Below are 96,053 nucleotides of genomic sequence, written 5' to 3'. Positions count from 1 at the left end.
CACACCGTCTCGCGGCTGTTCGGCTCTCCGCCCGGTTACGTCGGGTATGAAGAGGGCGGTCAGCTGACCGAGAAGGTGCGGCGCAAGCCGTTCTCGGTGGTCCTGTTCGACGAGATCGAGAAGGCGCACCCCGACATCTTCAACTCGCTGCTGCAGATCCTGGAGGACGGTCGGCTGACCGACGCCCAGGGCCGGGTGGTGGACTTCAAGAACACGGTCATCATCATGACGACCAACCTCGGCACCCGGGACATCTCCAAGGCGGTGGGGCTGGGCTTCGCGAAGTCCAACGACGAGGAGAGCACCTACGAGCGGATGAAGATCAAGGTGCAGGAGGAGCTCAAGCAGCACTTCCGGCCGGAGTTCCTCAACCGCGTCGACGACATCGTGGTCTTCCACCAGCTCACGCTCAAGGAGATCATCCGGATCGTCGACCTGATGCTCGCCCAGGTGGCCGAGCGGCTCAAGGACCGCGACATGAGCTTGGAGGTGACCCCGGCGGCCAAGCAGGTGCTGGCCGACCGCGGGTACGACCCGGTGATGGGCGCCCGTCCGCTGCGGCGCACGATCCAGCGCGAGCTGGAGGACACGCTGTCGGAGAAGATCCTCTACGGCGAGCTGCGGCCGGGCCAGGTCGTCAAGATCGACGTCGAGGGCGAAGGCGACGCCGCGACGTTCGTCTTCGCGGGCGAGACCGCGCCCGCCGCCGTCGCGCCGACCACCGCCGCGTCGAACGGCTGATCCCGGCGTATGGCCGGCCAGCAGGCGTTCTGGATCGACGGCCGATCCGACCGCGAGCGCGTCCGCTACAGCGGCGTCAGCCACTACTCCGAGCGGGTGTGGGAGAACATCGGCGAGTTCGAGGAGGTGTGGGGCGACATCGCCCCGGTCGCGTTCGCGTGCGCGGCCTGGCGCATCGCCACCCCACCCCTGACCTCGCCGGGTTTCGTGCGCTGGCACCGGCGGATCCTGTCCGCCTCCTGCGAGCGCAACACCTGGGACGGGTCGCTGACGGCGCGGGTCACGATCGTCTCTCCGCTGCCGGCCGCGCTGACGGTGTCGCGTGGCTGGTGGCGCGACCGCGGCTGGCGGGACTGGCCGGAGATCTTCGGCCAGTTCGTCGAGCCCGCCGAGCAGGACCTCGCGAAGGTCCCCTATCTGCGTCCGACCCTGCTCGTGGACGCCCCGGTGCCGCTGGACGACCTGCCCGCCGCGCCGGACGGGCCCGCGCACGACCTGGCCGAGACGGCGCACCGCGCGCTCGCGGTCCTCGTACGCGAGCTGAACGACCTGCTCGCCCCGGTCGTCACCCACCTTGAACAAAACCCCCGCTAACCCCACCCCACCCCACCCGCGTGATCTTGTAATTTGTCGCACAGGTGCCCTCCCACCTGCCCACCCTTACTTCGTGATCTTGCGTAGCTCGGCCAGCCGCCCGCCTGACCAGCAGGGTAGGCGACTCGTGATCATGCAATTGCATGATCACGAACGGTGAAATCGCAGGTGGGAGGTCTTGTCCGCGATTTTTTGCAAGATCGTCCAGGGTGTTACTGCAGGCTGCGGCATTGCGTGCGACAAACTACAAGATCACGCCAGCTTTTTTGGGCTCTTGACACTGGCCTTGCACGGCCTCAATCTGTTGCGCATAGTGCTATGTGTTTCGTGTTGCACAACTCTTGCACGCACACTGATCGAGGGAAAGAGAGACCATGGCGCACGAAGTCCGCGGGGTCGTCGCGAGGGGCAAGGGACAGCCGGTCAGCCTGGAGACCGTCATCGTCCCCGACCCGGGCCCGGGTGAGGCACTCGTGGCCGTGCAGGCCTGCGGGGTGTGCCACACCGACCTGCACTACCGCGAGGGCGGCATCAACGACGACTTCCCCTTCCTCCTCGGGCACGAGGCGGCCGGCGTGGTCGAGGCCGTCGGCGAGGGGGTGACCGACGTCGCCCCCGGCGACTTCGTCATCCTCAACTGGCGCGCGGTCTGCGGCTCCTGCCGCGCCTGCCTGCGCGGACGCCCGCAGTACTGCTTCGCCACCCACAACGCCACCCAGAAGATGACGCTGGCCGACGGCACCCCGCTGTCCCCGGCGCTCGGGATCGGCGCGTTCGCCGACAAGACGCTCGTCGCGGCCGGCCAGTGCACCAAGGTCGATCCGAGCGCGTCTCCGGTCGCGGCCGGCCTGCTCGGCTGCGGGATCATGGCGGGCCTCGGCGCGGCCATCAACACCGGCGGGGTGACCCGCGGCGACTCGGTCGCCGTCATCGGCTGCGGCGGCGTGGGCGACGCGGCCGTCGCGGGCGCGCACCTGGCCGGCGCGACCACGATCATCGCGGTGGACGTGGACGACACCAAGCTCGAGTGGGCTCGCCGCTTCGGCGCCACGCACACGGTCAACTCGCGCGAGACCGACCCGGTGGAGGCCGTGCGCGAGCTGACCGGCGGGTTCGGCGCCGACGTCGTGATCGAGGCGGTCGGGCGTCCCGAGACCTACAAGCAGGCCTTCTACGCCCGTGACCTGGCCGGGACCGTCGTGCTCGTCGGCGTGCCGACCCCGGAGATGCGGCTCGAACTGCCGCTGCTCGACGTCTTCGGCCGCGGTGGTGCGCTCAAGTCCTCCTGGTACGGCGACTGCCTGCCCAGCCGCGACTTCCCCATGCTCGTGTCTCTCTACCGGCAGGGACGGCTCGACCTCGACGCGTTCGTCACCGAGACGATCGCGCTCGAGGACGTCGAGGCGGCCTTCGAGAAGATGCACCGCGGCGAGGTGCTGCGCTCCGTCGTGGTGCTCTGACCCGGCTCTCGGCCCTGGCCGGCTCTCCACACCGGCCGGCCCCCGGGCCATCCCAGATCCTGCGACGCGCTACGCATGACCACCCGCGCTTGACCACCCTGCACGACCACCAGGAGCCCAAGTGAGCACCACGAGCCTGCCCCCGAGCCTGATGGCCACGCTGCCGGGCGAGCACTACACCGATCCCCAGGTCTTCGCGCTGGAGCAGAAGCGCATCTTCGAGTCGATGTGGTTCTGCGCGGTCCGGGCCGCCGACCTGCCCAAGCCCGGGGCGTTCAGGACCGTCCAGGTCGGCACGGAGAGCATCCTGATCAGCCGGGCGCGGGACAACTCGATCCGCGCGTTCTACAACGTCTGCCGCCACCGCGGCGCCCGGATCTGCACGGAGGAGTCCGGCGAGGTCAAGCGGGCCTTCCAGTGCCCGTACCACGCCTGGACCTACGACCTGGAGGGCAAGCTCATCGCCGCCCCCAACCTCACCAAGATGCCCGACCTCGACCGGGTCGAATACGGCCTCGTCAACGTGGCGGTGCGGGAGTGGCTGGGCTACGTGTGGGTCTGCCTGGCCGACGAGCCGCCGTCGTTCGAGGACACCGTGCTCGCCGAGGTGCGCACGCGCCTCGGCGACGTGGCCTCCCTCGACAACTACGACGTCGCCAACCTGGCGCTCGGCCGCCGGATCGTGTACGACGTGAAGGCGAACTGGAAGCTCATCGTCGAGAACTTCATGGAGTGCTACCACTGCGCGACCATCCACCCCGAGCTGACCGAGGTGCTGCCGGAGTTCGCCGACGGCTACGCGGCGCAGTACTACGTGGGCCACGGCGCGCAGTTCGGCGACGACGTCCAGGGATTCACCGTCGACGGCTCCGAGGGGCTCGACCGCATCCCGACCATCAGCGATGATCAGGACAGGCGCTACTACGCCATCACGATCAAGCCGCAGGTGTTCGTCAACATGGTGCCCGACCACGTGATCGTCCACCGGATGTTCCCGCTCGCGGTGGACCGCACGGTGGTGGAGTGCGACTGGCTCTACCTGCCGGAGGTCGTGGCCGAGGGCAAGGACATCAGCCGGTCGGTGGAGCTGTTCCACCGGGTGAACGAGCAGGACTTCGAGGCCTGCGAGCGCACCCAGCCCTCGATGAGCTCCCGCACGTACGCCAAGGGCGGGGTGCTGGTGCCCAGCGAGCACCACATCGGCCAGTTCCATGATTGGGTGCGTGGCAAGATCGGCGAGTGAGTTCGGAGGAGATGCGGCATGACACGTGAGGCGCCTCGGGAGGACGTCGGAGACGAACGTCTGGAGATCGGCCCGCCCAAGACCTGGGCGGGCGGGGTTCCGGCGGTCGGCCACGCCCTCGGCACGGCCTATCGGCAGATGGGCGCGGGACGGACGGTGCTGACCCTGCTGCGGGTCAACCAGAAGTCCGGCTTCGACTGCCCGGGATGCGCCTGGCCCGAGGGCGACGGGCACCGCAGTCCCACCGAGTTCTGCGAGAACGGCGCGAAGGCGGTGGCCGAGGAGGCGACGGTCCGCCGGGTCACCCGCGACTTCTTCGCCGAGCACCCGGTGGACGAGCTGGCCCGGCGCAGCGACTACTGGCTGGGCCAGCAGGGCCGGCTCACCGAGCCGATGTACAAACCGGCGGGCTCGGACCACTACGAGCCGATCTCCTGGGAGGACGCCTTCGGTGTCGTCGCGCGCGAACTGCGCGCGCTCGACCACCCCGGCCAGGCCGTCTTCTACACCTCCGGCCGTACCTCCAACGAGGCCGCCTTCGCCTACCAGCTTCTCGTCCGCCGTTTCGGCACCAACAACCTGCCGGACTGCTCCAACATGTGTCACGAGTCGAGCGGCTCGGCGCTGACCGAGACGCTCGGCATCGGCAAGGGGACGGTCCTGCTGGAGGACCTGCATCAGGCCGACCTCATCTTCGTGGTCGGTCAGAACCCCGGCACCAACCACCCGCGCATGCTCACCGCATTGGAACGCGCGAAGCGGGGCGGCGCCCGGATCGTGGCGGTCAACCCGCTGCCGGAGGCGGGGCTGATGCGCTTCCGCAACCCGCAGCGGCCGTCCGGAGTCGTGGGCGGTGGCACGGTGCTGTCCGACCGGTTCCTGCAGATCCGTCTCGGCGGCGACCTGGCGCTGTTCCAGGCGCTGTCGCTGCTCCTGCTGGAGGCCGAGGACGCCGCGCCCGGCACGGTGGTGGACCGCGCGTTCGTCGAGGCGCACACGCACGGGTTCGACGCCTGGGACAGGCACGTACGCGGGCTCGACGGCGCCGGTCCGAACTGGGCCGAGGTGCTTGAGGCGACCGGGCTGACCCGCGCCGAGATCGAGGAGACGGCCCGCGACGTGCTGGCCGCCCGCTCGGTCGTGGTCTGCTGGGCGATGGGCCTCACCCAGCACCGCAAGTCGGTCCCGACGATCAGGGAGATCGTCAACTTCCTGCTGCTGCGGGGCAACGTGGGACGGCCCGGCGCGGGCGTGTGTCCCGTACGCGGGCACTCCAACGTGCAGGGCGACCGGACGATGGGCATCTACGAGAAGCCCAGGCCGGAGTTCCTCGACGCGCTGGAGAAGGAGTTCGGCTTCCCGCCGCCGCGTGCGCACGGCCACGACACCGTGGAGGCCATCCGGGCCATGCGCGACGGGGACGCCGAGGTGTTCTTCGCCATGGGCGGCAACTTCGTCTCCGCGACGCCGGACACCGCCGCGACGGAGGCGGCCCTGCGCCGCTGCCGGCTCACCGTGCAGGTGTCGACCAAGCTGAACCGGTCGCACGCCGTGTGCGGCGAGCAGGCGCTCATCCTGCCCACGCTCGGCCGCACCGAGCGGGACGTCCAGAGCGGTGGCGAGCAGTTCGTCACGGTCGAGGACTCGATGGGCGCGGTGCACGCCTCGCGGGGGCGGCTGCGCCCGGCGTCGGACGCGCTGCTGTCCGAGGTGGCCATCGTGTGCCGGCTGGCCCGTGAGCTGCTCGGCGACGACCCGCACGTGCCGTGGGCCGAGTTCGAGGCCGATTACGACGCGATCAGGGAGCGCATCGAACGGGTGGTGCCCGGGTTCGACGACTTCAACGCGCGAGTGCGCAGGCCGGACGGCTTCCTGCTGCCGAACGCGCCGCGCGACGAGCGCCGGTTTCCCACGGCCACGGGGAAGGCGAACTTCACGGTCAATCCGCTGGAGGTGCTTCGCGTGCCCCCGGGCCGCCTCCTGCTGCAGACCGTGCGCAGCCACGACCAGTACAACACCACGATCTACGGCCTGGACGACCGCTACCGCGGCGTCAAGAACGGGCGCCGGGTGGTGTTCGTCCACCCCGACGACCTGGCCGAGCGCGGTCTCGCCGACGGCGACATGCTCGACATCATCAGCGAGTGGCCGGACGGCGAGCGTGTCGCCGAGGGGTTCCGGGCCGTCGCCTATTCGACGGCGCGGGGCTGCTGCGCGGCCTACTTCCCGGAGACCAACGTGCTGGTGCCCCTGGACTCGGTGGCGGAGACGTCGAACACGCCCACGTCCAAGAGCGTCGTCGTACGGCTGCGCCGCGCGGCCGAGGCGGCGGCTATCCGCCCAGGCGGCGACTGATCTCCTCGGCTCCCTCGACGAGAACGGGGGCCAGCTCGCGCATGCGGCTCTCGCTGAACCGGTAGGCGGGCCCTGACGCGCTGACCGCCGCCACGACCTCCCCGCCGAAGGAGCGGACGGGGGCGGCGAGCGCGTTCAGGCCGACCTCCAGCTCCTCGCGAGTCAGTGCGTAGCCGCGTTCGCGCACCTGCGCCAGCTCGCGCTCCAGGTCCTCTATCGAGGTCACCGTGTCCGGCGTGTAGCGCTGGAGGCCGGCGGCGCGCAGCAGGTCGTCGCGGCGCTGCCGGTCCACGTACGCCAGCAGGACCTTGCCGCTCGACGTCGCGTGCAGGGGGGTGAGCTGACCCACCCAGTTGTGGGCGGTGACGGCGGCGTGGCCGCGCACCTGGTCGAGGTTGACCGCGTAGTGCGAACGCAGGACGGCGATGTTCACCGTCTCGCCGATCTCCTCCGCCAGGCGCTGGCAGACGGGCCTGCTCTGCCGGGTGACGTCCATCCGCGTGGAGACGCCGCCGGCGAGGCGGACGAGCCCGAAGCCGAGGCGATACTTGCCGCGGTCCTCGGTCTGCTCCACGAGCCCGCGGGACTCCAGGGCGCCCAGCAGGCGGAACGCGGTCGACTTGTGGACCTCGATCTCGGCCGCGATCTCGGTGACCCCGGCCTCCCCGCGGCCGGCGAGGATCTCCATGATGCTGATCGCCCGGTCCACGGACTGCACACCGCCGCCGCTGGCCTCGGTCCTGCCGGAAGCGTCGTTGCTCATAGCCGGACTGTAGCGCTTGAGCTTCCACGTCGCCCGGCCTCCGAGCCGGGGGCCGGCCCGGGGGATGGGGCGCGTTGAACCGGGGGCTACCGGTGGCGGTCCGCCGCGGTCGTGAGGGCGTCGAGAGAGGACGCGTCCGGCTGGTCGAGTGCGGCCGCCGACTCGTCGGCGAGCCCGGTCATGCGGCTCACCTCGGCGTCGGTCAAGTCGTCGGCGACCTCCGCCGCGGTGACGTTGGCACGTAGATGATCGGGGTTCGTCGTGCCGGGAATCACGACAACGGCCGGGGAACGGCGCAACAGCCAGGCCAGAGCGACCTGGGCCGGCGTGGTTCCGAGTCGCCGTGCGGGGCCGGTCAGCTCGGCGTAGCCGGTGAGCCGCCCGGAGGCGAGCGGGAAGTAGGGCACGAACATGATGCCCTGCCGCTCACAGTCGGCGAGGACCTGCACGCCGCTGCGGTCGAGCAGGTTGAACCGGTTCTGCACGGCCGCGATCGGTGTCATCCTCTGAGCGCGGGCCAGCATCTCCGGCGACGCCCCGGACAGGCCGATGCGGCGGATGAGGCCCTGGTCGCGCAGTTCGACGAGCACGCCGAGCGAATCCTCCAGCGGCACCTCACCGCGGATTCCCGGGGTGTCACCTCCCAGCCGCAGATAGGTCAGCTCGCTGATCTCCGTACCCATGTCCTCGAGGGCCTCGTGGACCTGCCGGCGGACCGTTCGGGGGTGATCGGTGATGAGCCATGACCCGTCCGCGCCACGCCCGGCGCCGACCTTGTTGCCGACGATCACCCCGTCCGGGAACGGCTGCAGTGCCTGCCCGATCAGCCGGTTGACGGTACGCGGCCCGTAGGCGTTGGCGGTGTCGAAGAACGTCACGCCCAACTCGACCGCGAGGCGCAGCACCCGCCGGGCCGACTCGGGATCGCCCGGCGGGCCCCAGACGTTCGGCCCGGCGAGTTGCATGGCGCCGTATCCGACTCGATTCATGGGAATGTCTCCTCGATGTGGCGGATCAGTGCCACGCTCAAATATGTAGCACCGTTACGTACCAGTGATACGCAAAAATGCGTAACATTGCAACTGTGCACGAGGCGAAGAAGAGGCAGATCCTCGAGGTGGCGGCCGGCATCCTGGAGCGCGAAGGCGCCCAGGCGGTCTCCACGCGCTCGGTCGCGGCGGCGGCAGGGGTCCGCGCGGCCTCCCTCTACCAGCTCTTCGGCGACAAGGACGGACTGCTCGCGGCCCTGGCCATCCTCGCCTTCGACCGCTACCTGGACGAGAAGCACCTCCTGTCGTCCACCGGCGATCCGGTCGACGACATGCGTCGTGGCTGGGACGCCCACGTCGACTTCGGTCTGCGCCACCCGGCCTTCTACCTGCTGATGTTCGGCTCCGACCGGCCCGGTCGCCGGCCGCCCGCCGCGACCGAGGCTCACGACCTCGTGCTGAAGTTTCTGGACCGCGTCGCGGCCGTTGGCCGCCTGCGGGTCGCGCCCGTACTGGCGGCCCGCCTCTTGCAGGCCGCCGTCACCGGCGTGACCCTGTCGCTGATCGCTGACCCGGATGAGAACCGCGACCTGGAGATCTCCGCGAGGGTGCGGGAAACCGTCATCGGCTCCCTCGTCACCGACGCGCCGCCGGACGTGGATTCCGGTCTCGCCGCACGGGCACTCGCCCTCGACGCCGCCATCGCCGCCGCGGATCAGGCCGACCTTCCGCTGCGGCCCGCCGAAACGGCACTCCTGCGCGACTGGCTCCAACAGCTCGCCCGCTGACCCACGCCGGCTGCGCCCCTGATCGGCCGATCGCTCGTCGGCGGATCTCAAGAAGCGTGAGCAAGCGAAGTCGGGCCGGGCGCGCTGCGCCAGATCTATGCCGTCCCCATCGACGCGACCCGCGCCGTGGGGGAGCCGACATTTTCTATCGGTGGGTGCTTTGTGTCTCCGGGAACGCCGCGGATGCGGCCGGTACTGGTCTGCGTGGCGGCATCGGGTTGGTCGTAATTCCACATGCCGTAGCACTTTGCCGCGTTCGGCTGGACGACATCGTCGACGGCGTCCAGGGGGAACTGCTCGCATCGCTGTCGCCCGCCCAGCGGAGGCAGTTCATCGAATTGGGTCGTCTCGTGGCTGACTGGCGGGCCTGATTGACCGAATCGGCCACGGCAGCGCGCGCACGGCTTCTCCCCTGAATCCACCGATCGGTGGAGTCGCTCCACCGCGTGGGTGAGTCGCCGATTCCACCGCCCGCTCGGGAGATCGGGCGATCCGTATGGGGTGCCTCCGTTGCGACGCTGACTCTCGTCGGCGAACGAGAGGACGGAGGCACACTGACATGCGCAATGTGGTCTGGCTGATCAGCGGGTACGCCGCGGTCAGCCTGCTGACGCTGGTGGCGATGATCGTGTTCCGGCACGACGCGACGATGGTCACCACCGAGGTCTGGGTCCGCGGTGTGATCGTCGCCGCCGGCTCGCTGCTCACGCTGTTGTTCGCGGTCCGGGCGGCCCGCGGCGACCGCCGGATGCTGCTGCGGCTCCGCGTCGTCACCGCGGTCATGCTGGTCGCGATCGTAGTGATCATCGCGCTGCCCGGAATCTTCCCGCTCTGGTTCAAGCTCGAGCAGGGCGTCTGCGGCCTGCTCCTGCTGGCCGTGGTCGTGCAGATCAACCGGCGCTCAGTGGTCCGGCCGTCAGTGCGGTGAGCGAGCTCGCTCTGCTCACGTTGCTACCGTGGGCGGTCGGGGCGGCGGTCGGATTGTTCCGCTGGGAGTGGGTACGCGATGCAGAGTTGGCAGATGGCCGGGCCCGCGGGCTGGGACCAGCGGTTCCGGCCCATGGTCACCGTGGTCCCCTACGTGCTGCTGGCCGTCATGGCCGCCCTGACCATCGCCTTCAAGCACGACCAGCCCGGCTCCGTCGCCATCGACCTCGCGCTCTGTGCGGCGGCCGCGGTGTGGAGCCTGGCACTCTTCACGCTGCACCCGGCGTGGCGCGACCGGGTCGGCGTGATGGGCGTCTTCCTGGCAGGCCTGATCCTGTTCGGGCTGGTCATGGTCCTGCGCAATCCGTGGTTCGGCTTGTACACGCCGGCGCTGTACTTCTACGCGTACCGGATCATCGGCTGGCCGCGTGAGCTGTACTTCATCGCCGGCGTCGCGGTGGTGGCCGGCACGGCACAGTCGGCCGGCCTGGACACCGGCTCCTGGGTCGGCCGCCTCGAGTACCTGGGGATCCTGGTCGTCAACATCGCGCCGATGTGCCTGCTGGCCTGGATGGGTGAGATCGGCGGGCGGTACTACGCCTCCCGGGAGGCGGCGCTGCGCGAGTCACGGGAGGCCAACGCGCGGCTGGCCGCGGCGCTGGCCGAAAACGCGGCGTTGCAGGAGCGGCTGGTAGAGCAGGCCCGCGCGGCCGGCGTCCTGGACGAGCGGGCCCGGATGGCCCGCGAGATCCACGACACGCTGGCCCAGAGCTTGACCGGCATCGTCACCCAGTTGCAGGCCGCCGAGCACGCGGCGGACGACCCGGCCGCGTGGCGCCGGCACCACGCGGCGGCGACCGCGCTGGCCCGGGAGGGCCTGACCGAGGCGCGGCGCTCGGTGAACGAGTTGCGCCCGGAGCCGCTGGAGACCGGCCGTCTGGCCGACGCCGTCACCGAGGTGGCGGCCGAGTGGTCGGCCCGTCACGGCATCCCGGCCCAGGTCACGGTCACCGGCGTCACCCGCACGATGCGCACGGAGGCCGAGGTCGCCCTGTTACGGGTCGCCCAGGAGGGCTTGGCCAACGTCGCCAAGCATGCCGGCGCCGTCACCCGCGTCGGCCTCACCCTTTCCTACATGGACCAGCAGGTGGCCCTCGACGTCCGCGACGACGGCCGCGGCTTCGACCCGACCGCCAGGGTCGAGCGCGACGGCGGCTTCGGGCTGGTGGCGATGCGGCAGCGGATCGAGGCGGTGTCGGGCACGTTGCAGATCGAATCGGAGGTGGGGGGTGGGACCGGGATCTCGGCCTGCCTGCCGGCCGAGGCGCCGGAGGTGTGTTCGTGAGTGACCCGATCAAGCTGCTCATCGCCGACGACCACCCGGTGGTGCGGGACGGGCTGAGCAGCATGTTCACCCGTGACCCCGAGTTCACCGTGGTCGGCGAGGCGGCGGACGGGGCCGAGGCGGTCCGGCTGGCCGAGGCGCTCGGGCCGGACGTGATCCTGATGGACCTGCGGATGGCCGGCATGGACGGCGTCACCGCGATCGCCGAGCTGAGCCGGCGCGGCGTGCCGGCCCGGGTGCTGGTGCTGACCACCTACGACACGGACAGCCACGTCCTGCCCGCGATCGAGGCCGGCGCCACCGGCTACCTGCTCAAGGACGCACCGCGAGACGAACTGCTGCGCGCCGTACGCGCGGCCGCCCGCGGCGAGGTCGCGCTGTCTCCGTCGGTCGCCGCCCGCCTGATGAGCCGGCTGCGCGCCCCGGCGCCGTCGACCGGCTCGTTGAGCCGGCGCGAGCTGGAGGTGCTGCGCCTGGTCGCGGCCGGGCACACCAACCGGGAGGCGGCCGCCCGGCTGTTCATCACCGAGGCCACGGTCAAGACGCACCTGCTCAACATCTACGCGAAGCTCGACGTCAACGACCGTGCCGCCGCGGTGGCGGAGGGGTACAACCGCGGCCTGCTCGGTGCTCCCGAGCGTCCCTGAACGTACTCGGCAAAGGGTCAGCGGAAGACGACGGTGCGGTCGCCGTTGAGGAGCACGCGGTTCTCGCTGTGCCAGCGTACGGCCCTGGCCAGCACCTGCGCCTCCACGTCGCGGCCCGCGGTGACGAGTTCGCCCGGGTCGAGCGAGTGGTCCACCCGCGCCACGTCCTGCTCGATGATCGGTCCCTCGTCGAGGTCGGCGGTGACGTAGTGCGCGGTCGCGCCGATCAGCTTGACGCCGCGCTCGTGCGCCTGGTGGTACGGCTTGGCGCCCTTGAACCCCGGCAGGAACGAGTGGTGGATGTTGATCGCCCGGCCTTCGAGGCGCTTGCACATGTCGTCGCTGAGGATCTGCATGTAGCGGGCGAGCACCACCAGATCGGTGCCGAGTTCCTCGGCCAGATCGAGGACGCGCTGCTCGGCCTCGGGCTTGGTGCCGGGGGTGACGGGCACGTGGTGGAACGGCACGCCGTAGAACTCGGCCAGCGGTTCGAGGTCCCGGTGGTTGGAGACGATCGCGGGGATCTCGACGTTCAGCGCGCCGACCCGCTGGCGGTAGAGCAGGTCGTTCACGCAGTGGCCGAACTTCGACACGAGCACGAGGGCTCTCGTCGGCGTCACGGCGTCCTTGAGCTGCCAGGTCATGTGGAAGGAGTCGCCGACGTAGGAGAAGCCGCGGCGCAGTTCCTCGATGTCGCCGCGGCCCTCGGGCACCGCGAAGTGGACCCGCATGAAGAAGTGGCCGTTCGTCCGGTCGTTGAACTCCTGGCTCTGCAGGATGTCGCCCGCGTGCTGGACGAGGAAGCCGCTCACCGCGTAGACGATCCCCGGCCGGTCGACGCAGGAGAACGTGAGGACGAACTCGCGACCCGGGCGAGCGGACATGAAGCCTCCTGAGTGCGCTATACGCAACATGGTGTCGTATACGCAACAGAGTGACCTGCCGGATGGGACAGGTCAAGAGCTTGATGCGTAATCCGCGTAGAGTTGTGCCATGGGCAACGGGTCAGGTGAAGGGGCGGCCGTACAGTCCGTCGACCGCGCGCTCACCATCCTGAAGTTGCTCGCCCGCGACGGCGAGCTCGGCATCAGCGAGCTCGCGGCCGGCCTCGGTGTGCACAGGTCCACCGCGTTCCGTCTGGTGGCGACGCTGGAGCGCCACGATCTGGTCGAGCAGGACGGCGACCGCGGCGGATATCGGCTCGGTGTGGGCGTGGTGAGGCTCGCCGGGGCGACCAGCGCCCGGCTCGACCTGGTGCGCGAGAGCCGCACCGTCACGCCCGCGCTCGCCCGCGCGGTGGGGGAGACCGTCAACGTGGCCGTCCTCGCCGGCCGGGAGGCCCTGTACGTCGACGAGGTCGCCGGGCCGTCGGCGCTCCAGCTGCACCACTGGGTGGGTCAGCGGATCCCTCTGCACGCGACGTCCAACGGCAAGGTGCTGCTCGCGCACGCGCCCGCGGCGCTGTGCGAGGAGGTGCTCGCGGCCACGCTGCCCGTGCTCGCCGGGAGGACCGTCACCGATCCGGGCCGGGTGCGCGCGGAACTCGCCGAGGTGCGCCGTCGTGGGTACGCGACGGCGGTGGACGAACTTGAGGACGGCCTGAGCGCCGTCGCGGCGCCCGTCTTCGGCGCGGACGGCTCCGTCATCGCCTCGCTCAGCGCGTCCGGCCCGACCTTCCGCATGCCCGAGACGGCGATCACCGCGGTCGCCGAGCAGGTCATGACGGCGGCCCGAGAGGTGTCTGCCCGGATGGGATGGTTCGGCCCGGCCCAGTGCTGATCTGCGCCGTGCACGTTCGTCCGTAATCGCGGAGCCTCGTCGTTCAGCAGGCGCCGCTGCGGTAGGCGCCGGGTGGCATTCCGTACTGGCGTTTGAAGGCGTGGGTGAAGGCGTACGGCGAGGTGTAGCCGACCTGCTGGGCGATCGTGTTGACGGGTGCGTCGCAGGTGCGCAGGAGCCGGGCGGCGGTGGTCAGGCGCCACCACGTCAGGTAGGTGAGCGGTGGCCGTCCGACCAGCTGGGTGAAGCGGCGGGCGAAGGCGGCGCGGGACAGGCGTGCCTGCCGGCCCAGCTCCTCGACGGTCCACCCCCGGCCCGGGTCCGCGTGGATCGCGCGGAGAGCGGCCGCGACGGACGGATCGTGCAGAGCCGCGACCCACCCTGTGCGGGAGTCGTCGCAGGAATGCCCGTCGCTGAACCAGGCCCGCAGTAGGTACAGCAGGAGCAGGTCCAGCAGCGTGGGGAGTGCGGCGTCGGCGCCGGGACGAGGCGGGCGCTGCAATTCGGTCCCCAGGAGGTCGACCGCCGCGCGCAGCTCGGGATGCCGGCCTACCCGGGCGGGCAGGTGGATGACCTCGGGCAGGTCGCCCAGGAGTGGGTGGGGCCCGGATCGGTCCAGCAGGTAGGCGCCGCAGAGCATGACCGCCGTCGGCTGCCCGGCGGCGGGGCGCTCTGCGTCGCCGTAACGGATGCCGGACAGGGGCGCGGATGAATCGCTCATCGGGGTCGACGGGACGTCGGCCAGGCCATGGGCGGAGCCGCGCGGCAGGAACGCCACGTCGCCGGGCCCCAGCGCGACCGGCTCTGCCTCCGGTGGCAGGAGCCAGCACGTGCCCTGGAGTACGACGTGGAACCCGGCGGCCTGCGAGGCGGGAAACCAGCGGCCGAAAGGAGCGGATCGCGTGACCAGGGCCGCGTGCGGCCGGCCGGTGCGCGCCGTGCTGACGACGTCTGAGAGGACATCCACTCGATCACCGTAACCGAAGGCGATCAACGGAAGACGATGACGCAAACAGCCGAGCGGTTCGGCCATTCAGTCGTCTTCATGCACGGCTTTACGGTGCGATGGGCGCTGTGACCCGCACGGCGCCGGATCGCACCTCCGGGAGACCTCAGATGAAGATCGCCGTATTCGGCGCGAACGGATACCAGGGGAAGCTCGTCGTCGCCGAGCTGGCACGGCGCGGCGTCGAGGCCGTCCTGGTCGGCCGTGACCCCGTCCGCCTGGCACAGGCCGCGGCCTCGGTCGGCCTTCCCGACGCGGAAAGACGTGTGGCCGCCGTCGACGACCATCCCGGGCTCGTGGGGGCGCTGCGCGGCTGTGATGCGGTCGTCAACTGCGCCGGGCCGTTCACTCCGTCGGGCGCGGCAGTGGTACGCGCCGCGATCGCGGGCGGCCTGCACTATGTCGACACCGCAGGTGAGCAGCTCTACATAAACGGCGTCTTCGCGACTTTCGCGGCGGCGGCCGAGGCGGCCGGTGTCACCGTGGTGCCCGCCACCACCGACGCATGCCTGCCTGCCGACCTCCTCGCCCACCAACTCGCCGCCCGGCTCGGGCCGTTGGACGAGCTCATCAGCACCCACGTGATCGCCGGGGGTGGCGGGCCGTCACGCGGCTCGCTGCGCTCGGTGATCGAAACCATCGAGTCGGTCAGGGCGGGCGGGCTCGCCTATGACGACGGAGTGTGGCGGCCGGGCGTCCCGGCGCGGCGCGGAGCGGTCACCCTGCCGGGGGAGCCCGAGGCGACCCCGGTGGCGCGCTTCCCTCTGCCGGAGGTGGTCACCGTCCCGCGGCACGTCGTCGTCCGGCACATGGAGGGACTGGCCGAGGCGGAACTGGTGGAGCGGCTGAACAGCCCGATGCCGGCGGAGGTCGTCGAGAGCCTTCCTGAAGGGCCGAGCGAGGAGAGCCGCCGGGGACAGCGCTTCACATACGTGCTCGACGCCCTCGGCGTCGACGGCCGCCGTGCCCGCGGCTTCGTGCGGGGCGCCGACACCTACGGCGCCACCGCGGCGATCGCCGTGGAGAGCGCCTGCCGCCTGGTCGCCGAGCCGATCAAGGCGGGGGTCCTCGCCCCCGCCCAGGCGTTCGATTCCCTGGCGTTCCTTGACCGTCTCGCCCGCCGCGGAATTCGCTGGAGCATCGAGGAGCCGCCGGCCGGCTGACGCCCCGGATGCCCTGCGGGCTTCGCGCCACCCCTCGCGCGGGCCCGCCCTTCCCAGGCCGCTGTGCACGCGATGAGGGGTGTGGTTTTGTCCCGTTCTTGGTCCTTGACACCCGGGGTGCGACACGTCACGCTTGTTGCGTTAAACGCATAATGTTGCGAATTGTGCAACAAAATATGCAGCAACGGAGGTGGGTATGACGGGCCCGCGCGTCGTCATCATCGGAGCAGGCGTCGTCGGTGCGGCGCTCGCCGACGAAGTGTCGGCCCGGGGCTGGACGGACGTCACCGTGGTCGACCAGGGCCCGGTGCCCGCGACCGGAGGCTCCTCCTCACACGCCCCGGGACTGGTCTTTCAGATCAACGGGTCGAAGACCATGACCGAGATGGCGCGCTACACCGTCGAGAAGCTCTGCTCGCTCGACCTCGACGGCGAGCCCTGCTTCCTCCAGGTCGGCGGTCTGGAGGTCGCGACCAGCCCGGAACGGCTCGCCGAGCTGCACCGCAGGCACGGCTGGGCCACATCCTGGGGCGTCGAGTCGCGTCTGCTCACCCCCGCCGAATGCGCCGAGCTCTTCCCCCTGCTCGACCCCGGCGCCGTGCTCAGCGGCCTGCACATCCCCACCGACGGCGTCGCCAAGGCCGTACGCGCGGTCGAGGCGCAGCTCAGGCGCGCCCGGTCCCGCGGCGTACGGGTGCTGGATCGGCACGAGGTGCTCGACGTCCGCACCGAGGACGGCAGGGTGGCCGGGGTGGTGACCGACCAGGGCGAGATCCCCGCCGACGTCGTGGTCTGCTGCGCCGGCATCTGGGGGCCGAAGGTCGCCGGCATGGTCGGGATGCCGCTGCCGCTGACCCCGCTCGCCCACCAGCTCGCCTGGACCGGCCAGGTGCCCGACCTGGCGGGACGCGAGGAGGAGGCGACGCTGCCGATCCTGCGGCACCAGGACGCCGACCTCTACTACCGCCAGCGGTTCGACGGCGTCGGCATCGGCTACTACGGCCACCGGCCGATGCCGGTCAGCCCCGAGGACCTGCTGTCCGTGGACGAGGCCGAGGTCATGCCGTCGGTGATGACGTTCACGCCGGAGGACTTCGAGGACGCCTGGACCGAGACGCAGCGGCTGCTGCCCGGCACCCGCGCGGCCAAGCTCGACGAGGGCATCAACGGCCTGTTCTCCTTCACCCAGGACCACATGCCCCTCATGGGCGAGTCGCCCGACGTGAAGGGCTTCTGGGTCGCCGAGGCGGTCTGGGTGACCCACTCCGCCGGCGTCGGCAGGGCGATGGCCGAATGGCTGGTCGACGGCCACTGCACCTCGTTTGACTTGCACGAGTGCGACGTCAACCGGTTCGAGCCGCACCAACTCGCGCCCGACTACGTGCTGGCTCGCGACTGCCAGAACTTCGTCGAGGTCTACGACATCATCCACCCGCTACAGCCGATGGAGGAGCCGCGGCCACTCCGCCTCAGCCCCTTCCACACCCGGCAGCGCGAGCTGGACGCCTTCTTCCTGGAGGCCGTCGGCTACGAGCGGCCGCAGTGGTACGGCGCGAACGCCCGCCTGCTGGAGGGCCGCGACATCCCCACGCCGGGCGACTGGGCGGCGCGCTACTGGTCGCCGATCGTCGGCGCGGAGGCCCAGGCGTCCCGCGAGTCCGTCGCGCTGTACGACATGACCGCGCTGAAGCGGCTGGAGGTGGCCGGCCCCGGCGCCCTCGCCTTCCTGCAGCGGCTGACGACGGGCCAGATGGACAAGTCGGTCGGCTCGGTGACCTACTGCCTGCTGCTCGACACCGACGGCGGCATCCGCAGCGACGTGACCGTCGCCCGGCTGGGCCGTGACGTGTTCCAGGTCGGCGCCAACGGCAACCTCGACCTCGACTGGTTCCACCGTCACCTGCCCCCGGACGGCTCGGTCATGGTCCGCGACATCACCGCGGGCACCTGCTGCCTCGGCGTCTGGGGCCCGCGCGCCCGCGACCTCGTCCAGCCGCTGACCGACGCCGACTTCTCCAACCAGGGCTTCCGCTACTTCCGGGCGAAGAAGGCGTACATCGGCACCGTGCCGGTCACCGCGCTGCGGCTGTCGTACATCGGCGAGCTGGGCTGGGAGCTCTACACCACCGCCGACATGGGCGCCAAGCTGTGGGACACGCTCTGGGAGGCCGGGCAGCGGCACGGGATCATCGCCGGCGGGCGGGGCGCCTTCGCGAGCCTGCGGCTGGAGAAGGGCTACCGGTCCTTTGGCACCGACATGACCTTCGAGCACGACCCGTACGAGGCCGGGCTCGGGTTCGCGGTGAAGACGGACAAGGGCGACTTCATCGGCCGCGAGGCGCTGGAGCGGCGCAAGGAGAACGTGCGCCGCCGCCTTGCCTGCCTGACCGTCGACGACCCCACCCAGGTGGTGATGGGCAAGGAACCGGTCTACGACGGCGAGAGCGCGGTCGGCTACGTCACCAGCGCGGCCTTCGGCTACACCATCGGCAAGGGCATCGCCTACGCCTGGCTGCCCGCCGAGCTGGCCACCCCGGGACGGACGCTGGAGATCGGCTACTTCGACCGGCGGGTGACCGCCGTGGTCGCCGAGGAGCCCCTGTTCGACCCCGCCATGGAACGGCTGCGCAGCTAGTGAGGACTGAAGTGAACGATTCGGTGATGGACGTGCCGCTCGCCGAGGCCGACCCGGAGGTCGCGGCGGCGATCGGCGCGGAGACGGAACGCCAGCGGTCCACGCTGGAGATGATCGCGTCGGAGAACTTCGCGCCCGTCTCGGTCATGCAGGCCCAGGGGTCGGTCCTGACGAACAAGTACGCCGAGGGCTACCCGGGCAGGCGCTACTACGGCGGCTGCGAGCACGTCGACGTGATCGAGCGGCTGGCGATCGACCGGGTGAAGGCGTTGTTCGGCGCGGAGGCCGCCAACGTGCAGCCCCACTCGGGAGCGCAGGCCAACGCGGCGGCCATGTCCGCGCTGCTGGAGCCGGGCGACACGATCCTCGGCCTTGACCTCGCGCACGGCGGCCACCTCACCCACGGCATGCGGATCAACTTCTCCGGCCGGCTCTACAACGTCGTGGCCTACCACGTCCGCGAGAGCGACAGCCTCGTGGACATGGAGGAGGTCGAGCGGCTCGCCCGCGAGCACCGGCCCAAGCTGATCATCGCGGGCTGGTCGGCCTATCCCCGGCACCTCGACTTCGCCGCCTTCCGGCGCGTCGCCGACGAGGTCGGGGCCTACCTCATGGTCGACATGGCGCACTTCGCCGGGCTGGTCGCGGCGGGGCTGCACCCGTCGCCCGTCCCGCACGCGCACGTCGTCACCACGACCACCCACAAGACGCTCGGCGGGCCCAGGGGCGGCGTGATCCTTTCCACGGAGGACCTCGCCAAGAAGATCAATTCGTCGGTGTTCCCCGGTCAGCAGGGCGGCCCGCTGGAGCACGTCATCGCGGCGAAGGCCGTCGCGTTCAAGATCGCGGCGGGTGAGTGGTTCCGCGACCGGCAGCGCCGCACGCTGGAGGGCGCGCGGATCCTCGCCGACCGGCTGCTCGCCCCCGACGCCGCCGAGGCGGGCGTACGGGTGCTGTCCGGCGGGACGGACGTCCACCTCGTGCTGGTGGACCTGCGCGAATCCGAGCTGGACGGCCGTCAGGCCGAGGACCGGCTCCACGAGGCCGGGATCACGGTCAACCGCAACGCGGTGCCGTTCGACCCCCGGCCCCCGATGGTCACCTCGGGGCTGCGGATCGGCACCCCGGCCCTGGCCACCCGGGGCTTCGACCGCCCCGAGTTCGAGGAGGTCTCCGACGTGATCGCCCGGGTGCTGCGTCCCGGCGCGGACCTGACGGCGCTGCGCGCCCGGGTCGAGGCCCTCGCCGCCAAGCACCCGCTCTACCCCGGCCTGAACGGGGAGGCCCGATGAGCCCCGGAACTACGAGCCCCGAAACCCAAGGGCGCAGGACTCCGGGAGCCGACCTGCCCGACCACCCCAACCGGCTGTGGCGCTCGGCCGAGCCGAAGCGCGCGTACGACGTGGTGATCGTCGGCGGCGGCGGCCACGGCCTGGCCACGGCCTACTACCTGGCCAAGAACCACGGGATCACCGACGTCGCGGTGCTGGAGCGCGGCTGGCTCGCGGGCGGGAACATGGCCCGCAACACCACGATCATCCGGTCGAACTACCTGTGGGACGAGAGCGCGGGCATCTACGAGCACGCGCTGAAGCTGTGGGAGGGGCTGGAGGAGGACCTCGGCTACCCGCTGCTGTTCAGCCAGCGCGGCGTGCTCAACCTGGCGCACAGCCTGCAGGACGTGCGTGACAGCGTGCGCCGGGTCAACGCCAACCGGCTCAACGGCGTGGACGCCGAGTGGCTGACGCCGGAGCAGGTCAAGGAGGTCTGCCCGATCGTCGACGTCTCGCCCGACGTGCGCTACCCGGTGCTCGGCGGCACCTACCAGCCCCGGGCCGGCATCGCCAAGCACGACTATGTGGCCTGGGGCTTCGCGAAGGCGGCGGCCGACCTCGGGGTCGACATGATCGAGCACTGTGAGGTGACCGGCCTCGACGTGCGCGACGGCCGGGTGACCGGCGTCCAGACCACCCGCGGCCCGATCGCGGCCGGGAAGGTCGCGCTCGCCGCCGCCGGGCACTCCTCGGTCGTCGCCGGATACGCCGGGGTGTCGCTGCCGCTGCAGAGCCACCCGCTGCAGGCGCTGGTGTCGGAGCTGCTGGAGCCGGTGCACCCCACCGTGGTCATGTCCAACGCGGTCCACGTCTACGTGAGCCAGGCGCACAAGGGCGAGCTGGTCATGGGCGCGGGCATCGACGCGGCCAACTCCTACCGCCGGCGCGGCGCCTTCCACATCATCGAGCGGCAGATGTCGGCCGCGCTGGAGCTGTTCCCCGTCTTCGCCCGGGCGCACGTGCTGCGGACCTGGGGCGGCGTGGTGGACGTCACCCCCGACGCCTCGCCCGTCGTCGGACTCACCCCCGTCGAGGACCTGTACGTCAACTGCGGCTGGGGCACCGGAGGGTTCAAGGCCACCCCGGGCGTCGGCTGGTGCTACGCCCACACCGTGGCCACCGGCGAGCCGCACCCCCTCAACGCCCCCTTCTCGCTCGACCGGTTCACCACCGGCAAGCTCGTCGACGAGCACGGCGCCGCCGCCGTCGCCCACTGATTGTCTCGGAGTGCCAATGCTGCTGATCGCCTGCCCGTGGTGCGGGCCGCGGGACGAGGCCGAGTTCCACTACGGGGGGCAGGCTCACGTCGCCTATCCGGAGGACCCGGCCGCCCTCTCCGACGAGGAGTGGGCCCGCTACCTGTTCTTCCGCGACAATCCCGAGGGCCTGTTCGCGGAGCGGTGGAGCCACACCGCCGGTTGCCGCCGCTGGTTCAACGCCGTGCGTGACACCGCCACCAACGAGATCCACGCCGTCTACCGGGCGGGCGAGCCGCGGCCGGTGATCGCATGAGCGAGCGTAGCGAGCGAACCGGCGGGGCCGCCGCACAACCGCACCGTCGTGAGGGAGCGAGCGGGCGAGTGCTGCGCTTCCGGTTCGACGGCCGGGACTACGAGGGCCTGGAGGGCGACACGCTGGCCTCGGCGCTGCTCGCCAACGGCGTGCGCGCGGTGGCGAGCAGCATCAGGCTCGGCCGCCCGCGCGGCGTGTACGCGGCGGGCAGCGAAGAGCCGAACGCGCTCGTCCAGATCGAGGAGCCCTTCCCCGAGCCCATGCTCCAGGCGACGACCGTCGAGCTGTACGACGGCCTGGTCGCCACGGGCCTGCCGGGACAGGGCAGGCTGGCCGATCGGCCCGACCCGGCGCGCTACGACGCCGTGCACGCGCACTGCGACGTGCTCGTGGTCGGCGCGGGACCGGCCGGCATCGCCGCCGCAGGCGTCGCCGCGCGGGCCGGGGCCCGGGTGATCCTCGCCGACGAGCGGCCCGAGCCGGGCGGCAGCCTGCTCGGCACGGCCGAGACGCTCGACGGCAGGCCGGGCCGCGAGTGGGCGGCCGAGGAGGTGGCCGCGCTGGCGGCCCTGCCGGAGGTGCGCGTGCTGCGCCGCACCACGGTCCTCGGCCACTACGACGACAACCACGTCATCGCGGTCGAACGCCGGACGAACCATCTGGGCGCCGCGGCCCCCGCCGACGTGGCGCGCGAGCGCGTGTGGCGGATCCGGGCCGGGCGCGTGGTGCTGGCGACCGGCGGGCACGAGCGGTTCGTCGCCTTCGCGGGGAACGACCTGCCCGGGGTGATGCTGGCCGGCGCGGCCCGCACGTACGCGAACCACTACCGCGTCCTGCCCGGGCGCCGGGCGGTGGTGTTCACCACCAACGACAGCGCGTACGCCGCGGCGCTCGACCTCGCCGACGCGGGGGTGGAGATCGCCGCGATCGCCGACGTGAGGCAGGCTCCCGGCGAGGCGTGGGCGGCGCGCTGCGCCGAGCGCGGCATCGAGGTCCTGACCGGCCACGTCGTCACCGCGGCGAAGGGCGAGGGCGAGGTCTCCTCCGTGGAGGTCGCCCCCCGCCCGGAGACCCCCCGCTCGGAAACACAGGGCGGTGCGGGCGGGGCGCGGGAGATCCCGGCCGACCTGCTGCTCGTGTCCGGCGGCTGGACGCCGGTGGTGCACCTGTTCAGCCAGGCCGGGGGCACGCTGCGGTACGACGAGGAGCTGGGCGCGTTCACGCCCGGCGAGACGCGTCAGGCGGTGGAGGCGGCGGGGTTCGCCAGGGGCGTCCGCACGCTGCGGGCCTGCCTGGAGGACGGCGCCGAGGCGGGCCGCCGCGCGCTGGCCGCCGCCGGGTTCGCCGTGCCGGCCGAGATCACTCTGCCGTCCGGGACAGCCGTGCCGTCCGCCGGGGAGGAGCCGGCCGCCGCGCCCGCCGAGCACCTGTGGCTCGTCGAGGCCGCAGGAGACGGCGGCGACTACGGCACGCACTTCGTGGACCTGCAGCGGGACGTCACGGTGGGAGAGGTGCTGCGCGCGGTGGGCGCGGGGCTCACCTCGGTCGAGCACGTCAAGCGCTACACCACCGCCGGCACGGCCCACGACCAGGGCAAGACGTCCGGCCTGCTGACCGGCGGCGTCGTGGCGCACGCGCTCGGCGTCGACGTCGCCGAGCTGGGCACCACGACGTTCCGCGCGCCGTACACGCCGGTCTCGTTCGCCGCGCTGGCGGGCCGCGACCGGGGACCGCTGCACGACCCAGTGCGTGTCACCGCCATGCACGAGTGGCACGTGGCGCGCGGGGCGCTGTTCGAGAACGTCGGACAGTGGAAGCGGCCCTGGTACTACCCCCGGCAGGGCGAGGGCCCGGGTGAGGACCCGGGTGAGGACATGGAGGCCGCCGTGCTGCGCGAGTGCCGGGCGGCACGCGAGGACGTGGCCGCGATGGACGCCTCCACGCTCGGGAAGATCGACGTGGTCGGGCCCGACGCGGCCGTGCTCCTCGACCGGCTCTACACGAACATGATGAGCACCCTCAAGGTCGGGTCCATCCGCTATGGCGTGATGTGCCGCCCCGACGGCATGGTCTTCGACGACGGCACCGTCATCCGCCTGGCGGACGACCGCTTCCTCGTCACCACGACCACCGGCAACGCGGCGGCGGTGCTCGACTGGATGGAGGAGTGGCTGCAGACCGAGTGGCCGGACCTGCGGGTCTGCTGCACCTCGGTCACCGAGCAGTGGGCGACCGTGGCGCTCGTCGGGCCGCGTTCCCGCGAGGTGCTGGCGCGGCTCGCGCCCGGCCTCGCGGTGGACAACGACAGCTTCCCGTTCATGACGTGGCGGGACGCCGAGGTGGCCGGGATCGAGGCGCGGGTCTGCCGGATCAGCTTCTCCGGCGAGCTGGCCTACGAGATCAACGTGTCCTCCTGGTCCGGGCTCGCCCTGTGGGAGGCGGTTATGGCCTCCGGTGAGGTCACGCCGTACGGCACCGAGACCATGCACGTGCTGCGCGCCGAGAAGGGGTTCCCGATCGTCGGCCAGGACACCGACGGCACGGTCACTCCGCAGGACCTCGGCATGGAGTGGATCGTCTCGAAGAAGAAGGCCGACTTCGTCGGCAAGCGGTCCTTCGCCCGGGCGGACACCTCCCGGCCCGATCGCAAACACCTGGTCGGCCTCCTGCCGGAGGACCCCGGCGTGCTGCTGCCCGAGGGCGCCCACCTTGTGGAGACCTCGGCGCTGCCCGAGCCGCCGGTGCCCACGCTCGGCTTCGTCACCTCCAGCTACCGCAGCGCCGCGCTGGGCCGTACGTTCGCGCTCGCGCTGGTGAGCGGCGGGCGCGAGCGGGTCGGCGAGCGGCTGTACGCACCGGTCGGGGCGGACCTGGTGCCCGTCACCGTGACCTCCCACGTCCTGTACGACCCGGAAGGAGCGCGTCGCGATGGCTGATTCGGTGGCTGCGTCGGTGGCTGATTCGCCGGCCGAGCCGGTGGCTGCGTCGGTGACTGATTCGATGGCTGCGTCGGTGGCTGAGCGCAGGAGTCCGGCCGCGGCGTTCGCGGCCAGGTTTGAGGCGGCGAGCGCGGGCGGCGGCCTGCGCCTGGCCGAGATCCCGTTCCTGACCCAGATCAACCTGCGGGTGGACCCCAAGAGCCCGGCGGCGGAGCGCATCGGGACGGCGATCGGCGTGCCGCTGCCGGTGGAGCCCGGCACCGCGGCGGGCGGTGGTGACCTGGAGGTGCTGTGGCTCGGGCCCGACGAGTGGCTGGTGGTCGGTCCCGACGGCGCCGCCCCGGGGCTTGTGGAGCGGCTTACCGAGGCGGCGGACGGCGAGCACGTCTCGGTCGTCGACGTTTCGGCCCAGCGCACCACCCTGGTGGTCGCCGGGGACCGCGCGCGGGACGTGCTGGCCCACGGCTGCGCGCTGGACCTGCACCCTCGCGTGTTCGGCCCGGGCCGGGTCGCCCAGACCATGCTGGCCAGGGCGGGAGTCGTCCTGGTCGCCGGTGCGGACGGCTTCCGCCTGCTGGTGCGCTCGTCCTTCGCGGCGTACGTCGCGGAGTGGCTGCTCGACGCGTCCGTCGAGTACGTGGCCGGCGCATAAGAGGCCGCTCACGAGCGTCCGCCCGCCGTCGCACCCCGCCGCCCGTGGCCGCCCGCCGCCGCCCGTTGTCGCCCGTCGGCGCACCTTGCCGGGCCTCGCCGGGCCGGCGCGCGCCGTCGTGGAAGGCCGACGATCGGGCATTTCTGACCGTGACGTACCATCGAGGACGCTCGTGAGGAGGGCCGTCCGTACCCCGGTGGGAGATCATGTTCCGCACGCTGATGAAGTCGAAGATCCACCGCGCGACCGTCACGCAGGCCGATCTGCACTACGTCGGCTCGGTGACGATCGACGCGGACCTGATGGCCGAGGCCGACCTCGTCGAAGGTGAGAAGGTCGACATCGTCGACATCGACAACGGCAACCGCCTGTCCACCTACGTGATCGAGGGCCCGGCGGGCTCCGGGGTCATCGGCATCAACGGCGCCGCCGCCCGGCTCATCTCGGTCGGCGACCTTGTGATCATCATCGCGTACGCGCTGGTCGCCGAGGAGGAGGTCAAGGCGCTCAAGCCCCGCGTCGTCTTCGTCGACAAGGACAACAGGCCGCTGCACGTCGGTTCCGACCCCGCCGCCGTACCCGACGGCATGGGCCTGGTCCCCGGCGACCTCGCTCCGCCCGCCCGCCCCTGACCCGCCCGCCGGCGGCCACTTCACCCGCACCGTCGGCCCGCTGAGGAAGCTCGCCGCCGCACCACCCGCAGCCAGGCGCGGCAGCGATACCCAAGCAGTGCGACATCAGGTCGCGCGGATCCGCTATTGCATGCTCACGCCATGTGGATGGTCGAACGAGACCGGGCAGGTGAATATCCATAGTGCATACCCGCGGCCGATCGTGATTCCCGTCGGCTCCCACCGGTTCGGATGTTCGTGGAACTCGTTCTCGGGCCCGGCGTCCTCCAACGGCCGCCAGCGCTCCGTCCCGTCCCACTCGCTGCCGTCGATCTTCATGAGCATGTCCATGTCGGCCCCGCAGCCGTCACAGAGCATCGGGTAGGGGTCGGTGAGATTCCAGGCCGCGTAACCGCCCACCTTCCAGCCATCGGCGATGGACAAATCGTAGAAGTAGCGATGCCCGCTGGCCTCCTCCCATAGCCTGATCCGCTTTTTCAGATCAGTGGGCAGGAAGGCCTTGTAGGGGTACTCGACGACCTGCTCGGGATGCAGAACGCAGGGCACGGGCAGATACGTGTCGTACTCCATCACTTCGGGCTCGGGCTGGTCGGTAAGCACGTCGGTCACGTCGGACGAACGCCGCCAGCGCAGCATCAGCGAGGGCGAGTAGTGGGGCTCGTGGTCGCGCGGACACCACAGGATCTGGAGAACGTCAGCCCCGGCGGGTCCTGCCAGGCCGGGCACATCCCGCATGAAGAGCTGGGCGACGCCCAGCATGGTGGCAGGCGTGTCGGGGTCGGCGTAGTCCTCGTCGAGACCGTCGAGTTCGGCCTGTTCCTCAGGTGTGATGGCGAGCCGCTCGCCCTTGCGTGTCCGTCCCCAAGCCGCAGAAAGGATGCGCCTTCGGCGCCGCTCGGTGTCGAGACGGGTGAAGTAGCCCCCGGCGTCCTCGTGGGAATCGCCACACGTCGGCCAGGGCTCGTCGAAGGGCCAGAGCAGAGGGCCGCCGATCGAACTGTCGTACAGGCCTGGGGTTCCAGGGCGCGGATGAAGGCGTGTGGCCGTCCTGGCGAGCGGGGCGATCTCTGGGAAGACAGCAGCAATGTCGACAGGGTGTGGCGGCGTCGTTCGAGCCATGCCGCTAGAACTTATCGGGCCCCTCTGACAAAGAGGCGGGACGCGCCACGCTACGACGCGCTGGGCCCGATCTGGACGTCGAGCCCGTAGGAACCCTCGCCTACTGCCGCGAGGCCTGCTCGACGCCGGGGTCGAGGCTGGGTCGGGCCGGGGGCGAGGCCGGTCAGAGGAGGGTCATCTGACCGAAGCCGGCGAGGGGGTCGCGGTGTTTGCGCAGGTGCCGCCACCGGGGGAGGTCGTCGAGATACGACCACGAGAGCCGGTGATGCGGGGTCGGGCCCGTCTCCGTCAGCGCCTGCTGGTGGACGGGGGAGGGGTAGCCCGCGTTGGCGGCGAAGCCGTACGACGGGTGCGCCTCGCCGAGCTCCGCCATCATGCGGTCGCGGTGGACCTTGGCCAGCACCGACGCGGCGGCCACCGACACCGACCGCTGGTCGGCCTTGACCTCGCACCGCACCCGCCAGGGCCGGCCGAGGAAGTCGTGCGCGCCGTCGAGGAGCACCACGTCGGGCCGTAGCGGCAGGGCCTCCAGCGCGCGGGACGCGGCCCGGCGCAGCGCCTCGGTCATGCCGACCTCGTCGATCTCCTCCGGTCCGGCCGCGCCGTACGCGTGGCAGGTGACCCAATCCGGCAGGACCGCCGCGAACGCCTCACGCTGGGCCGGACCGAGCAGCTTGGAGTCGGTCAGCCGGACCGTGCGCTCCCCGCGTCCCGGCAGCTCGGGCGGAGGGCCGAAGGCGGTGACGGCCGCGCAGACCACCACCGGGCCCGCCCACGCGCCGCGGCCGACCTCGTCCACGCCCGCGATGTGGACCGCCCCCGCGGCGCGCAGCTCGTCCTCGATCTCGTATCCGGCCGCTCGCCGCGGGGATGGCGCGGGTGCGGTGGGGGATTGGGCACCGGGCTCAAGTCCGGGCAGGGCGTCGGTCATCCCCGTATCTTCCCAGGCCCGGCGAGCCCTTCCTGGCCGCTTCCGTCACAGAGCACGAATAGTTGCCCGGTGCCCCACCCGCACCCTGCCTCAGGAGCAGGTAGTGCCGTTGAGGGTGAAGGCGGCGGGCGTGGGGTTTGCGCCGGTGTAGGCGCCGTTGAAGCCGAGGTACAGCGACTGACCCGGCTTGAGCGTCTTGTTCCATTCGTAGTTCTCGGCCGTGACAGCGGCGCCGGACTGGGTCCAGACGGCCGACCATCCGTTGGTGACCCGCTGGGAGGCGAGCGGGAAGCTGAAGCCGAGCTTCCATCCGGCGATGGCCGCGGTGCCGGTGTTGGTGATCGTGACAGTGGCGGTGAACCCGCCGCCCCAGGTGGTGGGCGCGTACGTGACCTTGCACGCGGCATCGGACGGCTGGGACGGCGACGGGCTGGGTGAGGACGTTCCGCCGGACTGGGCGACGGCGGTGTACGGCGCGGAGGGGTTGCTCAGGTTGCCGGCGGCGTCGCGGGCGACGACCTGGAAGGTGTACGGCTTGCCGCCTTCGAGGCCCGAGACGATGTCGCGGGGGATGCCGTTCTCGCCCTCGTAGGCGTAGCCGTGGTCGGTCCGCCGGAAGAGGTCATACGTGGGCGGGACCCCGCTGTTGTCGCTGACGGTGTTCCAGGCGAGGAAGACTCCCCCGGGGATGTCCATCCCGCTCACAGATGTCAGCCCGGTCGGGGTGCCGGGCGGGGTGGTGTCCGTTCCGGCTCCGGGGCTCGGGCTGGCGGCGGGCGGCTCGACCATGGCCCGCTGGCGGGCCAGGTCGGAGGGTGCGCTGAGGTTGCCGGCGGCGTCCTTCGCCACCACGTAGAACAGGTAGTCGTGTCCGGGAGTGAGGTCGTACACGATCGCGAGGATCCTGTCGCCGGACTGTTCGGAGACCTGGGCCGGCACCTTGCCGAAGGCGCCGTCGATCCAGGCGTACACGTCGTAGCCGGAGACCGCCACGTCGTCCGTCGAGCGGGTCCACGTCAGGCCCGCCGCTCCGTTGATGGGGACGCTGAACGGTGCCAGCCCCTCCGGACGGGTCGGCGGGGTCCGGTCGATCGGCGTCGGGCTGGGCGGGGGAGCGGACGGCGACATGCCGCTGAGATAGTTCGCGGCCTGCGTCACCTCGTTGGACGGCGGGCCGGCGTTCCCGGCCGCGTCCCTGGCGATGACCCGGAACGTGTACAACTGCCCAAGGGTGAGGCCGCTGACGATGGAGCCCGTGCCGGTCGTCGTACGGACGGCCGTGAAGACGCCGTCCTGCTTGATCTGGACGTCGTAGCCGGTCACGCTCACGTTGTCGGTAGCGGCGCCCCAGCACAGCGACACGCCGACGCCGAGGCCCGACCCGGGTGCGCCGGGCAGCGGGCAGTGGAACAGCGTTCCCGGCGCGCTGGGCGGGGTGGTGTCTGCGGCGCCGACGGCAGGCGCGGCGGACGCGGCGAGCGCGAGGCCGGCGCCAAGGATCACGGAGGCCGGACGGAGACCCTTGACGGGCATGTGGTTCACCTTTCCGATGGGGGCGGCCCAGCGCATCGGGGGACGCGCCGGGCCGTCGGCGGGATCAGGAGCAGGTGGTGCCGTTGAGGGTGAAGGCGGTGGGTTTGGGGTTGCTGCCGGTGTAGGCGCCGTTGAAGCCGATCTGGATGGACTGGCCGGAGTTGATGGTCTTGTTCCAGTCGAGGCTGGTGGCCGTCACGTTGGCTCCGGTCTGGGCCCAGGTGGCCGACCAGCCGGGCGGCGTGATCGTCTGGGTGCCGGGGAAGGCGAACTTCAGCGTCCAGCCGTTGATCGCCGTGGTGCCGGTGTTGGCGAGCGTGACGGTCGCGGTGAACCCGCCGCCCCAGTCACTGGTCCCGTAGGTCACCTTGCACCCGCCACCGGCAGACGGTGATGGAGACGGGCTGGGCGAGGGGGACGGAGACGGAGAGGGGCTGGGCGAGCGGGACGGGCTGGGCGAAGGAGTGGGCAGGCCCGACTGGGCGGTCGCGGTGAGCGTGGCCGAGGGCTGGCTGGTGTTGCCGGCCGCGTCCCTGGCCACGACGTAGAACGAGTAGCTGGTCCCGGCCACCAGCTTGTCCGCGACGTACAGCGTGGACGTGGACGAGCCGATCTTGACGAAGCCGGAGCCCTGCTTCATGTAGACGTCGTAGCCGGTGACCCCGGTGTCGTCGGTCGAGGCCGTCCAGCACATCGGGACGGCGTTGACGAAGTCCGCCCCGCAGACCCACAGCCCGGTGGGCGCGCTCGGCGGCGTGGTGTCCACCGAAGACGACGGCGAAGGCGACGGCGATCGCGATGGCGAGGGGGAGGGGGAGGGGGAGGGGGACGGAGAAGGCGACGGGGACGGCGACGGGCTGGGCGTGCCGCCGGGCGGCGTGCCCCACACCAGCGTGTTCCCGTCGTACACCGGCACGTGCGAGGCCGCCGACGCCGACCAGTCGTTGGACGGGTCCCAGGTCGCGCCGTTCGGCACCGAGATCCGCAGCTGCGTGCCCCGCTTGTAGAGCTGGGCGTCGCCGGGGTAGATCGGCTTGCCGGTGCAGTCCACCTCTGCGTAGTAGGTGCGGTCCCCGGCGGACGACGGCCCGCTGACCGCGCAGCCGTTGCTGTCGCCGCCGGTCACCTTCACCTGGGAGATCGAGGTGGAGCCGTCGAGCGTGAAGTAGTAACGCGCCTTGCCCGACTGGAGAACGCGCGGCGGCCAGTTCGACGTGTTGGTGATGGTGACGGTCATGGAGGTGCCGTCCACGCCGGTGTAGACGTTGCCGATCTCGGCGCGGATCTCCTCGTACTTCTCCTCGGGGGCGGGGAAGCCCGCCACCGGCGTCCCGCCGTACTCCTCGGCGAACCGCGCGAGCACGTTGGTGATGCCGGAGTTGTAGTCGATCGCCACCTCGTTGCGGACGTAGTCCGTACGGCTGTCGGTGTAGGCGTCGGTCTGGTCCGGGCCGCCGGCGAGCGCGCCGTACAGGACGTGCAGGTTCGGGCCGGTGGTGTCGCTCATGTAGCCGAGATACTGTCCGCTGGCCGCGCGGTGGTGGACGTGCGTGGGCGGGTTGGTCCCGAAACCGACCATGTAGCTGGAGTGGCGGGGATTGTCCCCGAGGGCGTAGTCGACCTGCCGCTTGGCGAAGTCGTGGTAGCGGGCGTAGAGCGGGTCATCGGGCCCGAGGTGGTCGGCGTAGACGAGGGCCACCCAGGCGGTGTTCAGCGCCATGCGCAGCGACGCCCAGTTGAAGACGTACGCCAGGCCGCCGGGGGTGACCGGTCCCTTCTTGCCCTTGTATCCGGCCGTCCAGTAGTCGAGGTAGCGCTGGACGTCGTTCTTGTACGTCTGCTCGCCCGTCAGCGCGGCCATCAGGGCGTAGACGCCGTACTGCTTGTCGTTCCAGCCGAGGCCGAAGGTGTAGGCGGGCACCATGGTCCCGCCCGCGCCCTGGCCCACGTCGGGCTCGCTGCCCATCTTCGGGTAGAACTCGCGGGCCTTGTCCAGGTAACTCCCGGTGCCGGTGGCCCGGTAGAGCCACACGGCCGCCCAGGCCAGCTCGTCCCAGTACATCTTGGTCGCGCCCGGGTGGTCGGAGCCGCCCTCCCAGGTCGAGTTGTAGTAGCCGGAGATGCCCGGCACGCAACTCGTGTACGCCGTGTCCTGACCGTTGGAGCCCTTGGTCGTGTCGGCGAACGTGAACAGTTGCCTGGCGTGGGTCAGCAGCGTGTCCGCGTACGACGGATCGGCCGCGCGGAAGGCCATCGAGGAGGCTGCCATCGCGGCGGCCGTCTCGGCGACGACGTCGGTGCCCTTGCACGACGGGGTGATCTTGTAGACCGGCCGCGCCATGCCCTTGATGTCGATCACCTCGGGCGGACCCCAGTACGCGTGGTCCACGCTGCCGTCGCCCACCTGGACGTACAACGTCTCCGGCTCGGGATGGGCGGCGATCAGGTAGTCGGTGGCCCACTTGAGGTTGTTCAGCATGGGCGTGAGCTGGGTGCCGTAGCCGGTGCGGTTCTCGACCAGCCCCCAGGCCAGCATGGTCGTGGTGAACGCCATCGGGAAGCCGAACTTGACGTGGTCGCCCGCGTCGTACCAGCCGCCGGACAGGTCCACCCCGGCGGACTTTCCGTCGTTCAGCGTGCGGTCGCCGCGCCACTCCACCCGGTTCCAGGCGGGCTTCTTACCGGACTGCTGCGCCTCGTAGAAGTAGATCGACTTCTGCAGAGCCTCGGTGTAGTTGTACGAGCTCGCCGCTTGAGCGGGCGCCGGGCCCGGGACGAGCAGGGCGGCCAGCACTGCGGCCACCCCGCCCAGGGACAGGAGTCTCATCGGGGGCCTCATCTCAGGAGCAGGTGGTGCCGTTGAGGGTGAAGGCGGCCGGGCTGGTGTTGGCGCCGGTGTAGGTGCCCTGGAAGCCGATCTGGACGGACTGTCCGGGGTTGATGGTCCTGTTCCAGTCGAAGCCGGCGGCCGTCACGTTGGCTCCGGTCTGGGTCCAGGTGGCCGACCAGCCGGGCGGGCTGATCTTCTGGTTGCCGGAGAAGGCGAACTTCAGGGTCCAGCCGTTGATCGCGGTGGTGCCGGTGTTGGCGATCGTGACGGTCGCGGTGAACCCGCCGCCCCAGTCGTTGGGCGCGTACGTCACCGTGCAGCCGGCGCCGGCCGAGGGAGACGGTGACGGACTCGGCGAGGGGGACGGGCTGGGCGAGGGGCTGGGGGACGGCGATGGGCTGGGCGAGGGGGACGGGCTCGGTGAGGGGCTGGGCGAAGGCGAAGCCGACGGGCTGGGCGACGGCGACGGTGACGCGGACGGCGACGGCGACGGGCTGGGTGATGGCGACGGGCTGGGTGATGGCGACGGCGACGCGGACGGGGAGACGCTGGGGCTGGGCGAGGGCTCGGCGCCGGGTGACGTGCCCCAGATGAGGCGGCCGTCGTTACCGTACAGGGTCATGTGGTCCGCGCCCTTGGCCGACCAGTCGTTGGACGGGTCCCACGTCGCGCCGTCGGCCACGCCGATGCGCAGCTGCACCTCGCGGCGGAACTCCGACTGGCCGCCGGGGAAGATGAGCGTCCCGGTGCAGTCGACCTCGGCGTAGTAGGTGCGGCCCTCCAGCAGGTGCGGCCCGGTCGGCTGCTTGCACTGCGTGTAGGACGTGCTCACCGTGACCTGGCTCGCCGTGGTCGAGCCGTCCAGGGTGAAGTAGTAGCGGAACTTCGCCTTGTCGAGCACGGTCGCCGGCCAGGCCGACTTGTTGATGACGAACGTCTTGGCCGCCGTCTCCCGGCTCGTGTGGGTGACGGTCGGCTCCAGATAGAACTCCGGGCCGTCGGGGGTCTCGCGCGGCAGCGTGGCCAGGGGCGAGCCGCCGTACTCGCCGTAGAGGACGGCGAGCGAGCTGGTGATTCCGGAGTTGAAGTCGAGTGCGACCTCGTTCTTCACGTAGTCGCCGCGGCTGTCGGTGTAGGCGTCGGCGCCGTCCGGGCCGCCCACGAGGGCGCCGTAGAGGACGTGCCTGCTGACGGTGGGCTCGCCGTCGGGACCGGCGTTGGTCCAGGAGCCGTGCGCGCCGCGGTGGTGCGGGTTGCGCGGCGGGTTGGTCCCGAACCCGATCATGTAGCTGGAGTGGCGGGGGTTGTCGCCGAGCGCGTAGTCGACCTGTCGTTTGCCGAAGTCGTGGTAGCGCGCGTAGAGCGAGTCGCCGGAGCCGAGGAAGTCGGCGTACCTCATCGCGACGAAGGCGGTGTTGGCGGCCATGCGCAGCGAGGCCCAGTAGAAGATGTAGGCGAGGCCGCCGGGCGTGACCGTGCCCTTCTTGCCCTTGTATCCGACCGTCCAGTAGTCGAGGTAGCGCTGGACGTCGTTCTTGTAGGTCTGCTCGCCGGTCAGCTCGGCCATCTGCTCGTAGACGGCGTACTGCTTGTCGTTCCAGCCGAAGCCGAAGTTGAAGACCGGCACCTGCTGCCCGTTGCTGCCCGGGTCCTCCTGGGTGCCCATCTTCGGGTAGAACTCGCGCGCCCGGTCGAGGTAGCTCGCGGTGCCGGTGGCCCGGTAGAGCCAGACGGAGGCCCAGGCCAGCTCGTCCCAGTACATCTTCGTGGCGCCCTCGACCTGCCCGCCCTCGCCCGTGGAGTTGTAGAACCCCTGGGCGGCGCTGACGCAGTTCACGTACGCCGTGTCGCGGCCGTTCGTCCCCTTGGTCGAGTCGGCGAACGTGAACAGCTGCCTGGCGTGGGTGAGCAGCGTGTCGGCGTACGACGGGTCGGTCGGCCGGAAGACGATCGACGAGGCGGCCATCGCGGCGGCGGTCTCGGCGGCGACGTCGGTGCCCGGGCACGACGCGGTGATCTTGTAGACCGGCCGCTTGTGGCCCTTGGCCTCGACGGTCTCCGGCGCCCCCCAGTAGGAGTGGTCTTCGCCGCCGTCGCCGACCTGGACGTACAGGACGTTCGGCTCGGGGTGGGCGTCGATGAAGTAGTCGTTCGACTGCCGGAGCGTGTTCAGCAGGTACGGCAGCTGGCCCGAGCGCTCGTAGGACGCCCGGTAGTCCGCGCCGCCCCAGGCCAGCGTCGTGGTCATGGCCGCCATCGGGAAGCCGAACTTCACGTGGTCGCCCGCGTCGTAGAAGCCGCCCGACAGGTCCACCCCGGCGGACTTGCCGTCGTTGACCGTCGAGTCGGCCCGCCAGGTCACCCGGTTGGTGGACGGGAGGTGTCCCGACTCCTGCGCCTCGTAGAACAGGAACGACTTCTGCAGCGCCTCCCCGTAGTTGAAGGAGGCGGCCGCGACGGGGGCGGAGGTCGAGGTGACGGCCAGCAGGGCGCCGGCCAGTGCGGTCGCCGTGCTCGCGCTCAGCAGTCGTCGCGGTAGTCGCATCACGTGCCCCTCGGAAAGGACGACGGGCCGGCCCCGCCGCGCGGGCCGCCCCGGGAACGGGCGGGACGATCTCGTGCAGACCTCCCGCCCGGATCGTGCGTACGCGAGGTGGCGCGATCCAAGCACGCTCCGGTCACGGAGCGGTACGTCCAGGTCAGCGCGGCCGAGGGCACGCCGCGAGCTGAAACTTTCAGTTCCGCGCGGCGTTCACCGCAGCAGCATGAGCACACCCACGAGGAGGACTCCGGCGACGACCAGGGTCACCGCGAGCAGCGCCCTACTGCCGAACCGGCGGCGGATGAGTTTCGGATTGTGTGCCATCTCCAGCGCCTTCCGTCTCGCCGGGTCAGTTCCCGGACGTGTGCGTGCGGGACGCCGGATGCGTCCGCCTGAGCTCTCGTGCCCGGCGCAGCAGCGCCGCCCGGCGGGTGTGGGCCAGCACGGTCAGCACCAGTGCGGCCGCCACGAACAGCCCTCCGACCCCCAGCACGGGGGCGAGGCCGGTGCCCCGCCGCACCGCCATCGTGGCGAGGGCGGCGGTGGTGGCGAGCGAGGCGGCCAGAGCGATCCACGCGGCGATCACGCGGTCGGTGGCGAACAGCGGCACTCTGCGCATGAGCAGCCATCCGCCGTAGCCCGCCCAGGCCAGACAGGCAACGATGAGCAGGGCGAACACCACCTGCGTACGGCTGGGGAGCGGGCCGGGCTCGCCTGCCCACAGGGCGATCATGAACGCCGTGCCGGACAGCCCGGACAGCAACGACACCACCGCCCGGACGCGCCTGGCGCGCGACAGCGCCGGTTCGAGCCGCTCGATCATCTCCCGTGCCGACAGCCGCGGCTCCTCGGTCATGGCCGGTATCCCTTCTCCTCCAGATGCGCGCGCAACAGGCGACGTGCGCGGTTGAGCCGCGACTTGACCGTCCCGGTGGGGATCTCGCAGATCTGCGCGCAGTCCTCCACCGAGAGGTCCTGCAGGTAGAACAGGACGAGGATCTCCCGCTCCGGCATGGGCAGGCCCGACAGGAGGCTCACCAGCTCGGCGCGGTCCACCGCGGCGTCCACGGGATCGTCGACGGTCATGTCACCGGCCGCCAGGGCCTCGTGCACGGCCTCGTGCTCCCTGGCGTACTGGCCGCGCAGACGGTCGGTGACCGATCGGCGCGCGATGGTGAACAGCCAGGGCGCGAACCGGCCGGGTTCCCGCAGCCGGGGCAGGCCGCGGATCACGGCCAGCCAGATCTCCTGGGTGACGTCATCGGCCCGCTCGGCGTCGAGCATGCGCCGCACGTACGTCCACACGGGCAGCCGCCAGCGGGCCACCAGCTCGGCCAGCGCCGCGCGCTCGCCCAGCTGGGCGCGCACCACCAGCAGCTCGTCGGTCATCTCGTCCTCCCGTCCTCCTGCACAGTCGGACGGGGGACCACTCAGGTTCACGCCTTCCAACAGTCTCAGGGGTGGGACGGCGCGGCGGAGGCCGCCGGGGAGTGATCGGGCCGGGAAGTGATCGGGCCGAGGAGTGATCGGGCCTAGGAGGGCGACCCGCCTGCCTCGCGGCCGGACGCCCGTGGCGCCCGGCCGCGAGACGCCCTGCGGGCGGCAGCGCGGTGTGGCTACGCCTGTACCGGCGCGGGCGCGTACGTCTCAGCCTCCTCCTGGTGGTTCCGCGCCCGGTGGATCAGCGTGTCCAGCGCCCAGGCGCCGGGCCCGAGAACCGTGATGAGGAAGAACGACCAGCAGAACATCGCCGCCGCCTCGCCGCCGTTCTGGATCGGGAACAGGCCCTGCGGCATGTGGACCGTGAAGTACGCGTACGCCATCGAGCCGGAGCACAGCAGCGCGCTGACGCGGGTGAACAGCCCGACGAGGACGAGCGTCCCGAAGATCAGCTGGATGGCCGCCGCCCACCAGCCCGGCCATGTGCCGAAGGCCATGGCGTGACCGGTGCCGCGGTTGCCGCCCAGCACGCCGAAGATCGTAGCCGCACCGTGGCAGACGAACAGCAGCCCCGCCACGATGCGGAAAAGCGAGAGGACTGGTCCCCTGATCTGGTCCGTTTTCATGTGATCACCTTCTTGTCGTGCCTGCCGGACGTGCCGCGCGCATGCGCGCGGACGTGATCCGGGCCGGCCGATGGGAATGCGCCGGAAAACAGAGATCCGGCGGAAGGGAAACGGGAAACTCCGGCCGCCGCCTATTCGTAGTCATGGCAACGTAAATCGGCCGGCATTTCCTGTGTTCCGTGGCTCACATTGTCGGCGAATTGGACGTCCGGTGGCGTTGAGCCGCGCGGATGTGCGAGCAAAAGACCCAGAACCGCTGGTCAAATCCCGAAATAGGCAGCATCGTCGCTGGCGGCTTCGGCGGTTCCGGTATGGGCCACGGCTGCCGCTCCTCGCTTATTCGACGGCGAATACGCGCAGGGCGGTGTAGCCCCAAGAATGCTCACATAAGCATCCATAGTCAAGAGTTCAAGTAATCCTCCGTCAGGAAATGGCGACACCTTGTCGGCAAATCCATGACGCCACCCTGGCCACCTGCCGATTCTCCGCGGGCGCGGACGGCCCCGCGCCGGCGGGCAGCATGAAACTTTCTCGCATCACCGCCGGGAACCGGGGGGCTACCTCGTCCAGAGGCACTCCTGCGCCGTCCGCACGAGTGCCATCAACCCGGCCGACAGCCGTTCGCCCTGCCACGCGAGCGCGTACGTCAGGCGAAGGTCGCCCGCGTCCAGGGGGACGAAGGCGATGTCGTCCCTGCGGACGGACGCGACGACCAGGGAGGGCGTGGGCAGCAGGCCGACGCCGGCCGCGACCAGGTCGAGCGCGGCGGCGAAGTCGTCGATCTCGTCGGCCGCCACGTGCTGCAGGTGCGGCCCGACGCGGGCGGCGAGCCGTGCCCACATGCCGCCGGGCGGGCGTTCGCGCGGCATCAGGACGCGGTGCCGCGCGAGCCGTTCTGGCTGGAGGCGGGGCAGGCCGGCGAGCGGGTCCCCGGCCGGCACGGCCAGATGCCCGACGGGCACGTGGAAACGGGCGGCGGTGGTCAGCTCCCGCGGGAACGGGGCCGCGAGGATGGCCGCCGTCACCTCGCCGGCGGCGAGGGCCGCGACGGCGGCGGTCCGGCCGGCCGGGTACAGCTCCACTTCGGCCGGGGGGTCATGGCGCGCCATCCGGCGGGCGATCCGCGCCGCGAGGCCGCCGACCGGCGGGGGATAGGCCAGGCGGACATCGGCGCCCTCCGGCGCGGCGAGCCGCCTCGCCTCGGCCGAGAAGGCGGCCGCCGACCCCAGCAACGCCTCGGCGTACGGCAGCAGCGCCTTGCCGGCCGGAGACAGACGGACCTCCCGGCTGGTCCGCTCGAACAGGCGGACCCCGAGCGCGCGCTCGAGACGGCCGACGGCCTGGCTCGCGGCGGGCTGGGAGACGCCCAGCTCGGCGGCGGCGCGGGAGAAGCTGAGGTGCCGGGCGACGAGGGCGAAGCAGCCGATGTCGCGCAGCGGCGGGCCGGAGTCCACGCTCCAGTATGAGGAGATCAGGCGGTCCTGCGCAGACGCAGGTCACAGCCTGTCTGACGGTAGAACGTCAACTGGTCGTAGTAGACCCGCGCGCTGGCGAACACGCCGTCGTCGCCGATCGTGTAGCCGCCCGCCGCCGGGAAGATCACATGGCGGCCGGTGCCCATGATCTCCGTGCCGCCCGGCAGCAGCAGCACCCCGGTGTGGGTGGCTCTGAACGTCCACTCCGTGATGATGGTGTCGTCGAGGACGGCCCGCGTGATGAGCTCGTTGTGGATGTCGGGAAACGCCGTGAAGAGCTGCCGGAAGTACCAGCCGATCTGCTCGTGGCCCTCCAGCACCCCGGCGGGCGTGACGAAGACCGCTCCCGTGGAGAAGCAGCGAAGCACCCGCTCCTCGTCCTGGGAGTTGATCGCGTCCGTGAGCGCGTCGAGCAGCGCGCCGATCTCGGTCATGCGCCTCCTGTCCCCGTGCTGGGACTCCTACCCGCGGCAACGGGCGGTAGACGCTGGCGCACGGCGCGCAGTAGCGGGGCGCAGTGGCGGGGCGCAGTGGCGGGGCGTGCCGGGGTCAGTGCTTGCGGGCGACCCCGCACAGCGCGTCGACCTCGGAGGCCTCCCCGAACTGGCTGGGGTCGGGCCGCCACCGCGACACCGACACCACCCCCGGCTCCAGCAGCGTGAGCCCGTCGAAGAAGCGCGCGATCTGCCCGGGCGTCCGCAACCGGTAGGGGTCGCCGCCCTCGGCGCGGATGCGCTCCGCCTCGTCGGCCGCCTCGGGGAGGACGACCTTCGTGCCGTCCTCGAACACCAGGTGGCTGCCGGAGGGCAGAGCGGCCATGAGCCGGCGCACGATCGCGTACGCGTCCTCGTCGTCGAGCACCTGGCCCATGATCCCGAGCAGCATGAGCGCCACCGGCTCGCGGAAGTCGAGCGTCTTCGACGCGGCGCTCAAGATCTCGTCCGGTTCGCGCACGTCGGCCTCGACGTAGTCGGTTACGCCGGGCGGGCTGCTGATCAGCAGGGCGTTCGCGTGCACCAGGACGAGGGGGTCGTTGTCGACGTACACGACCCGGGACTCCGGCGCCACCCGCTGCGCCACCTGGTGGGTGTTGTCGGCGGTCGGCAGGCCGGTGCCGATGTCGAGGAACTGCCGGATGCCCACCTCGCCCGCCAGGTGCCGCACCGCCCGGCCGAGGAAGCCCCGCGACTGCCGTGCGATGTCGACGATGCCGGGGTATGCCTGCCGGATCTGCTCGCCGAGCTCGCGGTCGACGGTGAAGTGGTCCTTGCCCCCCAGGAAGTAGTTCCAGATGCGTGCCGAGTGCGGCACGCTCGTGTCGAGCTTGGGACGGTTCTCCTCGCCGGGGCCGTCCGCCGGGCCTTCGCTCACCGGATCCTCCTGCCGTCACATGATCGGTGCCCCACATTAGAGACTTCCGGACCCGCGGCATAGCCGGGAGAATCCGCCCTTGAGTCTCCAGCCGGTGGAGAGACCAGACTCGGTGCCATGGACGACGAGGGGCTGTTCACCATCGGATGGCTCTCCCGCCGCACCGGGATGCCCGTGCGCACGATCCGGTACTGGTCGGACGTCGGCGCGCTGCCTCCCGCGGAGCGGAGCGAGGGAGGCTACCGGCTCTACGACGCCGGCGCCGTGGCCAGGCTGGAGCTGATCAGGACGCTGCGGGATCTCGGTCTCGGCCTGGACGACGTACGGCGGGTGCTGGAGCGGAAGGTCACCCTGGCCGACGTCGCCGCCGTCCATGTGGACGCACTGGACGCGCAGATCCGCACTCTGCGGATCCGGCGCGCGGTGCTCAGCACCGTCGCGAGGCGGCGGTCCGGCACGGAGGAGACGAAACGGTTGAACGATCTGGCACGGCTGTCCGCCGAGCAACGGCGGCGCGTCATCGAGAGCTTCGTGGACGAGGTCTTCGGCGGCCCGGACGCCGATCCGGAGCTCAGGAACCGGCAGCGGCACACCGAGGCCGGCCTGCCCGACGACCCCACGCCCGAGCAGGTGGACGCCTGGGTGGAGCTCGCCGAGCTCGTGCGCGACCCGGACTTCCGGCGGCGCATGCGCGACATGGTGGAGCACAACACGCGCGGCCGCGCGGGGCAGGCGCCGGGTGCCTTCATGTGGTTCGCGAAGAAGGTCGTCTGGCAGGTGGGTCAGGCCCGGGAGAGCGGGGTGCGCCCCGACTCGCCCGAGGCCGCCGAGGTCGTCGGCCGCCTGCTCGGCGACATGAACGCCGACGGCCGGGCGGCGGTCAGGGAACGCCTGGAGGCCGGTCTGTTCGCCGAGGCCGAGCGCTACCGGCATCTCATGGCGGTGATCAACGGCAGGGAGCCGAAGCCGTCCCACGCGGACGACTTCGCCTGGCTCCTCGCCGCCCTTCGCGCCCACCCCTGACGTCCGGGTCGCACGGATCGGTCGCGATCGCCGAGATCGTCATCACCCTCCGTACGGCTCCGGGCCCGCAGGACCGCGCTGCCGCCGGGTGACCGTTCCCGTCATCGGCCGCCGGCGATCGGCGCGGGCGCCGGCAGGCCGATCCGTTCGCGTACGGCCTGCTGGAAGTGCGCGCAGCCGGTGACGTCGTCGTGGTCGCAGTCCAGCGCGCACTCGAGCATCTCCAGCGCCGCGCGGGCCTGTTCGATGCGCCGCCGGAGCTCGGCCCGCCGCCGGCGGAGGATCTCCCGCCGCTCGACCGCCGCGCGGGTGGCGATCATCTCGCGGATCTCGTCGAGCCCGAGCCCGGCCTCCTTCGCCCGCAGTATCACGGCCACCCGGAAGAGGTCGTCGGGGCCGTAACGGCGCCGGTCGCCCGCGACCCGGGAGGGCGTCAGCAGCCCCACCGACTCCCAATGCCGCAGGACGTGCGTCGCGAGGCCGAACCGGGCGGCCGCCTCGCCGATGCCGATGGTCGCGCTTGACTTCATGCCGACATTAAGTCGGACGCTGTCCCCCATGTCGAACCAATCCCTCATCGCCCTTCTCGACCGTGTCGACAGGCATCCGGGCCAGGCGGCGCTGCGCGCCCGCTCGTACGAACTTCTCGGCCTGGCCGCCGGGAGCCGTGTGGTGGACGTGGGCTGCGGCGCCGGACTGGCCGTCGCGGAGATGGCTGCCCTGGGCGCGCGACCGATCGGCCTGGACGTGGACGGGCAGGTGATCGAGGTCGCCCGGTCGCGGCACCCGGGCCTGGAGTTCCGCCGGTCGGACGCCTGCGACCTGCCGTTCGGGGACGGCGAGCTGGCCGGTTATCGGGCCGACAAGGTCTACCACGCCCTGGCCGATCCGGCGCGGGCGGCGGCCGAGGCGTGGCGGGTGCTCGCCCCGGGCGGGCGGATCGTCCTCATGGGGCAGGACTGGGACACGTTCGTGATCGACTCGGACGACCCCGCTCTCACCCGGGTCATGGTGCGGGCGAGGGCGGACGCCGTGCCCAGCCCGCACGCGGCCCGCCGTCACCGCACCCTCCTGCTCGACGCGGGCTTCGCCGACGTCACCGCCGAGGTCCGCACGGGTGTCTTCACGGACGGTTCGCTCCTGCCGATCGTCACCGGCGTGGCCGAGGGCGCGTACGCGGCGGGGGCGGTCACCCGATGCCAGGCCGACGACTGGATCGCGGAGCAGACCGGCCGCGCGCGGCGGGACAGGCTGTTCCTCGCCGTGCCCATGTTCCTGGCCGCCGCGCGGCGCCCGTGAGCGCCTTTCCCGCCTGCCGCGGGGGCGGCGTCCGGCGCTACCAGTGCGAGCGTCCATAAGGACAGTTGATGTATCCGCGCGGGACCAGACGAGGGACCCCGGCGGAGGCATTTGTAGCCGGGGCGGCGGGTTCGGACCTCGCGCGGGAGGAGATCCTCCCCGGCTCAGACCCGGGCGCCGCCGTCGACCCGCAGGACGGCGCCGGTCACGAAGGAGGCACGGTCGCTCAGCAGCCAGGCGGCGGCCTCGGCGATCTCGGCGGGGTCGGCTCCGCGGCGCAGCGGCGTCCGCGCCGTGAGCCGCTCCTGGAGCCCCGGGGACTCCGCCTCCCAGGCGCGGATCATCTCGGTGAGCGTGTTGCCGGGAGCGATCCCGTTGACGCGGATGCCTTCCGGGCCGTAGGTGACGGCGGCCGACTCGGTGAGGCTGTTGACCGCCCGCTTCATCGCGCCGTAGGCCGGAAGCTCCGGGTTGCCTCCCCAGCTGCCCACGGACGAGTTGTTGACGATGGCGCCCGTGCCCGCGGTGGCCCGGATCGCCTCCACCTCGGCGGCCATGGCCAGCCAGACGCCCTTGAGATTCACGGCGTAGACGCGGTCGAACTCGGCTTCCGGCATCTGGTCCATCGGGCCGGGCTGCTGGCCGGTCGCCCCGTTGTTGAAGGCGACGTCGAGCCGGCCGTACAGGTCCACCGCACGGCTCACGGCGGCCCGCACGCTCGACGCGTCGGCCAGGTCGCACACCACGTGGTCGGCGGTGCCGCCCGCCGCCCGGATCTCCTCGGTCACCGCCTTCAACTCGGCCTCGGTCCGGGCCGCGAGCAGCACTCGGGCGCCCTCCCGGGCGAACAGCCGCGCCGCCGCCGCCCCGATGCCGCGTCCGGCTCCGCTGATGAAGGCGACCTTGCCGGTCAGCAGGCCCGGAGCGCCGGGCGTGGCGGGGGTGGATGTGCCGGTGGTGAGTGTGTTGTCCATGGCAGTGAGCCTGGCCCGGTGCGCGCGGCCCATCCAGGCATCGGCGGTACCTGGATCGCCTCCGCGCCTCGCGCACACTGGAGGTGTGAACCGACGAGAACTGGCCGACTTCCTGCGCAGCAGGCGCGAGCGGATCAGCCCCGCCGACGTGGGACTGCCCGCCGGGCCCAGGCGCCGCACCCCGGGCCTGCGGCGTGAGGAGGTGGCGCAACTGGCGTTCATCTCGACGGAGTACTACACGCGGCTGGAGCAGGCCCGCGGCCCGCGCCCGTCGCGCGAGGTGCTGGCCGGGCTCGCCCGGGCACTGCGCCTGTCGGACGCCGAGCGCGCCCATCTCCATCACCTCGCCGGCGCCCCGCCCGCCCCGCCGCCGGGGCCCTCGCGTGAGGTGCGGCAGAGCATCCTGGACCTGCTGGCGCGGCTGCCGCAGGCCGCCGCGTTCGTGACGTCCGCGACGCTCGAAGTGCTCGCCTGGAACGAGCTGGCGGCCGCCCTCATGGAGGACTTCTCGGCCGTGTCCCGGCGCGACCGCAACCTGGTGCGCCGCGTGTTCCTCGGCCCGCACCACGAGGGACGGCGGTTGTACGGGGTCTCCGACGCCGACGACTTCGCCCGGCACGCGGCCCGGCGCCTGCGTGCGGCCGCCGCCCGCTACCCCGACGCACCCGAGGTGACCGGGCTGGTGGACGAACTCCTCGCGAAGAGCCCGGAGTTCGCGCGGCTGTGGGCCACCCACGACGTGGCGGCCGGGCCCACGCTGTGCAAGACCTTCCAGCACCCGCTGGTCGGCCCGATCGTCGTCAACTGCGATGCCCTCGACATCGCCGACCGCGACCAGCAGATGGTGATCTACACGGCCGTCCCCGGTTCGCCGTCCGACGAGGCGCTACGGCTGCTGTCGGTCATCGGCACCCAGCGCATGGACACCCCACGGTAGGTCGAAGTGATCCATAAGCATGGGTGATGGATCCGGCGCGGCAAAGCCACGTACGAGGAGGATGCGGGACGTCCTGTTCGACACATGAGGAGTGGTGATGACGTCGTCTTTTCCCGCATCGACCGTGCTGGGGTATCCGCGGATCGGGCCGGATCGGGAGTTGAAGCGGGCGCTGGAGTCGTACTGGGAGGGGCGTTCCGGCCGGGCGGACCTGGAGGAGACCGCGCGGCGGTTGCGGGAGGACACCTGGCGGCGGCTCGCCGCGCTCGGCCTGGAGGGCCTGCCGTCGAACACGTTCTCCTACTACGACCAGGTGCTCGACACCGCGGTGCTGCTGGGCGCGGTGCCCGGGCGTTACCGGCACGACGACGACCTGGCGACCTACTTCGCGATGGCCCGGGGCGCCGAGGGGATCGCCCCGCTGCGCATGACCAAGTGGTTCGACACCAACTACCACTACATCGTTCCCGAGATCGGCCCGGACACGGTCTTCTCGCTCGACGCCGCCAAGCCGCTGGCCGAGGTGCGCGAGGCCCGCGCGCTGGGGCTGGAGACCCGGCCGGTGCTGATCGGGCCGGTGACGTTCCTGCTGCTGTCGCAGGCCGCCCCCGGCAGCCCGGACAGCCCGGACAGCCTGGGCAGCCCGGACGGCCCGCACGGCCTGGACGGGTTCACCCCGCTCGACCGGCTGGACGACGTGGTCGAGGTGTACGCGCGCCTGCTGGGCGAGCTGGCCGCAGAGGGCGTCGGCTGGGTGCAGCTGGACGAGCCCGCCCTGGTCGCCGACCGCACCCCCGCCGAACTGGCCGCGGTCGAGGCGGCGTACGGGCGGCTGGGACGGCTGGAGCACCGGCCCGCGCTGCTGGTCGCCTCCTATTTCGGGGATCTCGGCGACGCGCTGCCCGTGCTGGCCGGAACGCCGGTCGAGGCCGTCGGCCTGGACCTCGTCCGGGGCACGGCCCAGGGTGTGGACGCCCTGGCCGGCAAGACGGTCGTCGCCGGCGTGGTGTCGGGGCGGGACGTCTGGCGCGCCGACCTGGACCGCGCGCTGGCCACGCTGCACGCCGCGCGGGAGCGCGCCGGGCGGGTCACGGTGAGCACATCGTGCTCGCTCCTCCACGTGCCCTACGACGCGGAACGGGAGACCGGCCTCGATCCCGAGCTGCGGGAGCGGCTGGCGTTCGCCGAGCAGAAGGTCGCCGAGGTGGTCGAACTGGCCGCTCTGCTCACGGCCGCCCCCGACCATCCCGCGCCCGGCCGTCACCTGCCCGGCCATCCCCTGCCCGGACCCGCCGCCGCACCCGGACGTCCGCGCGCCTCCCGGGCCCGTACGGCGGAGGGCCGCGCCCCCTACGCCGTACGGGCCGTGGCGCAGGCCGAGCATCTGAAGCTGCCGCTTCTCCCGGTCACCACGATCGGCTCCTTCCCGCAGACGGGCGAGCTGCGCCGGGCCCGGGCGGCCCTGGCGGCCGGGGAGATCGGCGAGGCGGCGTACGAGAGCATGGTCCGCGCGGAGATCGAGCAGGTCATCGCGCTGCAGGAGCGGCTGGGGCTGGACGTCCTCGTGCACGGCGAGCCCGAGCGCAACGACATGGTGCAGTATTTCGCCGAGCACCTCGACGGCTTCGCCGTCACCCGGCACGGCTGGGTCCAGTCGTACGGCTCGCGCTGCACCCGCCCGCCGCTCCTGCACGGCGACGTGCGGCGGCCGGAGCCGATCACCGTCCGCTGGGCGCGGTACGCCCAGTCGCTGACCAGCAAGCCGGTCAAGGGCATGCTCACCGGCCCGGTGACGATCGTGGCGTGGTCGTTCGTCCGCGACGACCTGCCGCTGCGCGAGGTGGTGTTCCAGGTCGCCGACGCCGTACGGGAGGAGGTGGGCGACCTGGAGGAGGCGGGCGTCCGCGTCATCCAGGTCGACGAGCCCGCGCTGCGTGAGCTGATGCCGCTGCGGCGCGCCGAGCAGGCCGCCTACCTGGAGTGGGCCGTCGCGGCCTACCGATGGGCCACCTCCGGCGTGAGCGAGCACACGCAGATCCATACGCACCTGTGCTACTCGGACGCCGACGAGATCCTCGCCGCGATCGACGCCCTCGACGCCGACGTCACGAGCATCGAGTCGGCGCGCTCGCGGGGGCGCCTGCTCGGCGCGGTCGGCGCGTTCCCCAGGGGATTGGGGCCGGGCGTGTACGACATCCACTCGCCGCGGGTGCCGGGCGCCGGCGAGGTGGAGCGCCTGCTCACGGAGGCGCTGCGGACGGTGCCCGCCGAGCGGTTGTGGGTCAACCCCGACTGCGGGCTGAAGACCCGCTCGTACGAGCAGGTCGAGGCGGCGCTCGCCCACGTGGTCGAGGCGGCGGCCCGCCTGCGCGAGCGCCACGCCTGAACCTCGTCGGGGCGGCGCGGCGAAAGGCGAACCCCGCGTCCCCGCGTCCCCGCGTCCGCGAGGCCGGGGAGAACGGGTCAGCCGCGCTTGGCGGAATTGCGGGGGATCACCAGGCCGGACTCGTAGGCGAAGACGACGAGCTGGGCGCGGTCCCGCGCGCCGAGTTTGGTCATCGCCCTGCTCACGTGGGTCTTGGCGGTGAACGGGCTGATCACCATGTGCGCTGCGATCTCCTCGTTGGTGAGGCCGTGCGCGACCAGGGCGACGACCTCCCGTTCGCGGTTGGTGAGCTCGGCGAGGGCGGTCGTCGGCACGGCGTCCGGCGGGCGCGAGACGTACTCGCTGATGAGTGTCCGGGTAACCGCCGGGGACAGCAGGGCGTCGCCGCGCGCCGCGACCCTGATCGCGTGGAGAAGCTCCACCGGCTCGGTGTCCTTGAGCAGGAAGCCGCTCGCGCCCGCACGCAGCGCGTCGAACACGTAGCGGTCGAGTCCGTAGTTGGTGAGGATCACCACCCGGGTGGCGGCCAGGCGGGGATCGGCGGCGATGCGGCGGGTCGTCTCGATGCCGTCCATCACCGGCATCTGGATGTCCACGAGCGCGATGTCGGGGACATGCCGCTCGGCCAGCGCCAGGCCCTGGCTGCCGTCGCCCGCCTCGCCGACCACCTCCACGCCGTCCTCGGCGTCGAGCAGCGCCTTGAATCCGGCCCGGATGAGCGCCTGGTCGTCCACCAGCAGCACCCTGATCACGCCGCCCCCTCCGTCACCGGCAAGGGCAGCTCGGCGTGGATGGTGAAACCGCCGTCCGTCCCCGGACCGGTCTGGAGCCGCCCGCCAAGCGCGGCCACCCGCTCCCGCATGCCGGTGAGTCCGACGCCCACGCGAACCGCTTCGGGCCGGACCACGGTGCCCGTTCCGGAGGCCCCGTCCGCTCCGTGCCGTGGCGTCGTCGCGGCGGGCAGCCCCCCGCCGTCGTCCTCGACGCGTACGACGAGGGCGTCGGGCAGGTAGCGGACCTGCACGGACGTCGAGGCGGGGCCCGCGTGCCGCGCCACGTTGGTGAGCGACTCCTGCACGATCCGGTAGGCGGCCAGGTCGACCTCGGGCGGCAGGGTGCGGGGCGTGCCGCTGATCGCCAGCGTGGCGGGCACGCCCGCCGACCGTGCCCGCTCTACCAGCTCGCCGATCCTGTCGGCCCGGGCCGTGCCCGGCGCGTCGTCGGGGCCGGGTTCGCGTAGCACCTCCAGCGTCGCGCGCAGCTCCCGCATGGCGTCCGCACTCGCGTCCTGGATCGCCAGCAGCGCGGCCGGCACGTCGTCGCCCCGCTTGCGCGCCAGGTGGACGGCCACGCCGGCCTGCACCTTGATGATCGAGATGCTGTGGGTGAGCGAGTCGTGCAGCTCCCTGGCGATGCGCAGCCGCTCCTCGCCCGCGCGGCGCAGCGCGACCTCTTCACGGGTGCGCTCCGCCTCGACGGCGCGTTGCTCGGCCTGACGCAGGTACGCCCGCCGCTGCCGGGAGACGACCCCCGCCACGTTGGCGGCGACGAACCAGCCGACGAGCAGGCCGATCCGGTCCACCACCTCGCGCGGGGTTCGCGTGCCGAGATCCGACAGCTCCACCAGCAGGACACCGGCGAGGTAGGCGGCGCTGACCGCCGCCGCCCACAGACGCCGTCCCGCGGTGGCCGCGGAGAACACGGTGATCAGGAGGGGGAAGGCGGTCGCGGTCTCGGGCTGCACCCGCAGGGCGTAGGTCATCATGCAGGCCGCGGCGACGACGAGCGCCGTCACGGGCGCCGTCCGCCGTGCGGCCAGGGCGGCGGACCCGCCCACCAGAAGCAGATAGCCGGCCACCCCCACCTGCGCGGGGCCGTTCGGCGAGCCGGGAAGCAGGGTGCCGCTCGCCAGCAGCACCGCCACGACAGCCGCGATCGCGGCATCCGAGGCGTAGAACCGGGGTGACTCCGGGGACGCCGATGGGCTGGGGGACGCCTGCCGTTCGCGATCACCGTCCATGTCAGAAGGGTAGACCGAGTCCCTTTCGCCCCGCCTCCTCCCGGCGGACCGATCCCGCACTACTCCCGCCGTAGTACGGCCGCCGCCTGGTGGCCGTGCCGGGAGCGGCTCGCAACGCCTTCCGCCGTACGACGACGGGGGCGGCCGCGCCCGGCAGGATCGGTCGCCATGACAGCACGACCGATGAGGAGGCCGAGATGCCGACGCCGTACCGCTATGTGACCCCGGTGCCCACGGATGCGGCGGCCGGGCTGATCGCCCAGGTCTACGCCCAGATCGCCAGTGATTTCGGCATGGCCCGCATGCCACTGTTCCTGACGTTGTCCCCGGCTCCCGAGGTGCTCGCCTCCACCTGGGCGATGCTGCGTGAGTCGCTGCTCGCCGGGCAGGCCCCGAGAGCGGCCAAGGAGGTCGTCGCCACCGGGGTCTCCCTCGCCAACAAGTGCCCGTTCTGCGTCGACGCGCACACCGTGCTCCTGCACGCGACCGGCGAGCACGAGCTGGCCGAGACGGTCGCGCGCGGGGAGAGGCCGTCCGATCCGGAGCACGCCCGGCTGTTCACCTGGGCCACCGGCACGGCCACCTCGGGGCAGGCGCCGCCGTGTCCGCCCGGCCACGCGGCCGAGTACATCGGCACGGCCCTCGCCTTCCACTTCATCAACCGGATGGTGTCGTCGCTGCTGACCGACGACCTCCTGCCCGCCGGCCTGCAGCGGTCCCGGCTCGTACGCGGCATCGGCGGCAGGGCCCTCGCCAGGACGGTGCGCCGCAGGCTGCCGCGGGGCGAGGCGCTGCCGCTGCTGCGTGGGCTGCCGTCGGGCCCGGTCCCGGCCTGGGCGGCGGGCACCCCCGCCGGGACCGCGTTCACCGCGCTGCGGGCGGCGGCGGGGGAGGGAGGCCATCTGCTGGACGACACGGCCAGGGACGCGGTCGTGGAGGCCGTCGCCGGCTGGGACGGCGAACACCCGTCGTTGTCCGGCTGGCCGGCCGGTCCGCTGGAGGACGTCGCACCCGCGCAGCGCCCGGCCGCCAGGCTCGCCCTGCTGGCCGCCCTCGCGCCCTATCGGGTGACCGACGCCGACGTCGCCGCCTGGCGGGAGGCCGGGGGCGGACGGTCCGACGCCGACCTCGTGCGGCTGCTGGCGTTCGGGGCGATCACCGCCGTCCGGCGGATCGAGGTCGCCCTCGCCGTGCCGGTCTCCTGACACCGGGCGCCCGGGACGAGGATCCCGTGCGGGCCTGCGTACGGCCGGGGGTGACGAGCGGGCGACCGTAGGGGGAGCAGGGGGAGGAGGTCAGACCTCCAGCTCGCCGGACCAGATCGTCACGGCGTGCCCGGCGAGCTCGACGCGGTCGCCGCGCAGGGTCGTGCGCACGGTCCCGCCGCGGCTCGACACCTGCTCCCCGACGAGCGCGTCCCGGCCGAGTCTGCCCGACCAGTGCGGCGCGAGCACGCAGTGGGCCGAACCGGTGACCGGGTCCTCCGGCACGCCCACGCGGGGGCCGAAGAACCGGGAGACGTAGTCGGCGGAGGTGCCCTCGCCGGACGACGTCACGATGACGCCCCGGGCATCGACCTCGGCCAGCCGCGCCATGTCGGGGTCGGCGGCCCGGACCTCCTCGGCCGATCCGACCTCGACCAGCAGGTCGAACTCGCTGCGGCCGGTCCACACCGGCGTGACGCCGAGAGCCTCGACGAGGCCGTCCGGCGGCGGGCACGGGGTGGCCTGCTTCGCCGGGAAGTCCATCGCGATCAGCCCGCCGTCCGCCTGCTCGGTCGCGAGCACGCCGCTCTTCGTGTCGAACTCCAGCCGGCCCGACTCCCCCAGGGAGTAGAGGACGTGTGCGGTCGCCAGGGTGGCGTGCCCGCACAGCGCGACCTCGACGGCGGGGGTGAACCAGCGCAGCGAGCACGGCCCGTCGCCGTGCGGCAGCACGAAGGCCGTCTCCGAATGGCGCATCTCGGCGGCCACCGCCTGCATCCACTCGTCCGGCACGGTCTCGTCGAGGAGGCAGACCGCGGCGGGATTGCCCCGGAACGGCCGGTCGGTGAAGGAGTCCACGGTGAAGATGCGCATGCCTGCGGATTCTACGGCCGCCCGCCTTCACCGGCGGGACGGCCGAGCGCGGCGAGGGTCTCCCGGGCGACCTGGAGCTCCTCTCGGGGCCGTACGACGAGGACCGGCAGGCGGGCGCCACTCGGGCTGACGACGCCGTCCCGGTCCACGTCGTCGACGGCGGGCGGCTCGACGCCGAGGAGCGACAGCCTGCGGCACACGGCCTCGCGCACCTCGGGCTGGTCCCAGCCGATCTCGCCGGTGAACACGAGCGCGTCGAGCCGGTCGAGGGCGGCGGTCGAGGCGGCGATCTCCCGGCTCACCCGGTAGGCGAACACGTCGAGCGCCAGGGCGGCGGCCTCCTCGGACGAGGCGACCAGGTCGCGGGTGTCGCCGGACAGGCCGTCGGAGAGCCCGAGCAGGCCGGAGCCGTGCTCCAGCCCGTCGCGCAGCTCCTCCAGCGTGAGGCGCGAGCCGGACAGCAGCCACAGGAGCATGCCGGGATCGACGCTGCCCGAACGCCTGCTCATGGGCACGCCCTCCAGCGGCGTGAACCCCATCGAGGTGTCCACGCTGCGGCCGTCGCGCACGGCGCAGACCGAGCAGCCGCCGCCGAGATGCGTGAGGATCAGGTTGACCTCTCCGGCCGGACGTCCGAGCAGCTCGGCCGCCCGGCGGGCCGCCCACGCGTACGACAGCCCGTGGAAGCCGTAGCGGCGCAGGCCCCAGCGGCGCCGCCATCCGGCGGGCAGGGCGTAGGTCGCGGCGGCGGCGGGCAGCCCGGCGTGGAAGGCGGTGTCGGGACACAGCACGTGCGGCACGGACGGCAGCACCCGCCGGGCCGCCTCGACCAGCGCGAGCGCGGGCGGCACGTGCGACGGCGCGAGGCCGGCGTATTCGCGCACGGCCTCCACCACGTCGTCGTCGGCGACCGTCGGCGCGCGGACGGCCTCGCCGCCGTGGACGAGCCGGTGACCGGCCGCGGTCACGTCGGCGCCGGCCTCGGACAGGAAGTCCGTCAGCGTACGCTCCGCCTCGGCGGGGTCCGGGCTGTGTTCGCTGTGCTCGGCCCGCAGCACGCGGCCGTCCCGCACCAGATGCAGCTGGAGGCTGCTGGAGCCGGCGTTGACGGTGAGCACGGTCGGTGTCATGGCGTCCGTCTTTCCGGCGACGCGGCGGGCAAACCCCCCCGCCGGACAGGGCGGTCGGGGAGACCGGCGGGCCGGGGAGGTCAGGGACGCACGGCGCAGAGCAGGCGGTTGTCGCCGCGCTGCCACAGCGTCCCGATCTCGGCGAAGCCCGCCGCGCGCAGGGCCTCGACGTGAGTGGACAGGTGGAGCGACTCCGAGCCGTGGTGAGCCGCGGTGGCCGGCCGGGGAGCCGCGACACCGGCGAGCTCGGGGTCGGCGGCGATCGCGTCCCACCACTCGCGCCAGTCCTCGGGACGGCCGCCGGCGAAACGCCGCCGCTCCTCGCTCTCGTGGATGGCCCGCTCCAGGCGCGCCAGCTCAGGAGTGGTGTCCTCGGAGCTGAAGTGGTCGCCGTCGAGGAACAGCCCGCCCGGCCGCAGCACGGCCGCGAGCTCGGCGTACACGGCGCGCAGGTCGTGCTCGGCCAGCCAGTGCAACGCGGTCGTGCTCACCGCCGCGTCCGCCGGACGGTCGAGGCCGAGCGCCCGACTCCATCCCGGTTCGCGCAGGTCCAGGTCGGCGAGGCGCAGGCCGTGGCGGTCGCCGTACGCGGCCCGGGCGAGCGACAGCAGCAGGGGATCGGCGTCGACCGCGACGATCCTGGCCCCGGGAAGGCGGTCCAGCAGGCGGGCCGACAGCGAGCCGGGGCCACAGCCGAGGTCGATCACGAGGGGGTCCGGGCGGCCCACCCCGGCCTCGACGGCGTCGATCAGCGCGGTGAAGCGCTCCTCCCGGTCGGGAAGGTAGCCCTCCTGCTGGCGGTCCCAACGGTCGATCCACCGGGTGGCCACGTCGAACGTGAGCATGCCGTCTCCTTGTAACTGGCGTGTATGCTTTCGGCAGTTACAAACGTAGAGCGCAAAGGTGTAACTGGTCAAGTGAACTTCAACAGTCACACCGATGGTGTGGTGGCGGTCGCCGTCGGCCTGGTCAACGCGCTGACCGAAGGTGAGGCACGGGGCCGGTCGTACGAGCCGCCCACGGGAAAGGCGCGGGCCGCCGCGGTCGCCGACGTCCTCGCGGCCGGCGACAGGCGGGCGCCCGCGGTCACCGAGGCGGAGGCGGACGCGCTCGCCGAGGTCGCCGGGCGGCTGCGCGGCGTGTTCGAGGCCGTGACGCGCGGCGACGTGGACACGGCGGCGCTCACCGTGAACCGCCTGCTGGCGGAGACCGACGCGCGCCCGCACCTCGACCGGCACGACGGGGAGCCCTGGCACCTGCACTTCCACGCCGCGGGCGGCACCCTGGCCGGAAACTACGCGGCCAGTTGCGCGACCGGCCTCGCCGTGGTGCTCGGCGGCGAGCTGCACGACCGGCTCGGCGTGTGCACCGCGCCGCACTGCGACCGCGTGTACGTGGACACCTCCCGCAACGGCACCCGCCGCTTCTGCTCCACGGCCTGCCAGAACCGGGTCAAGACGGCCGCATTCCGGGCGCGCGGCGCCTGACCGCTCACGGGGCCTCACAGGGCCTCGCGGGGCCCGAACGACAGGTCCGATCGCCGCCGGACCTCCCGGCGCCGATGTCGCCATGCTCGACCCCATGAACGAGCTCAACGACATGAACGGCAAGGCGGCCCTGGTCACCGGGGGTGGCCGGGGAATCGGCGCGGCGGTCGTCCTCAAGCTGGCCGAGCGCGGCGCGGACGTGGCGCTGACCTACGAGCGCGACGACGACAGCGCGGCCGCCGTGGCCGAGAAGGTGAAGGCGATGGGCCGGCGGGCGCTGGTCATCCGGGCCGACAACGGCGACGCCCCGGCGGTCGCCGCCGCTGTGGACGAGGCCGCCGCGGAGTTCGGCCGGCTCGACGTCCTCGTGAACAACGCGGCGGTCTTCCACGTCGCGCCGATCGAGGATCTGGGGCCGGACGAGGTCGACCGTACGCTCGCGGCCAACGTGCGCGGGCCGTTCCTGGCCGCGCGGGCGGCGGCGGGCCACATGACCGAGGGCGGCCGGATCATCACGATCGGGAGCAACGTCGCCGAGCGGACCGTCTTCCCGGGCTTCGCCCTGTACGCCATGAGCAAGACGGCCATGACCGGAATGACCAAGGGGCTCGCCCGCGACCTCGGGCCGCGCGGCATCACGGTCAACCTCGTCAACCCCGGCCCGACCGACACGGCCTCCAACCCGGCGGACAGCCCCATGGCCGACACCGTCCGGGGACTGACGGTCCTCGGCCGCTACGCGCAGCCCGGTGACATCGCCGAGACCGTGGCCCACCTGGCGGGCGACGGCGGGCGCTACGTCACCGGCACGACGATCAACGTCGACGGCGGCTGGGCCGTCTGACGTCCGCCCGGGGCGCACCGCTCAGCATAGGAACGCGATCTCGCGGCCCGGTCACGTAACCGGGCCGCGCCCGGTCGCCGACGAGACAGGGGTCGCGATTCGCGTGCGGGTCCTCACGTATGAAGGTCTGTCAGCGGTGTGCCTGCGCGTACGCCCTCGATCTCGTCATGTTTTTACGTCCCGGACCCTGTGTCGACAGCATCGGTGCAAGATAGTCTGAGCTCATGTTGATCAGATTTGGAGTGTCGAACTACCGATCCATCTGGGAGACGGCCGAGCTCTCAATGGTCGCGATCGATCGAGATCGGGAAGAGGCGCGTCCTGCGCCATTGCTTGGAGAGAGTCTTCTGCCGGTTGCGGCAGTGTATGGGCCGAACGCCTCCGGTAAGTCCAATTTTGTGGCAGCTCTTTCCTGGCTCCGTGACGCGATCCAGCATTCTCTGCGTTTCTGGGAGGATGAGATACCGATCGAGCTGTTCGCGTTCGGCGAGGGTCCCAGCTCCACGAGTGAGTTCAGTGTCGAGGTCACGATCAATGACGTCCGCTATGAATATGTCCTGGAGTTGCGGCGCGAGCGTGTTCTCTATGAGGGTCTCTTTCACTATCCGGAGAAGAAGCGGAGGCGCATATTTGAGCGTGAAGAATCGGAACTGAAGCTGCAGAGAGGCCTTGGCAGCCTGTCGGGGACGCGTGAACTTCTTACGGAGAGGACGCTGGCGCTCTCAGTCGCCCGGCGTTTCGACGAGCCGTTGGTGTCGGACTTCGCGCGAGAAATGCTGAGAATACAGAATCTCAGTCACACGCCCAGGCGCAGGTCGCCGGGATTCTACGGCGGGGCGTTCTCACGCCCAACTGTACGTTGGTTCGAAGAGGTGAACGACCAGGCCTTGCTCTTCACGGACGAAGACCTCGGGGTCATCGGATCTCGCCGGCAGGCGCTGGCGCTTCTACGTCTGGCCGACCTCGGCATCGAAGATGTGATCATAGATCATCAGGAAGTTAGCTTTCCTGACTCGGAGGTGCGCACGCAGCGCAGAGTTCGGCTGCTGCATACGACCGCAGAGGAGAGTGTGCCATTCGACTTGAACGTCGAGTCGGAAGGCACCAAAACCTGGTTCGCGCTGATCGGCCCGATCCTGACCGCGCTGAGGCAGGGCTCGGTTGTGCTCTTCGACGAACTGGACGCCAGCCTGCATCCAACCCTGTCCGCGGAGTTGCTGCGCATCTTCCAGAGCCCTGTGACCAATCCGCGTGGCGCCCAGCTGATCTTCACCTCTCATGACACGAGCCTTCTCAACCACTTGAACAGGGATGAGGTCTGGCTGACCGAAAAGCGCACCGATGGCTCAACCCGCCTCGGTGCGCTGGCCGACTTCGCCGGAGAACGCGTGCGTAAGTCGCAGAATCTGGAGAACGCCTACCTCCATGGCAGGTTCGGTGCTCTCCCGCAAGTGGATCAGACCCCTCTGCTGCGTGCGCTCGGATTGATCGGCTGATGGCCTCCAACGGACGGCGAAGAGGCGGAAGGCCGCTCAAGAGGACCGCCGAGAAGCGTCCCGAGCTTCGCACGATCATGGTCTTCTGTGAGGGCCGGAGTTCGGAGCCGGACTACATAAACGGCCTGAAGCGGCTGCCGCACATAGCCGACAACACCACGCTGAACATACAGATTCATCCCGAACAAGGTGTGCCGATCACGCTGGTCAGGAAGGCTGTGGAATGCGCAAGCGATCCGGAGATCGATGAGTGCTGGTGCCTCTTCGATGTCGAATGGCCGCGGAACCACCCCAACTTGGCGAAGGCGATTGATCTCGCGAGGTCGAATGGAATCAACCTCGCGATCTCCAATCCCTGCTTCGAACTCTGGCTGATCTTACATTTCGACAACTGTGGCGCGTTCATGGACACGGATTCGGCGGAACGCCGTTCCCGGTCGCTGGACGGCCGACCGGGCAAGAGTATCGATCCAGGCGTGTACATGCCTCTGCGGATGAACGCCGCCCGCTGTGCGGAGCGCCTTGACGCGCGTCACGCCGAAAATGGCACGATCTTTCCGCACGATAATCCATCTTCGGGCATGTACAAATTTCTGCGGAATCTCGAAGGCGAACAAGAGCGCTTTCGCGGGACGGGAAGGTGAGGTCTCAGGCGTCGGCGGCTTCGACGTCGGCGACCACGCACGAGATGTTGTCGGGCCCGCCGCCCTCGTTGGCCAGCTCGATGAGCCGGTGGACCGTCTCCTGCGGATCGGCGACGGTGGTGAGCACGTGGTGCAGCGCCTCGGGTTCGAGGACGGAGGTGAGCCCGTCGGAGCACAGCAGGTAGCGGTCGCCCGGGAGCGCCTCGCGTAGCGACAGGTCGGGCTCGGCCAGGCCGCTGGTCTCCAGCGCCCGCAGCAGCAGGGAACGGCGCGGATGGCGGGCGGCCTGGTCGGGGCTCATCCGCCCGTCGTCCACCAGCGACTGCACCAGGGTGTGGTCGCGCGTGATCTGGTAGAGCGCGCCGTCACGCAGCATGTACGCCCGCGAGTCGCCGACATGGGCCAGGGCGAACTTCCCGTGCCCGTCCCACAGCATCGCGGTGACGGTGGTGCCCATCCGTTCGAGCGCCGGGTCCTGCGCGGCGAGGTCACCCAGGTGCTGCCCCGCCTCCCGCACGGCGTCCGCGAGGACGGCGGCGGGGTCGGCCGGAGCCGGACCGTCCTCCAGCCTGGCCAGTGTGGAGATGACGGCCGCACTGGCGACCTCGCCGTGTCCGTGTCCGCCCATCCCGTCGGCGATGGCGAGCAGGCGCTCGCCGGCGTGCACCGAATCCTCGTTGTTGGCACGCGAGCGCCCGACATCCGACCCAGCGGCGTACCGAATACGGTTGTGCGTCATGGTTTTGAGTAAACCATTGGTTGAGTCACTTCACAAGCACAGTGCTAGGCTCGTGCCATGAGCCACGACGCCCAGGCGGACGACACGACGGACGCGACGGCGCGCCCGGCCGCCGCGAGCCCGCTCGAGGCGGCCGTCGAAGCGGCGGTCGAAGCGACCGTGAACGCGGGTGACATCGCCCGGCTCGCCGATGTCGGCAGGGCCGCGGTCAGCAACTGGCGCCGCCGGTACGAGGACTTCCCCCAACCGGTCGGAGGTACCGCCTCCAGCCCGCTTTTCTCGCTTCCCGAAGTGGAGGCGTGGCTGCGCAGGAACGGGAAGTCGTTCGAGGTGTCCCAGGGCGACCGCGTCTGGCAGCGGCTGCGCGCCTCGGCCGACGACCTGCGCCTGGGCGAGGTGCTGGGTGAGGTCGGGGCGTTCCTGCTCTACACGCTCCGCGATCCCGTCGGCTGGAAGCGGCTGTCCGCCACCCCCGGATTCGCCGCACGGCTCCGGGGCGCGGTGGCCGAGGCGACCGCCGACCTGCCCCGGCGCGCGGGGGACACGACGCAGGCCGAGCCCGGCCTGCTCCGGCTGGTCGCCGGGATGGCCGAGCGGAACGGCGCGGCCGGCACGTTCGAATTCCTCTGCGAGCGGTACGCCGAGGCGCACAGCCGCAGGCTGGCACTGACCCGGCCCGACGTGGCCGCCCTGATGACCCGGCTGGCCTGCCCGGGGGCGCGTACGGTGCTCGACCCGGCGTGCGGCATGGGCACGCTCCTGCTGGACGCCGCCGGGGCCGGTGGGGCGGGAGACGAGGCGCGGCTGCTCGGCCAGGACGCCAACGAGACGGTCGCGCTGCTCGCGGCGCTGCGGCTGCTGCTGCGCGGGCGGGACGCCCGGGTCGTCCCCGGGGACGCGCTGCGGCACGACGCGTTCTCTCCGGACCGGCCGGCGGACACGCTGGGAAACGCGCCGGGGGACGGGCTCGTGGACACGCTCGTGGACGCGGTGGTGTGCGACCCGCCGTTCAACGAGCGGGCCTGGGGCCACGAGGACCTCGTCGGCGATCCCCGCTGGCAGTACGGCATGCCCCCGCGGGGTGAGCCGGAGCTGGCCTGGGTGCAGCACTGCCTGGCGCACGTGCGGCCCGGCGGGCTGGTGGCCGTCCTGATGCCGGGCGCCGCCGCGAGCCGCCGCCCGGGACGCCGCGTCCGGGCGAACCTGCTGCGGACGGGCGCGTTGCGTGCGGTCTTCACGCTGGCGCCCGGGGGCCCCGACCTGTGGCTGCTGCGCCGTCCCGAGCCCGGGGAGCGGCAGCCCGGCGCGATCCTGGTGGCCGACGCGGGGGACGACCCGGCCTCCGCCGAGGCGGTCTGGCGGGCCCACCTCGCGAAGGCCGAGCTGCCACCTGGCGGCCGCACGGTCAGGATCATCGACATCCTCGACGACGAGGTGGACGTGAGCCCGGCGCGGCACCTGTCGCCCCGGGTCGACACACAGGGCTTTCCGGCGGACAGGGAGCGCTTCCGGTACGCGATCGCGGCGCTGGCCGACGACGTGCCCGACCTGGAGGTGCTCACCGGCGGCGCGGCGGGCTGGGACGCGTCGTGGGCGACCGTGGCCGAGATGGCCAGATCCGGGCTGGTCACCATCAGGCACTCGACGCTGCGGGCGCTACCCGCCGACGCCTCCGACGGCGAGGTGCCCGAGAGTGGTGTGCCCGACGGCGGTGCGCGCGAAGGTGGTGTGCCCGCCGATGCCCCTGACGGCGAGGTGGCCGAGGGTGGTGTGCCCGTGCTGACGGCCGACGACGTCGCGGCCGGGACGGCGCCGTCGCGGCGGATCCCGCGTGCCCCCGGCCTGGTCGTCGTGCGATCGGGAGACGTCGTGGCGTCGGCCGTCACCGCCCGGGTGGTCGCGGGGGAGGGGGCGGTCCTGGGCCCCCATCTCAGCCTTTTCCGCGTCGATCCCGGCAAGGTGGATCCCGAGTTCCTGGCCGGTTTCCTGCGCTACGCGGCGGGCGGCGGCCGGCCGCATCTGGGCAGCAGCCGCGTGGAGGCCCGCCGGGCCCGCGTCCCCCAGCTTCCCCTGGCCGTTCAGCGGGCGTACGGCACGGCCTTCCGGCGGCTGCTCGCGCTGGAGGACGGCCTGCGCGAGGCGGCCGCCGCGGGGGAGGCGCTCGCGCGGCTCGGCGTCGAGGGGCTGATCGACGGACGCCTCCGCCCTCGTGGATGACGCGGCCGGGAGCTTCCTGGCTGAGAGAGTCCTGTCCATCCGGCCGCCGAGCCCGACGTCGCGGGCGGATCCGGTAGCTTTTCCCCGATAGGCCGACTGGAGGGCGCATGGTCATCGGCGACCGGTATGAGCTGGACGACCTCCCTCTGGGGCAGGGCGGCATGGGCGCCGTGTACGGCGGGCACGATCGGCGGCTCGACCGCAAGGTGGCGGTGAAGTTCCTGCGGCTGCCCGACGGCCCGGACGAGGAGTTGCAGCGTCGCTTCATCCGTGAGGCGCGGATCCTCGCGAAGCTCGACCATCCGGGCGCGCCCGTGCTGTACGACTTCGGCACCTACGAGCAGCGGCTCTTCCAGGTCATGCAGTTCATCGACGGTGTGACGGTCGCCGATCTGCTGAGCGAGCACGGCCCGCTGCCGGTGCCGTGGGCCGCGGCGATCGCCGCCCAGGCGTGCGCCGTGCTGACCGCCGCACACGAGCTGTCGATCTGCCACCGCGACCTCAAGCCGACCAACCTCATGCTCTGCCCGGACGGCAGCGTGAAGCTGCTCGACTTCGGGCTCGCCATGCTGCGCGAGGCGGACGTCGCAGGATTGGCGGCGCAGTTCACCCGGATCGGGCAGATCCTCGGCACTCCGGCGTACATGTCCCCCGAGCAGATCCAGCGGGGTGTCGCCGGGCCGAAGAGCGATCTGTACTCCCTCGGCTGCGTGCTGCACGAGATGCTGACCGGCAACCAGCTGTTCACCGGGCCCACGGAGTACGCCGTGTTCGACAAGCAGGTGAAGGAACGGCCGCCCCGGGTTCCCGGCGTCCCCGCCGAGCTGGACCGTCTCATCGCCGAACTGCTGGAGAAGGAGCCGGACAACCGGCCGCCCGACGCGCACACGCTGTTCGAACGGCTGCAGCCGTTCGCGGTCGACCTGCCCCCGCTGCCCGGCTTCCTCAACCCGGCGTCGGTCCCCAGCCCCGGGCGCATGTACGCCCAGATGGTCGGCCGCGTCTGCTGAGAAGCCCGCAGAAAGGGCCCGCCGAAAGGGGTTCCTGAAGGGCCACTGAAGGGAGCCCCTGAGAGGTCCCCCGCACGGCCGGCCAAGGGTCCGCTCGACGAGCTCACGCGCGCCAGGCCGTCAGGACCCCCTCGACCCGGGGGCGGATCCGCTCGCGGGCCGTCATCCGCGGCGTCCCGGCCATCAGCAGCTCGTCATAGTCGGTGTCCAGGTGACGCACGCTCGCGATCACCGCGAGCGTGATGGCGTTCTCGTCCAGCACGCGGGCGGCGGCGGTGCGGCCCACCCGCCCGCTGCCGCGTACGGCGGCGTGCGCGGCGATGGCCTCGGCCCGCTCGGCCGGGCAACGGGGAAACAGACGGCGGATCTGCGCGGCCATCCTCGTCTGGAACTCGGCGTCCTCGTCGGCGCGGCGCTCGCGGTCGCGTTCGCGGCGGCGCAGCCGCGCCTCCTCGTCGGCCAGGCACTGCTCCTCGGCCCGCGTCAGCGCCTCCTCCTCGACCAGGACGCCCAGCCGCTCGTATCTCTTGCGCCGCCGGTTGAAGCGGACCACCACCGCGGACAGGCCGCTCTCCTTCTTGGCGCGGCGGCTCAGCGCCGCGTTTCCCGCCGGGAGGAAGCACAGGTGGTCCATGTCGGCGCAGGTCAGGCAGTGCGGCCGGTCGTCCTCCATGATCAGATACGGCCCGGTCTCCCCGCAGTCGGCGCAGGTCCACGGATCCAGTGGCGCGACCGCCACGAGGTCGGGGGCCTTGCTGTGCCGTTCGGTGATCTGCCGCCGCCGCGCATCGCTCAGCTCCGGAGACAGCCAGTGGACGCGGAACGCGCGCTCCAGGTCCTCCTCGCCCGCCGCCGTGAAGCGCAGCGGCCGCCGGTCGCGGGTGCCCGCCGTGTAAACCGCCTCGCTCTCCACCAGGTCGCGCGACAGGGCCCACGCGCGTAGATGCGACAGGGCCTCGGCCATCCGGCCGGTGTCCACGGCGGCCAGCCGTTCCAGGCTGTCGGCGCGGCCCTGCCGCCAGGTCTCCACATGGCGGTCGTGCAGCCACCGCAGGCCGGTGAGGACGTCGATCGGGGTCACGTACTTGCGGGTGGCCAGGGCGATCTCCGCCGCCTGGGCCACCCGTCCGCCGAGCTTGCTGCGCATTCCTCCAAGACTGCCCTATGCCGGCGTGCGCGTACGCCGGTTCACGGCGGCCAGCAGCCCCACGGCCGCCAGGCTGGAGATCGTGGCCGACCCGCCGTACGACACGAACGGCAGTGGCAGCCCCGCGACCGGCAGCAGGCCCATGGTCATCCCCACGTTCACGAACGTCTGGAACGCCAGCCAGCACACCACCCCACCGGCCACCGCCCTGCCGAACGGCGAGGGGCTTTTGGCCGCGATCCACAGGCCGCGCCACAGCAGGGCGAGCATCAGCAGGATCACGCAGGCGGCGCCCAGGAAGCCGAGCTCCTCGCCGGCGACCGTGAAGATGAAGTCGGTGTGCTGCTCGGGCACGAAGTGGCCCGCCGTCTGCTCGCCGTGGAACAGGCCCTTGCCGAGCAGGCCCCCGGAACCGATCGCGATCCTGGCCTGGGTGGCGTTGTAGCCCATGCCCATCGGGTCGGCGTCCGGGTCGGCCAGCACCATCAGGCGCTGGAGCTGGTAGGGCCGGATGAGGTCGAGCCGCCACACCAGGAGCAGCCCGGCGGCCCCGGCGGCGGCGAACGCCGCGAACCACCTTTTGGGCGCGCCGGCCACCACGATCATTCCGATGGTCAGCACCAGGAAGACGAGCGCGGTGCCGTAGTCGGGCTGCAGTGCGATCAGCCCGACCGGCAGCGCGGCGAGGCCCAGGGCGAGCAGCACGGCCCCGGCGCCCGGCCTGCGCTCGCCGTCGCGCGGCTCGCCCAGCGCCGTCGCGACCGCGAGGATCGTGGCCGCCTTGGCGAACTCGGACGGCTGGAACTGCAGCCCGTCGCCGAGCACGATCCAGGCGTGCGAGCCGTTGATCGTGCGGCCCAGCGGGGTCAGCACGGCGACCAGCCCGGCCAGCCCGAGCAGGTAGAGCACCGGGACGTAGGCCCGCAGCACCCGCAGGCCGATCCGTGAGACGGCCCACATGAGCACGAAGCCGATGGCCACGCTGAGCGCCTGCCGCTGCGGCAGCGTCGAGCCCGGTTCGTCGCGGGTGGCCGACCACACGAGCAGCAGCCCGATCGCCGACAACGCGGCCGTGGGCAGCACCAGCCCCCAGGCGGGGAAGAAGGCGAGGCGCGCCAACGCCCTGCGCCTGGTCGTCCGGCTCGCCGGCAGCCGTACGGACAGGGGGCCGAGCGCCGTCACCGCGCGCCTCCAAGGAGTCGAGCCGCGCCTGTCTGAGCCTTGCCTGTCTGAGCCTTGCCTGTCCGTGCCGAGACTGTCATCGCGCGCCACCCGCCCCGGCGAACGCGGCGGGTGCCAGGGAGGCGGATCGCGTCCCCCCGCCGTCCTTCTTATCCTTCTTGCTCTTCTTGTCGTGCTTCTTTTCGTCGTGCTTCTTCGCGTCATGGGTGAGGGCGGCGATGCCCTCCCAGATGTCGCGGGCGGCGGGGGCCGCCGTGGCCGCGCCCGTGCCGCCCTGCGAGACGACGACCACCACCACATACTTGGGCTTGTTCACCGGGCCGAAGGAGGCGAACCACGAGGTGTCCTGCCTGCCGTACGCCTCGGCGGTGCCGGTCTTCCCGGCGACCGGCAGGCGCCCGAACGGGTAGCCCTCGAACGCGCCCGCCGCCGTGCCCATGCGCGGCACGTCGGCGAGCGAGTCGCGGATGAACCGCAGCGTCTTGCGCGAGACGTCGATCTTCCCCGCCACGGGCGGGGTGATCGTGCGGACCACGGCGCCGTCGGGGCGTACGACCCGCTTGCCGATCCTGGGGCTGAAGACCGTGCCGCCGTTGGCGAGCGCGGCGTAGCCCCGGGCGAGCTGGAGCGGCGTCACCAGCACGTCACCCTGGCCGATCGAGAAGTTGGCCGCGTCGCCGGCCCACCAGACCCCGCCGGAGCCGCAGTTGTCGGCGGCGAGCGCCCTGAGGTAGGCCGCCCGCTTGCGGTCGGACATCTCCGGATAGCCGGTCTTGGCGCGGCGGCAGGAGTCCGCCTTGGTCCGCTCCCAGTTGGCCTTCTTCCAGGCGCGGCCGGGCACCCGTCCCTGAGCCTCGTGCGGCAGGTCGACGCCGGTGGGCGTGCCGAACCCGAACTCCCCGGCCATCGCCTGCATCGGGTCCTTCGGGTGTTTGACCGGCTTGAGCCCGCCGTCGCGCTGCCACATCTTCTCCGCGAAGCGGTAGAAGATCGTGTCACAGGACACCACCAGGGCCCGGTGCATGTCCATCCGGCCCAGTTCGGCGCTCTCGAAGTTGTGGAACACCCGGCCGCCGATCGTGTAGCCGCCCGGGCAGTCGTAGGAGGCCCGCAGCGAGTAGCCCGCCTTGGCGGCCGCGGCCGTCGAGGTCACCTTCCAGGTGGAGCCCGGCGGCCACTGCCCCTGCACGGCGGCGCTGACCAGCGGCAGGTCCTCGTAGTCGTGCTGGGAGATGCCCCCGGTCCACACGCCCGGGTCGTAGGAGGGATAGTCGGCGATCGCCGTCACCCGCCCGGTCTTGGCCTCCAGCACCACCACCGCGCCGCTGTCGGCGGGCTCGCCCCGCTTGCGCGCGGCGGTCACGGCCCGGGCCAGCGCCCGTTCTGCCAGCTCCTGGATGCGCGCGTCGATGCTGGTCACCAGCGTGTCCCCGGCCACGGCGGCCTCCTCGCGGATCAGTCCGGTGACCTTGCCCGTGCTGTCCACCGCCACCTCCCTGATCCCGGTGCGCCCGGCCAGCTCGCGGTCGTACTGCGCTTCGAGGCCGTCGCGGCCGATCAGCTCCGGGCCGCCCGCGGGGTCGTCGGGGGAGGGCGGCTGCAGGTAGCCGAGCACGTGCGCCGCGGCCGAGCCGAGCGGATAGGTCCTGACCGGCCGTAACGCGGTGCTGACGCCGGGGAACTCGTCCTGCCGCTCCGCGATCCACAGCGCCGTGCGCACGCTCACGTCGTCCGCGACGACGATCGGCTGGTACGGCGAGCCGGGCCAGCACGGCCGGGGCATGTCCCCGGCGCACAGCCGGGCCCGGTCGGCGATCTCCTGGTAGGGCCGTCCCAGGGCCCGGGCGAGCCGGGTCAGCACGTCCTTCCCGCCGTCGGGCTGGTGGATCAGGGCCATGTAGTCCACCGACACCTGCGGTTTGGTCTCGTTGGCCACCAGCGGCCGGCCGCGCACGTCGAGGATCTGCCCCCGCACCGGCGGCAGGACGACCGAGCGCGCCCGTGACTCCGTGGCCGCCCGGACGTACGACGGGCCGGTGACGATCTGCAGGTACCACAGCCGTCCGAGCAGGGTCAGTATGAGCGCGGTCACCACCACGAACACGAGCGTGAGGCGGCCCTGGGGCCGGGTGCGGCCCCGAACCAGCGGGGGCCGCCCGACGCTCCTACGCAAGGCGCCTCCCCCGCGCGTACGGGTCACGTGATCCACCCCGCGATCCGCCCCGTGATCCGCCCCGTGATCTCGGCACCCGCCCGAACGGCCGGCGGCGGGGCCGCAGGGCGAACGCCGCCGCCACGAGCGCGGCCAGGCCGACGGTCCAGGCGGCGGCGCCGGGCGTGAGGGCGGTGCCCCACGGCGTGCCGTCGAGCAGGGCCGCGAGCACGCCTCCGGCGAGCGTCGCGCCCAAGGCCACGACGGCGGCGACAGCGGCGCGCCGCCCGGCGGTGCCGTCCGCGGCGGCACGGGCGCACACCCACCCGGCAAGGCACATGACCAGGGCGAGCCGCCCTATGGTGTGGTCGGCGGGCGGCGCGATGTCGGCGGCCAGGCCCGCGGCGAACCCCAGGAACGCGCCCGCACCGCCCCTCGCGGCGCCCCGCTCCGGCAGACCCCCGGCCTCCGGCCCGGGCCGCAGATGCGGCGCGAGCGCGATGACGGCGACCAGCACGATGTCGGGGTGGCCACCGGGCAGCGACAGCCCGTTGACCACGGCGACCTGGAGCACCGGCGTGACGAGGACGACGAGCACGGACAGGACGATTGCCTTCATCACGCCGCCTTCGCCTTCTTCGAGTCGCTCTTCGAGTCGCTCTTCGGGCCGCCCTTCGGGGCGTCCGCGTCCGCGTCCCCGGCCCCGTCCCCGGCCGTGTCCTTGTCCGCGTCGCCCTCCGCGGTCCGGGCCGTGGTCGCGCCCCTGCCGGCGGACGCGTCGACCGCGTCCCCGTCCGCCTGCGGTCCCAGCACCACGGTGACGAGATCGAGCGCGGTGAACCGGGCGAAAGGACGCACGAGCGCGGTTCTGGTCAGCGCGTCCGGCGCGGGCTCGACCGTGGCCACCGTGCCGATCGGCACGTCCGGCACGTACGGCCGCATGTCGCGCGAGCCCAGCGTCACCACCCGGTCGCCGGGCTTCACGTCGGCGGAGGGGTTGAGCAGGCTCAGCCGCAGCAGGCCGCGCTCGGGGACGCCGGTCACCAGGCCGACCTCCCGCGAGCCCTCGAGCCTGGCCCCGATCGAGGCGCCGGAGGCTGTGGCGAGCTGGACCGTCGCCGTGCCGGGACCGGACCGCAGGATCCGGCCGACCAGCCCGTCGCCGTCGAACACGGTCATGTCACGGTCCACGCCGCTGTCGGAACCGGTGTCGACGGTGATCGTGCCGTCCCGGCCGAAGCCGATGACGTGGGCCGGCGCGACCCGGTAGCCGTCCGCCTGAGCGGGGGACGGGACCGTGCGGCGGGCGGCCAGCAGGTCGGCGCGCAGCCGGGTGTTCTCCCGTTCGAGCTCCTCCAGACGGCGCTCGCCCGACGCCCAGCGGACACCGGCGGACGCCGCGTCCTCCAGCCCGCCGTACACGGCCGACCCGAACGCACGCAGCGGTTCGAGCGGGGTGAGGGTGTCGGCCGCGATCAGGGCGACGGAGACGAGCGCCAGCAGCGCGGGCGCCCGGCGACCGGCGGCCCTCATCGACGCGTTTCGGGGAGGAACACGTCCTGCATGTCGTCGAAGCGCTCGACGCACCGGCCCGCGCCCAGCACCACCGACTGGAGCGGCTGGTCGACGAGGTGGATCGGCATGCCGACGGCCTTTCCGAGCCGTTCGGCCAGGCCGTCGAGCAGCGCGCCGCCGCCGGTCAGCACGATGCCGTTGTCGATCAGGTCGCCCGCCAGCTCGGCCGGGCACTGGTCCAGCGTGCTCTGCACGGCGTCGACGATCGTCTGGACCTGGTCCTCGATCGCCTCCCTGACCTGCGCCCGATTGATCGTCGCGGTCTTGGGCAGGCCGGTCACCAGGTCGCGGCCCCGGATCGGCAGCGAGACCTCGTCGTCGCCACCCGGCTGCGCGCTGCCCATCTTGATCTTGATGTGCTCGGCCGTGCGCTCGCCGAGCATCAGGGAGTGCTCCTTCTTGACGTAGTTGACGATCGCCTCGTCGAGCTCGTCGCCGCCGACCCGTACGGACTTCGACACGACCACCCCGCCGAGCGAGACGATCGCGACCTCCGTCGTGCCGCCGCCGATGTCCACGACCATGTTGCCGGTCGTGTCGCCCACGTTGAGTCCCGCGCCGATCGCCGCGGCCATCGGCTCCTCGATGATGTGGACGCGGCGGGCGCCCGCCTCGTACGCCGCCTCCCTGACCGCGCGCTGCTCGACGCTCGTGGTGCCGCTCGGCACGGCGACGACGACCCGGGGCCTGGCCAGGTAGCGGTTCTTGTGCGCCACCTGGATGAAGTGCCGCAGCATGCGCTCGGCCGCGTCGAGGTCGGCGATCACGCCGTCCTTGAGCGGGCGCAGCGTGGCGATGTGCGGCGGGGTCCGCCCGATCATCTCCTTCGCCGCGGTCCCGACCGCCACGATCCTGTCCGTGTGCAGGTTGATCGCCACCACCGACGGCTCGTCGAGGACGACCCCCTTCTTGCGCACGTACACGAGGGTGTTGGCCGTGCCGAGATCGACCGCCATGTCCCGGCCGAGCAATCCCCACGGGAAACCCATCGCCGACCAGCTTTCAGAGAGGAGGGAGAGCACGCGTGATCGCTGCCCGGCGGCCCCGCCTCTAAACGGAACGGTCCTTCCCCGTGCGAAGCGGACCGCTAGGCGACGCTGAGGTAGAGGTCTCTCGCCAGCTTCGTCACCCGCTCGGCCGACTGCGTGAAGGACGCCCCCGAGGGCTGCAGGGTGAGCACCACCATGATCAGCCGGTCGCCGATCACGCCAGTAGTGTGGAGCACCGGACGGCCGAAATCAACCGGGTTGCCGCCCATTGTGACTGCCCCGATACGGAACGACGTCGTCTTCGCACGGGTGCACCGGACGGGAGGAACCGCGCCGTATCCAGACCATCCCTGCTTGATCGCCCAGGGCCGGGGAACGGCGCGGGGGATGCCGAAGAACTGGTCGAAACCGTCGCGAGCGCACTGGGACGCCTTGCGTAGGTTGCCGAGGACGAAATCGCGGACGCGAGGATCGGCCCGCCGCAGCAGATACCGGTAGACGAGCGCGATGTCGGCCGCGCTGATGGCGGTGTAGCCCCAGAAACCGGGTTTGGCCGCGGGTGGCGGGGACGTATCGGTCAGGCCGATCCTGCGCGCCATCCGTCGCACGATCTCGCCCTGGCCGCCGCGCCGCCACAGGGCCGTCGCCGCGTCGTCGTCGCTACCGCGGAGCATGGGCGTCAGCAGCGCCATGTCCCGGGCCGGGATCGTCCCCCTGTGCCGCTCCAGATAGTCGGTGGCGATGAGGATCTTCACCACCGACGCCGACCGGAACCGATGGTGCGCCTGCCGTTGGGCGACCGTCTTGCCCGTGGTCACGTCGACCACGGCGTACCCCGCCGTCACCCCGGCCGGCACCCGCACCGGCGCGGGGGCCGCCCGCCGCGCCGGGACCGTCCTGCGCGCCGTCTTCCTGGACGTTTCCCGCGCTGCTTCCCGGGTCGTCTCGCGCGTCGCGTCCGCTCCCGTGGAGGTGCCCTCGGGCCGCGCGGGCGGCCGGGAGGAGCCGGGATTCGTGTCGGAACAGCCGGTCAGGAGCGCCGGGAGCATGGCGGCGGCGGCCAGGACGGCGGCGGTTCTCGATCGAGTCACGCGACCATGCCTACCAGACGGGCTCGCGGCCCGGGCCGGAAATGTCAGGCGAACGATGGTTGCCCGATGCGGGTCAGCGGCCGTCGAGGAGGGGCTGCGCGGGGTCCCAGCGGGTGCCGTCGGCGGCGTCCCTGCGGCGGCGGGCGATCGCCGACAGCGCCTCCAGCACGACCCGGTTGCCCAGGTACGCCGTGATGTCCGCGTGGTCGTACGGCGGGGCCACCTCGACGATCTCCAGGCCGACGACGGGCAGCTCGTAACAGGTCCTGCGTACGGCGTCGAGGAGCTGGCGGGCCGACAGGCCGCCCGGTTCGGGCGTGCCGGTGCCCGGCGCGTGGCCCGGGTCGCAGACGTCCACGTCGACCGACAGGTAGACCCCGTCGCAGTCGTCGAGCGCGATCGCGTACGCCTCGGTGAGGCACTCGTCGAGGCCTCTGGCGACGATCTCGGTCATCTCGTACGACCGCATGCGCTGCCCGGCCATCCAGTCGAGGATCTCCGGCCCCGGCCAGTAGCCGCGCAGGCCGACCTGCAGGAAGCGGTCGCCGCGGACGGCCCCCGACTCGATGAGCCGCCGCATCGGCTGCCCGTGGCCGTGCAGGTGGCCGAACTCGATGTCGCCGGTGTCGGCGTGCGCGTCGAAGTGGACCATCGAGATCCGGCCGAAGCCGTGGTGGCGGGCCACGCCGGTCGCGTCGGGCAGGGCGATCGTGTGGTCGCCGCCGAGGACGACGGGGATCGCCCCGGAGGCCGCGATCCTGGCGACCGCGTCCTCGATCGCGCGCAGGCTGCCCTCGATATCCCCGGCGTAGGTCTCCACGTCTCCGGCGTCCAGCACCCGCAGGTCCTTGAGGGCGTCCACGCGCAGCGCCAGGCTGGGGCGGGAGCCGTCGTGGGGGAGATAGCAGGTCTGGCGGATGGCGTTCGGGCCGAAGCGCGCGCCCGGGCGGTGGGAGGTGCCGCCGTCGAACGGCGCGCCCAGGATGACGACGTCGGCGTCCGCGTAGCCGGCCGGGTCGTCGAGGTCGCACCGCTCGACGCCGAGGAACGTGATGTCGGGACCGAACATCTGGCCGTAGCGGGACAATCCAACTCCTGAGATCGAACCGGTCTTATCGGCCATCACATGCTATTAGCTGACATGATGCGCTTTGACGAGGAACGGGTCGAGTAGGCCCGGGGTGCCCGCGGCGGCCAGGCGCAGTGCCTCGGCGAGGTCCACGTCGGGCACCTGGTAGCCCTGCTTGCCCGCCGCGGTGGTCGCCGTCAGCGTCGCCAGGCGGGCCCGGCGCTGGAAGAACGACCGCTCGATGTTCCAGCCGATGACGCCGTCGCACTCCAGCGCCACCCGGCGGCGGGAGAGCGAGCCCCAGCGGGTGACCAGATATCCGGACGTCAGAGCGTGGCCGAGCGAGCGGTAGCGGTCGGCGGCCAGCAGGGCGGTCAGCGGCAGCAGCACGGCGGCGGTGAGCCACGTCCACGAGGGCAGCCCGGCCCACCACCACAGCGCGAGCAGCACGGCCAGCACCAGCGCGTGCACGCCGTACGCCCGGGTGAACCTGCGGCGCAGCGCGGCCGGGCCGTGCGCGGTCAGGTCCGCGGTGACCGGCGAGGCCTCCACGGCGGAGGAGGCGACAGAGGCAGAGGTGGCCGGGGAGGCAGGGGTGGCAGGGGCGGCGGAGGGGGTGCCGGCAGCGCGGGGGAGCACGAGCCGGGCAACCGACACGGCGTCCGCGCGCGGCGCGGGCGGCAGCAGCATCGACCCGCCGCGCTGGGAGCCCTGCGCCGTCCGCAGCCCGGTCGTCACCGCGGACAGCCGGGCCCCGCGTACGGCGCGCAGCAGCAGCGGCTCACTCACCTCGACCCCGCGCAGTCGCCGTTCCTCGATGGTGGTGGCCCGGGTGGTCAGCAGTCCCCGGGTCACGTGCAGGGTGCCCTCGGTGTGCCGGGTCAGCCGGAAGTTGCCGAAGGCCAGGACGTAGCCGAGCGTGGAGGCGACGCTCACGAACACCACCAGCACGAGCACCACGGTCGCGATCTCCAGCAGGAGCGACATCGCGCTGAACCACCGCCAGGTCTCCTGGACCGGCCCGACCCTGCCGAGGTCGACGTTGCCCTCCGAGACCAGGCGGGACGCGAAGCCGGCGATGACGCCCACGGTGACGAGCCCGGACATCGTGAACGGCCCGAATCTCACCCACGCGGGACGCATCCGCGCGAGTTCGGTCTCCGCGGCCGGCGTGCTCCCGGCGGGGGGCGCCACGGGCGCTGCCACCGGAGCCCCCTCGGCCACCGGAGCCCCCTCGGAAGGGGTGACGGGGGCGGCGGGGGAGCGGTGCAGCAGCTCCACCCGCAGCCGTGCGGCCTCGGCGGCGGTCAGCGCGTCGAGCTTGAGCCGGCCCTCGCGCCTGCGCTCCGACGTGCCCGTCCCCACCTCCACCCGGGCCAGGCCGAGCACGCGGTGCAGCACGTGGGAGGTGACGTCCACCGTGCGGACCCGGTCGCGGGGCACGGTCACCACCTTGCGGGTCAGCAGGCCGCGGCGGACCTGCACGTGCTCGGGGGTGATGCGATAGGTCGTGGTGAACCAGCGGAGCATGCCGAGCACGACCATGAGGCCGACGCCCCCGATGCTCCACCACTGGCCCTGCCCGCCGCTGCTCGTTCCCGCGACCAGCAGGCCGAGCAGCGCCGGGGCGGCCCGTACGACCTCCTGGAACGGGTGGATCACCAGCATGCGCGGGCTCAGCCGCCGCCAGGCCAAGGTCGTCTCGATGACGTCGATCACGTCGCGTCACCCGCCGTCGCCTGCGCGGTCGCGGTGAGCTCGGCGACCAGGCGCTGGGCCGTGTCCCGGTCGAGACCGCTGACCTTGATCGGGCCGGCCGCGGAGGCGGTGGTGACGGTGACGTTGGCCAGGCGGAAGATCTGCTCCAGCGGGCCGCGCTCGCTGTCCACGGTCTGGATGCGGGAGACGGGTGCGATGCGCCACTCCTGCTTGAACCAGCCCGACTGGGTGAAGACGGCCGCGGACGTGGCCTCCCAGCGGTGCACCCGGTAACGCCACTGCGGCATGACGGTGACGTGCACCACCGCGGCGACGGCGGTGACGACGAGAACGGTCACGTGGGTGGTGACGGGCCACTTGTCGCCGTCGCCGTCGGCCACGAGCCAGACGACCTGGGCCGCGAGGAGGACCAGCCAGCCGAGGGCGGCCCGTGCGGTCCAGTACCAGACGGCGGTACGGCTCACGCGGTGCTGAGGAGATCGGAGGGTCGGGGTGTCCACGCCTCAACTCTGCCCGATCCCGCGCGTCCTGGTGTAGTGAGGCCGATCCGGGTTCTCCCGGGACAAATGTCATGTCCCGGCGCCGCAGGGCGGGTCAGAGGGCGGACAGCAGCCTGTGGACGTGGGAGAGCGGATCGGCGCCCACCGGGCGGACGGCGACCGTGGACACGCCCGCCTCCCACAGCGCCCTGACCTGCGCGGACGCCTCCTCCGGCGAACCCGCCGCCATGACGACCTCCTCCGGCGCCACCTGGAGGAACCCCGCCTGCTCCTCCGCCGCCCGCCGCATGGCCGTGCCCGCGTCGTCGCCGACGTAGAGGTGGACGAACGCCACCACCTCGTGATCGCCGGTCGCGCCGATTCCCTCGATCATGGACCGCAACCGCTCCGGGGCGAGGCCCTCGGGAAGGATGGTGCCCTGGGCGACCCGTCCCGACAGGGCCAGCGAGCGCGGGTTCACCACTCCGGCGAGGACGGGCGGCGGCTCGGCCGGCGGGTGGACGAGGCGGACGCCGTCCAGGCTCACCTCGCGTCCGTGCAGGGTGACGGTCTCGCCGCGCAGCAGCGCCCGTACGGACGTGATCGTCTCCTCCAGCAGCGACAGCGGCGAGGCGGCGGCGGCGCCCACCTGGCGCATCCACGCCTGCACGCCGTGCCCGATTCCCGCGGCCAGCCGCCCGGGGTGGAGGCGGGCCAGGTTGGCCAGCTCCATCGCCAGCAGCATCGGATTGCGCAGGGGCGCCGGAGTGATGCCGATGCCGACGCGCAGGCGCGAGGTCGCGGCCAGTGCCGTCGCGGCCGAGGAGATCGCGCCCGTCCAGCCGAGATCCTCCACCACCCACAGGTCGGAGACCGCCGTGCCGTCGAGTTCCCTGGCGAACGACGGAAGCGACTCCGGCGGCAGATCGCGGTCGAAGACGACTCCAAGCCTCACGGGCGGCCCTCCGGAACAAGCGAGATCGGCTCTGTTGCCTCCCGAGTATCCATGACGGGGAGAGGCGTCACATGCGGGGGCGGGGGGTGGAAGAGGAGGGCCGGGCCACGGTGGGCCCGGCCCGGATCATGGTGGCACCGGCCGTTCGGCCGTCACTCGCTCGCGCCCTCGGCGGGGCGGTTGGCCTTCTTCGCCTGCTTCGCCGAGCGGGCTTCCTTGATGGCCGTCCTCTTCGCCTTGCCGGTGGACTTCGCGGGCTTCTTCTTCTGAGCGTCGTCAGCCATGATTCCCCCGAATGTACGAGATGCGCCTTATGTGCGCATCTGTGGGGATTGATACCCAAGTGAGGCGTGAGACACCCGGCCGGTACGGCTCGCGCCTTGGAGGCGCGAGCCGTACCGGTGCGTCCGGTCAGACCATCTGGCGCTGCTCGGCGCTGAGCGGGGCCGCGATGTCCTCCAGCGAGCGCCGGGCCGCCTCCACGCCCATGAACCACTGCACCAGCCCGGCCGCCATCATCAGGACGGCGCCGACGACGTAACCGACCACGACGTTGCCGACGACCCCGCTCTCCACCAGGCGGCCGAACAGCACGGGCCCGATGATGCCGCCGAGCCCGGTGCCGACCGCGTAGAACAGGGCGATCGCCAGAGCCCTGGTCTCCATGGGGAAGATCTCCGAGACCGTCAGGTAGGCGCTGCTCGCCCCCGCCGAGGCGAAGAAGAAGACCACCATCCAGCAGGCGGTGAGGGTCACCGGGGTCAGCACCCCCGCGTCGAACAGCGCGGCGGTGCCCAGCAGGAGCAGGCCGGACAGCACGTAGCTGCCCGCGATCATCGTCCGGCGGCCGACCGTGTCGAAGAACCGGCCGAGCAGGACCGGGCCGAGGAAGTTCCCGATCGCGATCGGAACGAGGTACCACGGCGTGCTGCCGTCCGGCACCTTGAAGAACTTCGACAGCACCAGCGCGTACGTGAAGAAGATCGAGTTGTACAGGAACGCCTGACCGATGAACAGCGACAGGCCGACGGTCGTGCGCTTGGGATAGCGGCGCAGCAGCGTGGCCGCCACCTCCGCGAGCGGGGTGTGCGTCCGCTGGTTGATCCGGATCTCCCCCTGGGCGGGTTCGAGCGTCTTGCCGCTCTCCTCGCGGACCTTCGTCTCGATCTGCGTCACGATCTCCTCGGCCTCGCGTTCACGGCCGTGGATGAACAGCCAGCGTGGGCTCTCCGGCACCGTGCGGCGGACCAGCAGGATCGCCACGCCGAGGATGGCGCCCAGGCCGAACAGCAGGCGCCAGCCGAGGTCGGCCGACAGCAGGCTGGTGTCGAGCGCCGGGATCGCGATGAGCGCGCCGAGCGCGGTGCCCAGCCAGAAGGAGCCGTTCACCACCAGGTCCACCGTGCCGCGCACGCGGGCCGGGATGAGCTCGTCGATCGCCGAGTTGATCGCGGCGTACTCGCCTCCGATGCCGGCGCCGGTGAAGAACCGGCACAGGTAGAAGTACCAGGCGTCGTGCGAGAACGCCGTGGCCACGGTGGCGGCGAGGTAGACGGCGAGCGTCACCAGGAAGAGCTTCTTGCGCCCGAACCGGTCCGTCAGGTGGCCGAAGAAGAGAGCGCCGAGACAGGCTCCCGCGACGTACACGCCGGCGGCGATCCCGACCTCGCTGTCAGTGAGACCCAGCCCGCTGCTCGGGTCCGTGATCCGGGGCCCGATGACCCCGACGATGGTCACTTCGAGCCCGTCGAGGATCCAGACGGTGCCGAGTCCGATGAGCACGAGCCAGTGCCAGCGGGCCCAGGGGAGCCGATCCAGCCGCGCGGGAATGTCGGTGCTTATTTGCGCCATATCGTCCCCTTCTTCGGAAGATATGGCGCCCGTCTACCCCGGATCCGGCTGGAAATTCGTTCTGCTTCTCAACGGCCTCGGCCGTGGTGGCGCGGAGCGGTGTTCAGGCCGTCCTCGTGCTCCCGCTCTCCACGCCCCTGGGTGGCGGTACGGCGGTGTCGTGTCCGAGCTCGAACCACACGCAGACCCCGGTGCGGGTGGCCGACACGCCCCACCGGCGGGTGAAAAGGTCCACCAGGTGGACGCCGCGGCCCGGCGTCAGCTCGGGAGACGTCCAGCACCCGCACCCCTGTGTCGACAGCGTGACGCGGACCGCGGCGGGCGTGGCCAGGACCGACACGCCGTACCCCGGCGGGCGCCCGCAGGAGGCCGCGTGCCGGAGCGACTCGGCGGCCAGCTCGCCGATCAGCTGCACGGCGTCGTCGCGGCAGGGGTGGTCGTCGCCGAGACGGCTCGCCACGAACCGCCGGGCGGCCCGCACCTGGGACGGGTCTCCCGAGAAGGGGCGTGAGATCGCGATTCTCCCCAAGAGGTTGAGAATTGTCATCCCGTGATAACTCCCTGTGCACCCGTCTGCGGATGGCGATTCGAGGTCCGTGCAAGACTGCGTTCATCCTGCACTTTGCAAAACGGCTACGCAATATGGCGAATGCACGATGGCATAGTTTCCTTTTGCGGCGAAAGGGAGAGTTCGGCTCATGAGGGGAGTGGGTGGCCCTACAGTCCGGCTTCGCCGGCTTTCCGGTGAGCTGACGCGTCTGCGGCGTGAGGCGGGGTTCGTCCGCGAGGAGGTCGCCCGGCGGCTCGGCGTGGCGGCCTCCACCGTCTACCGCATCGAGGCCGGCCGCACCCGCCCGCACACCCGGACCATCCGCGACCTGCTCGACCTCTACGGCGTGGAGGGCTCGGCGCGGGACGCGCTGGTCGAGCTGGCCAGGGACGCCGCCCGGCGGGGATGGTGGCGCGCCTACGACGACGTCCTGCCCGGGCCGTACGTCGGGCTGGAGGCCGAGGCGTCGTCGGTGCGCAACTACGAGCCGCTGCTGGTCCCCGGGCTGCTGCAGACGGAGGACTACGCCCGCGCGGTCATCGGCGCCGCCCTGGTCAAGGACCCGGCGGAGATCGAGCGGCGGGCGGCCGCCCGGATGGAGCGCCAGCGGCGCCTGACCGGGCCCGCCCCACTGGAGGTGTGGGCCGTCCTCGACGAGGCGGCGTTGCGCCGGCCCGTGGGCGGCCCGCCCGTGATGGCCGAGCAGCTGCGCAGACTGCGGGAGACGGCCGTCCAGCCGAACGTCACCGTGCAGGTGGTGCCGTTCGACGCGGGCGCCTACCTCGGCATGGGCAACTCGACGGCCATCCTGGCCTTCCCCGATCCCGGCGACGCCGACGTTGTGCTGCTGGAGAACATGAGCGGCGAGCTCTACCTGGAGGATCCGGCGGAGATCCGCGGATATGTCCAGGTCTTCGATCATCTTCGTGCCGCCGCGCTCGGCCCGGAGAAGTCCATGGAAATGATTATTTCGGTCGAGAAGGAGATGGCTGGACGATGAGGGGACTCGTAGCGGCGGATGACCTGGCGTGCGCGGTCTGGCGCAAGGCGGCGCGCTCGAACACCGTCGGCAACCAGTGCGTGGAGGTCGCGCGCCTGCGCGACGGCGTCGCCGTGCGCGACTCGAAGGATCCCCAGGGGCCGCGGCTGATGTTCACCCCCGGCGAGTGGGAGGCGTTCGTCGACGGGGTCAAGGGCGGGGAGTTCGACCTGTCCTGAAACCTCCTGTCCCCGTACGGCATCGCGGGCCGGTCTGGTCCGGCCGGTCCGGAATGGCGGGCGCTTCATCGGGCAGGAGACCTGGCATGCGGAGGGAAGACGACCGATTCATCGATACCGAGGACGAGCCCGACATCGCCGGTGAGTGGGCTCCGTCCGAAACGGACCCGCCGAACGCGGAGCCGGACGACAACAACCCCGACGAACGCTGGGAAAAGCCGACAGAGGTGTGAGGGAGGACCGCCATGACCATGGGAGTCGACCCGCGGGACCTGGGCGACGAGGACCTGCTCCGCGAGTTGCGCCACCTGCACGAGACCCGCACGGAGACGTTCTTCCACGGATCGGACGACGCGCTGGAGCGCCACACCTCGCGGACGCAGGAGCTGGAAGGCGAATACCTCGCGCGCTTCCCGGACCGGCAGGTCGATCCGGAGCGGCTGCGTGAGGGGGCGAGACAGCGCAGTGCCTGACGAGGAACGCCTGGAAGACGTCCAGCAGATGACGGCGGCGGACATGACGGTCTACGAGGCCGTCGCCGCCCTCAACACGAAGGAACGGCCCGCGACCGCCGCCGACGTCGCCGCGATGACCGGCCTTCCGGAGGACGACGTACGGCGGTGCCTCACCAGCCTGGCCGAAGGCGGCAGGCTGGTGCCCAAGGGCGACGCCTACACTCTCGGCACCCACGACTGGGGGCTCGAATACTGACGGCCCGGCCTCTTTGACGCGCTTCGGCTCCGCCACCAGGCGGACGTGCTCAAGGGCTTGCTGTGGTTCGTGCGGGTTGCACCGCGCTTCGCGTTGACGGGCGGGCTTTGCTCCACCACTGAGCGGACGCGCTCACGGGCGGGCGGGTGCTCCGGCCGGCCGTGATAGTCGCGCTCTGGTGAGCCTCGGGAGCGGCCATCGCGGGCGCGGTGGTACAGGGCACGGTCTTACGCCGGCCTCCGCACCCGCCCGCCCCCGGCGCTCGCGCGCCGGCGGCGAGGCGGGCGGCGGAGGTCAGGAGCAGGCGGAGGCGAGCTGCTGCGTCGCCTGGGTGGCCTTCTGGCCGAACTCGGCGAGCTTGGTCGCGGCGGCCGGGTCCGAAAGGTCGATCGTTAAGGATCCCCACGAGTCGGCCATGCCGGCGAGCGCCACCTGCAGGTCGCCGTCCGCCTTGCCGGACAGGTCCTTGAGCTGCGCGGCAAGGTCGCCGGTCGCGGTGTTGATGCCCTTGATGTCGCCGGCCGCGGCGGCGGCCTTGGAGCTGTAGTCGGTGAACGCCTTGGTCGCCTCCTCGCAGACGGCCGTCTGGCCCCCGCTGCAGGCGGCGGTCAGACCGAGAAGGGCGGACGCCGCGACGACGGCGAGGCTGTTCCTGAGGATGTTCATGGTGCCTTCCTGGGTGATTTGCAACGCGTCAGACACTAGGAATCGCCTCTTTCGCAGTGCTTTCAGCCCGCTTGCAACCGTGTCGTCGAAGATCCTTGGCCCGGCCGCTCCGCGTCGTATGCTTGCCGCCATGACGCGACGGCTTGCGGAGGTTGCGAAGAAGGTCGGGGTCAGCGAGGCCACGGTGAGTCGCGTCCTCAACGGCAAGGCCGGGGTCTCCGAGGCCACCCGGGAGGCCGTGCTGACGGCTCTCGACGTGCTCGGCTACGAGCGGCCCACGCAACTGCGCGGCGAGCGCGCCCGCCTGGTCGGGCTCGTCCTGCCCGAGCTGCAGAACCCGATCTTCCCGGCGTTCGCCGAGGTCGTCGGCGGGGCGCTGGCCCAGCAGGGGTTCACCCCCGTGCTGTGCACGCGTACGGTCGGCGGAATCTCCGAGGCCGACTACGTGGACCTGTTGTTACAGCAGCAGGTGTCCGGAGTGGTCTTCGCCGGGGGGCTCTACACCCAGACCGGCGTCGTCCACGGGCACTACGTGCGGCTGGTCGAGCGGCGGCTGCCCACCGTGCTGGTCAACGCGGCCGCCGATCACTGGGACTTCCCCCGCGTCTCCTGCGACGACACGATCGCACTGGAGCAGGCGCTGGGCCACCTGCGCGCGCTCGGTCACCAGCGAATCGGTCTCGTCGTCGGCCCCGCCGACCACATGCCGTCCATACGGAAGCTGGAGGCGTTCCGGGCCGCGGGCGGCGAGCTGGTCGAGCACACGATGCACTCGCTGGAGGGCGGCCACGCGGCGGCGCTGAAGCTCGTGCGGCAGGACGTCACCGGGATCGTCTGCGGCAGCGACCCGCTGGCCCTCGGGGCCATCCGCGCGGCGCGGCGGGCCGGTCGGCGCGTGCCCCAGGACGTGTCCGTCGTCGGATACGACGATTCCGCGCTCATGACGTGTGTGGACCCGCCGCTGACGACGGTGCGTCAGCCGATCGAGGCGATGGGCCGGGCCGCGGTGGAGCTGCTGGTCAGCCAGATCGAGGGCGCCGCGGTCGCGACGGGTGAGCTGTTGTTCGAGCCGGAGCTGGTCGTCCGCTCCTCCACCGGCCGCGTCGGCGTCCCCGTCACCTGACGGCCCGCTGAGGGGGCCATGCTGTGTGGGGGAGCCCGGAGGAGGAGGCGTCCACTCCTCCTCCGGGCTCCCGTTCCGGGTTACGAGGCGTACGCCTCGAACTCGGAGATCTGGGCGGCCGGCCAGCCGGTGTTGCCGGTGACGTTCAGCCGCAGGTAGCGCCGGGCGGCGGCGGGCACGGTGACGGTGACGGTGTTGCCGGTCGCCGGGTCGAACGTGTATCCGGCGGATCCGGCGATCGTGGTGTAGTTCGTGCCGTCCGTGCTGCCCAGGATCGACAGCGTCTGGGTGCGGGCGCCCCAGGCGGTGCTCGGCGGCAGCTTGAGCACCACCCTGCCGACCGTGACGGACGCGCCGAGGTCCACGGTGATCGACTGCGGGAAGGCGTTGTTGGCCGACTCCCAGTAGGTGCCGGCGTTGCCGTCCACGGTGTTGGCCGCGACGTACACGTCGGCGTGGCTGCTCGCGCCGACCGCCTTGCCCCGGGCGAGGTTGCCCGTGGGCAGCGGGCTGGGCGACGGGCTGGGGGAGGCGCTCGGTGACGGGCTGGGCGATGGGCTGGGTGACGGGCTGGGGGTGCCGCCGGTGCCGTACACCTCGAGGGCCGACAACTGCGCGGCGGGCCAGCCGGTGTTGCCGGTGACCGTCACCCGGACGTGGCGGACGCTCGCGCCGGTGAAGGAGATGCTCGCCGTGTTCCCGGTGGCCGGGTCGAACGTACGGCCCGCAGAGGGGGACAGCGTGGTGTAGTTCGTGCCGTCCGTGCTGCCGAGGACCGCAAGGGTCTGGGTGCGGGTGGCCCAGGCCGTGCTAGGCGGCAGCTTGAGCACCACTCGCTGGACCGGAGTCACCGCGCACAGGTCCACGGTGATCGACTGTGGGAAGGCGTTGTTTGCCGACTCCCAGTAGGTGCCGGCGTCGCCGTCCACGGTGTTGGCCGCGACGTACGACTGGGTGCTGCTCGTCGCCGTGACCGTCTTGCCCCGGGCGAGGTCGCCGCTGCCGGGAACGCATGCCGTCGGGCTGGGCGAGGGGGAGGGGGAGGGCGACGAGGAGGGCGAGGTGGACGGCGACGGGCTCGGGCTGGGGTCGCTGCCGTCGTAGATGTAGTTCGGCGCGGGCCACTGGCCGGTGCAGACGGTGGAGGCCGGGCTCCAGCCGGAGTTGCCCGTGCCGTAGGTGGGGGCGAATCCGGTGCCGACGCAGTTGTGGATCGCGACGCCCGCGCCGATGTGGGCCGCCCGGACGTTGGTGAAGCTCGCCTTCGCCGCCGCCTGCGCCTGGATCATGTACGTCCCCGTGCCGTCGATGTTCACGTTCGAGAAGTTGACGGTCTGGGTGCTGCCCTCGATGAACTGGACGGCCTCGTAGGAACTGTCGATGACGTCGGTGTCGGTCACGTTGATCGTCGCGTTGACCGGCTCGTTGAGGCCGTCGAACCAGATCGCGCCGACGCCGAAGTTCCAGTTGTAGTCGCTGTTGCCGGCCCGGATGAGGGTGTTGCGGGCGACCGTGATCGTGCCGGCGACCGCCGTGCCCTGGCCGGAGTTCACCCCCGGATAGCGGTTGGCGACGTGGATGCCGCCGCCGTTGGTGACCGTGTCGCTCACCACGTTGTCGGTGATCTTTATGTCCCGGCCGCCGTACGTCACGATGTTGTTGGCCAGGACCGGCGCGACCACGGTGTTGGACGTGAACGCGTTGTTCACGTTGGCGATCCGGTCGGGCCACATCGCCAGGCCGTCGTCACCGCTGTTGCGGACGAACGTGTTGGTCACCGTGGAGTCGGTGACACCGGTGTGGAAGTTCACGCCGTCGGCCGTCTGGTCGAGGATGCGGCTGTTCTTCAACGTGAAGTCGTCCATCGGGCCGTCCATCCAGGCCCCGACCTTGGTGTGCTGGATCCACAGGTTGTCGACCACCGAATCGGTCATCGCGCCCCCGAGGGCGTTGACCTGGTCCTCGTCCACCCGCTCCGTGATGTCGCCGATGATCGCGAAGTCCCGCAGGGTGACGCCCCGGCTCGGCCCGCCCGCCTCGTGGGACCGGATCGGCCCGGTGTAGCCGCCGCCGCTGACGTACTTGCCGTAGACGCCGACGGCCCGGTTGCGCTGGGTGGGATGGCGGCCGGTGAGCACGCTGTACCAGGGGCCGGCGCCGCGCAGCGTGACCCCGTCGACGACCACGTGGTCCCACAGGGTGTAGGTCCCGGCCGGGATGTAGACCTCCTTGCCCTGGACCTTCCCGGCGTCGACGGCGGCCTGGAAGGCGGCGGTGGAGTCGCTCGTGCCGTTGCGGTCGGCGCCGAAGTCGTCGACCGACAGCGACCCGGCGGGCCGGGAGATCGCGTCCGGCACGAGCTCGAAGTCGGCCAGGTCCACGACGACCCACGGCGCGACCGAGGTGGAGGCCACCTGGATCCGCACCTTGGTGCCCGCCGCCAGGGTCGATCCGAACATCGTCCGGGTCTCGTCGTAGAAGTGGTGCGGCTTGTCGCCGGGGGTGTTGCCGAACGGGTAGCCGCCGTAGAACCAGCCGTACCGGGAGGTGAACTGCAGGTCCTTGAGCTTGGTCCCGTTGATCCTGAGATCGACCGGTGCCGTGATGCCCGTTCCGGCCGCGTTGTCCGGCACGCTGTAGCGCACGGTCATGGCGTTGGCGGGCTTGGGCAGGGTGAACTCGACGTACTCTCCCGGGGCGTCGAGGCGTACGGCCCGGCGGCCCGACGCCTCGGACGGCAGGTGGGTGTAGACGCGGTCCGGGCCGATCTGCTCGCCGTTGGTCGCGGCGGCCTCGGCCTCGATCTCGGTGAACGGCACGGTCGCGCCTCTTCCCGGGACGGAGAAGGGCGACGGCGAGGCCGCGGCCGACGACGTGCCGGGGAAGGCCACCACACTCCCCACAGCGATCAGCGCCCCCGCCACCGCGACGGCGGTTCCGGATCTTCTCATGAGGTTCCTTTCTGCATGCGAGACCCGGGAGATGCGGCGTGGACGCTGAACCGCCACACCTCCGAAGAAGGTGAGTGGCCCACACGATAAGTTGGCAAACATCCTTCTGCAATATTGCGACGAAAAGTCGCAAGATGACATGTACATTACGACGAGACGTAATCCCAGCCACGGGCCCTCTGGACCGCTCCGCATACCGTCCGGAGGACGGCGGGGTGGCGGCGTGCCGATCACCCTCGGGTGCGAAGGGCCCGCCGACGTCGGCCCCGAGCGTGGTGGGGGCCTGACCTGCTGTTCGTGAGCGTGTGCGCAAGCGGATGAAAGTGCTTGCGCTCGTTGTCGTATAGTTGCGGCCATGACACGACGGCTTGCGGAAGTGGCCAAGAAGGTGGGCGTGAGCGAGGCGACCGTGAGCCGCGTGCTCAACGGCAAGCCGGGGGTCTCCGACGCCACCAGAGAGGCGGTGCTCACCGCGCTCGACGTGCTGGGATACGAGCGGCCCACCCAGTTGCGCGGTGACCGCGGCAGGCTCGTCGGCCTGGTCCTCCCGGAGCTGCAAAATCCGATCTTCCCGGCGTTCGCCGAGGTCGTCGGGGGTGCGCTGGCCCAGCAGGGGTTCACGTCCGTGCTGTGCACCCGGACCGTGGGCGGCGTCTCCGAGGCCGACTACGTGGACCTGCTCCTCCAGCAGCACGTCTCCGGAATGGTCTTCGCCGGCGGACTGTACGCCCAGGGGGACGCCTCCCACAGCCACTACCGCAGGGTCCTCGAACGCAAGCTGCCGACCGTGCTCGTGAACGCCGCGGTCGAGCATCTCGGGTTCCCGCAGGTGTCGTGCGACGACGTCGCCGCGGCCGAGATCGCGCTGGCCCACCTCATGGCGCTCGGGCACCGTCAGGTCGCGATGCTGCTCGGCCCGCCCGACCACGTGCCGTCCCAGCGCAAGCTCGCCGCGTTCCGCGCGTACGCCGCCGCCAACGGCCTGGAGCTCGGCCCCGACCACGTCGAGCACACCATGTTCTCGCTGGAAGGCGGGCACGCCGCCGCCGCCCGCATGGTGGCCGCGGGCGTGACCGGCATCATCTGCGCCAGCGACGTGCTCGCCCTCGGCGCGATCAGGGCGGCCCGCCGGGCGGGCCTGTCGGTGCCCGAGGACGTCTCCGTCATCGGCTATGACGACTCGGCGCTGATGAACTGCGTGGACCCGCCGCTGACCACGGTCCGCCAGCCCATCGACGCGATGGGCAGGGCGGCCGTCGAGCTGCTGGTGGCCCAGATCGACGCGGCCGTGGTGCCGGGGGACGAGCTGCTGTTCGAGCCCGAGCTGGTGGTACGCGCCTCGACCGCCCCCGCCCCCCGCTCCTGACAGGCTGCGCTGGTCACCGTCACAGACCTCGGCGCGCTTGGGCCGCGTCATGGACCTTCGCGGGATCGGTGAGCGGATCGGTGAGCGTGCTGGACCTTGGCGGGATCGGTGAGCGCGTTGGACCTGGGCAAGTCGGTCACTGCGCCGGAAGGAAACTCCGGTCCTCGCGAAGCCCGCTCCGCTGGGCCTTCGCTGCGGTCCTCGCTCCCTTCCGCTCCGCTCCCTCCACCCCGATGTCTTGGGCGGCGTTCCCGTCCCGTCGAACAGCGCGCGGAGCGCCGGGGGCGGGCGGGTGCGGAGGCCGGCGTAAGACCGTGCCCTGTACCACCGCGCCCGCGATGGCCGCTCCCGAGGCTCACCAGAGCGCGACTGTCACGGCCGGCCGGAGCACCCGCCCGCTCGTGAGCGCGTCCCCGGCTTCAAGGCCCGCTCGTGGCACGTCCCGCGTGAACACGTCCGACCCAGAACCCCGCTCGTTGAGGGCGTCCTCGGCTTCACGAAGCCCGCTCGCGAGCGCCTCCAGCCGCACGAAGCCCGCTCGTGAACGCGCCCGACCGTGACATGCCAGCGGCAGACCGATCACTGTCACTTTTTTGCACAGTTAATGACGGACTATTGCTCAGTCCTGCATGCCTCTGTATGTTTCTCGCAACCGAGCGGATCGGGGCGCTCCAGTCGGCCCCGAGACGTGTGCTTCGACGGGTCGTGGTGCGCGGTTCCAGAAGGGAACGAGGATGAAATCCCACAAGCTCTCGATACTGCTGGTCTCGGGACTTGCCATTGCAGCGGCCGCGGCGTGCGGCACCGACGACAGCGGTAACGGCGGTGACAAGGCAGGCGCGGCGCCCAGCAGTGCCGGGCCGGTGTCGATCTCGGTCAACTGCGAGCCGCCGAAGACGAACAAGGCGGAGCGTGCGACCTTCGAGGAGGACCTGGCGGCCTTCCAGCAGCTGAATCCCAACATCAAGGTCTCGAAGGTCACCGACGCGTTTCCCTGCTACGACCCGCGCACCTTCGAGCCCAAGCTCGCCAGCGGCGAGCTCGAAACGGTGTTCTACGTCAACTTCCCCAACGTGGGCCGCCTGATCGAGAGCGGCCAGGCCGCCGACCTCACGCCGTACGTCAACGAGATCAAGACGTTCGCGGACTACAACAACTCGATCGACCTGTTCAAGAAGGACGGCAAGATCTACGGCCTGCCGACCGACGGCTACGGCATGGGCCTCGTCTACAACAAGGAGGTCTTCACCAAGGCCGGTCTCGACCCGAACAGCCCGCCCACGACCTGGGCCGACGTGCAGGCCGCCGCCAAGAAGATCGCGGGGCTCGGTCCCGGCTACGTCGGATACGGCGAGTACAGCGGCAACAACGTCGGCGGCTGGCACTTCACCGCCTCCATCTACGGCCGCGGCGGATCGGTCATCACCGACGACGGCAAGAAGGCCGCCTTCAACACCCCTGAGGGCAAGGCCGTGCTGGAGAACCTCCAGCAGATGCGGTGGGCCGACAACAGCATGGGCTCCCAGCTCTACATCGACTGGCCGGCCCTGATGAAGGCCATGGCCGGCGGCAAGATGGGCATGATGCTGGGCGCGCCCGACGTGCTCATCTCGCTCCGCAACGACTTCGGCGGCAAGTTCGAGAACTACGCCATCGCGGCCCAGCCCGAGGCCAAGGCCCTGTTCAACGGCGGCGCCGGCTACATGATCAATCCCAAGGCCACGCCCGAGCAGATCAAGGCCGGCCTCAAGTGGATCGAGTACAAGTTCCTCACTCCCGGCAAGGGACAGTTCGACTACGTGCGGGCCAAGGGCGCGGACCTCACCGTCGGCCAGCCGTACCCCGATCTGTACGGCGCGGACACACCGGCCGGCCAGGCCGTCAACGACCTGCGCAAGGCGAACGCGAACATCGACGCCGCGCAGTTCGCCGGCTGGGTGGAGGGCTCCAAGGGCATCCCGGCGAAGGCGGAGCCGGGGCCGTACGCCCAGGAGATCTACAAGATCCTCGACACTCCGATGTCGGCCGTGCTGACCCGCAAGGACGCGAACATCGACCAGCTCCTGTCCGACGCCGAGTCGAAGGTCAACTCCCTGCTGGCCTCGAAGGGCTGACCGCCCTGATAATCCGGGCCTAACCCGGGGCGCCGCCCGCCACCGTTGGACACGTGTGGCCGGCGCCCCGGCAATCACGTCGAGATCGGATTCACAACGATGACCACAGCGAGCATCCCGGCGGCGGGCGGCGGGCGGCGGCAGCCGACGAGACTGCGGCGCGCCGTGCGGCGCAACGTGACCGCATACGGCTTCCTGTGCGGAGCTCTGATCTGTTTCGGGTTCTTCTCCTGGTATCCGATGGTCCGGGAGGTCATCCTCAGCTTCCAGAAGACCAACTTCGTGGATCCGCCCAGATGGGTGGGGCTGGAGAACTTCCGTACCGTCGTCAACGACCCGACCTTCGGACCCGCCTGGGTCAACACCGCGCTGTTCACGGTGCTCGCCCTGGTGTGCGGCTACGGGATCCCCTTCGTCGCCGCGATCGTCCTGAACGAGCTGCGGCACGCTCGCGCCTACCTGCGCTTCGTGGTCTACCTGCCGGTCATGCTGCCGCCCGCGGTGAGCGTCCTGCTGTTCCAGTGGTTCTACAACCCCGACTACGGGCTGTTCAACCAGGTCCTGGACCTGTTCCACCTGCCCGGCCTGCAGTGGCTCAACTCGACGAGCACCGCGCTGATCTCGCTGGTCATCGTCTCCACCTGGATGAACATGGGCAGCGGCACGCTGATCTACCTCGCCGCCCTGCAGACGATCCCGAGCGAGCTGTACGAGGCCGCGGAGCTCGACGGCGCGGGCCTGTTCAAGCGGATCCGGCACGTCACGATCCCGCAGACCAAGCTGATCCTGCTGGTGATGCTGCTGCTCCAGATCGTGGCGACCATGCAGGTCTTCATCGAGCCCTACCTGCTCACCGGCGGCGGCCCCGAGAACGCCACGGTCAGCGTCGTCTACCTCATGTACCAGTACGCCTTCAACTTTGGAAACCTCAACGCGGGCAACGCGCTCGGCCTGATGCTCATGCTCCTGCTCATGGTGTTCTCCGCGATCTACCTGCGCGTCTCGCGCGACAACACGGTGTGAGGGGAGCGACCATGTCCGACACCACGGTCATGCCCGACCGCTCGGCGGAGACGCCGGCCTCCCCGGCCCGGCACGAGCGCCGCGGGCAGTGGCGGCCGCGCAAGCCGATGAACACGCAGTTCCGCACGGCCGTCTCGCCGCACCAGCTCAACACGGCGCGTGGCCGGATCATCTACTGGATCGTGCTGGTGATCGTGGTGGTGAGCTTCACCGCCGCGTTCGTCTTCCCGCTCTACTGGATGATCACCGGTGCGATGAAGTCGACCGAGGAACTCAACGCGATCCCGCCGACCTTCCTGCCGTCGCACTTCTCTCTGGACGGCTACCTGGAGGCGTGGGACCTGCTGGGTCTCGGCACGCTGCTCGGCAACACGGCCCTGTACGCCGGGGGCGCCTGGCTGCTGACGCTCGCGGTGGACGTCTCGGCGGCCTACGCCCTGTCGAAGCTCCGCCCGGCGCTCGGCAAGGTCGTGCTGGCCCTGATGCTGTCGACGCTGATGATCCCGCCCATGGTCATCATGCTCCCGGCGTACCTGACGGTGCAGGACGTGCCGTTCTTCCACTGGAACCTGCTCAACACGCCATGGGCGATCTGGCTGCCGGCCGCGGCCAACGGTTTCAACGTCTTCCTGCTCAAGCGGTTCTTCGACTCGATCCCCAGGGAGCTGCTCGAAGCCGCGGAGATCGACGGCGCGTCACCGGGCCGCATCCTGTGGTCGGTGGTGATACCGATCTCCCGGCCCATCCTCGGTGTGGTGTCCATCCTCACCGTGGTCAACGTCTGGCGCGACTTCGTCTGGCCCCTGCTGGTCCTGCCGGACAGCGACAAGATGTCGGTGAGCATCGGCATCGCCTCGCTGTCCTCCCAGATGCCGCAGAACGTGCTGGTCGCCTCCCTGGTGATCGCGAGCATCCCGACCATCGTCGTCTTCTTCCTGTTCCAGCGGCACATCATGGCCGGTCTCACCGCCGGCAGCCTCAAGGGCTGACCGCCCCCCGTCGCTGTTCACTCGTCACCCGTAAGGAGTTGTATTCAGCATGCCCGGCAACACCTCGACCCTCGATTGGTGGCGCGGGGCCGCGATCTACCAGGTCTACCTGCGCAGCTTCGCCGACGGGAACGGCGACGGGACGGGTGACCTGGCGGGGCTGCGGTCACGCCTGCCCTACCTGGCGGATCTCGGCGTCGACGCCATCTGGCTGAACCCGTGGTATCCCTCACCCATGGCCGACGGCGGCTACGACGTCGCCGACTACCGCAGCATCGAGCCGGTCTTCGGCACCCTGGCCGAGGCGGAGAAGCTGATCGAGGAAGCCCACGACCTGGGCATCCGTACGATCGTCGACGTCGTCCCCAACCACGCGTCCGACCAGAACGCCTGGTTCCAGGAGGCCCTCGAGGCCGGTCCCGGTTCGGAGGCCCGGGAGCGGTTCTGGTTCCGCCCCGGCGTCGGCGACGGCCCGCCCAACGGCTGGCAGTCGATCTTCGGCGGCCCGGCCTGGACGCAGGTGCCGGACGGTGAGTGGTATCTGCACCTGTTCGCCCCCGAACAGCCCGACTTCAACTGGAACAACCCGGCCGTACGTCAGGAGTTCCTGGACGTGCTGCGGTTCTGGTTCGACCGGGGTGTGGACGGCGTACGCATCGACTCCGCGGCCGTGCTCGTCAAGGACCTCGACAGCGTGGAGGAGTCGTACACCGACCACGACGGGGTCCACGAGATCTACCGCGAGTGGCGGCGGGTGTCCGACTCCTACGGCGGGCGGATCCTCATCGGGGAGGTGTGGCTGCCCGACCAGGAGCGGTTCGCCAACTACCTGCGCCCCGACGAGCTCCACACCGCGTTCAACTTCGACTTCCTGTCGAGCGCGTGGGAGCCGGCCGCGCTGCGCGCCAGCATCGACCTGACCCTCGCCACCCACGTGCCGATCGGCGCGCCCGCCACCTGGGTGCTGTCCAACCACGACGTCGCCCGTCCGGTCACGCGCTACGGCCGGGCCGTCACGTCCTGGGACAACGCCGAACGCCGGGACGGCATGCCGTCCGACCTGGAGCTCGGCCGCCGCCGGGCGCGGGCGGCGGCGCTGCTCGCGATGGCGCTGCCCGGGAGCGTCTACGTCTACCAGGGGGAGGAGCTCGGCCTGAACGAGGTCGAGGACATCCCCGAGGAGCTCATCGACGACCCGATGTGGGAGCGTTCCGGCCACACGGTCCGCGGCCGCGACGGCTGCCGGGTGCCGCTGCCGTGGTCGGGTGCCGAGCCGCCGTTCGGATACAGCACCGGCGAGCCCTGGCTGCCGCAGCCGGCCGGCTGGCGTGGCCTCACCGTGGAGGCGCAGGAGGCCGATCCGGGCTCGATGCTCTGCCTCTACCGCTCGGCCCTGCGCCTGCGCCGCGAATTCCTCGGCGACGGCACGCTGACCTGGCTGCCGTACGGGGACGAGGTCGTCGCGTTCCGCCGCGATTCCGGCCTGGTCTGCCTGGTCAACCTCGGCGCAGAGCCGGTCGCGCTCCCGGAGCCGGGTTCTGTGCTGCTGGCCAGCGGTCCCCTCGACGGCGAGCTGCTCCCGCCCGACACCGCGGTGTGGATCATGGAGGCCCGATGAGAATCCTGCTGGCGGCGGCCGTCGCCGTCACGGGGCTCGTGGCGCTGCAGGCCCCGGCGTCCGCCACGGCGAAGCCCCCCGTCGTGACGCGGGCCGCCCTCGACCCGGCGCTCGTCGCCGGGCGCGGGGCCGACGTCGACTTCGCCGAGCAGGAGGCGGAGAACGCGACGACGAACGGCACGGTCATCGGCCCCGGCCGCGACGCGTACACGCTGCCCGCGGAGGCGTCCGGCCGCAAGGCGGTCAAGCTGACCCCCGGGCAGTACGTCGAGTTCACACTGCCCAGGGCCGCCAACGCGATCACCGTGCGATACAGCATCCCGGACGCCCCCGGGGGCGGCGGCATCACCGCGCCGCTCGACGTCTCGGTGAACGGCCACAAGCGGGCCGGCATGACCCTCACGTCGCAGTACGCCTGGCTCTACAACCAGTATCCGTTCTCCAACGATCCGAACGCCGGGCTGCTGCACCCCGACTGGTGGATCACCGAGTGCTCCTGCGTGCCGGACGCCACCACGCCGGCCCCGGAGATCGCCAAGCCGTACCGGCCGAACCACTTCTACGACGAGCAGCGCCTCCTGCTCGGCAATACCTACCGGGCGGGTGACACGGTGCGGCTGACGGTCCCGGCGGGGAGCAAGGCGGCGTGGACGGTCGTCGACCTGCTCGACTCGCACCTCGTCGGGCTGCCGCACGTCGAGGTCCTGGCGGCGAACGTGCTGCTCTTCGGCGCCGACCCGACGGGTAGGCGCGACTCCGCAGAGGCGATCGACAAGGCGATCGCGTTCGCGAAGCGCACGCACCTGAAGGTCTACATCCCGCCGGGCACCTACCAGGTGAACCGTCACATCGTCGTGGACGATGTGACGATCACCGGTGCCGGAAGCTGGTATACGACCATCAAGGGCCGACAGGTCGATCTGGCCACCCCGGCCCCGGACGGCTCGGTGCACGCCGGTGTCGGCTTCTACGGCAAGGACGCCTCGGCGGGCGGCAGCCGCAACGTCCACCTGTCCGGTTTCGCGGTCGAGGGCGACGTCCGCGAGCGGATCGACACCGACCAGGTCAACGGCGTCGGCGGCGCGATGAGCGACTCGACCATCGACGGGCTCTACATCCGCCACACCAAGGTCGGCATGTGGTTCGACGGCCCCATGCGCAACCTCAAAATCACCAACAACGTGATCGTCGACCAGATCGCGGACGGGCTCAACTTCCACACCGGCGTGACGGGCTCCGTCGTGTCGAACAACTTCTTCCGCAACACCGGTGACGACGCCCTCGCCATGTGGTCCGAGAAGACCGCCGACGCGGGCAACACGTTCGACCACAACACGATCCAGACGCCCGTGCTGGCCAACGGCATCGCGATCTACGGCGGCACGGACAACACGGTCTCGAACAACCTGATCGCCGACCCGATCAGAGAGGGCAGCGCCATCCAGGTCGGCTCCCGGTTCGGCGCCGAGCCGTTCGCCGGCAAGCTCCGCATCACCGGCAACACCACTGCCCGCGCCGGCACGTACGAGCTGAACTGGAACATCGGCCTGGGGGCCATCTGGTTCTACGCCCTGGAGAAGGACATCGACGCCGACATCGAGGTCAGCGGCGACCACTACCTGGACAGTACCTACAACGCGATCATGCTGGTCAGCGAGTGGTCGGTGAAGGACCAGTACGCGATCCCGAAGGTCCGCTTCAAGGACGTCCGGGTCGACGGCACGGGCACCTCCGTGGTCAGCGCCCGCGTGAAGGGCTCGGCGTCCTTCGCGAACGTGGACGCCCGCAACGTCGGCGCGGTGGGCGTCAACAACTGCGGGTCCTTCAACTTCCCGCCCACGGGATCGGAGTTCTCCGTGACCGAGCTCGGCGGCAACGACGGCGGCTGGCTCGCTCCTTGGATGCTGCCCAACACCATCACCTGCGACGACCGCCCACCGGTCGTCCCCCCACCCGCCCCGTCCCCCTGGTGAGTGCGCAAGTCAAACAGACCCGGCCTAAAGCCGGTACAAATTGGACTCCCAGCCTCAATAGGGGCTGGGAGGGACTGTACAAACAACGGTGTAACTCCTGATCAAGGAGACACCTGTGACGAGTACGGTGATCCAGGCATCTGAGGCGATGGACCTGGAGGACGCCGCGGTGGCGCGGAAAAAGCATGAGGCGTCGGATCGCGAGCTGGTGGCCAGGCTGGTCGACCAGGCCCGCGCCGAAGGGCTGGAGCTGGTCGGTGAGAACGGGCTGCTGAACCGGCTGACCAAGCTGGTGCTGGAGTCGGCGCTGGAAGGCGAACTCACCGATCACCTCGGCTACGACAAGCACGATCCGGCCGGTCGTGGCAGCGGCAACACCCGCAACGGCGCCCGGACCAAGACGGTTATCACCGACGTCGGGCCGGTCGAGATCGACGTGCCCCGTGACCGGGACGCCAGCTTCGAGCCGAAGATCGTGCGCAAGCGGCAGCGGCGGCTGTCGGGTGTGGATGAGATGGTCATCTCGCTGGCCGCCAAGGGTCTGACCACCGGAGAGATCTCCGCGCATCTGGCCGAGGTCTACGGGGCGGAGGTGTCCAAGCAGACCATCTCCACCATCACCGACAAGGTGATCGAGGGCATGGCCGAGTGGCAGAACCGCCCTCTGGACCCTGTCTACCCGGTGGTGTTCATCGACGCCATCCACGTCAAGATCCGTGATGGGCAGGTCGCCAACCGGCCTATCTACGTGGCTTTGGCGGTCACCGCCGATGGCGAGCGCGACATCCTCGGGTTGTGGGCCGGCGATGGCGGCGAGGGCGCCAAGTTCTGGCTGCACGTGCTGACCGAGATCAAGAACCGGGGCGTCGCCGATGTGCTCATGATGGTCTGCGACGGCCTCAAGGGGCTGCCGCAGGCCATCGAGCAGGTCTGGCCGCAGACCGTGGTGCAGACCTGTGTGGTGCACCTGCTGCGGGCTTCTTTCCGCTACGCCGCACGCCAGCACTGGGACGCCATCGCCAAGGCGCTGCGGCCGGTCTACACCGCCCCCACCGAGGCCGCCGCGCTCGAGCGGTTCATGGAGTTCGCCGAGGTCTGGGGCGGTAAGTACCCGGCGATCGTCAAGCTGTGGGAGGACGCCTGGGCGGAGTTCGTGCCGTTCCTGTCCTTCGATGTGGAGATCCGCCGGGTCATTTGCTCGACGAACGCGATCGAGTCGGTCAACGCCCGGATCCGCCGGGCGGTCAAGGCCCGCGGCCACTTCCCCAACGAGCAGGCCGCGCTGAAGTGCGTCTACATGGCCGTCATGAGCCTGGACCCGACGGGCAAGGGCCGCAAACGCTGGATGAACCGGTGGAAGGCCGCCCTGAACGCCTTCGAGATCACCTTCGAAGGCCGACTGTCAGCAACCCGCCGCTAGAACAAACCGAAGCCGAGTTACACCGTTCACTGGACAGGCCCGGCTGGGAGTCCTTGTGTTCTATACGTGCCGCCTTATGGGTCTGTACTTTGGCTTAGAGCGACGGTTGAGGCCTTGTGGGGAAGTGTTCGCGATCCGGAGGGGAAGATGTCAAGGCGCTATCTCTATGGGTTGACAGTGGTCTTGCTGGTGGCTTTCGCAGTCATGGCATCTCCTATGTTCATGGATCTGATTTCGAGAGTGATCGCGGTAGATTGGGGCCTTGTCGGGCAGGTCGGCGAGACCTACGGAGGGGCTTCGGCCGTACTGGCCGCACTCGCATTCGTTGCCATCGCCATCTCGCTCATACTGCAGGCATCGCAACTCAGGTCTGCTCGGGTGCAGGTGGTGCGGAACATACATCGCGACCTGCTCCGCTTGGCGATGGAAAATCCGTCCCTGTACCGGCCAGTCATAGGCGCTGAAGCGCACGCGACCGACGATGACGTCCGGCAGCACTTATATGCGGTGCTTTGGATGAACTACATGAGCCTTGCCTTCGAGGAGAGAGTGGTCTTCGAGTCGTCCTTACGGAAAGAAATGCTTCGCGGCATGTTCACCAGCCAATCCGGAAGGGACTGGTGGGAGCGAGTGCGGGACGCCTGGCATGACGGAACGCGAGGTTCTCGTGCCGAGAGGAAGTTCTACGAGATCGTTGACAGCGAATACCGCAGAGCCCTGAATTCGGAGCCCTCCGGTCTCTCCTGGGAGGAGAGACCGGGCAGGCCCATATCGCCGGACTCGGCGAGGTCGAAGCGGAAGTGGTGGGTCGTCGTCGGGCCGACGGCAGTGGCGGTCGTTGTCCTCCTGGTTCCGAAGGTGGGAAGGCGCCTGTACCGCAGAGGTCAGTAAGAGTCGCGGCCGCTGGTCGGACGAGCCGAACCTCGAAGGGACCGAAGCGGTCCCCTGAAACGGCCACGTGGACGGGACGGTCCCCATGCGTCGCGCCGGTCCGGGGAGAGGTCAGGCAGGGGGCTTGTCGGCGGCGGGGACGGGGGACAGTTCGACCGTGCAGAAGGCACAGCGGTGGGCGTCGACGGGGATGTCCGACAGGCACTCGGGGCACTTCTTCTCGGCAGCCTCCTTTTTGGTGTCGAAGAGGCTCAGGAAGCGGGTCATCGGCAGGACGACCAGCCAGTAGATCACGGCGGCGACGATGAGGAACGTCAGCAGGTGGTTGACGAAGTCGCCGTACTTGAACACGGCGCCGTTGACGGTGAACTTGTAGCTGGAGAAGTCGGGTTGCCTCCCGCCGGTGACGGCCGCGATCAGGGGGGTGACCAGGTCCTGCACGAGGGCCTGGATGAGCCCGCTGAACGTCGCGCCCACGACCACGGCGACGGCGAGCTCCACCAGATTGCCCCGCATGAGGAACTTCTTGAATCCGCTCATGAGACAACGATCTATCCGGTTCTGCCTTTCCTGTGCAAGGGCGTGACCCGGACAGTGGACCGTAGGAATCAGCGAGGAAGGAGAAGAAGGTGCCGGAGCGCTCGAAAGGCCCCGCCGACGATCCGTTCGGTGGGCGGAAACCGACCAGTCATGAACGGATGACGGGACTGCCGTGGGACGCGTCGTACCACGACGGTCCCGCGCCTTGGGACATCGAACGGCCGCAGCCGGCGATAGTGCGCCTCGCATCCGAAGGCGCATTCGCCGGGGCGGTTCTCGACGCGGGCTGCGGGACCGGCGAGAACGCGCTTCACCTCGCCGCGCTGGGGCTGCCGGTTCTGGGCGTCGACGTGGCCGAGACGGCGTTGACGATCGCCCGGGAGAAGGCCGGCGACCGTGGGGTCCAGGTTGAGTTCGCCGCGGCCGACGCCCTGCGTCTGGATCGTCTGGGGCGCGGGTTCGAGACGGTGCTGGACTGCGGGCTGTTCCACACCTTCGACGGCGACGAGCGATCCCGATACGTGAGGAGTCTCGCGTCGGTGACGGAACGCGGCGGAACGCTGCACGTGTTGTGCTTCAGCGACCAGGGTCCCGGCACCGGGCCGCACCCGGTCGGCCGGGAAGAGCTTGGAGCGGCGTTCGCTCCGGGCGGCGGATGGAGCGTCGTGGCCGTCGAACCGGACCGGGTTCGGACGAGATATCACGATGACGGCGCACCGGCCTGGCTTGCGACGATCAGGCGGATCTGACCGCCGGGCGAGGGCGGGACGTCGTCGGCCGGCCCTCGGCACTAGAAGATGATTTCGGTCGAAGGGTGGCCGCTTAACGGACGCACTCGGACTTTCGGTCTTGACCGAACTCAACAGAGGGTTGTTCTGGGAGCGCTCCCACTTCAGGTGTTGCTGGCCTCGGCGAGAGCGGCTTCGACCCGATCGAGCGCGGCCAGCAGTTCCTCCTTCAGCGTGGAGGGCAGCCGTCCCTCCTGATAGCGGACCTCGATCTTGGTGCGGATGCCGGACAGCCCCTCACCGCTGGCGACGGCGTTGCGCAGCACCTGTTTGAGGTCGAGAGCGACGTCGTCGTCGATGTCGTCGGTGGCCTCCGCGCCGTCCGTGAGCAGGTTGAACTGCCGGACAGCGGTGTCGACCCGCAGCGGTGCGGCCGTGAGGGCCAGCGGCAGCGGCGCCACGTCGGACTCGGAGGTGGCCGAGGTCTTCGGCCGCCGGAGGGTGTCCCCGGCGTGCCGGTCCTTCTTGACGGCCTTGACGCTGATCGAGGGGGAGGGGTGGCGCCGGGCCGGCGCGGCGGTGCTCACGGGGTCCGCGACGGGCGCGACCGTGTGCCGGGGTACGGCGATGGCTTCGACCTGCGGCGGCGGCGAGACGATGGTCTGCGTGAGCGTGGGCGAAGGGCTGGCCAGCACGGTGACGGCCGCGACCTCCGGGCCGTGCGTCTGGGTGAACCAGAGGATGCCGCCCAGGGCCGCGGCCCCGACGGCGGCGGCGCCCCAGCCGGCTCCGCGTGGTCCTGGCGGCTTGTTCATCGTGGTCAGGGCGGCGGCGACGGCCCGCGCGCTCGGCCGGTCCACGGGATCGGGGCACAGGCAGCGCCGGCACAGGTCGGTGACCTCCTGCGGCAGGCCCGGCACCCCCTCGGGCGCCGGCGGCGGACCCTCCCGCCGCGCCGCCTCGATCGCCTCCCAGGTCTTCTCCGGGTAGGGCAGCGCGCCCGTGAGCATCTCGAACAGCAGCACGCCGAGCGCGTAGACGTCCACGGCCGGGTCGGCCGTCGTCCCCTTCAGCCGCTCCGGCGCGACGTACGGCGGGGTGCCGAAGTCGGCGACGAGGTGGTCGTCGGCGTCGCCGACGAACGCGGCGATGCCGAAGTCGAGCAGCTTGGGCCCGTCCTCGGCGAGCAGCACGTTCTCCGGGGTGACGTCCCGGTGGACGATGCCCCGGTCGTGCGCCGCCGTCAGCACCTTCGCCAGCCCGGCGGCGATCTCCACCGCCTCGGCCCAGGGCAACGGGCCCTCGACGATCCGGTCGGCCAGCGACCGGCCCTCCAGCAGGCGCATGACCACGAAGGACGCCAGCCTGCCACCGTTCGTGACCGTCTCGCCGTAGTCGTAGACCTCGATCGCGTCCGGGTGGATCAGCCGGGCGGTGGCTCTGGCCTCCCGGCGCATGAGTTCCCGTCCGGGGTTGTCGTCGTCGAGCGAGCCGTCCAGCACCTTGATCGCGACCACGCGTTGGAGTGACTGGTCGAAGGCACGCCAGATGACCGACATCCCACCCGTCGCTATCCGCTCCTGGAGCAGATAGCGACGGGTCAGGACATCGCCTTCTCGAAGCTCAGGCCGATTCACGAACCACCAGTTCCGTGGGCAGCACCGGATTGCCCTTGGGATTGTCCCCGTCCCCGAGTGTCATGAGAAGCAGTCGTGCGGCGAGCGTGGCCATTTCCTCGACGGGCTGCCTGACCGTGGTCAGCGTCGGCGAGGTGTGCCTGGCCACGGGCGCGTCGTCGTATCCGATGACGGCCACGTCGTCCGGCACCTTCCGCCCGGCGCGGCGCAGCGTCTGCATCGCCCCGGCCGCCATCACGTCCGACGCCGCGAACACGGCGTCGAGGTGCGGCGCCCGCTGCAGCAGCCACTGCATGGCGTGCGCGCCCGACGCGTGGGTGAAGTCGCCGTACGCCACGGGCATGTCGAGCACACCGGCGTCGCGGAGTGTCTGCCGGAAGCCCTCCAGCCGGTCGCGGGCGGCCGGCAGGGTCGGAGGCCCGGCGATGGTGGCGATGTGCTTGCGGTTGTTGAGCAGCAGGTGCTCGGCCGCCTGCCGTCCGCCGTCACGGTTGTCCATGTCGACGAACGGAAGGTCGATGCCGTCTGGCGGCCGCCCGGCACAGCGCACCGGGACGCCCGAGGCGGCCAGCGTGACCGCGAGGGGGTGCCGCGCCCGTGCCCCGATCAGAAGGACGCCGTCGACGGCGCCCGCGACCAGTGGCGGCGCGGCGATGGAGGCGGTCGCAGGG

86 protein-coding genes (1 of these 86 running past the window's edge) are annotated in these 96,053 nt (G+C 71.3%); 44 read left to right on the top strand and 42 right to left on the bottom strand.

Features of this window, described 5'->3' with window-relative positions:
• The 5 genes from ACGFIB_RS28860 to ACGFIB_RS28840 form a co-directional block, all read left to right on the top strand.
• The coding region (locus tag ACGFIB_RS28860) for an AAA family ATPase (protein WP_393376275.1) at window positions 1-741 on the top strand (741 nt) is incomplete at its 5' end.
• Between the two features lie 9 nt (window positions 742-750).
• The gene (locus ACGFIB_RS28855) at window positions 751-1,335 is read left to right on the top strand and encodes a hypothetical protein (RefSeq protein ID WP_142571653.1); all 585 of its coding nucleotides are present in this window, start codon (window positions 751-753) and stop codon (window positions 1,333-1,335) included.
• A 374-nt stretch (window positions 1,336-1,709) separates the two neighbouring features.
• Window positions 1,710-2,795: an S-(hydroxymethyl)mycothiol dehydrogenase gene (locus tag ACGFIB_RS28850; protein WP_357244348.1), complete on the top strand. Its 1,086-nt coding sequence runs from the start codon at window positions 1,710-1,712 to the stop codon at window positions 2,793-2,795.
• A gap of 151 nt (window positions 2,796-2,946) precedes the next feature.
• Window positions 2,947-4,038: an aromatic ring-hydroxylating oxygenase subunit alpha gene (locus tag ACGFIB_RS28845; protein ID WP_393376283.1), complete on the top strand. Its 1,092-nt coding sequence runs from the start codon at window positions 2,947-2,949 to the stop codon at window positions 4,036-4,038.
• 18 nt (window positions 4,039-4,056) lie between these two features.
• Entirely contained in the window at window positions 4,057-6,393 is a 2,337-nt protein-coding gene (locus tag ACGFIB_RS28840; RefSeq protein ID WP_393376273.1) for an FdhF/YdeP family oxidoreductase, read from the top strand.
• On the opposite strand, the gene ACGFIB_RS28835 is transcribed toward ACGFIB_RS28840, so the two are convergent.
• Both ACGFIB_RS28835 and ACGFIB_RS28830 read right to left on the bottom strand, forming a co-directional pair.
• Window positions 6,371-7,156 carry an IclR family transcriptional regulator gene (locus ACGFIB_RS28835; protein WP_357244354.1) on the bottom strand — a complete coding sequence of 262 codons (786 nt, stop codon included), beginning with the start codon at window positions 7,154-7,156 and terminating at the stop codon, window positions 6,371-6,373. The genes ACGFIB_RS28840 and ACGFIB_RS28835 overlap by 23 nt on opposite strands.
• Window positions 7,157-7,242: 86 nt before the next feature.
• On the bottom strand, window positions 7,243-8,145 hold the full coding sequence (locus ACGFIB_RS28830) for an aldo/keto reductase (protein ID WP_393376271.1): 903 nt from the start codon (window positions 8,143-8,145) through the stop codon (window positions 7,243-7,245).
• A gap of 95 nt (window positions 8,146-8,240) precedes the next feature.
• Here ACGFIB_RS28830 and ACGFIB_RS28825 point away from each other — a divergent pair, with 95 nt between their 5' ends.
• From ACGFIB_RS28825 to ACGFIB_RS28810, 4 genes are all read left to right on the top strand, one after another.
• Complete coding sequence (locus ACGFIB_RS28825) at window positions 8,241-8,933, top strand: TetR/AcrR family transcriptional regulator (RefSeq protein ID WP_357244359.1); 693 nt, start codon at window positions 8,241-8,243, stop codon at window positions 8,931-8,933.
• A 559-nt stretch (window positions 8,934-9,492) separates the two neighbouring features.
• Window positions 9,493-9,861: a hypothetical protein gene (locus tag ACGFIB_RS28820; RefSeq protein ID WP_357031696.1), complete on the top strand. Its 369-nt coding sequence runs from the start codon at window positions 9,493-9,495 to the stop codon at window positions 9,859-9,861.
• A gap of 93 nt (window positions 9,862-9,954) precedes the next feature.
• Window positions 9,955-11,205 carry a sensor histidine kinase gene (locus tag ACGFIB_RS28815; protein WP_357261082.1) on the top strand — a complete coding sequence of 417 codons (1,251 nt, stop codon included), beginning with the start codon at window positions 9,955-9,957 and terminating at the stop codon, window positions 11,203-11,205.
• A complete protein-coding gene (locus ACGFIB_RS28810; protein WP_357031690.1) occupies window positions 11,202-11,852 on the top strand; it encodes a response regulator transcription factor in 651 nt (216 codons plus the stop codon). The genes ACGFIB_RS28815 and ACGFIB_RS28810 overlap by 4 nt, the downstream gene beginning before the upstream one ends.
• 17 nt (window positions 11,853-11,869) lie before the next feature.
• On the opposite strand, the gene purU is transcribed toward ACGFIB_RS28810, so the two are convergent.
• Window positions 11,870-12,736 (bottom strand): formyltetrahydrofolate deformylase, encoded by an 867-nt coding sequence (purU, locus tag ACGFIB_RS28805; RefSeq protein WP_142571645.1) that lies wholly within the window; start codon window positions 12,734-12,736, stop codon window positions 11,870-11,872.
• 109 nt (window positions 12,737-12,845) lie between these two features.
• Between purU and ACGFIB_RS28800 the strand changes: the two genes are divergently transcribed.
• Entirely contained in the window at window positions 12,846-13,631 is a 786-nt protein-coding gene (locus ACGFIB_RS28800) for an IclR family transcriptional regulator (protein ID WP_393376268.1), read from the top strand.
• A 43-nt stretch (window positions 13,632-13,674) separates the two neighbouring features.
• On the opposite strand, the gene ACGFIB_RS28795 is transcribed toward ACGFIB_RS28800, so the two are convergent.
• The gene (locus tag ACGFIB_RS28795; RefSeq protein ID WP_393376266.1) at window positions 13,675-14,598 is read right to left on the bottom strand and encodes an AraC family transcriptional regulator; all 924 of its coding nucleotides are present in this window, start codon (window positions 14,596-14,598) and stop codon (window positions 13,675-13,677) included.
• Window positions 14,599-14,747: 149 nt separating this feature from the next.
• On the opposite strand from ACGFIB_RS28795, the gene ACGFIB_RS28790 reads away from it, so the two are divergent.
• From ACGFIB_RS28790 to panD, 8 genes are all read left to right on the top strand, one after another.
• On the top strand, window positions 14,748-15,800 hold the full coding sequence (locus tag ACGFIB_RS28790; protein WP_393376264.1) for a saccharopine dehydrogenase NADP-binding domain-containing protein: 1,053 nt from the start codon (window positions 14,748-14,750) through the stop codon (window positions 15,798-15,800).
• 196 nt (window positions 15,801-15,996) lie between these two features.
• Window positions 15,997-18,435, top strand: a complete 2,439-nt coding sequence (locus ACGFIB_RS28785) for a GcvT family protein (RefSeq protein ID WP_393376262.1) — start codon at window positions 15,997-15,999, stop codon at window positions 18,433-18,435.
• Between the two features lie 26 nt (window positions 18,436-18,461).
• Entirely contained in the window at window positions 18,462-19,727 is a 1,266-nt protein-coding gene (gene glyA / locus ACGFIB_RS28780) for a serine hydroxymethyltransferase (protein WP_357244829.1), read from the top strand.
• Complete coding sequence (locus ACGFIB_RS28775) at window positions 19,724-20,986, top strand: sarcosine oxidase subunit beta family protein (RefSeq protein ID WP_393376260.1); 1,263 nt, start codon at window positions 19,724-19,726, stop codon at window positions 20,984-20,986. Before glyA ends, ACGFIB_RS28775 begins: the two co-directional genes overlap by 4 nt.
• 16 nt (window positions 20,987-21,002) lie before the next feature.
• Complete coding sequence (locus ACGFIB_RS28770; RefSeq protein WP_189105010.1) at window positions 21,003-21,281, top strand: sarcosine oxidase subunit delta; 279 nt, start codon at window positions 21,003-21,005, stop codon at window positions 21,279-21,281.
• Window positions 21,278-24,217 (top strand): 2Fe-2S iron-sulfur cluster-binding protein, encoded by a 2,940-nt coding sequence (locus ACGFIB_RS28765; RefSeq protein ID WP_393376258.1) that lies wholly within the window; start codon window positions 21,278-21,280, stop codon window positions 24,215-24,217. The genes ACGFIB_RS28770 and ACGFIB_RS28765 overlap by 4 nt, the downstream gene beginning before the upstream one ends.
• Before the next feature lie 76 nt (window positions 24,218-24,293).
• Window positions 24,294-24,872 (top strand): sarcosine oxidase subunit gamma, encoded by a 579-nt coding sequence (locus ACGFIB_RS28760; RefSeq protein ID WP_357261106.1) that lies wholly within the window; start codon window positions 24,294-24,296, stop codon window positions 24,870-24,872.
• Window positions 24,873-25,078: 206 nt separating this feature from the next.
• The gene (gene panD, locus ACGFIB_RS28755; protein WP_142571640.1) at window positions 25,079-25,504 is read left to right on the top strand and encodes an aspartate 1-decarboxylase; all 426 of its coding nucleotides are present in this window, start codon (window positions 25,079-25,081) and stop codon (window positions 25,502-25,504) included.
• Between the two features lie 123 nt (window positions 25,505-25,627).
• Here the strand turns inward: panD and ACGFIB_RS28750 are convergent, their stop codons facing one another.
• From ACGFIB_RS28750 to ACGFIB_RS28700, 11 genes are all read right to left on the bottom strand, one after another.
• Window positions 25,628-26,623, bottom strand: a complete 996-nt coding sequence (locus ACGFIB_RS28750; RefSeq protein WP_393376256.1) for a hypothetical protein — start codon at window positions 26,621-26,623, stop codon at window positions 25,628-25,630.
• Between the two features lie 163 nt (window positions 26,624-26,786).
• Window positions 26,787-27,554 (bottom strand): ribonuclease HII, encoded by a 768-nt coding sequence (locus ACGFIB_RS28745; protein ID WP_393376254.1) that lies wholly within the window; start codon window positions 27,552-27,554, stop codon window positions 26,787-26,789.
• A gap of 90 nt (window positions 27,555-27,644) precedes the next feature.
• Window positions 27,645-29,087, bottom strand: coding sequence for a cellulose binding domain-containing protein (locus ACGFIB_RS28740; protein ID WP_393376253.1), 1,443 nt, complete (start codon window positions 29,085-29,087; stop codon window positions 27,645-27,647).
• 64 nt (window positions 29,088-29,151) lie between these two features.
• Window positions 29,152-31,914 carry a glycoside hydrolase family 9 protein gene (locus ACGFIB_RS28735; protein WP_393376251.1) on the bottom strand — a complete coding sequence of 921 codons (2,763 nt, stop codon included), beginning with the start codon at window positions 31,912-31,914 and terminating at the stop codon, window positions 29,152-29,154.
• Between the two features lie 13 nt (window positions 31,915-31,927).
• Window positions 31,928-34,462: a glycoside hydrolase family 9 protein gene (locus ACGFIB_RS28730; RefSeq protein ID WP_393376249.1), complete on the bottom strand. Its 2,535-nt coding sequence runs from the start codon at window positions 34,460-34,462 to the stop codon at window positions 31,928-31,930.
• 346 nt (window positions 34,463-34,808) lie between these two features.
• Window positions 34,809-35,315 (bottom strand): hypothetical protein, encoded by a 507-nt coding sequence (locus ACGFIB_RS28725; RefSeq protein WP_393376247.1) that lies wholly within the window; start codon window positions 35,313-35,315, stop codon window positions 34,809-34,811.
• The gene (locus ACGFIB_RS28720) at window positions 35,312-35,848 is read right to left on the bottom strand and encodes an RNA polymerase sigma factor (protein WP_142571633.1); all 537 of its coding nucleotides are present in this window, start codon (window positions 35,846-35,848) and stop codon (window positions 35,312-35,314) included. The genes ACGFIB_RS28725 and ACGFIB_RS28720 overlap by 4 nt, the downstream gene beginning before the upstream one ends.
• 227 nt (window positions 35,849-36,075) lie before the next feature.
• Complete coding sequence (locus ACGFIB_RS28715; protein ID WP_357261116.1) at window positions 36,076-36,525, bottom strand: DoxX family protein; 450 nt, start codon at window positions 36,523-36,525, stop codon at window positions 36,076-36,078.
• A gap of 557 nt (window positions 36,526-37,082) precedes the next feature.
• Window positions 37,083-37,979, bottom strand: a complete 897-nt coding sequence (locus tag ACGFIB_RS28710; protein ID WP_393376245.1) for a LysR family transcriptional regulator — start codon at window positions 37,977-37,979, stop codon at window positions 37,083-37,085.
• Between the two features lie 17 nt (window positions 37,980-37,996).
• Window positions 37,997-38,434, bottom strand: a complete 438-nt coding sequence (locus tag ACGFIB_RS28705; protein WP_357244415.1) for an ester cyclase — start codon at window positions 38,432-38,434, stop codon at window positions 37,997-37,999.
• A gap of 115 nt (window positions 38,435-38,549) precedes the next feature.
• Window positions 38,550-39,371 (bottom strand): SAM-dependent methyltransferase, encoded by an 822-nt coding sequence (locus ACGFIB_RS28700; protein WP_393376244.1) that lies wholly within the window; start codon window positions 39,369-39,371, stop codon window positions 38,550-38,552.
• 117 nt (window positions 39,372-39,488) lie between these two features.
• On the opposite strand from ACGFIB_RS28700, the gene ACGFIB_RS28695 reads away from it, so the two are divergent.
• Entirely contained in the window at window positions 39,489-40,394 is a 906-nt protein-coding gene (locus ACGFIB_RS28695; protein WP_393376243.1) for a helix-turn-helix domain-containing protein, read from the top strand.
• Between the two features lie 101 nt (window positions 40,395-40,495).
• On the opposite strand, the gene ACGFIB_RS28690 is transcribed toward ACGFIB_RS28695, so the two are convergent.
• Window positions 40,496-40,924 carry a MerR family transcriptional regulator gene (locus tag ACGFIB_RS28690; RefSeq protein ID WP_393376241.1) on the bottom strand — a complete coding sequence of 143 codons (429 nt, stop codon included), beginning with the start codon at window positions 40,922-40,924 and terminating at the stop codon, window positions 40,496-40,498.
• A 28-nt stretch (window positions 40,925-40,952) separates the two neighbouring features.
• Between ACGFIB_RS28690 and ACGFIB_RS28685 the strand changes: the two genes are divergently transcribed.
• Window positions 40,953-41,693 (top strand): methyltransferase domain-containing protein, encoded by a 741-nt coding sequence (locus ACGFIB_RS28685; RefSeq protein ID WP_393376239.1) that lies wholly within the window; start codon window positions 40,953-40,955, stop codon window positions 41,691-41,693.
• Window positions 41,694-41,857: 164 nt separating this feature from the next.
• Here ACGFIB_RS28685 and ACGFIB_RS28680 read toward each other — a convergent pair whose 3' ends face one another.
• Window positions 41,858-42,667, bottom strand: a complete 810-nt coding sequence (locus ACGFIB_RS28680) for an SDR family NAD(P)-dependent oxidoreductase (protein ID WP_357244428.1) — start codon at window positions 42,665-42,667, stop codon at window positions 41,858-41,860.
• Window positions 42,668-42,752: 85 nt separating this feature from the next.
• Here ACGFIB_RS28680 and ACGFIB_RS28675 point away from each other — a divergent pair, with 85 nt between their 5' ends.
• Together ACGFIB_RS28675 and metE are read left to right on the top strand one after the other, a co-directional pair.
• A complete protein-coding gene (locus ACGFIB_RS28675; RefSeq protein ID WP_142571624.1) occupies window positions 42,753-43,604 on the top strand; it encodes a helix-turn-helix transcriptional regulator in 852 nt (283 codons plus the stop codon).
• Window positions 43,605-43,701: 97 nt separating this feature from the next.
• Window positions 43,702-45,990 (top strand): 5-methyltetrahydropteroyltriglutamate--homocysteine S-methyltransferase, encoded by a 2,289-nt coding sequence (gene metE / locus ACGFIB_RS28670; RefSeq protein ID WP_393376237.1) that lies wholly within the window; start codon window positions 43,702-43,704, stop codon window positions 45,988-45,990.
• Window positions 45,991-46,067: 77 nt separating this feature from the next.
• Here metE and ACGFIB_RS28665 read toward each other — a convergent pair whose 3' ends face one another.
• The gene (locus ACGFIB_RS28665; protein ID WP_142571622.1) at window positions 46,068-46,742 is read right to left on the bottom strand and encodes a response regulator; all 675 of its coding nucleotides are present in this window, start codon (window positions 46,740-46,742) and stop codon (window positions 46,068-46,070) included.
• On the bottom strand, window positions 46,739-48,010 hold the full coding sequence (locus ACGFIB_RS28660; protein ID WP_393376235.1) for a sensor histidine kinase: 1,272 nt from the start codon (window positions 48,008-48,010) through the stop codon (window positions 46,739-46,741). Before ACGFIB_RS28660 ends, ACGFIB_RS28665 begins: the two co-directional genes overlap by 4 nt.
• Window positions 48,011-48,105: 95 nt before the next feature.
• On the opposite strand from ACGFIB_RS28660, the gene ACGFIB_RS28655 reads away from it, so the two are divergent.
• A complete protein-coding gene (locus ACGFIB_RS28655; protein ID WP_357261142.1) occupies window positions 48,106-49,215 on the top strand; it encodes a carboxymuconolactone decarboxylase family protein in 1,110 nt (369 codons plus the stop codon).
• 90 nt (window positions 49,216-49,305) lie between these two features.
• Here the strand turns inward: ACGFIB_RS28655 and ACGFIB_RS28650 are convergent, their stop codons facing one another.
• The 3 genes from ACGFIB_RS28650 to ACGFIB_RS28640 all read right to left on the bottom strand — a co-directional run bounded on the left by ACGFIB_RS28650 (window position 49,306) and on the right by ACGFIB_RS28640 (window position 52,063).
• Window positions 49,306-50,088 (bottom strand): PhzF family phenazine biosynthesis protein, encoded by a 783-nt coding sequence (locus tag ACGFIB_RS28650; protein ID WP_357261145.1) that lies wholly within the window; start codon window positions 50,086-50,088, stop codon window positions 49,306-49,308.
• An 11-nt stretch (window positions 50,089-50,099) separates the two neighbouring features.
• Window positions 50,100-51,218, bottom strand: a complete 1,119-nt coding sequence (locus tag ACGFIB_RS28645; protein ID WP_393376233.1) for an acetate/propionate family kinase — start codon at window positions 51,216-51,218, stop codon at window positions 50,100-50,102.
• Between the two features lie 80 nt (window positions 51,219-51,298).
• The gene (locus ACGFIB_RS28640; protein ID WP_357160539.1) at window positions 51,299-52,063 is read right to left on the bottom strand and encodes a class I SAM-dependent methyltransferase; all 765 of its coding nucleotides are present in this window, start codon (window positions 52,061-52,063) and stop codon (window positions 51,299-51,301) included.
• Between the two features lie 72 nt (window positions 52,064-52,135).
• Between ACGFIB_RS28640 and ACGFIB_RS28635 the strand changes: the two genes are divergently transcribed.
• From ACGFIB_RS28635 to ACGFIB_RS28620, 4 genes are all read left to right on the top strand, one after another.
• Window positions 52,136-52,705 carry a CGNR zinc finger domain-containing protein gene (locus ACGFIB_RS28635; RefSeq protein ID WP_142571617.1) on the top strand — a complete coding sequence of 190 codons (570 nt, stop codon included), beginning with the start codon at window positions 52,136-52,138 and terminating at the stop codon, window positions 52,703-52,705.
• A 94-nt stretch (window positions 52,706-52,799) separates the two neighbouring features.
• Window positions 52,800-53,549, top strand: coding sequence for an SDR family NAD(P)-dependent oxidoreductase (locus tag ACGFIB_RS28630; RefSeq protein ID WP_357030391.1), 750 nt, complete (start codon window positions 52,800-52,802; stop codon window positions 53,547-53,549).
• A gap of 224 nt (window positions 53,550-53,773) precedes the next feature.
• Window positions 53,774-55,045 (top strand): AAA family ATPase, encoded by a 1,272-nt coding sequence (locus ACGFIB_RS28625; RefSeq protein WP_393376231.1) that lies wholly within the window; start codon window positions 53,774-53,776, stop codon window positions 55,043-55,045.
• Complete coding sequence (locus tag ACGFIB_RS28620) at window positions 55,045-55,689, top strand: RloB family protein (RefSeq protein ID WP_393376229.1); 645 nt, start codon at window positions 55,045-55,047, stop codon at window positions 55,687-55,689. The genes ACGFIB_RS28625 and ACGFIB_RS28620 overlap by 1 nt, the downstream gene beginning before the upstream one ends.
• Window positions 55,690-55,693: 4 nt before the next feature.
• Here ACGFIB_RS28620 and ACGFIB_RS28615 read toward each other — a convergent pair whose 3' ends face one another.
• A complete protein-coding gene (locus tag ACGFIB_RS28615; protein WP_142571615.1) occupies window positions 55,694-56,428 on the bottom strand; it encodes a PP2C family protein-serine/threonine phosphatase in 735 nt (244 codons plus the stop codon).
• 57 nt (window positions 56,429-56,485) lie between these two features.
• Between ACGFIB_RS28615 and ACGFIB_RS28610 the strand changes: the two genes are divergently transcribed.
• On the top strand, window positions 56,486-58,645 hold the full coding sequence (locus ACGFIB_RS28610) for an N-6 DNA methylase (RefSeq protein WP_393376228.1): 2,160 nt from the start codon (window positions 56,486-56,488) through the stop codon (window positions 58,643-58,645).
• Window positions 58,646-58,752: 107 nt separating this feature from the next.
• The gene (locus tag ACGFIB_RS28605; protein WP_142571613.1) at window positions 58,753-59,655 is read left to right on the top strand and encodes a serine/threonine-protein kinase; all 903 of its coding nucleotides are present in this window, start codon (window positions 58,753-58,755) and stop codon (window positions 59,653-59,655) included.
• Window positions 59,656-59,758: 103 nt separating this feature from the next.
• On the opposite strand, the gene ACGFIB_RS28600 is transcribed toward ACGFIB_RS28605, so the two are convergent.
• The 14 genes from ACGFIB_RS28600 to ACGFIB_RS28535 all read right to left on the bottom strand — a co-directional run bounded on the left by ACGFIB_RS28600 (window position 59,759) and on the right by ACGFIB_RS28535 (window position 74,411).
• Window positions 59,759-60,802, bottom strand: coding sequence for a DUF2293 domain-containing protein (locus ACGFIB_RS28600; RefSeq protein WP_393376226.1), 1,044 nt, complete (start codon window positions 60,800-60,802; stop codon window positions 59,759-59,761).
• Between the two features lie 15 nt (window positions 60,803-60,817).
• Complete coding sequence (gene rodA / locus ACGFIB_RS28595; RefSeq protein ID WP_393376224.1) at window positions 60,818-61,984, bottom strand: rod shape-determining protein RodA; 1,167 nt, start codon at window positions 61,982-61,984, stop codon at window positions 60,818-60,820.
• Window positions 61,985-62,060: 76 nt separating this feature from the next.
• Window positions 62,061-64,157 (bottom strand): penicillin-binding protein 2, encoded by a 2,097-nt coding sequence (mrdA, locus tag ACGFIB_RS28590; RefSeq protein WP_393376222.1) that lies wholly within the window; start codon window positions 64,155-64,157, stop codon window positions 62,061-62,063.
• A complete protein-coding gene (locus ACGFIB_RS28585) occupies window positions 64,150-64,755 on the bottom strand; it encodes a rod shape-determining protein MreD (RefSeq protein WP_393376220.1) in 606 nt (201 codons plus the stop codon). The genes mrdA and ACGFIB_RS28585 overlap by 8 nt, the downstream gene beginning before the upstream one ends.
• Window positions 64,755-65,669, bottom strand: coding sequence for a rod shape-determining protein MreC (mreC, locus tag ACGFIB_RS28580; protein WP_393376219.1), 915 nt, complete (start codon window positions 65,667-65,669; stop codon window positions 64,755-64,757). Before mreC ends, ACGFIB_RS28585 begins: the two co-directional genes overlap by 1 nt.
• Window positions 65,666-66,700 (bottom strand): rod shape-determining protein, encoded by a 1,035-nt coding sequence (gene mreB / locus ACGFIB_RS28575; RefSeq protein WP_393376217.1) that lies wholly within the window; start codon window positions 66,698-66,700, stop codon window positions 65,666-65,668. Before mreB ends, mreC begins: the two co-directional genes overlap by 4 nt.
• Before the next feature lie 98 nt (window positions 66,701-66,798).
• Entirely contained in the window at window positions 66,799-67,791 is a 993-nt protein-coding gene (locus tag ACGFIB_RS28570) for a hypothetical protein (protein WP_393376215.1), read from the bottom strand.
• Between the two features lie 73 nt (window positions 67,792-67,864).
• Entirely contained in the window at window positions 67,865-68,878 is a 1,014-nt protein-coding gene (speB, locus tag ACGFIB_RS28565; protein ID WP_393376214.1) for an agmatinase, read from the bottom strand.
• A gap of 45 nt (window positions 68,879-68,923) precedes the next feature.
• A complete protein-coding gene (locus ACGFIB_RS28560) occupies window positions 68,924-70,579 on the bottom strand; it encodes a PH domain-containing protein (protein WP_393376212.1) in 1,656 nt (551 codons plus the stop codon).
• Window positions 70,576-71,079: a PH domain-containing protein gene (locus ACGFIB_RS28555; RefSeq protein ID WP_357261190.1), complete on the bottom strand. Its 504-nt coding sequence runs from the start codon at window positions 71,077-71,079 to the stop codon at window positions 70,576-70,578. Before ACGFIB_RS28555 ends, ACGFIB_RS28560 begins: the two co-directional genes overlap by 4 nt.
• Before the next feature lie 94 nt (window positions 71,080-71,173).
• A complete protein-coding gene (locus ACGFIB_RS28550) occupies window positions 71,174-72,013 on the bottom strand; it encodes an LLM class flavin-dependent oxidoreductase (protein ID WP_142571606.1) in 840 nt (279 codons plus the stop codon).
• A 152-nt stretch (window positions 72,014-72,165) separates the two neighbouring features.
• Complete coding sequence (locus ACGFIB_RS28545; RefSeq protein WP_256863183.1) at window positions 72,166-72,297, bottom strand: hypothetical protein; 132 nt, start codon at window positions 72,295-72,297, stop codon at window positions 72,166-72,168.
• A gap of 127 nt (window positions 72,298-72,424) precedes the next feature.
• Complete coding sequence (locus tag ACGFIB_RS28540; RefSeq protein ID WP_357244493.1) at window positions 72,425-73,864, bottom strand: MFS transporter; 1,440 nt, start codon at window positions 73,862-73,864, stop codon at window positions 72,425-72,427.
• 103 nt (window positions 73,865-73,967) lie between these two features.
• Complete coding sequence (locus ACGFIB_RS28535) at window positions 73,968-74,411, bottom strand: ATP-binding protein (protein ID WP_167748263.1); 444 nt, start codon at window positions 74,409-74,411, stop codon at window positions 73,968-73,970.
• A 151-nt stretch (window positions 74,412-74,562) separates the two neighbouring features.
• Between ACGFIB_RS28535 and ACGFIB_RS28530 the strand changes: the two genes are divergently transcribed.
• From ACGFIB_RS28530 to ACGFIB_RS28510, 5 genes are all read left to right on the top strand, one after another.
• The gene (locus ACGFIB_RS28530) at window positions 74,563-75,414 is read left to right on the top strand and encodes a helix-turn-helix domain-containing protein (protein ID WP_393376210.1); all 852 of its coding nucleotides are present in this window, start codon (window positions 74,563-74,565) and stop codon (window positions 75,412-75,414) included.
• Window positions 75,411-75,632: a DUF397 domain-containing protein gene (locus tag ACGFIB_RS28525; RefSeq protein WP_142571603.1), complete on the top strand. Its 222-nt coding sequence runs from the start codon at window positions 75,411-75,413 to the stop codon at window positions 75,630-75,632. Before ACGFIB_RS28530 ends, ACGFIB_RS28525 begins: the two co-directional genes overlap by 4 nt.
• 86 nt (window positions 75,633-75,718) lie before the next feature.
• On the top strand, window positions 75,719-75,865 hold the full coding sequence (locus ACGFIB_RS28520) for a hypothetical protein (RefSeq protein ID WP_357160590.1): 147 nt from the start codon (window positions 75,719-75,721) through the stop codon (window positions 75,863-75,865).
• Window positions 75,866-75,877: 12 nt separating this feature from the next.
• Window positions 75,878-76,105 (top strand): DUF6158 family protein, encoded by a 228-nt coding sequence (locus ACGFIB_RS28515; RefSeq protein ID WP_142571602.1) that lies wholly within the window; start codon window positions 75,878-75,880, stop codon window positions 76,103-76,105.
• On the top strand, window positions 76,098-76,343 hold the full coding sequence (locus ACGFIB_RS28510; RefSeq protein WP_142571601.1) for a helix-turn-helix domain-containing protein: 246 nt from the start codon (window positions 76,098-76,100) through the stop codon (window positions 76,341-76,343). Before ACGFIB_RS28515 ends, ACGFIB_RS28510 begins: the two co-directional genes overlap by 8 nt.
• Window positions 76,344-76,637: 294 nt before the next feature.
• Here the strand turns inward: ACGFIB_RS28510 and ACGFIB_RS28505 are convergent, their stop codons facing one another.
• Window positions 76,638-77,009 carry a hypothetical protein gene (locus tag ACGFIB_RS28505; RefSeq protein WP_357244500.1) on the bottom strand — a complete coding sequence of 124 codons (372 nt, stop codon included), beginning with the start codon at window positions 77,007-77,009 and terminating at the stop codon, window positions 76,638-76,640.
• Window positions 77,010-77,139: 130 nt separating this feature from the next.
• Here ACGFIB_RS28505 and ACGFIB_RS28500 point away from each other — a divergent pair, with 130 nt between their 5' ends.
• Complete coding sequence (locus ACGFIB_RS28500) at window positions 77,140-78,132, top strand: LacI family DNA-binding transcriptional regulator (protein WP_357244503.1); 993 nt, start codon at window positions 77,140-77,142, stop codon at window positions 78,130-78,132.
• An 80-nt stretch (window positions 78,133-78,212) separates the two neighbouring features.
• On the opposite strand, the gene ACGFIB_RS28495 is transcribed toward ACGFIB_RS28500, so the two are convergent.
• On the bottom strand, window positions 78,213-81,083 hold the full coding sequence (locus ACGFIB_RS28495) for a discoidin domain-containing protein (RefSeq protein ID WP_393376207.1): 2,871 nt from the start codon (window positions 81,081-81,083) through the stop codon (window positions 78,213-78,215).
• Between the two features lie 355 nt (window positions 81,084-81,438).
• On the opposite strand from ACGFIB_RS28495, the gene ACGFIB_RS28490 reads away from it, so the two are divergent.
• The 8 genes from ACGFIB_RS28490 to ACGFIB_RS28455 all read left to right on the top strand — a co-directional run bounded on the left by ACGFIB_RS28490 (window position 81,439) and on the right by ACGFIB_RS28455 (window position 92,477).
• On the top strand, window positions 81,439-82,449 hold the full coding sequence (locus tag ACGFIB_RS28490) for a LacI family DNA-binding transcriptional regulator (protein WP_142571597.1): 1,011 nt from the start codon (window positions 81,439-81,441) through the stop codon (window positions 82,447-82,449).
• A gap of 734 nt (window positions 82,450-83,183) precedes the next feature.
• Window positions 83,184-84,563 (top strand): extracellular solute-binding protein, encoded by a 1,380-nt coding sequence (locus ACGFIB_RS28485; protein WP_142571596.1) that lies wholly within the window; start codon window positions 83,184-83,186, stop codon window positions 84,561-84,563.
• Window positions 84,564-84,662: 99 nt separating this feature from the next.
• The gene (locus tag ACGFIB_RS28480) at window positions 84,663-85,586 is read left to right on the top strand and encodes a carbohydrate ABC transporter permease (RefSeq protein WP_142571595.1); all 924 of its coding nucleotides are present in this window, start codon (window positions 84,663-84,665) and stop codon (window positions 85,584-85,586) included.
• An 11-nt stretch (window positions 85,587-85,597) separates the two neighbouring features.
• Window positions 85,598-86,575 carry a carbohydrate ABC transporter permease gene (locus tag ACGFIB_RS28475; protein WP_223853438.1) on the top strand — a complete coding sequence of 326 codons (978 nt, stop codon included), beginning with the start codon at window positions 85,598-85,600 and terminating at the stop codon, window positions 86,573-86,575.
• 49 nt (window positions 86,576-86,624) lie between these two features.
• Window positions 86,625-88,193 carry a glycoside hydrolase family 13 protein gene (locus tag ACGFIB_RS28470; RefSeq protein WP_393376205.1) on the top strand — a complete coding sequence of 523 codons (1,569 nt, stop codon included), beginning with the start codon at window positions 86,625-86,627 and terminating at the stop codon, window positions 88,191-88,193.
• Complete coding sequence (locus tag ACGFIB_RS28465) at window positions 88,190-90,166, top strand: glycosyl hydrolase family 28-related protein (protein WP_393376204.1); 1,977 nt, start codon at window positions 88,190-88,192, stop codon at window positions 90,164-90,166. Before ACGFIB_RS28470 ends, ACGFIB_RS28465 begins: the two co-directional genes overlap by 4 nt.
• 148 nt (window positions 90,167-90,314) lie before the next feature.
• On the top strand, window positions 90,315-91,586 hold the full coding sequence (locus ACGFIB_RS28460) for an IS256 family transposase (protein WP_393376282.1): 1,272 nt from the start codon (window positions 90,315-90,317) through the stop codon (window positions 91,584-91,586).
• Window positions 91,587-91,733: 147 nt separating this feature from the next.
• On the top strand, window positions 91,734-92,477 hold the full coding sequence (locus tag ACGFIB_RS28455) for a DUF6082 family protein (protein WP_393376202.1): 744 nt from the start codon (window positions 91,734-91,736) through the stop codon (window positions 92,475-92,477).
• A 111-nt stretch (window positions 92,478-92,588) separates the two neighbouring features.
• Here ACGFIB_RS28455 and mscL read toward each other — a convergent pair whose 3' ends face one another.
• A complete protein-coding gene (mscL, locus tag ACGFIB_RS28450) occupies window positions 92,589-93,017 on the bottom strand; it encodes a large conductance mechanosensitive channel protein MscL (RefSeq protein WP_357244530.1) in 429 nt (142 codons plus the stop codon).
• An 89-nt stretch (window positions 93,018-93,106) separates the two neighbouring features.
• Here mscL and ACGFIB_RS28445 point away from each other — a divergent pair, with 89 nt between their 5' ends.
• Window positions 93,107-93,766: a class I SAM-dependent methyltransferase gene (locus ACGFIB_RS28445; protein WP_393376201.1), complete on the top strand. Its 660-nt coding sequence runs from the start codon at window positions 93,107-93,109 to the stop codon at window positions 93,764-93,766.
• A gap of 143 nt (window positions 93,767-93,909) precedes the next feature.
• Here the strand turns inward: ACGFIB_RS28445 and ACGFIB_RS28440 are convergent, their stop codons facing one another.
• Entirely contained in the window at window positions 93,910-95,382 is a 1,473-nt protein-coding gene (locus ACGFIB_RS28440; RefSeq protein ID WP_393376199.1) for a serine/threonine-protein kinase, read from the bottom strand.
• Window positions 95,369-96,053 carry the 3' portion of a LacI family DNA-binding transcriptional regulator gene (locus tag ACGFIB_RS28435; RefSeq protein ID WP_030510556.1) on the bottom strand. Its footprint extends 320 nt past the window's final position, so the window shows 685 of its 1,005 coding nt (coding positions 321-1,005); the start codon falls outside the window, past its right edge — the gene reads right to left on this strand; it ends in the stop codon at window positions 95,369-95,371. Before ACGFIB_RS28435 ends, ACGFIB_RS28440 begins: the two co-directional genes overlap by 14 nt.

This window comes from Microbispora bryophytorum (genome assembly GCF_043197435.1).
GTDB classification, from domain to species: domain Bacteria; phylum Actinomycetota; class Actinomycetes; order Streptosporangiales; family Streptosporangiaceae; genus Microbispora; species Microbispora bryophytorum.
This window is presented reverse-complemented; position numbering and strand designations above follow the sequence as displayed.

Coding starts and splice junctions, on each gene's coding strand:
- ACGFIB_RS28725 (WP_393376247.1), bottom strand. CDS start 35,315: ATGACCGAGGAGCCGCGGCTGTCGGCACGGGAGATGATCGAGCGGCTC.
- ACGFIB_RS28785 (WP_393376262.1), top strand. CDS start 15,997: ATGACGGGCCCGCGCGTCGTCATCATCGGAGCAGGCGTCGTCGGTGCG.
- ACGFIB_RS28685 (WP_393376239.1), top strand. CDS start 40,953: ATGTCGAACCAATCCCTCATCGCCCTTCTCGACCGTGTCGACAGGCAT.
- ACGFIB_RS28765 (WP_393376258.1), top strand. CDS start 21,278: ATGAGCGAGCGTAGCGAGCGAACCGGCGGGGCCGCCGCACAACCGCAC.
- ACGFIB_RS28820 (WP_357031696.1), top strand. CDS start 9,493: ATGCGCAATGTGGTCTGGCTGATCAGCGGGTACGCCGCGGTCAGCCTG.
- ACGFIB_RS28845 (WP_393376283.1), top strand. CDS start 2,947: ATGGCCACGCTGCCGGGCGAGCACTACACCGATCCCCAGGTCTTCGCG.
- ACGFIB_RS28505 (WP_357244500.1), bottom strand. CDS start 77,009: ATGAACATCCTCAGGAACAGCCTCGCCGTCGTCGCGGCGTCCGCCCTT.
- mscL (WP_357244530.1), bottom strand. CDS start 93,017: ATGAGCGGATTCAAGAAGTTCCTCATGCGGGGCAATCTGGTGGAGCTC.
- ACGFIB_RS28530 (WP_393376210.1), top strand. CDS start 74,563: ATGAGGGGAGTGGGTGGCCCTACAGTCCGGCTTCGCCGGCTTTCCGGT.
- ACGFIB_RS28715 (WP_357261116.1), bottom strand. CDS start 36,525: ATGAAAACGGACCAGATCAGGGGACCAGTCCTCTCGCTTTTCCGCATC.
- ACGFIB_RS28745 (WP_393376254.1), bottom strand. CDS start 27,554: ATGACCGACGCCCTGCCCGGACTTGAGCCCGGTGCCCAATCCCCCACC.
- ACGFIB_RS28750 (WP_393376256.1), bottom strand. CDS start 26,623: ATGGCTCGAACGACGCCGCCACACCCTGTCGACATTGCTGCTGTCTTC.
- ACGFIB_RS28630 (WP_357030391.1), top strand. CDS start 52,800: ATGAACGAGCTCAACGACATGAACGGCAAGGCGGCCCTGGTCACCGGG.
- ACGFIB_RS28850 (WP_357244348.1), top strand. CDS start 1,710: ATGGCGCACGAAGTCCGCGGGGTCGTCGCGAGGGGCAAGGGACAGCCG.
- ACGFIB_RS28660 (WP_393376235.1), bottom strand. CDS start 48,010: ATGGACGGTGATCGCGAACGGCAGGCGTCCCCCAGCCCATCGGCGTCC.
- ACGFIB_RS28800 (WP_393376268.1), top strand. CDS start 12,846: ATGGGCAACGGGTCAGGTGAAGGGGCGGCCGTACAGTCCGTCGACCGC.
- ACGFIB_RS28690 (WP_393376241.1), bottom strand. CDS start 40,924: ATGAAGTCAAGCGCGACCATCGGCATCGGCGAGGCGGCCGCCCGGTTC.
- ACGFIB_RS28535 (WP_167748263.1), bottom strand. CDS start 74,411: ATGACAATTCTCAACCTCTTGGGGAGAATCGCGATCTCACGCCCCTTC.
- ACGFIB_RS28515 (WP_142571602.1), top strand. CDS start 75,878: ATGACCATGGGAGTCGACCCGCGGGACCTGGGCGACGAGGACCTGCTC.
- ACGFIB_RS28695 (WP_393376243.1), top strand. CDS start 39,489: ATGGACGACGAGGGGCTGTTCACCATCGGATGGCTCTCCCGCCGCACC.
- ACGFIB_RS28470 (WP_393376205.1), top strand. CDS start 86,625: ATGCCCGGCAACACCTCGACCCTCGATTGGTGGCGCGGGGCCGCGATC.
- ACGFIB_RS28620 (WP_393376229.1), top strand. CDS start 55,045: ATGGCCTCCAACGGACGGCGAAGAGGCGGAAGGCCGCTCAAGAGGACC.
- ACGFIB_RS28480 (WP_142571595.1), top strand. CDS start 84,663: ATGACCACAGCGAGCATCCCGGCGGCGGGCGGCGGGCGGCGGCAGCCG.
- ACGFIB_RS28545 (WP_256863183.1), bottom strand. CDS start 72,297: ATGGCTGACGACGCTCAGAAGAAGAAGCCCGCGAAGTCCACCGGCAAG.
- panD (WP_142571640.1), top strand. CDS start 25,079: ATGTTCCGCACGCTGATGAAGTCGAAGATCCACCGCGCGACCGTCACG.
- ACGFIB_RS28650 (WP_357261145.1), bottom strand. CDS start 50,088: ATGCGCATCTTCACCGTGGACTCCTTCACCGACCGGCCGTTCCGGGGC.
- ACGFIB_RS28605 (WP_142571613.1), top strand. CDS start 58,753: ATGGTCATCGGCGACCGGTATGAGCTGGACGACCTCCCTCTGGGGCAG.
- ACGFIB_RS28855 (WP_142571653.1), top strand. CDS start 751: ATGGCCGGCCAGCAGGCGTTCTGGATCGACGGCCGATCCGACCGCGAG.
- ACGFIB_RS28600 (WP_393376226.1), bottom strand. CDS start 60,802: ATGCGCAGCAAGCTCGGCGGACGGGTGGCCCAGGCGGCGGAGATCGCC.
- ACGFIB_RS28770 (WP_189105010.1), top strand. CDS start 21,003: ATGCTGCTGATCGCCTGCCCGTGGTGCGGGCCGCGGGACGAGGCCGAG.
- ACGFIB_RS28625 (WP_393376231.1), top strand. CDS start 53,774: ATGTTGATCAGATTTGGAGTGTCGAACTACCGATCCATCTGGGAGACG.
- ACGFIB_RS28525 (WP_142571603.1), top strand. CDS start 75,411: ATGAGGGGACTCGTAGCGGCGGATGACCTGGCGTGCGCGGTCTGGCGC.
- ACGFIB_RS28645 (WP_393376233.1), bottom strand. CDS start 51,218: ATGACACCGACCGTGCTCACCGTCAACGCCGGCTCCAGCAGCCTCCAG.
- ACGFIB_RS28775 (WP_393376260.1), top strand. CDS start 19,724: ATGAGCCCCGGAACTACGAGCCCCGAAACCCAAGGGCGCAGGACTCCG.
- ACGFIB_RS28835 (WP_357244354.1), bottom strand. CDS start 7,156: ATGAGCAACGACGCTTCCGGCAGGACCGAGGCCAGCGGCGGCGGTGTG.
- ACGFIB_RS28815 (WP_357261082.1), top strand. CDS start 9,955: ATGGCCGGGCCCGCGGGCTGGGACCAGCGGTTCCGGCCCATGGTCACC.
- mreC (WP_393376219.1), bottom strand. CDS start 65,669: ATGAGGGCCGCCGGTCGCCGGGCGCCCGCGCTGCTGGCGCTCGTCTCC.
- ACGFIB_RS28735 (WP_393376251.1), bottom strand. CDS start 31,914: ATGAGACTCCTGTCCCTGGGCGGGGTGGCCGCAGTGCTGGCCGCCCTG.
- ACGFIB_RS28465 (WP_393376204.1), top strand. CDS start 88,190: ATGAGAATCCTGCTGGCGGCGGCCGTCGCCGTCACGGGGCTCGTGGCG.
- ACGFIB_RS28500 (WP_357244503.1), top strand. CDS start 77,140: ATGACGCGACGGCTTGCGGAGGTTGCGAAGAAGGTCGGGGTCAGCGAG.
- ACGFIB_RS28585 (WP_393376220.1), bottom strand. CDS start 64,755: ATGAAGGCAATCGTCCTGTCCGTGCTCGTCGTCCTCGTCACGCCGGTG.
- ACGFIB_RS28495 (WP_393376207.1), bottom strand. CDS start 81,083: ATGAGAAGATCCGGAACCGCCGTCGCGGTGGCGGGGGCGCTGATCGCT.
- ACGFIB_RS28610 (WP_393376228.1), top strand. CDS start 56,486: ATGAGCCACGACGCCCAGGCGGACGACACGACGGACGCGACGGCGCGC.
- ACGFIB_RS28490 (WP_142571597.1), top strand. CDS start 81,439: ATGACACGACGGCTTGCGGAAGTGGCCAAGAAGGTGGGCGTGAGCGAG.
- ACGFIB_RS28790 (WP_393376264.1), top strand. CDS start 14,748: ATGAAGATCGCCGTATTCGGCGCGAACGGATACCAGGGGAAGCTCGTC.
- ACGFIB_RS28455 (WP_393376202.1), top strand. CDS start 91,734: ATGTCAAGGCGCTATCTCTATGGGTTGACAGTGGTCTTGCTGGTGGCT.
- ACGFIB_RS28615 (WP_142571615.1), bottom strand. CDS start 56,428: ATGACGCACAACCGTATTCGGTACGCCGCTGGGTCGGATGTCGGGCGC.
- ACGFIB_RS28840 (WP_393376273.1), top strand. CDS start 4,057: ATGACACGTGAGGCGCCTCGGGAGGACGTCGGAGACGAACGTCTGGAG.
- mreB (WP_393376217.1), bottom strand. CDS start 66,700: ATGGGTTTCCCGTGGGGATTGCTCGGCCGGGACATGGCGGTCGATCTC.
- ACGFIB_RS28540 (WP_357244493.1), bottom strand. CDS start 73,864: ATGGCGCAAATAAGCACCGACATTCCCGCGCGGCTGGATCGGCTCCCC.
- ACGFIB_RS28830 (WP_393376271.1), bottom strand. CDS start 8,145: ATGAATCGAGTCGGATACGGCGCCATGCAACTCGCCGGGCCGAACGTC.
- ACGFIB_RS28740 (WP_393376253.1), bottom strand. CDS start 29,087: ATGCCCGTCAAGGGTCTCCGTCCGGCCTCCGTGATCCTTGGCGCCGGC.
- ACGFIB_RS28460 (WP_393376282.1), top strand. CDS start 90,315: ATGGACCTGGAGGACGCCGCGGTGGCGCGGAAAAAGCATGAGGCGTCG.
- ACGFIB_RS28705 (WP_357244415.1), bottom strand. CDS start 38,434: ATGACCGAGATCGGCGCGCTGCTCGACGCGCTCACGGACGCGATCAAC.
- metE (WP_393376237.1), top strand. CDS start 43,702: ATGACGTCGTCTTTTCCCGCATCGACCGTGCTGGGGTATCCGCGGATC.
- ACGFIB_RS28640 (WP_357160539.1), bottom strand. CDS start 52,063: ATGCTCACGTTCGACGTGGCCACCCGGTGGATCGACCGTTGGGACCGC.
- ACGFIB_RS28720 (WP_142571633.1), bottom strand. CDS start 35,848: ATGACCGACGAGCTGCTGGTGGTGCGCGCCCAGCTGGGCGAGCGCGCG.
- ACGFIB_RS28520 (WP_357160590.1), top strand. CDS start 75,719: ATGCGGAGGGAAGACGACCGATTCATCGATACCGAGGACGAGCCCGAC.
- ACGFIB_RS28680 (WP_357244428.1), bottom strand. CDS start 42,667: ATGGACAACACACTCACCACCGGCACATCCACCCCCGCCACGCCCGGC.
- purU (WP_142571645.1), bottom strand. CDS start 12,736: ATGTCCGCTCGCCCGGGTCGCGAGTTCGTCCTCACGTTCTCCTGCGTC.
- ACGFIB_RS28485 (WP_142571596.1), top strand. CDS start 83,184: ATGAAATCCCACAAGCTCTCGATACTGCTGGTCTCGGGACTTGCCATT.
- ACGFIB_RS28475 (WP_223853438.1), top strand. CDS start 85,598: ATGTCCGACACCACGGTCATGCCCGACCGCTCGGCGGAGACGCCGGCC.
- glyA (WP_357244829.1), top strand. CDS start 18,462: ATGGACGTGCCGCTCGCCGAGGCCGACCCGGAGGTCGCGGCGGCGATC.
- ACGFIB_RS28730 (WP_393376249.1), bottom strand. CDS start 34,462: ATGCGACTACCGCGACGACTGCTGAGCGCGAGCACGGCGACCGCACTG.